Origin of the sequence: Dactylosporangium sp. NPDC048998 (assembly GCF_043197855.1) — a bacterium.
Taxonomy (GTDB): Bacteria; Actinomycetota; Actinomycetes; order Mycobacteriales; family Micromonosporaceae; genus Dactylosporangium.
The window spans coordinates 56,307-140,939 of sequence record NZ_JBICTV010000023.1; the positions used below are offsets into that span (position 1 = coordinate 56,307).

Below are 84,633 nucleotides of genomic sequence, written 5' to 3' on the forward strand. Positions count from 1 at the left end.
CTGCCCGCTCGGCCAGGTCTGCCAGGGCGGCCTTGTGCACCGCCGAGGCACCGCTCTCGTCCGTGCGCAGCAGCGCCGTGCCGACCATCGCCGCCGCGGCCCCGGCCCCGAGCGCGGCGGCGACGTCGCCCGCGGTCGCGATCCCGCCGGCCGCGACCAGCGGCAGACCCACCGTCGCCCGCACCGCCCGCAGCAGATCCGGCAACGGTACGTCCCGGGGCGTCGCTTCCGGCGTGAACGTCCCCGAGTGCCCCCCGGCCGCCAAGGCCTGCACGACGAGCGCGTCCACCCCGGCGTCGGCCGCGGCGCGCGCCTCCTGCGCGGACGTGACCGTCTGCAGCACGACGGTGCCGGCCCGCCGCAGCGCCGCGACGGTCCCCTCGGGCGGCAGCCCGAACGTGAACGAGACCACCGGCACCGGCCGGGCGAGCAGCAGGTCGACCTTCTCCGCCCAGTGGTCGTCGTTCTCGACCGGCTCGGCCGCGGCCAGGTCCAGGCCGAACCGCTCGCCCTCGGCCCGCAGCTCCCGCGCGTATCGCCGGAACTCGCCCGCGTCGACGGGCACCGGGTTGGGCGCGAACACGTTGACCCCGAACGCCGCCGTCCCGCCCTCCCGCACGGCGTCGATCTGGGCGGCGAGGTCGTCCGGCGTGCGGTACCCGGCGGCGAGGAACCCCAGCGCCCCGGCCCGCCCGGCCGCCGCGACCAGGGCGGGCGTGGTGGGCCCGCCGGCCATGGGCGCCGCGACGACGGGCGAGGTGACACCGAGGTGCGCGAACAGTGCGATCATGCCCCGATCCTCTCTCGCGCGGGCGGCGGCCGACCGGAAAGCAGGCCCTATGTGGCAGGGAAAACAGGGAAACCCGGAGCCGAGCGCAGGACCGCCGCGGCCGGCTCCGGCTCCGAGCTCGCCTGCGGGTCGTCGCCGATGAAGTCCGCGAACTTGTGCGCCGGGGCCGCGCCGAGGGCGATGTCGGCCAGCGCGCGGAGGCTCTCGGTGCCGGGGACGAAGTAGCCGTCGTGGCCCTCGACCCCGCCGACCGGCAGGGGTTCGGCCCCGAACGACGGGTCGTACGGGTGCGCGCCGTGCCCGGCGCCGAGCACCCGCGCGCCCGGGATGCGCCGGGTCCAGTCGTCCGCGGCGCTGCCGGCCCACACGTGCGCGGCCGTGTGCAGGTCGCGCGCCGAGTCCACGCCCATGCCGGGGCTGCCGAGCGCGACGATGTCGGTCACCCGGCGGTCCAGCCGGGGCGCGGCCAGCCCGGCGACCGTGGAGCCGTAGCTGTGCCCGACCACGACGATGCGCTCGCCGGGCAGCCGGGCGACGAACTCGCGCAGCGCCGCCGCGCCGGCCGCGGCGAGGTCCTCGCGCGCCGCCCCCAGCCCCACGCCCTGCGGGGTGCGATACCCGAGCCAGGCCACGACCGCGACCCGCTCCGCCGCGCCGGGACCGCCGCGGGCCGCGATCTCGTCGGCGAGCCGATGCGCCTGCCAGGCCGGGGCGCGGCGCTGCACACCGCCCAGCCCGCGGTCGAAGTTGGCGGCGGTCGTGTCGACGCCGGGGACGAGCACCACGACGGTCCGGGCGGCGGACGGGTCGCCGACGACCTCCAGGGCCCGGCCGTCCGGGTACCGCTCGCTGTGCATCGGCAGCGGCGGCGCGGTGGCGGCCGGGTGGGTCGGGCCGAAGACGGTGAACAGGGCGGCAGCGACGGGGAGCAGCAGCAGCGTTCGCATGCCGGGGAAGGTAGGAACGGGGCCGGGGTCCGATCGTCATACCGTGGAGCGGTCATCGGACTGGCTCCGCGGTACCGAAGAAGACCATCGGGTCGTGGGTGCCGGCGTGCACGGGTGCGGACATGTGCAGCCGTCGCTTCACGCTCAGCAGGTGGTCGCGCAGGTCTGGGTCGCCATGGCGGGCGGCGGTGAGGTAGCCGAGCCCGCGCCCGCGCAGCCAGCGCAGCAGCACCGCGCCCTCGCTGTTGGGCCAGGGCCGCCGGCCGTGGAAGACGTCGTGCACGGCGACCGCGGCGCCGGGCTTGAGCCGGTCCAGGACCGCCGCGGTGTACCAGCGGGCGAAGCCGGCCGTGTGCCGCGCGTCGACGAGCACGAAGCCCGGGTCGCCGGGCAGTTCGGCGGCGCGCACGTCGCCACGGGTGAACCGCCAGCGGGTGCGGGTCAGCTCGTCGGGCAGGGTGCGGGCGGCTTGATCGGCCCGGTCGTAGGTGTGCAGCACGCCGTCGCCGTTGTCGCGCAGGGCGCGCAGCAGCCACGAGGTGGACCAGCCGTGGTGCGAGCCGATCTCGACGACCGTGTGCGGGCGCAGCGCCCGGACGGTGAGGTAGCTGATCTCGGCCTCGATGTCGTCGAGCTTCGGGCGCATCGGGCGCTGCGCGAGCAGCTCGCGCTGCTCCTCACGGGCGGCGCGCAGGTCGGCGGCGTGCTCGCGGTACCAGCCGATGAGGGTCTCCACCGTGTACATGCGCGCGAAGCTAGACAGCCGCCGGGCGCGGGCGCGTCACCCCGGGGAGCCATCCCGCACGTCGTACCGCAGGACTACTGCTCCCCCGCGTTGACCACCCCGGTCTCGTAGGCGAACACGACGGCCTGGGCCCGGTCGCGCAGGTCGAGCTTCTGCAGCACCCGGCTCACGTGGGTCTTCACGGTCTGCTCGGCGACGACCAGCGAGTCGGCGATCTCGGCGTTGGACCGCCCGCGCGCGATGAGCCGCAGCACCTCGACCTCACGCGGGGTGAGGTCGCGCAGCCGGGCCGGCTGGTGGGCCACGGCGCGCGGCCGGGCGGCGAACTGCTCGATGAGCTTGCGGGTCACCGACGGCGCGAGCAGCCCGTCGCCGGCCGCGACGACCCGCACGGCGTTGACGAGCTCGGCGGCGGGCGCGTCCTTGAGCAGAAACCCGGACGCGCCGGCCCGCAGCGCCTCGAACACGTAGTCGTCCAGGTCGAACGTGGTGAGCATGAGCACCCGGGGCCGGTGCAGCCCGGGCGCGACGCCGAGGATGCGCCGGGTGGCCTCCAGGCCGTCGAGCACGGGCATGCGGATGTCCATGAGCACGACGTCGGGGCCGCGGTCGCGGGCCAGCGCCACACCCTGCTCGCCGTCGGCCGCGTCGCCGACGACCGCGAAGTCGGGCTGGGCGGCCAGCAGCGCGGCGAAGCCCTGCCGGACCATCGCCTGGTCGTCCACGATCAGGATCTTGATCATGCGTCTCCGTTCAGCGGGAGGGTGGCGACGACCTCGTACGCGCCGTCGGCGGCCGGCCCGGCCAGCAGGGTCCCGCCGACCGCCGTGGCCCGCTCGCGCATGCCGAGCAGGCCGTGCCCCTTGCCCTGGGCCTTGCCCTGGGCCTTGTCCTGAGCGGGGGGCACGGGCCCGGATGCCACGCCGGTCGGCTCGTTGCGCACGAGGACGACCAGGTCGGAGCCGTGCCGGCGGATCGTGATCGTCACCGGCGCGCCGGCCGCGTGGCGGCGGGCGTTGCTCAGGGCCTCCTGCACGATGCGGAACGCGGCCAGGCCGACGCCCGGCGGCACCGGAATGCCCGGCAGCGGGGAGAACTTCACCTGCACGCCCGCCTGCCGCGCCTCCCGGACCAGTCCGGCGAGATCGTCGAGGGTCGGCTGCGGCTCGGTCAGCGGGCCGGAGTCGTCGCGCAGCACGCCGAGCAGGCGGCGCATCTCGGCGAGCGCCTCGCGCGAGGTGCCGGCGATGGCCTGCAACTCCTCGGCCACGGCCGCCGGCACGCCCTCGATGCGGTAGACGGCGGTCTCCGCCCGCACGGCGATGAGCGACATGTGGTGCGCGACGACGTCGTGCAGCTCGCGCGCGATCCGGTTGCGCTCCTCGGCGACCGCCCGCCGCGCCTGGGCGAGCTCGGAGCGCTCCTCCTCCTCGGCGAGCGCGTGCTGCACCTCGCGGCGGCGGCGGATCTGGTCGCCGACGACGAGGATCGCCAGGACGAGCAGGAGCAGCCCGGGGATGTTCGGCGGCAGGACGTACAGCGTGACGAGCAGGAACGCGGACACGCCGGTCCAGATCACCACGCCGCGGCGGTGGCGGATCGCCACGACGGCGAGGATCAGCGGATAGCTGAGCACCTGTACCGGCTGCCACGGCCAGGGCGTGCCCGCCTGGAGGTGGATGCGCAGGGTGGTGAGGATCGCCGCCAGGAACGCGATCCGCCATGCCAGCAGCGGCCGGGTGGCGACCAGCGCGATCGGCGCGGCGACGAGCCCGGAGGCGATGATCAGCAGCAGCCAGTCGGAGCGGCCGGGCCCGGAGACGTTGCCGAGGAAGTACTCGTACGCCAGCAGGCCGCACAGCAGCCCGGCCACGGCGCCGATCAGCGGCAGCGACCGGCCGAGCCGCGTCCTGGGGTGGACCGCCGGGTCCTTGCCGAACAGGAATCGGCCCAGGTCCTTGACGATCCACCCCACGATCGCCATGCTATGCCAGCTGCGGGACAACCTCGTCCAGGGCCTGATCAACGGTCCGCACCGCGATGCCCTTGCTCTGGATCAGCTTCAGCTCGGCCTCGAGGTTGGCCGGCGTGACTGCGTAGGTCGGGTCCGCGGCGGTCGTGGACACCTCGTGGTACACCAGCACCAGCCAGCTCTTGTCCCGGATCGCCTGATCGATCCACTGGCCGACCTGGGCCGGCGTGGTGGTGTTGAGGATGTTCTGCACCTTGATGTTGTTGACGTCGGTGCCGTCCTTGGTGTTGAAGCCCTCGTCGGTGGAGCGGTGCGAGCGGTAGTACTTCTTGCTCGTGCTCAGCACCGTGGCGTTGTACTCGCCGTACGGCGTCGCGAAGTTCTTCGCCACGCCGGGGCCGTACCACTGCCGCAGCGTCGCCTGGCTGTCCTTGAGCTCGCTGTCGATCTTCGCGGCGCTCAGCGTCGGCAGGTGCGGGTGGTCGACGGTGTGCGAGGCGATCTCGGCCCCGTGGTTGGCCAGGTCGCCCATCTGCGCCTTGGTCATGTAGTCCGGGTAGTCGATCGTGCTGGTCAGCAGGTAGTACGTGGCGCCCATGCGGTACTTGTCCAGCAGCGGCACGCCGGCGGTGTACTGCGAGCGCCAGCCGTCGTCGAAGGTGAGGCTGACCATCGCCCGGTTGAGCTGCGCCGGGGTGTACTCGCTCAGCGAGAAGTCGTCGGCGGTCACCCAGCCCACCTTCGCCAGCACCTGGAAGACGGTGATCTTCGTGGCGCCGGCCGGGACGGTGTACTGCGCGCTGACCTTCGCCCAGCTCGACGAGGCGGGCGCGGCGGCGAGATACGCGTACTGCGTCGAGCCGTTGGCCATGGTGACCTCGGCGTCGATCTCACTGTCCACGTTGGACTGGTAGTAGTTGGCGTACTGGTAGGTCTTGCCGGGCGTGACGCTCACCGGGGCCGGGCTCCACTTGGCGTCGCCGCTGGTGTACTTCGTGATCTCCGTCTTGACGCTGCGGCTGCCGGTGCGGCCGGTGGTGAGGTAGCCGAACGCGGTGGTGTTCGTGCCCCAGCTCGAGCTGCTCCAGCCGGCCGGCGCGGCGCCCGAGGCGGTCTCCACGGACGGGTTGGCGATGAGGTTGCCGGGCGTCGTGGGCGGCGGCGTGCCCGTGCTGTTGTTCACCGTCACGGTGACCTTCGTGGTGGCGGCCGTCGCGCTGGCGGCGGTGCGCGCGGTGGCCGTGACGGTGTGCACCCCGTTGGTGGCCTTCTTGGTGTCCCAGCTGGCGGTGAACGGCGCGGTGGTGTCCTCGGCGCCGAGGGCGACGCCGTCGACGGCGAACTTCACGCCCAGCACGCCGGCGCCGGCGGTGGCGGCGATCTGCTGGGTGCCGCTGACGGTCGCGCCGTTGGCGGGGGCGGTCAGCGTGACCGAGGCCGGCGTCGGCGTCGGGTTCGGGGCGGCGGAGTCGGCCAGCAGATACAGGTCGGTCTGCAGGCTGCCCTTCTTCTCCAGCAGGTGGTAGACGGACGCCTTCACCGCGTCGGCCGGGGTGGTGAACTCGACCGAGAGCTGCTTCCAGGCGGCCGAGGCGGCGGCGTTGGCGAGCCAGGTGAACGTCTGCTTGCCCGCGGCGTTGGTGTAGACGACCTCGAGCGACGTCTGCACGTCGCTGATGTACCAGTCCGACACGACGTACTTGGTCTTCGGCTTCACGGTGACCGGCGCGGCCATCCACTTGGCGTCGCCGGTTGTGTGCGAGGTCATCGTGATGGCAAGGCTCTTCTGCCCGTCCTTGCCGCCGGTCTTCCAGGACGACGTGGCGGTGTTGGTCCCCCATTTGTCGAACGTCCAGCTGGCCGGCCCCGAGCCCGCGGCGGTCTCCGCGGAGGGGTTGCCGATGAGGTTGGCGCCGATCGCGTACGCCGTCACGCTGGGCAGCAGCGTGGAGAAGAGGGTCGCGAGAACCCCGCCGATGAGGAATCTGAACAAGCGCACGTGTCGCTACCCCTTCGTCACTTTGAGCAACTTCGGACGGGGTATCAGACCAATCCCCCCGTTATCGCGTCAACGCAGCGTGCGGACGCGGTCACGACAGTATCGCCCGCATACTCACCTGACCTGCCCTTCCTCCAAGGAGTGCGTACCGTTTCGTGCACGTTCGGCTTACCTCGAACGCGCCGACGGCCGCCGCGCGGCGTCACCCACAAGTGGCGCCGCGTGGCCGAATCGCTGGCAGCACAAGGAATGCGGCTCCTCGGGCCGGACCCGGCGCGGTGCGGGCGGCCGGGCCGCGAGCGGCGCGGGCGGCCGGAACTTCACCCGCCCGCCGTGCCCCTCCCACTCACCCGGGTGAATGCGACGCGAGGCCCGCCAGCGCGGCCTCGATCGCCTCGGGGTCGCCGCCGTCGAGGCCCAGGGCGCGACGGCGGGGATACGGGCGGACCCGCGCGCCGGCGTGCTCCAGCGCCAGGATCAGCCCCAGGATCCGGCCGTCGAGGTCGTCGTCGGGCGGCAGCTCGACGACGCGCTCGTGGCGGGGCGGCGGCTCGCCCCGCAGCGCGGCGGCGACGATCCCGGCCGTCGAGCGGGTCATCGTGCGGGTCGTGTTGACCCCGGGCGGCGTCGGCGAGTACACCGGCCAGTACGCGTGCCGCTCCCCCGACCGCGGCCGGCGCGGGTGGCCGGCGCAGTGGCGCAGGAACCCGTCCAGGTCAGCCGCGTTGTGCCGCAACGCCTCGGCGGTGAGCACGGCCCAGGTGAAGCCGCCGACCAGGCCCCACGCGGCGCCGTCGAGCTCGCGCTCGCGGGACCAGCCGCGGACGCGGGACAGCAGCGCGCGGAACGCGGCCGGGTCGAGCCCCTCCAGCAGCGCGTCGGCGTCACGGACGGCCAGCACCGCGCGCCGGGCGGCGTCGTCGAGCGCGGGATCGTCCGGGTCGAGGCGGTCGACGTCGGCGACGGCCACGTGCTGCACGTCGACGCTGACGCCGGCGACGATGGCGCGCAGCACGGGCACCACGGTCCCGGCCGTGCGCGCCCCGGGCAGCGCCGCGGCGAGCTCGCCCAGCGGGTCGCCGGTCGCGGGGCGCGGGGTGGCCCACACCAGGTCGAGGTCCGTGTCCGGGGCGGCCGAGGTGTCTGAGGTGGCTGAGGTGTACAAGCCGAGGCGGACCGAGCCGACCACGTGCATCCGCGAGCCGGGCCGCACCGCCGCGCCGGCGTCGGCGACGAGGAGCCGGGCCGCGTCGTGGCCGGCCGCGAACGGCACGCTGCGGCGCACCGCGAACGGCTCGTCGCCGCGGCGGCTGATCAGGTCGGCGGCGGTCACGGTGAACTCGACCGGGCGCCACGCGCGCTGCAGGGCGGCGACCCGCTCCGCGATCCGCTCCGGCGGCCCGGTGAGCTTCGCGACCGTCAGGTGCGGCGTGAACCCGTGCGCGCCGCGGGTGTCCTGCTCGGTACACCCGGGAAACCGCGCGGCGAGCGCGGCCTGCAGGCGCCGCAGCGCGCCCGGCGGCGTGGTCTGCGGCTCCAGCCACACGGTGGTGCTGCCGCGGTGCTCGAAGCGTCGCAGCGTCGCCAGCCGGATCCGGATCGGGCCCAGGCCCTCCACCGCCGCGGCGGCCACCCGCGCGGCCGCCTCGAACTCGGCCTCCGGCACGAATCCGTAGACGAGGTTGATGTGCGGCATCCAGCGCCGGTACGCCGGGTCGTGCGCCTCGCGGACGGCCTGGATCGGCGCCCACAACCGCTCCGGCGGGCGCACCACCAGCGCCGAGGTGTGCACCGACGGCGCGTCGAGGGTCTCCCGCCCGGTCTGCAGCAGCGCGGTGACGCCGAAGTGGTCGGAGACGAATCGGGGTGTGCCGCCGTCCTCGGCGAACGGCCGGTCGCCGAAGCGCTCCGCGACGACCGGCGTCAGCGGGCCGCGGACCAGGATGCGGTCCAGCCGCGCGGCGCGCCCGGTGCGGGAGGCGACGGCGGCGAGCGGGTTGACCGCCGGGTCGAACGTGAACCCGGCGTCGTGCGGGTGGATCGCCCGCCACGCGTCGACGTAGCCGGGCACGGCGGGCGCGGCGTCGTCGCCCGCGTTGAGGTCGGTGAGCACGACGGCGGCGTCGAGGTCGCCGCGGCCGAGCCGCTCGGCGATGACCCGCAGCTGGTGCTCGCGGCGCTGCTCAGCCCCCTCGGTGTGGTCGCTCGTCAGGTGGGCGGCGACGAAGCCGACCGGGCGGCCGTTGAGCAGGGTGCGGCCGAGCACGAGGCGCTTGTACGCCGAGAGCCGGTGGACTTCCAGCGCGAGCGGCCACCGCGCGAGCAGGGTCGTGCCGTAGCCGATCTCCGGGTCGGGCCCGGCGGAGACGTAGTACCGCTCCCGCACCCACGGCGCCGCCAGCAGCGCCGCCCACAGGTCGTGGGTGACCTCGTGCAGCGCGATCACGTCGGCGCCGAGGCCGGCCAGCAGCTCGACGCAGGCGGGCACCCGCCGCTCCGGGTAGGTCAGCTCGCGGTCGTAGGCGTCGGAGAGCACGTTGAACGTGGCGACCTGGACGGTGTCGGCGTGCACCGGCGCGGGCGGCTGGGACGGCTCTGCCGGCACCCAGTCCCCGGCCGCCGGGTCGTACCGCAGGCAGGCGGCCGCGTCGAACGCCGACACGCTGCGCTTGGCCGCACCCGGCCGGGTGCGCTGCGGCACCTCGGCGCTCAGCGCGGCCAGGTCGGCGGGCGGCCCGTCGCCGGAGCCGAAGACGAGATCCACGCGGGCTTGGCGGTCCCAGACGGTGACCGGGCCGGCCTTGACGTATTGCACCCGGTGCCACGGCACGTCGCCGCCGCTCACGAAGGCGAGCAGCGGCGTCTCGCGGATGCCGGCGCCGCGGTCTTCGTAGCCGACGAGGAATCGGGCGGCGTCGAGGGTGGCGTCGTAGCGGATCCGCGAAACGACGTCCTGCACGGGTCGCAGACCACCGCCCCGCGCCTTCGCCATGCCGGAAGCCTAGGCCGCGCCGCGCGCGGGCGGCGACCGAATTCTTCCGTGATCGGGGACAGATGCATCCAGGTGAACACCAGCGGCACGGCGCCGTCGCTGATCAGGTGGTGGTCGTCACCGCAGCGCCTCCAGCGTGCCGACCACGCCGTGGCGCTGCAGCGAACGGCCCCACGAGGCGAGCTGGTCGCGCAGCTCGGCGTCGTCGGCGAACCCGGGCGGGAACACGGCGTCGAGCTCCAGCAGCGACGGGGCGGCCCGCAGCCGGTCGGCGAGCGGGTCGTCCAGCGGCAGCGGGCTGCCGTCGTCGGCGTGGCCGCGCACGAAGCGCATCCAGGCGGCGAGCACGAGCGTCGCGTACCGCGGCATGTCGCCGGCCGCCCGCCGGTCCGCGATCGTGCCGAGCAGCCGCTGCGGGAGTTTCTGCGTGCCGTCCATCGCGACCTGGAGCGTACGGTGGCGCAGGGCCGGGTTCGAGAAGCGCTCGAGCACGCTCTCGCCGTACCGCCGAACGGAGAGCCCCTCGGGCGGGCGCAGCGTGGGCGCGATGTCCGCCCGGATGAGACTTTCCATGGCCGCGCGCATCCCGGGCAGCGCGAGCGCCCGGTCGATGGTCGGCGCGCCGGCGAGCGCGCCGAGGTAGGCCAGGGCGGAGTGCACGCCGTTGAGCACCCGCAGCTTGAGCCGCTCCCAGGGCGCGACGTCGCCGGTGAGGATCGCCCCGGCGAGGTCCCACGCGGGCCGGCCGCCGGGGAAGTCGTCCTCGATCACCCACTGGCTGAACGGCTCCGCGGCGACCGCGGCCCGGTCGATCAGGCCGAGCGACGCCTCGGCGGTGGCGAAGGTGGCCTCGGTACTGGCGGGCACGATCCGGTCCACCATGGTGGACGGGAAGCTCACGAAGCCGGCGACGGACTCCCCCAGCTCCGCGGTGACCAGGGCGCGCAGCCGGTGGCCGTTGCCGGGCAGGTTGTCGCAGCTGACGAGCGCCAGCGGCGCGCCGCTCGCGGCCCGGGCGCGCAGCCCGCGCACCAGCAGGCCGAGCACCTCGGAGCCGGCGCGGTACGCCTTCTCCGTCACCGTCAGCGTCACGACGCGGATGCCCGGGTCGGCGAGGCAGGCCTCGACGGCGGCCGGGTCGCTCGCCGCGTGCATCGCCCGGGCGTGTACGCCGAGCACCCGGGGGCGCACCCGCTCGCCGTCCAGCGTCAGCACGCTGAAAAGCAGGTCCTGCTCCAGCAGCGGCTCGAGCACGGCCCGGGAGCGGGGCGCGACCGCGGCGATCGCCCAGTCCCCGCCGCCCCGGGCGATCGCGTCCTCGGTGTAGACCGCCTGGTGCGCGCGGTGGAAGGCGCCGAGCCCGAGGTGCAGGATGCCGGTGCCGACCTCGCCGGGGCGGATCGCCGGGCGGGCGGCGGGGTCCAGGCGGTCCACCGTCGATCGGCTCAGGCGCTCCATGCGGGCCCCGCCGGGAAGGAGTAGGCGATCGACTCGGGGCGCAGCGTCACGCTGTAGCCGGGCCGTTCGGGGAGGCGGTACCGGCCGGCGACGACCCGGACCGGGTCGGTGAAGTGCTCGTGGAGGTGGTCGACGTACTCCACCATGCGTCCCTCCAGGGGGCTGCCGATCCGCAGGTGATCGAAGAAGGACAGGTGCTGCACGTACTCGCAGAGCCCGACGCCGCCGGCGGCCGCGGTCGGGAACCGCACGTCGTGTACGGCAAGGCTGGTGATCCGGGTCACGCGGCAACTCCATTGTGGATGGTGCGCTGGAAGACGCGCTTGGGCTGATGGTAGGCGAGGTCGGCGATGGTCTCCGCGGCCTCGTCCAGCGGCAGGCGGTGCTCGGCGACGAGCCGGGCGAGGAAGCCCGCGTCGACGCGCCGGGCCACGTCGTGGCGGACCGGGATCGAGCAGAACGCGCGGGTGTCGTCGACGAACCCGGCGGTGTTGCAGAAGCCGGCGGTCTCGGTGACCGCCTCGCGGAAGCGGCGCAGGCCCTCGGGGCTGTCCCTGGTGTAGAGCCCCGAGCCACGGGCGAGGCACTGAGCGGGCGGTCACGTGCGTTCGGCGCCGGCCGGCCAGATCACCGTCATCGGGACGCCGCGGATCCTCGCCAGGGCCACCACGTCCGAGGTGCCGCCCGGGTCGTCGCGCTCGTGGCCGTCCCACACCGCGACCAGGCGGTCGACGCGCTCCAGCATGATGCGGTTCGCGGCGACGTACGCCGGCGCGCCCGAGCGGCGCTCGCCGGTGGGCAGCACGACGCGGGCGCCGGCCAGGAGCGCGTCGAAGTCGCGGCGGCGCTCGGCCGGGACCTTAAGGCGGTAGTCGGGGGCGGGCAGCACGACCTCGTAGGAGCCGCCGACCTCGAGGACCGCGCGGGCGAAGAGCTGGTCGGCGCCGTCGGCGAGGCAGGTGACGCCGACGATCTCGGCGCCGTCGAAGGCGCGCAGGTGGCGCACGAGCGCGCTGTAGATCACTTCCGCGGCCCCGTCGGTGAGATTGGTGTGGCCGGTGATCCCGATCCGCATGGTTGTCCCCTCCCGGTCACGCTACGCCGCGATCCCGACCGGCTCATTCAGCCGCACGATGGTAAAGCCCTCGTCGGCCAGCATGTCGGACATCGAGCGAACCGCGTCGCGCGCCTTTTCCCGGCTCGGCTCGCCGAGCTCGTCCCAGCCGGTCAGGTCGGGGTGGCGCCGGCGGCGGTCGTCGCGGGGGCCGTGCCGCCAGCCCTGGCCGGCCCGCTCCGCGCACCACCGCTCGTGCTCGAGCCGGGCCAGCCGTTCGATCTCTTCCTCCGTGATGACCGCGTCCTCGCCGTTGCGCACGGCGATGACGCAGCCCAGGACCTGCATCTTGGCCGCGATCCCCTGCACCTGGGCGCGGTTGGCGTTGCGCATCGACTCCGACAGCCGGGCCCACTCCACGCCGCTGGCGGTGCCGCCGCGGCCGTTGGCGGTGAGGTACCGCTGATGGAACTCCCGCGCGAGCCGCTCCGTCAGGTCGTCGGTGATCAGCCGCGCATCACACGCGCGGGTGAGGATCGGGTAGACCTGCAGCCGCCCGCCGACCTCGTCGAGCAGGTCGTTGTGCTCGCCGCCGTGGAACGCGTCGGCGAGCGCGGCGCTGTGGTACGTGGCGACGAACACCGCCTCGGTGACCGCGTGCCACAGGTGCGGGCTCTCCATCGCCAGGTCCAGCATCCGCTGCTCGTCGTGGTGGCACAGGTAGATGCGGTCGTACCGGGCCGGGCGCGCCACCCGCGGCAGCCACGTGTCGAGCAGCTCGTTGTGGGCCCGGATGCGGCAGGACTGCTCCAGGAACGGGAAGCGGGCGGCGAGCGTGGCCACGGTCCGCCCCGCGTCCGGGCCGATCATGTCGACGTGCAGCCCTTCCGGGGCGCCGCCGGTGGCGCGCCAGAAGCGGGCCGTCTCCACGAGCAGCACCCGGGGGAACGAGCCCTCGCCGGCGATGAGCAGCCGCAGCGGCCGCTCGCCGTCGCGGCGCAGCGGGTGGCGCTGGTAGAGCCGGCGCGCGGCGACGTCGTCGACGTGGAAGTAGTCCAGCCGGAAGCGGTTGGTGCCGGCGGCGCCGAGCCGGCGTGCCTGCAGCAGGTGGCAGGTCTGCTGCCGGTTGACCCGCACGTAGATCCACGGCGACGTGCGGCGCAGCTGCAGCTCGGTGCCCGCGGCGACCGCGACGGCGTGGTTGACCTGGTCGTCGTCGCCGCACACGTAGAGGTACCGGGCGCGGCGCAGGCCGGCGGCGCGCAGCACGTTGGCCGAGCGCGCGTCGCCGCAGACGCCGAGCATCCGGCGGTGGCGCAGCTCCAGCGGGCCGAACGCCTCCGCGCGCACCTGCACGACGTGGTGGCCGGTGTTGAACAGCTGGCGGGCCAGCGCCTTGGCGAACGGGGTGTCGCCGCACACCACCGCGTGCCGGCGGGCGGTGCGGGAGCGGAACCGGCGTACCTCGTTGGCCAGCAGCAGGCGGCCGGTCTCCACGACGGCCAGCAGCGTGAACAGCGGGGCCAGGAGGCGGGCGACCTCCAGCTGCCACGGGAACGGGCCGCCCACCTGCAGTGCGTCGGAGCCCAGCACGTACAGCTGCAGGACGAAGTAGAACACGTCGAGCGGGTGCTCGCCGTGCTCGTGCTTGTACATCCCGACCCAGCCGAGCCCGAAGGCGGCCAGGCCGATGACGGCGAACACCCCGCGGACGATCGTGCTCGTTCGGGAGCTGCCCCACTCCGGCACCGCCACCTGCCACCCCCCGGCCGCTGTCGATGAGCTTCCAGTGTGCGGTAATCGCAGCGCTACTGACAGACACCAATTTCGCGGAGTTCGATCGGTGTTCGTTGGCGACGGGTCGTTCCTCGGGCAGGATCGATGGATGCCGAAGCTGCGCGAGGGCCGGATCGTGACGTTCTACTCGTTCGCCGGCGGCTCCGGATGCACGATGGCGCTGGCCAACGTCGCGTGGATCCTCGCGGCCAACGGGCGGCGGGTGCTCGCCGTGGACTGGGATCTGGAGTCGCCGGGGCTGCACAAGTACTTCGACCATTTCCTCGAGCAGCCCGGGCAGCCGTGGCCGGAGGAGACCGGCGGGGTGAGCGACCTGATCCGCCGGTTCGAGCGGGCCGGCACCTACGAGCCGCCCCGGCCGCTGCGGCTGTCGTGGGAGCACTTCCCGCCCGGCGGCGGCATCGACTACCTGCCCGCGGGCCGGCACGATCCGGCGTTCACGCCATCGCTCGGGGCGATGGACTGGGACGCCTTCTACGCCAAGGGCGGCGGCCTGTTCTTCGACGCGCTGCGCCGGCACGTGACGACCAACTACGACCTCACCCTCGTGGACAGCCCCTCCGGCCTCGGTGACCTGGCACTGGTATGCATCTCCCACCTGCCCGACGTCGTGCTCAACTGCTTCACGCTCAGCGGCAAGAGCATCGACGGTGCGGTACAGGCGCGCCGGACCATGCGTGGCACGGACCGCCCGGAGCGGATCCTGCCGGTGCCGATGCGGGTCGACCCGGCGGAGCGGGAGCGGGCCGAGGCCGGCCTGCGCGCGGCCCGGAAGCGGATGCCGGACCTGCCGACCGGGATGAGCGAGCGGGAGCGCGACGCGTACTGGCGGGCCGTGGAGGTGCCGTACCACCACGCCTACGCCTACGAGGAGACCTTGGCCGTGCTGACCGAGCAGCCGGGCCGGCGCGGCTCGGTGCTCGCCGCCTACGAGCGCCTCGCCTGGCACCTCGGCGGCCCCGGCGTGCGGGGGCTGCCGCCGGTCGACGACGGCGTGCGGCACCGCACCGCGGACCGCTTCCAGCGCCGGCCGGGCGGGCCGGAGGGCCGGCTGGTGGTGCACTACGAGCCGGCCGACCAGGCCTGGGCGGACTGGGTGATCGCGACGCTGGCCGCCGCCGGGCTGAGCGTGCAGGACGCCGGCGAGCGGGCCACGTCCTTCCAGTCCCCGGAGGCGGGGCGCGAGCTGCGGATCATCTCGGCCGGCCGGGCGGCGGCGGAGGCAGCCCGCCAGCCGGTCGACGCGGCCTCGGCCCGCCCGCCGCTCGGGGTGTACGTCGACGACGTGCCCGCCGTGGCCGCGTTCCCGGAGCCGCCCGCGGTGCGGCTGCGGGGCCTGGCCGAGGGCGACGCCGTCGACCGGCTGCTGCACCTCGCCGGCGGCACCGCCGGGACGCGGCCGCCGGCCGGGCTGCGCTACCCTGGCGCCCCGCCGTCGGTGCGCCGGGTCCCGGACCGCACGGCCGGGTTCACCGGCCGCGAGGCGGAGCTCCGGGCGCTGCGCCGCCGGCTGCTGCGGGCCGGGCAGGCGGGCCCGCACCACGTCACCCCGGTGGTCCTGCACGGCATCGGCGGCGTCGGCAAGACCGCGCTCGTGGTCGAATACCTGCACCGCTACGCCGGTGCCTACGACCTGGTGTGGTGGGTGGACTGCGACCGGGCCGAGGCCGGCGTCGCCGACCTGGCGCGGGAGCTCGGGGTCGCGCCGGCCGGCGACGCGGGGGCGGCCGCCGCCGCGGCGCTCTCGGCGCTGCGCCGGGGCTCGCCGCACCGCCGCTGGCTGGTCGTCCTCGACGGCGCGGATAGCTACCGGCAGGTCCGCACGCTGCTGCCGCAGGGCGCCGGGCAGGTGGTGATCACCTCGCGGAACCGCTCGTGGGACGGCCGGTTCGCCCGCATGGAGGTCGGGGCGTTCGACCCGAAGGACAGCGTGCTGTACCTCGGCCGGCACGTGCCAGGCCTGGACCCCGCCGGGGCCGCCGGGATCGCGCTGGCGCTGGGCGACCTGCCGCTGGCGCTGGCCGCCGCGGCCGAGCAGCTGCGGACCTCCGGCGAGTCCGGCGCGCAGTACCTGCGCCGGATCGAGGACGGCGGGCTCGGCATGCCGGCCGTGGAGGCGGTGTGGGAGCACTCCCTGACCCGGCTGCACGACGAGTTCCCGGTCGCCTACCGGCTGCTGCAGCTGTTCTCGGTACTGCACAGCGACACCGCGACGCACGTCGTGTACAGCGACGCCATGGCCGAGGTACTCAAGCCGTACGAGAAGCTCGTCGCCGACCGGCTCACCCTGGCCTCGCTGGTGCAGCAGATCAGCCGGCTGGGGCTGCTGGAGCCCGACCTGGGCGTCGAGCGGATCCACATGCACCCGCTGCTGCAGCGCGTGGTGCGCGAGCGCACCCCGGCCCCGGAGCAGCCGGAGGTGCGCCACCAGGCCCACCTGGTGCTGGCCGGCCTGGCCAAGGGCCGCGACGTCGACGAGCGCCAGGACTGGCCGCAGCTGGACCTGATCTGGCCGCACCTGGCGGTGTCGCGGGCGGCCGCGTGCCGCGAGGAGGCGGTGCGTGAGCTGGTCCTCGACCGGATCCGCCGGTTGCTGCACGACGGCGCCCTGGCGCAGGCCGCGGAGCTGGCCGCGCGCACCGAGGCGGAGTGGTCCCAAATCCGGCCCGGCGACCCGGGCGGCGCCGACTGGCAGCTGCTGCACCTGCGCGGCCTGCGCGCCACCGTGCTGCGCGAGCAGGGCCGCTTCGCCGAGGCGCTGCACACCGACGAGGAGGTGGCCCGGGCGCAGGCCGGGCTGCTCGGCCCGGAGCACCCTAACACGCTGGTGACCCACGACCGGCTCGTCGCCGACCTGCGCGGGCTGGGCCGCTACACGGAGGCGATGCAGCTCGCGCTGCGGGCATACCGCTCGTGGTCGCGGGCCGTCGGGCGGGACCACGCCCGCACGCTCGACGCGCTCACCGGCCTCGCCACGGCGTACCGGGCGGCGGGGCGGTACCGGGCGGCCCGCCGCTGCGACGAGCGGGTCGCCCGGCGGCGGCCGTTTCCGGGCCCGGACCGGCGTCTGGCGGTGCTGCGCTCGGCCGCGGGCCTGGGCCGCGACCTGCGCGACGCGCGCGAGTACGCGGCCTCGGTCAACCTGCTGCGCGCGGTCGCGGAGGCCTGCGAGGAGACCCTCGGCCCGGGCACGCCGGCGACCGTGGCCGCCCGGGCCAACCTGGCGGTGTCGCTGCACGCGGCGGGCCGGCCGGAGGAGGCGGTACCGCTGCTGGGCGACGCCTGGCTGCGGATGGCCGGCTTCGCCGGGCAGGCCGGCCCGGACGCGCTCGCGTGCCGGCACAGCTGGGGGCTGAGCCTGCTGGCGACCGACCGGGCCGAGCGGGCGCGGGCGGAGCTGGAGCAGGTGCTGGAGCTGTACCGGTCCGGGCTCGGCCGGGCGCACCCGCTGGCGCTGGTCGCGGAGGCCAACCTGGCGGTGGTGGCCGCGGCGACGGGCGAGCGGGCCGCGGCCCGCGACTCGGCCGCGACGGCCGCCGCCGGCCTGGCCGCGGTGCTGCCCGCGGGTCACCCGCACGCCCAGGCCGCGGCCGCGAACGCGGCGGCGCTGGGCGACGGCCCGCCGGGCGCCGCGCCGCAGACGATCGACCCGTACTGAGCCGGCCCCGCGATCCTTGGAGGCTAGGCCGCCGCGCGGGGGGCCGAGCCGGTGGCCGCCAGCCAGCACATCAGGTCGAGCATGACGGTCAGCGCGTGGAAGTGCGCCTTGCCGTGCTCGATCTCGGCCTTGGCCCCGGCGATGTGCTCGGCGAGCCACCGGGTGTGGCTGGCCGGCGCGAACTGGTCCTCGGCGCCGTGCCAGAACCGGACCGGGACCCGGATGTCGCCCAGGTCGAAGCCCCAGTCGGAGCTCAGCGCCAGCATGTCGTCGATCCAGCCACCGGCGCCGGCGCGCACGGCCACGGCGTAGGTCTGCAGCAGCTGGCTCTCGATCCCCGGATCGGCGACGATGCGCCGGTCGGCGCCCGGCATCTCGCGCAGCAGCCGGGTGAGCAGGTGCCGCGGGTCGGCGTTCACCCGGTCCGACTCGTGCCGCAGCTGCCCCTGCAGCAGCTCGCCCCCGTCCTCGGCGGCGGCGTAGGAGTGCTGGTTGGACGCGGCCATGTCGCGGTACCAGTCGAGGCCGATCGCGTCGCGGGGCGCGAAGCTGACCAGGGCGGCCGCCCGGGTGACCCGCTCCGGCAGCAGCGCCGCGCAGGCGAGCGCGTGCGGGCCCCCGCCGGAGCGGCCGAGCACGGCGAAGCGGTCCAGGCCCAGCGCGCCCGCCAGCGCCAGCACGTCGTCGGCGGCGTCGGCCACGGTGCGCCGCTCGCGGCGGGTCGAGTCGCCGTAGCCGGGCCGGGAGTAGCAGATCAGCCGGATGCCGGCGCGGTACAGGACGCTGTTGCGGGGCTTGGGGCCGCTGGCGCTGCCCGGCATGCCGTGGTGGAGCACGACCGGCCGCCCGTCGGGCTTGCCCGAGACCTCGTACTGCAGCCTCCGCCCGCCGGCCATCACGAGCTGGTGCACCGGCGCCCTCCCCGTGCGCGCGACAACAAACGTTTACAAAGCCGTAAATATACGAGCCCGACGGCACTCAATCCAACCGCATACCTAGAATTGGCGAGGTGCCACCTGCGGATTCGCCGGGTGTCGCCAACTACCCGACGAGGGGATGTCCGGGCAATGTCTGGACAAGCCCCCGAAGTCTGCGAAAGATGACTCCCCGTGGGCACGCCGATGCGCCAACTGATCTTGAAGATCGAGAGCCGCTGCAATCTGAGCTGCGACTACTGTTACGTCTACGAGAGCATCGACCAGAGCTGGCGCCGGCAGCCGACGGTGATGAGCCCCGAGACCGTCGGGCACGTCGCCCGGCGCATCCGCGAGCACGCCGCCCAGCAGGGCATCGACGGCCTCGAGGTGGTGCTGCACGGCGGCGAGCCGCTGCTGGCCGGGCACGAGGCCGTCGCGGCGACGCTCGGCACGCTGCGCGACGCGCTGCCCGGCGTGCAGTTCCTGATGCAGACCAACGGCATCCTGATCGACGAGGAGTTCCTCGAGCTGTTCCACCGCTTCGGGGTGCGGGTGGGGGTGAGCGTCGACGGCGGCCAGGAGGCGACCGACCGGCACCGCCGCTACGCCAACGGCCGCGGCTCCTACGACCGGATCGCGGCCGGCATTGCGAAGCTCATGCGGCCCGAGCACGCGGCCGTCTACAACGGCCTGCTGTGCACGATCGACGTGCGCAACGACCCGGTCGAGGTGTACCGCGCGTTGCTGGAGTTCCGCCCGCCGAAGCTCGACCTGCTGCTGCCGCACGGCAACTGGACCAATCCCCCGCCGCAGCGCGACCAGGCTCTGCGCTACGCGGAGTGGCTCGTGGCCGTGTTCGACGCGTGGTACGACCAGCGTCCCGCGCCGACCCGGATCCGGCTGTTCGAGTCGATCATCGCGCGCCTGTTCGGGCTGCCCAGCGAGACCGAGGCGATCGGCGGCGAGGCGCTCGGCATCGTCACGATCGAGACCGACGGCTCGTACGAGCAGTCCGACGCGCTGAAGACCACCTTCGAGGGTGGCCCGGCGACCGGCCTGCACGTGGCCACCCACGGCTTCGGCGACGTGCTGGAGCACCTGGCGCGGGTCGCGCCGGCGAGGCTGCCGTCCGCGTGCGAGCCGTGCCCGGTGGCGGCGGTCTGCGGCGGCGGCCTGCGGGCGCACCGGTACGCCGAACCGGCCGGAGCCGCCGAGGCCGGGTTGCCGGACCCGTCGCCGCACTCCGCCGGATTCGACAACCCGTCGGTGTACAGCGACGACCTGCGCGCCCTGATCACCCACATCACCGGCCGGGTCCGCACCGACCTGGCGATCGGCGCCGCCGCATGAGCGGTACGCAGCGAAGCGGCGCCTGGTCTGGGTCGATCAGCGCGAAGCCCCATCGAGCCAGACTGGGCGTTGGGGCCGCTCATCAGGGGCACAGGTGTAGCTCATGCCGCTACCGGAGCGAAGCGGAGGTCTCGGCATGAGCGGATTGGGCGCGGAGCTGACCCCGGTGCAGTTCGCCGCCGTTGCCTCCGGTTACGGCGACGCCGGCGCGATCGCGGCCCTCAACGAGGGGCAGCTCGCCAAGCGCAAGACGCTGGTCGCGATGGTCGGCCGCGACGCGCGCGGCACGGAGCACGCCGCCGCGGTCGCCGCGGCGATGGATCTGCTGGCGCGGGCCGAGAAGGCCGACCCGGCGGCGGTGGACGCGGTGCTGGCCCATCCGCACGTGGACTCCTGGGCGATGGCGTGCCTCCACGGCCTGGCCGACCTGGCCGGCGGCCGCGCCCCCGCCGACCTCGCGGCGACGGTGGGCCACCTCGCCGCGATCGCGACGGCCGCGGCGCTGGCCGCCGGCGTCGCCTTCGACATCGAGGTGCCCACCCGCTTCGGCGCGGTCGGCGTGCCCGGGCTGGGTGAGGCAGTCGGGCTCGGCGACGGCCCGGCGCGCGCGGTCGGCGACGCGGGGGGTGCCCGCTTCGAGGGGGCGCACGGCGCCGTGGTCCGCGTCGACGGCCCCGGCTGGCGGCCGCGGCGCGTCGTGGCCCTGGCCGGCGGGCACGCGCTGGCGATCGAGGACCAGGACCCGTATCGGGACTGCTACGGCTACCGGCCCCTGCCCTACCTGGGCGAGGCGGAGGCCGACCACTTCGCGAAGCTGCTGCACGACGCCTGGCTGCTCATCGAGCGGGACCACCCGGCGCACGCGGTGGCGATGCGGGCCGCGCTGCGCTCGGTCGTCCCGGTGAGCCACGACGGCATGATGGTGAGCTCGGCGTCCCGGCACGCCTACGGCTCCATCGCGATGTCGGTGCCGGACACCGCGGCCGACGTGGCCCTGCTGATGATCCACGAGCACATGCACGCCAAGCTCGGCGGCCTGCTCGACCTGATGGACCTGCACTCCGGCGGGGGCCGCGCGTCGCTGTACGCGCCCTGGCGGCTCGATCCCCGCCCGGTCGGGGCGCTGCTGCAGGGCGTCTACGCGCACGCCGGCGTGACCGACCACTGGCGCCGCCGGCGCCGGGCCGCCGACGGCGACACCGCCCGCGCCGAGGCGCAGTTCGTCTACTGGGGCGAGATGAACCGCCTCGCCGCCCACTCCTTGATCCACAGTGGCGAATTGACACGGGCCGGCGAGCAATTCGTGACGGTGCTCGCGGGGACTCTGGACGGGTGGGCCACCGAGGAGGTATACGAGCCCATCGCATTTCACGCGCGCCTATTTGTACTCGCGCAAACGGTGCGCTGGCGATTGCTGAACTGGCGACCGGGCGACGCCGAGCCCGGGCTGCTGCTCGACGCGGTCCGCGCCGGGCGGTTGACGGACCGCCTGACGGACCGGCTGACGGACTGGCTCGGCCCGTCGGGCGAGGTGCCGCACGCCGCGCCGGTCCGCCCGGTCGACGCCGCGGGGATCCTCGGCGTGCTGCGCCCGTGGCTGGACGGGCAGGTCGAGCCGGCCGAGGCGGGTGGCCCCAGCCCCGACGACGCAGGCGCGATGCTGCTGCGACACGATCCGGACGGGGCCGAGCGGGCCTGTCTGGCGCGGCTGGACCGCGACGGTGCGGACGTGGACGCGTGGCTCGGCCTGGCGATCGCGCGGGCGTGGATCGGGCACCGTGAGCGCCGGCCGGACCCGGTCGCTGAGCTGCTGGAGCGCCGCCCCGACGTCGCCCGCGCGGCCGTGCTCGAATTGCAACCTGCAAATCCCCGACACGCGGCCAGCGAACTCGTCGCGGGGCTGGTGTCTCTGCCTGGAGGCTCCTAGATCCTTCGCCGGAATGTGCCATACTTCTGCCGTGGTATTGCCATGCCGTCACCTGGCAGAGTGCCAGCGCGCTCGACGACGCCGTCATCCAGAACGGGTAACGCCGCCGACACGTTGACAGGGCAGCATTGGAAACGGCAATGCAGAGACCATCCCCGGGTTCGCTCGACGGGGGGATCACCTTTCAACACCCAAGCACTCTCATCCAAGGTGGAAGCATGTACGAAGCAGGGGCGCGCGACGCCGCGGGCGCCGGTGAACGCGAAGAATTAGTCCGACTCGCACACCAGCGGCTGCAGACCGTGGTGCTGAAGGCGGAGACCACGACCACGCTGGACAGCGTGATGCAACGGCTGTTCGACCGGGACCACCGCGAACTGCTCACCTACTCGGCCTTCGGGTCCTCCCTCTAACGCTTGGTCGCCGAGCGGCACCCGAGGAAGGGTGACGCCGGCCGAAGCCGGCGCCAGCCCCCACCGGGGCGGCCGCACCGGTCCGACAGACGCCGCCCGGCGGGCACCGCGAATCCGCGGAAACCGCCGGGCGTCGGTCGTTCCCGGCGCTCGCCACGGCAGGCAGCGGCGAAGGGCCGGGGCGCTGGTCACTACCCGGCCAGCGCCCCGGCCCTTCGTCGTGCGGCGCGGGCTTACGTCGGCGGCGGGGAGATGTCGCAGTTGAGGCGGCGGCCCTCCTTGATCGCCACGGTGTTGGGGTGGTTCTCGCCGAGCGTGCGCCGGCTGCGCTCGAGCGTGAGTTTGTACAGCTCCTCCGCGCTCGCGCCGTCACCGGTCCGGCGGCGGCTCACCACGAGGTTGGCGGACGCGGCGAGCGTGTCGGGGTTGTCCTCGCCGAGGACCTTCTCGAACGCCAGCCGGACGGGCTCCTCGATCTCGCGCGCGCCGTGCAGGTCGCCGTCGTCGAACAGCACGTTGGCGAGGTTGATCCGGCTCGACAGGGTGTACGGGTGCTCGGGGCCGACCGCCTGCTCGAACCGGTCGCACGCCTGGCGCGAGAACGCCAGGGCGTCCTCGCCGCGCTGGTTGAGCCGCGCGAAGATCGCCAGGTTGTTCAGCGCGGCGAGCCGGAACGGGTGCTTCTCGTCGTACAGGCTCTCGTAGCCGGCCAGCACCTGCCGGGCGATGCGCTCGGCCGAGTCGAGGTTGCCCAGCGCCGACTCCTCGAACGCCGCGTTCATGAGGCACGACAGCGTGTCGGGGTGCTCCTCGCCGTGGATGTCCCGGTAGCGCTGCAGGGTGTCGTTCGTCAGCTGCCGGGCCGCGCGGATGTCGCCGAGCTTGCGCAGGGTCACGGCCATGTTCTTGGCCGAGCGCAGGGTCGCCGGGGCCGAGTCGCCGAGCAGGTTGCGGTACATGTGCAGCGTCGTCTCGAGCAGCTCCCGCGAGTCCTCGAACCGGCCGATGGCCCGCAGGTCGTGGGCGTAGTTGTTCGCGGCGAGCAGGGTGTTGAGGTTGCGCTCGCCGAAGATGCGCCGCCGGCGGGCGAGCGTGTCCTCGTCGTAGGCGGCCGCCCCCTTGAAGTCGCCGACCAGCCGCAGCGACACGGCCACGTTGTTGGCGGCGAGCAGGGTGCGGTCGTGCTCGTCGCCGAACGTGCGCTGCGCCCGGGCGTAGGTCTCCTCGGCCAGCGCCCGGGCCTCCTCGTAGCGCCCGAGCGCCCGCAGGTCCGCGGCGAGGCCGCCGGCGGTCATGACGATGTAGGGGTCGTCCTCCTCCTCGACCTTCTCCTTGAGCAGCTCCAGCGCCCGGCTGTCGATCTCCAGCGCCCGGTCGAACTCGGCCTGCGAGCGCAGCGCGTTGCCCAGGTGGAAGTCGAGCAGGAGGGTGACCTGGTCCTCGCCGATGCGCGGGTCGTCGCGCCAGATCGTGGCGGTCTCCTCGGCGAGCTCCTGGCTGCTGTTGAAGTCGCCGCGCGACCACAGGTACCGCACCACGTCCACGACGAACAGCCGCACCGACGGGTCGGCCGAGTAGTGCGCCTGGGAACCGCGCACGTGCGGCAGGAGCCGGGCGTACGCGGGCCAGCTGGGGACCTCGTCCGGGTCGGCGCGCTCGGCGGTGGCCAGCACCTGGTGGACGTGGCGGCGGTTCTCCTCCCGCTCCTCCTCGGAGAGGCTGCCCTGGATCACGGCCTGGACGAGCCGGTGGATCTGCATGATGGTCTGGCCGGAGTCGACCGAGGCGAGGGCGTACCGGCCGATCTGGCGGATCAGCCGGCCCTGCCGGATCGGGTCGTGCAGCGCCGGGTCGTACGGCAGCAGCGGCTGGGTGAAGCGCGGCGTGTACAGCAGCCGGGTCGGGATCGCCTCGGGCGCGAAGAACGCGCAGATCTCCAGCAGCTTGGCCGCGGCCGGGGACTGCTTGCGCAGCTGCTCCAGCGACAGCTGCCAGGTCGCCGCGGTGGTCTGCTCGTAGCCGACCGGCGGGTTCTCGGCGAGGATGCGCAGCGGCTGGGTGTCCAGCAGCTCGAGGTAGCGGGTCACCGGCATGCCGGTCTCCGACAGCCAGGCCGCGGCCTGCTCGATCGCCAGCGGTAGGTCGCCGAGCCGGTTCGCGACCGCCTCGGCGTCGCCGACGGCGAGGCCCGACACCCGGCGGGTGAGGAACGTGATGCTCTCCGCCCGGGTGAACGTGGTGATCTCAACGACGTGGGCGTCCTGCGTCCACTCCTGGTTGCGGGAGGTGAGCAGCACGTGGCCGCTGCCCTGCGGGATGAACTCGCGGATCGTCTCCGGGTCGCCGACGTTGTCGAAGATGAGCAGCCAGCGCTTGAACGGCCGGCCCTGGCGCAGCGCGTCACGGACCATCCGCACGCTCTCGCCGAGGGTGTCGGCCTCCTGCAGCTTCAGCTCCTTGGCCAGCTCGCCGAGCGCGGAGCGCACCTGCGAGACCTGCTCGGCGGAGATCCACCAGACCAGGTCGTAGTCGGCGGCGAAGCGGTACGCGTACTCGATCGCCACCTGCGTCTTGCCGACGCCGCCGAGGCCGTACAGCGCCTGCGGCACGACCACGGTGACGCTCGCGGAGAGCCGGTCGCGCAGCTTCTCCAGGGTGTCGCGGCGGCCGGTGAAGGCCGGGTTGCGCTGCGGGAGGTTCCAGATCGGCGGCAGCGCGCCCGGGAAACGCGGCCCGCCGGTGTCCTCGGCGTCGGCGGGGCGCCCGACCGTGTGCAGGGTGGCGCCGACCGAGGTGAGCACCGCCTCGTGGGCGCGCTCCTTGGGCAGGTTGGCCAGGTCGACCGGGAGCCGCTCGGTGAACGGCGGCGCGAGGCGGGTGCTGTCCAAACGGATCGGCACGACCGCGGGCGCCCCGGCCGCGGCGCGGCTGTCCAGCAGCTGCCACAGCTGGGCGGCCTGCGGCGAGGAGACGTAGTCCTTGGACAGCAGCACCAGCGTCCGCCCGACGGTGGCCAGGCGCCGCTCCAGCTCGGTGGTGAAGTGCTGGCCGGTGACGGAGTCGATGTCGTGCAGCGCGACGCGCATCCCGGCGTCGATGAGCCGCTGCTGGATCCACTCCGCCCACATGCGGTCCACGGCGGCGTAGCTGATGAGCACGTCGGAGGCGCTGCTGGGGCGGGGCCGCTCGAACTCGAACAGCCAGTGGCGGCGCTTGGCCTCGTCGATGGCCGGCATCTCGCGCACCGCGCCGTCGGTGAGCACCCCGGCGAGCCGCTCGAACGCGGCCAGCAGCGAGGTCTCCAGCCGGGGCCGCTCGGCGAAGGTCGCGAGGATCTCCTCGTACGCGAAGTACGGCTTGTAGGGCACCTCGACGTCGCCCCAGTAGCGGTTGGCCTCGTCGGGGCTGCGGTGCTCCAGGAACGGCCGGAACCGCTGCCGGGCGTGGTCGCGGCCGATGTCGAGCTTGACCTGCTCGGCGTCCTCGACCCGCATCAGCACCGGCAGGAACCGGATCGGCCGGCCGCGGCGCTGCTGGCGGATCGACTCGCTGACCGCGACGGCGCCGTCGACGCTCTGGATGCTCAGCGTGAAGCAGTTGACGACGGTGTCGGGCAGCAGCACGGTGCACACGCCGGCGGCGTCGGACAGGCCGGTGCGGCTGTCGATGAGCACGTAGTCGTAGTGCTCGCGCATGTTGCGGGCCAGCGCGTCGATGAACGCGGCGCCCGGCAGCCGGTCGTAGAACTTCGGCCAGTCGAACGTGCTCACCGCGGGGGCGTACGAGCGGTTCTGCCGGCCGGAGGGCAGCAGGTCGATGCCGCCCCCGCCGGGGAACGCCCACTCCAGCGACACGGCGTGGTCGAGCACCTGGGCCTGCTCGTCGATCCACTCGAGGTCGTCGTCGCGGTCGGGCTGCAGCGCGGCGGTGACGAACTCGGTGAGCATCTCGATGACGCCCGGGGAGTTGCGCAGCTCCTTGTCCAGCAGGAACGGGTGGAAGTACCGGTGCAGGCCCGGCGACTCCAGGTCCCAGTCGACGGCGAGCACGCGGTGGCCGTTGCTGGCCAGGATCCAGGCGACGTTGGCCAGGGTCATGGTGCGGCCGGAGCCGCCCTTGTACGAGTAGAAGGTCACGATCTGGCTGGACGCCCGGGCCTCGTCTGTCGCGGTCATCGTGCCTCCTACGGTCCTTCGAGAATGGGGCGCGGGGCGTAGTGGCCCGGGGGTGGGCGGCGGAAGACGCGGCCGTCGGCGACGAGGCGGTTGCGCGCCTCGGCGAGCACGACGGCGAGGTCGGCCTCGAACGACGGGCCGGTCAGCACGCTGCGGCGCAGCATCACCTCGTCGAGGCGGCGCTCGCTGTTGCCGAGGGTGTCGTGCATGAGCTCGGCGAGGCGGCCGCTGTGCTCCTGGGTCTGCACGTCGCCGGCGCTCATCACGACGAGCATCGCCGAGACGTGCTCGCGATGATGGTCGTACTCCAGCAGCAGCTCCCGGTGGGCCGGCACGTCGGCGCTCCACGGGTCGACGAGCAGCACCACGACGTGGTTGTGCTGCTGCGCCACCTTGACCCGGTCGCCGAGGCGGTCCAGGCCGGTGAACAGCGACTCGAAGCCCAGCTCGGAGGCGACCTTCTGGGCGTACTCCCGCAGCGGCCGCGCCTGCACCGGCCGGAACGGCGCCCAGTCCAGCGGGTCCTCGCCGTAGAACCCCGCGTCGCGCTCGATGGCCGCGGCGTCGGCGCCGGACGGCGCGGCGATGACGAAGTGGATCGTCTGGCCGGTGCCGAAGCGGGGCGGCAGCTCCCCGCTGGCGCCCGGGCCGGTCTTGGCCGGGTGGAACGCGCTCTCCAGCCGCTCGAAGTCCAGCTGGGTGGAGCCGCGCGGCGGCGGCGTGTTCGCGGCGGCGACGATGCGCTCGGCCACGGTGGACAGGAAGTCGATGTAGGCGTCGTGCATGCGCTGTAATCGCAGGAGCTGCCGCAGCCCGCGCCGCCGGTAGTCCTCCTCCTGCACGTCCAGGTCGTAGTGGACCGACTTGGCCACGTCGGGCAGCTCCCGCGGCGGCAGCCACACCACCGGGATCAGCCCGGTGGCCGGCGTGCCGTCGTCGCGCGGCGCACCGCGCGACCGCAGATCGAACATGGTCCATTCCTTGCCGCACGGCTGACTGAGGAAGTACGCCGGGGAATACAGCGCGAGGAAACAGGAGCACTCGGCGATCGCATTGATGAGCGCCTGCGGCCAGTTCTGACCCGGCTCGATGTTGTGATTGTCCAGGAAACCGACCTCGGCGTCCCGGTCAAGCCCGGCGTGGACGCGGACCTCGCTGCACAGATCGTTGTAGAAGCGCCTTACGAACAGGTCGTCAGGCCCGCGGGCGTAGCTGAGGAAAAAGTACAGCACACGTCCTCCGCGGGCATGACGGATTCGACCCCCAAGAAGTTCAGTATATAGATCAATATGCAAGGCAACACCCCCGCCGAATCGTCTGCCGGCGGGGATGATGCGCAATCGTCCTAACCGATGAGCCGTTCCGGCCAGGTCGCCGGGGCGCGCATGTCGCCGCGGATGGTCAGGCCCTTCCAGATGGGCGTCAGCGCCTGGGCGTCGTACCCGTCACCGAACAGCTGCACCCAGTAGCCGTCGATCGGCACCCTGACCGGGTTCTTCGGCGGGCCGGACGGCATCGGCCCGGCGGGAATGGCCGTCGCCAGCGTGATCTCGACCGAACGGGTGCCGTCGCCGACCTGGAACCAGGACTGCGACAGCCGCGTCGGCCGGCCGGTCGAATCGTTCCTGTCGTACCCGTCCAGGGCCAGCCCGCACCCGGTCAGGCGCATGCCGGCCGGCACCTTCGCCAGGTGCATCGGCGAGACGCAGCGGTAGGCGGTACCGAGGCGCAGCCCCGCCCCGATCGCGACCCCGGTCTGCGGCTCGGTGCGCGGCCCGCCGTACACCTGCGCCCAGAGGCCGTCGACGGGCTGCCAGCGCAGCGTGAAGTGGCCGCCGGCCACGCGCAGGACGGCGGGCCGGCCTGCGACGGTCATGGCCGACTCGGTGCCGTGCGCCCAGTCCGGCGGCGGCGTCGTCTCCTCGTCGCGCATCCGGTCCAGGCCGGCCACGTCACGGGCGAGGCCGGCAACGTACTTCGCGGAGTCCGCCCGGACGAGGTCGACGCTCTCCGTGCCGCCGCCGGTGCCCCAGGCGACGGTCGCGGCCCGGGCGACCGTGGCGTCGAGGCCGAAGTGCAGCACGGCCGGGTCGGCGCCGACGGCGCCCGGGTCGGCGGCCGCGCCGGCGACCCCCGCCGCGACCGGCAGCGCCGGGGCGTCCCCGTCGACCCACGGGGACTCCGTCCCTCCGACGGCCGGCGCGCCCGACGCCGACCACGGCGCACCCGATGCTGACCACGACGGCGGGCCCGACGCGGACCACGACGGCTGGTTCGACGCCGACCACGACGGCCGGTCGGACGGCGGGCCGGCGGTCGTGATGCCGGGCCCGCGGCCGGGCAGCAGCGCCACCGCCGCGACCACGGCACCGACCGCGACGGCGGCCGCGGCGCAGCGCGCGGCGTACGTCCAGCCGCGCAGCCGGCGGCCCTTGCGCATCGCCACCGCGGCCAGCGCGATCGTGTCGACGGGGGCGTCGGCCCGCCGGCCGAGGCTCGCCCGCAGCTCCTGTTCCAGTTGGTCCGTCATCTCGCACGCTCCGTCGTGTCGGTCTGGGCGCGCAACACGGTCAGGGCGCGCAGCGCGGTGGTACGGACGGTCACCGGCGAGCAGCCGAGAATCTCCGCGATGGTCTGGTCGTCGAGATCCTCGTAGTAGCGCAGGACGAGCACCGCCCGCTGCTTCAGCGGCAGCGTGGTGACCAGCCGCCAGAGCCGGTCGCGCTCGGCCACGGCGCTGCCGATGTCGGGCGCGGACGCGTCCGGCATCGATGGCTCGGCCACGCTGACCTCGCCGCTGGCCCGGCGCCGCCACCAGGAGGCGTTGGCGTTGACCAGCATCCGCCGCACGTACACGTCGGGGCGGTCGGCCCCCTCCACCCGTCGCCAGTGCACGAACGCCTTGGCCAGCACGTCCTGCACCAGGTCGTCGGCGCGATGGTCGTCGCCGGTGAGCAGCCGGGCGAACCGCACGAGTGCGGTGCCGCGGCTGTGGACGTACTCCTCGAACGTCACGTCGCCTATCCCCTCGCGCTCGGCGATCCGTCCCCCAACAGACGCCGCGGCGCCCCGGATCCGTTCTGCCGGGCGTCAGGACTGGTCGGCGGCGGCGAACGGCACCGTGTCGATGCCGAGGGCGAGGGCGACGGCGCCCAGCGCGGCGGCGCGCAGCGACAGCGCGCCCTGCACGACCTCGACGGCCTCGGCCGCGGCCGCGAGGGCCGTCTCGGCCAGGCCGCGCTGCAGCGGCTCGCGCAGCAGCTCGGTGGCGGCGCCGAGCTCGTCGCCGAGCAGCACCCGCTGCGGGTTGATGAGATTGACGAGATTGCCCAGCGCGTAGCCCAGCTGCGTGCCCGCGTCCATGATGAGCCGCCGGCAGCCGGGGTCCCCGGCGTGCGCGTACTCGATCAGGCCGCCGAGGTCGTGCAGCTCCGGGTGGGTCTGGCGGGCGTGGGCGAGCAGCGCCCGGCCGCCGACGGCGAGCTCGACGCAGCCGCGGTTGCCGCACCGGCAGACCGCGCCGCGGGCGTCAAGCGTGACGTGGCCGAGCTCGCCGGCGGTGCCGGCGGCGCCGCGGTAGAGCCGGCCGTCCAGGACGATCCCGGCGCCGATGCCGGTGGCGAGCTTGACGTAGACGAGGTCGGTGCAGCCGCGGCCGGCGCCCCAGACGTACTCGCCGAGCGCCGCGAGGTTGGCGTCGTTGTCCACCCGCACCGGCAGGCCCAGCCGGGCGTCGAGCTCGTCGGCGGGGCGCAGGTCGGCCCAGCCCGGCAGCATCGGCGGCGAGCCGATGCGCCAGTCGCGGGTGATCGGGGCGGGCACGCCGAGCCCGACACCGACGACCTCGTCGCGGGTGGCGCCGATGTCGCCCAGCGCGGCGTCGACGAGCGAGACGGCGAGCTCGAGGGCGTCCAGCGGCCGGTCGTCGATGTCGAAGTCGGTGCGGGCCGCGCGCTCGGCGATGACGGCGTGGCCCAGGTCGGCGACAGCGACGCGCACGTGCCGGCGGCCGATGTCGGCGCCGACGGCGATGCCGGCGCGGCGGGTCAGCTGCACCACGGAGGCGGGGCGCCCGCCGACCGGCCGGGAGGCCGCGCCGACCTTCTCGCTGACGAGCCCGGCACCGCCGAGGTCGATCAGCACGGCCGAGACGGTCGGGCGCGACAGGCCGCTGAGGGTGACGAGCTCGGCCCGGGTGCGCGGCCCGTACAGGCGCAGGGTCTCGGCGACCCGCCTGGCCGTCCCGCCCAGTTCGCGGCGCCACAGGTCGCGGGGATGCGTCTGCTGCGCCGCCACGGCGCGTAATCCTGCATGCCCGTCAATAGTTATGTCAAGGCCTTACCGAACCTGCCCGCGCCCGGGTGACCCCAGGCGCGGGCAGGGGTCAACCGACTAGCTGTTCCAGACCTGGAAGGTGGACAGCTGCCCGGCCGGCCAGCCGGTGTTCGACGTGAACGTCAGCCGGAAGTACCGCTGGCTCGTCGCGCCGAACGTGATGGTGACGGTGTTGTTGGAGCCCGGCGCGAACGAGTAGTCGGCCGCCGCCTTGATCTCGGTGAACGTGGATCCGTCGGTGCTGCCCTGGATCTGGATGCGCTGGGTGCGCGCGCCCCAGCTCGCGGGGAGCTGCAGCACGATCCGGGAGGCGCTCTGCGCGGAGCCGAGGTCGACCTGGACCCACTGCGGGAAGGCGTTGTTGGCGCTCTCCCAGTAGCTGTTCTGGTCGGCGTCGGTCACGTTGCTGGAAACGTACACCTGGGTGTGGCTGGACTCGCTGGTGGGCTTGCCGGCGGCCAGGTTGGTCGACGTGCCGCCCGCGCCCGTGCCGGACAGCGCGACCGTGGTCGGGCTGTTGCTGGCGTTGCTGGTGACGGTCAGCGTGCCGGTGCGGGTGCCCGACGCCGTGGGCCGGAAGCTCACGTTGACGACGCAGGACGCGCCGACCGCGACGGAGCCGCAGTTGTTGGTCTGGCTGAAGTCACCCGAGGTGGTGACCGCGGAGACCGTGGCCGCTGCGGTGCCCGTGTTGGTGATCGTCACGGCCTGCGACGCGCTGGTGGTGTTCAGCGCCTGCGAGGCGAAGGTGAGCGAGGACGGGCTCGCGGAGAGCACCGGGGTGTTGCCCGTGCCGCCGCCGCTGGGGTACACCTCGAACTCGGCGACCTGGGCCGCCGGCCAGCCGGTGTTGGCGGTGACGTTGACCCGCACGTAGCGCACGCTCGTCGCCGGCACCGTGATCGCCACGGTGTTGCCGGTCGCCGGGTTGAACGTCCAGCCCGCCGACGCCGACAGCGTGCTGAAGTTGCTGCCGTCGGTGCTGCCCAGGATCGACAGCGTCTGCGTGCGCGTGGCCCACGCCGAGTCCGGCGGGAGCTTCAGCGTGACCTTGCCGATGCTGGTCGCCGTGCCCAGGTCGACCTGGATCCACTGCGGGAACGCGTTGTTGGCGCTCTCCCAGTAGGTGGCGGCGTTGCCGTCGGTGGCGGTGGCCGGCGCCTGCGTGCCGTTGACCTGGCTGCTGGCGGTGACCGGCCGGTTGAGCGCGATGTTGGTGTCGGTACCGATGCCGCTGCCGGACAGGCCGACGACGGTCGGGCTGTTGTTGGCGTTGCTGGTCACCGTCAGCGAACCGGTGCGCGAGCCGGAGGCCGTCGGGGTGAACGTCACGGTCACCGTGCACGAGGCGCCGACCGCGATGCTGCTGCCGCAGTTGTTGGTCTGGCTGAAGTCGCCCGACGCCGCGATGCTGGAGACGGCCGCCGCGGTGGTGCCGGTGTTCGACAGCGTCACGGCCTGCGTCGCCGCGGAGGTGCCGACGACGGTACCGCCGAAGCTCAGGCTGCCCGGGTTGGCGCCCACGATCGGGCCGGGGGCCACGCCGGTGCCCGACAGCGGCACGGTGTTGGTGATGCCGGAGGCGGTGATCGTCAGGCTGCCGGTGCGGGAGCCCGCCACGGTCGGCTTGAACGTGACGCTGACGGTGCAGGACGCGCCCGCGGCGATGCTGCTGCCGCAGGTGTTGGTCTGCGCGAAGTCGCCGCTGACCGCGATCGTGCCGACCGGGGCCGCGCCGGTGCCGGAGTTGGTGACCGTGACGGCCTGGGCCGCGCTGGTCGAGCCGGTGACGACGGTGCCGAAGCCCAGCGCGTTCGGGCTGATGTTGATGCTGGAGCCGTTGTCCGGCAGGTACGGCGGGAACGCGGGGTTGGCGATGTTCTGGCACGCGCTGCCGGACAGGCCGCTGTTGCCGCCGCCGTCGGTGAGGGTGAACCCGACGCCGCAGTTGTAGATCGCGGCCGGGGCCTGCACGCCGGTGGCGGTGGAGTTGCTGATCGTCGCGGCGCCGCCGACCTGCTCCTGGATCGCCCAGGTGCCGGTGTTCTGGATCGTCGCGTTGTTGATCTTCACGTTGGAGATGTTCGAGCCGGAGACGAACTGGATGGCCTCGAACGGGCTCTGCTGGATCAGGATGTTGTCGACGTTGGTCAGGCCGGTCATGCCGCCGTCGCGGGCGTCGAACCACAGCGCGCCGACGCCGAACTGCCAGTTCGGGTCGAGGCTGCCGGACCGGATGATCGTGTTGCGCAGCACGTCGGTGCGGCCCAGCTGGGTGGAGGCGAAGCGCTGCGCGACGTGGATGCCGCCGCCCTGGCTGAGGCCGGAGTCGATGACCCGGTTGTCGGTCACGAAGTTGTCGTGGCCGCCGTAGATCGCGATGCCGTTGGCCAGGATCGGGTACTGCACCGTGTTGTGGTCGAAGGAGTTGTTCGCGTCCGCGTTCTGCTCCGCCCACATGGCCAGGCCGTCGTCGCCGGCGTTGCGGATGTCGCTGTTGGTGACCTTCGAGTTGGTGACGCCGTTGTGGAAGTTCACGCCGTCGGCGGTGTAGTTGCGCAGCCGCATCTGGTTGAACACCAGGTTGTCGAACGGCCCGTCCATCCACGCGCCGACCTTGACGTGCTCGATCCACACCCGGTCGACGGTGGAGTTGCTCAGCGCGCCGCCGATGCCGTTGACCTGGTCGCCGTCGTTGCGCTCCTGGACGTTACCGAAGATCGCGAAGTCGGACAGGTGCACGTTGGTGCCGCCGTTGGGCGCCCACCCGCCGTAGAAGCCAGGCGCATTGCCGACGATCCTCGAGCGCCACATGCCGGCGCCCTTGATGGTGACGTTGTTCACGATGATGTGACTGCACGACATGCCACAGCCAGGGTTGCTGCCGGGGATCCGGAATGTGCCTTCCGGGATCCACACGGTGCCACCAGGACCCGCTGCGGCGATCGCCGAGTTGAACGCCGCCGTCGAGTCGGCCGCGCCGGTCGGGTCGGCGCCCTTACTGGTCACCGAGACCGAGCCGCTGGGCTGGGCGAGCGCCGGGCCGACGTTCTCGAAGTCGGCGAAGTCGATGGTGTACGACGACGCGGTCGAGTCGGAGTCGACCTGCAGCCGGAACTTGGTGCCCGCCTGGTAGGTGGTCGGGAAGAGCCGGTTCACCTCGTCGTAGAAGTGGTGGGGGTTGCTGCCCGGCGAGTTGGTGAACGGGTAGCCGCCGTAGTACCAGCTGTAGGCGTTGGTCAGGGTGAAGTTCGTGCTGCGGGTGCCGTCGATGTACAGCGACAGCGGCGCCGTGTACACCGAGCCGCTGCCGGTGTCCGGGATGCTGTAGCGGAACACGATCGAGTTCGTCGCCACCGGGGTGGTGAACTCGACGTACTTGCCGGTGCCCTGCAGGGTCACCGCCTTGCGGTAGGACGCCTCGGCGGCCAGCGTGTTGTAGGCGGCGCTGGGCCCGATGATCGTGCCGTTGGTGGTGGAGTTCTCGGCCTGCACCTCGACGTAGGGCAGGGTCGCGCCGACGCCGCCGGTCGCGGCCGCGAGGGCCGGCGTCGCCACGGCGACGACCACGCCGGCGGCGGCCAGCGTGGCGCCGGCGACGAGGGCTGCGGTTCGCGCCCGAGGTCGCACTGTTCGGATGTGCCGAAGCATGGGGTGCTCACTTTCGACGAGCCGGGCACACGACCCGTCGCCCGGCGGCCCGCGGTCGGCGGTTTCGGGGCGCGTCGGTGGGTTGTCGCGGGTCGGTGCGGCGGGGGGCGGGGGCCGTTGGATCGGCCGTTGAGGGGACACCGGTCGGCGGATTGTCGGTGCAAGAGGGACGGTAGCTCCGCCGACAGCCGCGCGCAATATCCAGACGCATCCCTGTTTGATTCTTACTCCCCTTCGCAAGAGCATGACGACGGGAGCGCCATATCGCGAGGTTTATGGTGGTTCGGTGAGGCTCGTACCCGTGGTCGAGATGGCGACGTCCCAGCCTTCACTGCTCAACGTCGAGCACGCCACGCTGATCGCCCCGATCCACCTGGACACCCGGGCCCGCCTGCTGCGCAAGGACCGGCAGACCTGGGCGGTGACGTTCGTGGTCAGCATCGGCGGCACCGCCACGGTCTACGCGACCCGCCGCTCCTTCCCCGGCGAGCAGGAGGCCCTGGCCTGGATCGCCGGCCTCGCCGACGTCGTCGGCTGAGCACGACAACCCACGACGACGCTCCCCACACCGCGTTTTGGCATCCTAGGAGGCTAGGATCAAGCCTCCGGAACGAGCGCCGCGACGGCATCGGCGACCGGGGCCCGCAGCCGGCGTTGTACGGCAGGTACCGGGCCCAGGCTCGGCGGGCACGTGTCGACCGCCGGCGCCGGCGGGGCGGCCTCGGTCCTGCCGTTACGTGTGTCGCGGCAGGGCGGCCAACGCGGTCCGGACGTGGCCGTCCGCGGCCTGGAGGGCGGCCCGGGCCTCCCCCGGCCCGGCGCCGGTGAGCAGGGTGACCAGCGCCGTCTTCAGCTCGCCGCCGGCCGCGGCCAGGGCGGCGGCGCAGGCGTCCGGCGCGGCGCCCGTCGCCTCGGCCAGGATCGCCAGCATGCGGCCGCGCAGCTTGGCGTTGGTGGCGCGCAGGTCGACCATGAGGTTCGAGTACGTGTGGCCCAGGCGCACCAGGACCGCGGTGGAGAAGGTGTGCAGCACCAGCTTCTGCGCGGTGCCGGCCTTCATCCGGGTCGAGCCCGTGATCACCTCCGGGCCGGTGTCCACCACCACGCACACGTCGCGGCCCGCGGCGAGCGGCGCGGCCGGGTTCGACGTCACCAGCACCGTCGCGGCGCCGGCGTCCGCGGCCGCGGCGAAGGCGCCGGCCAGGTACGGGGTGCGCCCGCTCGCGGCCAGGCCGACCAGCACGTCACCGGCGGCGAGGGCAGCGGCCAGCTCGGCGCGGCCGCGCCCGGCGTCGTCCTCGACCGACTCCAGCGCGGTGCGCAGCGCGGCGTCGCCGCCGGCGATGTGGGCCACGAAGCGGTCCGGGGGCACCCCGAACGTCGGCGGAATCTCGGCCGCGTCCAGCACCGCCAGGCGGCCCGACGAGCCGGCCCCGGCGTAGTGGACGCGTCCGCCGCGGCGCAGGGCGGCGACGGCCAGGTCGACCGCCCGGGCCAGGTCCGGCAGCGCGGCGGCCACCGCGCCGGGCACGGTCGCGTCGGCGGCGTGGATGCGGGCCAGCAGCTCGGGCGTGTCCAGCAGGTCGAGGTCCGCCGTGGCGGGATCGCGCAGCTCGGTCGGCGACCGCACGAAAACTAAGTCACCCGCTGATTCGCTGGGACCGTCGCTCATGCGCCCACCAGCTTCCAGGCGCGCGAGCCGCCCAGCACGCCGGCCGTGTTCGGCACGATCGTCACATCGGGGCCCAGCCGCTCGATCGTGGGCGCGTCGATGAGCGCCGAGTTCCCGCCGCCGATGTACAGCCGGTCCCAGTGGAACACCGGGCGCAGCCCGTCGACCACCCGCCGCACGCGGCGCGACCAGCGGGCGTTGCCGAGCTCGCGGCGCTGGATCTCGCCGATGTACGTGTCGTAGGTGCGCTTGCGGCGGATCGGACCGTGGGACAGCTCGAGGTGCGGGGCGAGCACCCCGTCGTCGAACAGCGCGTTGCCCAGGCCGGTGCCCAGCGTGAGCACCAGCTCGAGGCCGGTGCCGACGACCAGGCCGGCGCCGTGCACCTCGGCGTCGTTGAGCACCAGCACGGGCCGGCCGAAGGCGCGGTTGAGCGCGGCGCGCGCGTCGTAGCCGGTCCACGCCGCGTACAGCTCGGGGTCGACCGTGGTGTGCGGCCCGGCCTTCGTGACGTAGTGGGGGGTGGCGACCACCACCCCGTGACGGACCATGCCGGGCAGGCCGATCGTGGCGCGGTCCGCGGCCGGCAGCTGCCCCTCGATGTCGAGCAGGGCGCTCACGAACCGGCCGGGCGGGAACGGGTACGGCGTCGGGACCCGGATCGGCCCGCCGACCAACGCGTCGGAGTCGTCGACGACGGCCGCCTTGAGGCCGCCGCCGCCACAGTCGATCGTCAGCGTGTTCACCACCCGGTGGATTGTGCGGCACGCGCCCGCCGCGCGCCGCACCGACCACGAAAAAGGCCACGTTGATCACCGACCGGACCGCTCGGCGCACGGGCGGCGGCGCTCGCCGCGCCGGCGGGGCACCCGGCTCGCCAAACCCGCTCGCATCGCCGATAATCAATGGACTCCTGTACGCCGCCTCCGCCAGGGCGGCGTGCAGGCCATCCCCGGCGGCGTGCGGACCGCCGGCGCTACAACAGCAGGCCGGACAGGACGCTCCTGATGGTCCGCTCGAACAGGTCCGGCTCGGCCTCCGGGGCGGCCTGCGCCCCGGAGGCGGCCGCGGCGGCCCCGGCGACCCCGGCCAGGGCGGCGGCCAGGTGGGGATACGGCGAGAAGTCGATCCCGGCGAAGGACACCCCCTCCGGCTGCGGGCGGGCGAACAGCGACGCCACGCCGGTCATCATCGCGATCGCCTCGAACTTGCGCCCCACCGCGCACGACAGCGGGGCGAGCACGCCGAGGCAGTGGTCGAAGTACGCCAGGCCGTTCGGGCCGACCCCCGACGTGCGCTGGATGACCTCCAGCAGCCACGGGTGCCGCCGGTAGACGGCGAGCTGCGCGCGGGCCACCAGCACCAGCGCGTCGAACGGGTCCGGGGCGGCGGGGAACGGCCGCATGGAGCCGATGGCCGCGTCCGCCATCAGGTCGAGCAGGTCGTCACGGGAGGACAGGTAGCGGTACAGCGAGCCGGCCGCCGTGCCGAGCCGCGCCGCGACCGCGCGCATGGAGACGGCGGCGAGCCCGTCGGCGTCGGCCAGCACGACGGCGGCAGCCACGATCTCGTCCCGGGTGTGCCCCGGCGCGGGTCCGCGGCTGCCCCGGGGCGGCCGCTGAAATATCGACTGGCTGTCCCCCACCACACCACTGTAAACTGCAAACATCGTTCGCAGTATCAGACCGGGAGGCGAGATGGCCACAGATGATCTGGTAGTCGTGCACGGCGGCGGCGTCACCGCGGACATGTACGACCGGCTCGTGCGGGCCCTCGCGCGCCGGCTCCCCCGGATCACCGTGCACGTGTACAACCGGCGCGGCCGGCTCGACGCGGGCCCGAAGCGGCCCGGCTACACCGTCGACGACGAGATCGCCGACCTGGCCGCGGTGCTGGAGCGCACCGGCGCGCGCAACGTCTTCGGTCACAGCTACGGCGGCCTCGTCGTCATGCGCGCGGCGCTGGAACTCGACCTCGGCCACGTCGCGATCTACGACGGCACCGTGCAGGTCGACGACCTCTTCCCCTCGGCGTTCGTACCGCGGATGCGCGCCCACCTCGACGCCGGCGACCTCGCGCGGGCCGTTACCGTCATGGGCCAGGCCCTGGAGTCCGGCGGCCCCGCCGCGGCCCGGCTGCCGTTCGGCGTCCAGCTCGCGATCTCGAGGGCGTTCCTGCGGACCCCGATCGGCCGGAAGATGGGCGAACTGCTGCCGACGACGATCCTGGAGACGGAGGAGGTCGTGGCGCACCCGGGCCCGGCGTCGCAGTACGCGGGCATCAGAGCCCCGGCGCTGCTGGCGTGCGGCGCGCAGAGCCCGCCGTACTACGGGAAGATCAACGCGGCCCTGGCCGCGGCGATGCCGGACGCCCGCACGTTCGTCCTGCCGCGCTCGTCGCACAACGCCCCGAACATCGGCCGGCCGCGCTTCGCCGACATGCTCGCGCAGTTCCTCACCGGCTCGGCCGTCAGCGCCTGATCGCCCGAATCCCGCGCGGGCCGCGGGTGCGCAGGCCCACGGTCCAGCGCAGGCCCGAGAGGTCGTAGGCGAGCCGGGCCCGGGTCGCCTCGCGGATCAGGGCGTACACCAGCGGCCGGCCCGCGCAGCGGTTCGGGCCATGGCCGAACGACAGGTGCGGGCGGGACGCGGCGCACGTGCGCGTAGGAGGTGAGCAGCCACGCCAGGCCGTCCGGGGTGGCGACGCGGGCGGGTCCGGCCTCGCGCAGGGCGCGCCAGGCCGGACCCGGCCGGGCCGCCAGCATCAGCGGGTCCAGCGCTGGTTCGCTCCCCCGTTGCAGGTCCAGATCTCCACCAGGGTGCCGTTCGCCGTCCCCTGCCCCGTCACGTCCAGGCACAGGCCGGACTGTACCCCGGTGATCGTGCCGTCGGCGTTGACCCGCCACTGCTGGTTCGCCCCGCCGGTGCAGTCCCAGATGCCTACCGGCGACCCGGCCGACGTCGCCTGGTTGAGCACGTCGAGGCACTTGTTCGTGTACACCCGCAGCGCCCCGCCGGACAGCTGCGTCCACTGCTGGTTGGTCCCGCCGTTGCAGTCCCAGATCGCCACCTGGGTGCCGTTGGTCTGCGACACGTTGGGCACGTCGAGGCAGCGGCCGGACTGGGCGCTCACCAGCGGGCCGCTGACCGGCGGGGGCGGGCCGGCGACCGCGGTGACCGACAGGTTGTCGAACTGCGCCGTCTCGCCCTGGCTGGTGCCGATGCCGACCTGCCCGGTGCTCCAGACGCTGTCGGTGAGCGTGGCCACGGTGGCTCCGTCGATCTGGGCGGTGAGGTTGGTGCCGGAGAACGTCAGGGCCAGGTTGTGCCAGGTTCCGGTCCCGGGCGCGGACACGCTGCCGCTGCGCAGCACCGTGGCGGCGTTGCTGACGTCGTTGCGCAGCAGCGTCCACGCGCCGGTGTTGGACAGCCGCAGGTAGTAGGCGTTGAGCCCGGCCGGGCCGAACGCGTGCTGGGTGCCGGCCCGGCCGATCACCTCGGCGTAGCCGGCCTGCTCCAGCAGTACGTCGGCGGAGACCTTGTAGTTGCTCCAGCCGAGGTCGCCGAGCAGCGCGTACGGGTCGCTGAGGTCGTCCCACGTGATCGGGGCGCGCGGCGACATCTGTCGCACGCAACGCGTCCCGCCGCACTGGGCGATCTCGAAGGCGCCCTGCATGTCGGCGAGGTACCGCGCCTCGCGCCCGATCGCGTAGCCGTTGAAGTCGTCGGCGTACGGCAGGGCCAGGCTCCCGGCCGCCGGCGAGGTCGCCGTCCCCTTGCCCTGCCCGGTGGTGGTGCTCAGCGTGTAGACGCGCCCGGGCTGCAGGGTGACGGTGTACGCGCCGCCGGACGGGGTGACGTCGGCGGTGTGTGCGAAGTAGTCGGCGCCGGACGAGGAGCTCAGCAGCGACGACCAGACGTGCACGGCGCCGGTGGACAGCCCGCCGGTGACCGTCGCGGTGAAGGTCTGCGCGGCGGTGGCGTCCATCGTCTCGATCACGACGCTGTAGTTGCCGCTGTTCGGGTCGCGCAGGGTCACGTAGCTGCCGTTGGCCCGACTGCCACCGAGATAGCCGGAGGCGCCGTCGAGGTAGCGCCAGCCCGGCGCGGTGAACTGCGTCGTGTGCGCCATGACCCAGGCGTTCTTGCCGATCGAGTAGCTGCCCGACCACGGCTGCGCGGCGAGCGCGACGCCCATGGTGGGGAACGGGATGTTCGGCGTGATCGCGGCGATGACCGGCCAGTTGATGTACGCGGTCATCTTGCCGTCGAGGTAGCCGCGGTTGATTCCGCGGGCGAGCGCGACCGCGCCGAGGTTGTAGTCGTCGGAGCCGTTCTCGCTGGCCCAGACCTTCTTGCCGCTGTTGATCGCGTTGGTACTGCTGGGGCAGGTGGACTGTGACCCGCGGTACCCGCAGACGTAGTGCGACCCCAGCACGTCCACGGCGGCGGCGAACGCGGGGTCGCCGACCACGTCGTTGGCCGGGTTGAAGCTGGTGTCGTCCGCGACGACCTGCACGTTGCCGTAGCCGCGGCTGTTCAGCGTGGACTTGAGCCGCTCGTACCAGGACTTGTCGTAGCCGCGCTCGTTCCACCCCCCGATGTAGTCGAAGGTGAGGCCGTGGCTGTTCTTGGCGCAGTCCAGGAAGCTCAGGTAGTAGTTGATCATGTCGGTGGACCAGAAGCTGCCGTTGCCGATCCAGCCCGGCACGCCCCAGGCGAGGGCGTAGAGCTTGATCTGCGGGTTGCGGGCGCGGGCCTGCTCGGCGAGCCACCACTCGTAGCCGCGGTCGCAGTTCAGATCGGTCGCGGTGTGCTGGTGGCTCGGCTCGGCGCCGCTGGTCGAGTTGGTGTCGCCGCCGACCTCGACCTTGAGGATCTGCATCGCCGCGCCGTAGCCCGGCTTGAACAGGTAGTCGAGGATCTGGCCGCGCTGCGGCTCGGGGTAGTCGTACAGCAGGCGGCTGTTGCCGCCGCCGCCCGAGATGGCGCCGACGCCGTCGAACGTGCGCCCGGCGGAGGTGCCGCTGATCGTGACGGTGGTCGCCGCGGCCGCCGGGCGGACGGCGATCAGCTGGGCGGCGACGAGACAGAGGACAGCGAGCGTCGCAAGACGTAGCTTCATGTTTGGTCCCTCCTGGCGGTGGCGTGAACCATGCTCAGATTCCCACACACATCGACATACCTCTACACTGACGGACGTTGATTTCATGGACTGCACGACGAGCGTGGCCGTGGACATCGGCGGGACGTGGACGCGCGTCGGGTCCGCCGCCCGCTTCCGCACCGACCCCGACTACGACCGGCAGCTGGCGGCGATCACCGGCGCCGTGCCACCCGGGCCGGAGCCGGCCGCGGTCTCCTTCTGCGGCCGGGTCACGCCGGACGGCACGGTGCGGGTGGCGCTGAACCTGCGCGGGTACGAGGGGCGCCCCCTCGGCCGCGACCTGGCCGCGGCCCTGGGCCGACCGGTGCGGGTGGCCCACGACGCCACCTGCGGCCTGCTGGGCGAGGCGACGGCCGGCGCGCTGCGCGGGTTCGAGCGCTGCGGCTACCTCACCCTGTCCACGGGCGTGGGCGCCGCGCTGCGCCTGGGCGGGGTGTACCTCACGACCGAGGCCGGCCACCAGCTGGTCGCGGGCAACGACCTGCCGTGCGAGTGCGGGCAGACCGGCTGCCTGCAGACCCTGACCGGCGGCGACGCGCTGCGCCGGCGGCTCGGCCGGCCCCTGGAGTCCGTCGAGGACGCTTCCTTCTGGCGGATGTACGCCGGGAGCCTGGCCCTCGGCGTCGCCAACTTCGCGCTGTCGGCGGGCCTGGAGGCGGTGGCCATCGGCGGCGCGATCGCGCTGCGCCGGGCGGAGCTGTGGCCGGCGCTGCGGGCCGAGCTGGCGCGCGTCGCGACCTACCAGCCGGTGGAGGTCGTCCCGGCCGCGCTCGGCGAAGCGGCCCCGCTGGCGGGGGCGCGGGCGCTATGGTCCCTGCCGGAGGGGGCCGTGCTGCACTGAGGGAGACCGCACGTGTGGGCTCTGGTGCGGCACGGTGCCGGCGTAGGCGACGCTCACCCGCCGGCGGGGCCGGCCAGGGCGACGAGCCGGCGGCCCAGCGCGGCGACCTCCGCTCGCAGCTCGTCCGGGCGCAGCACCACGAAGTCCCAGCCGAGGCCGGCGAGCATCCGGGCCATCCCGTCCAGCCGCTCCGCGCGGCAGGCGAGCAGGGTGCCGCCATCGGCCGGGCACACTGTGCCGATGGTCGCGGGGACACGGCGGAGGACCTCCGCGGCGGTGGCGCGGATCAGCACCTCGACCTCGTGGCGGTACGGCACGGCGGCGAGCGCGCCGACGACGTACCCGACCGCGTCGAACGAGCCCGGCGGCGGGTCGAAGCGCTCCGTGCCGGCCACCACCGAGCCGATGCGGTCCAGCCGCAGCATGCGCAGCTCGCCGCTGCGGTGGTCCAGGCCCGTCGCGTACCACCGGCCGGCGTGGAAGACCACCCCGTACGGGTCGTAATCGCGCTCGCTGTCCTCGCCGCGCCACGAACGGTACGTCAGCGCCACCCTCCGGCGGTCCCGGGCCGCCTCGGCGAGGGTCAGCAGGTGCCGGGCGGCGGGCGGGTCGGGCGCGTCGCGGGCCGGGAGGGTGAAGCCGAGCGTCTCGCGCACCGCGCGGACCCGCTCGCGCAGCGCGGCCGGCAGCACCCGCTCGATCTTGGCCAGTGCCGACTCGCGGGCCGCCTGGGCGTTGGCGCCGACGCCCAGGCCGAGGCGGGCCGCGGCGAGCAGGCCGAGCACTACCGCGACCGCCTCGTCGTCGCCGAGCATCAGCGGCGGCAGCCGGAAGCCGGGCGCCAGGCGGTACCCGCCGTAGCGCCCCCGCCCGGCCCGCACCGGCAGCCCCAGGTCGGCCAGGCCGGCGAGGTAGCGGCGCACGGTGCGCTCGTCGACGCCGAGCCGCTGCGCCAGCTGCGGGCCGGTCAGCCCGGGCTGCGCCTGGAGCAGCTCCAGCAGGGCGAGCACCTTGCCGGTCGACTGTGACACGGGCCACTCCGCAGGCAGGGAGAATCAGAGCTCAATCAGGGCGGAATTCGCCCTGATTCGATCGTAGCCTCGCCGGCATGACGAACTTCATCCTGGTCCCGGGCATGTGGCTCGGCGCGTGGGCGTGGGACGCGGTGGCGGAGCCGCTGCGCGGCGCCGGGCACGACGTGACGGCGGTGACGCTCGGCGGCCTCGCCGAGCGCGCGGCCGAGGCGGGCGACGCGACGCTGGACTCGCACATCGCCGACGTGGTCGCGGCCGCGGGCGGGCGCGACGAGGTCACGCTGGTGGCGCACAGCTACGGCGGCCTGCCCGTGCGGGGCGCGGTGGAGCGGCTGGCCGGCCGCGTGGCCCGCGTCGTGTACGTGGAGAGCGGCCCGGTGCCCGACAGCACCGCGCAGGCCGACTTCACGCCCGCGCCGGAGGCCGGCGGCGACGTGCCGCCGCCGTCGTTCGACCCGGCCGACGACCCGGTGCTCTTCGCCGGCCTCGCGGGCCGCTCGGCGTGGATCCGCGAGCGGGCCACCCCGCACCCCTGGCCGGCGGTCGCGGCACCGCTGCGGCTGCGCGGGCCGGACCAGCCGCCGACCGAACTGGTCTGCTGCACGTTCACGAAGGAGACCGTCGAGGGCATGATCGCCGGCGGCCACCCGTTCTTCGCCGGCCTGGACCGCCGCGACTACCGCGTCCACGAACTGCCGACCGGGCACTGGCCGATGTTCAGCCGCCCGGCCGACCTCGCCGCGCTGCTGGGCGGCCTCGGTCAGGGGGAGCCGTGAAACGTACACCGCGGCCCGCCAGGTCCGGGGCCCACGGACTCGATCGGCATTGAGCACGATCGAAGCGTTTGCTTGACTGCCCGCCATTCGGTACCCGGAGGGAGTCGATCATGCGCTTGCGGTTGGTGTCCACGGTGTCGGCGGTGCTGGCCTGCCTCGCCGCCACGGTCCTGCTCGCCCTGCCCGGCTCGGCCGCGGCGGCGCCGGTGCGGATCATGCCGCTCGGCGACTCGATCACCGGCTCGCCCGGCTGCTGGCGGGCGCTGCTGTGGAACGCGCTGCAGTCCGGCGGGTACACGAACATCGACTTCGTCGGCACCCAGCCGCCGCAGGGCTGCTCGGTGCCGTACGACGGCGACGGCGAGGGGCACGGCGGCGCGCTCGTCACCGACGTGGCCGACCAGAACCAGCTGCCGGCCTGGCTGAACGCGACCCATCCGGACGTGGTGCTCATGCACTTCGGCACCAACGACGTGTGGAGCAACCGGCCGGTCGACACGATCCTCGCCGCGTACTCCAAGCTCGTCGACCAGATGCGGGCGAGCAACCCGGCCATGCGCGTCCTCGTCGCGCAGATCATCCCGATGAACCCGTCGTCGTGCCCGGAGTGCGCGGCGCGGGTGGTGGCGCTCAACAACGCGATCCCGGGCTGGGCGGCCTCGCGCACGACGGCCGCGTCGCCGATCGTCGTGGTCGACCAGTGGACCGGTTTCAACACGGCGACCGACACCGGCGACGGGGTGCACCCGAACGACTCCGGCAACCGCAAGATGGCCGACCGCTGGTACCCGCCCCTGACCGCGGTCCTCAACAACCTCCCCGCGAGCCCCTCCGCGAGCCCGTCGCGAAGTGTCTCGCCGAGCCCCTCGCGCAGCGCCTCGCCGAGCCCTTCGACCAGCGCCTCGCCGAGCCCCTCACGCAGCGCCTCGGCGAGCCCTTCGCGCAGCGCCTCGGCGAGCCCGAGCCCCTCGAAGAGCCCGTCGCAGAGTCCGTCGCAGAGTCCGTCGCAGAGTCAGGGCCCCGCGGCCGGTTGCACCGCGACCTACAGCGTCGTCAACCAGTGGCAGGGCGGCTTCCAGGGCGAGGTCACGGTCCGCAACAGCGGGACGGCCGCCATCCAGGGCTGGGTCACCCGGTTCACGTTCGGCGCCGGCGAGCAGGTCACGCAGAGCTGGGGCGCGACCCTGACCCAGTCGGGCGCCGCGGTCACCGCCGCCAACTTGTCGTGGAACGGCAGCCTCGCCCCGAACAGCACCGTCTCCTACGGCTTCCTTGGCTCCGGCACCAGCGGCACGCCGGCGGTGACCTGCACGGCGTCGTAGCGCGTCACGCGTCGCGGATCGCGAGGATGCCCGGCTTCACCCGCTATTCGCGCATGGGCGCCATCCGGGCCGCCGGGGTGCGCAGCGCGAGCGCCGCCGGGATCAGGGCCGCGACGAGCGCCACGGCGGCGCAGACGCCGGCGACGCCGAGCACCGGGGTCCAGGGCACGACGACCTCCGGCTCGGCGTCGCCGGCGCGCAGGCCCCGGGTCAGCCCGAGCAGCATGCCGCCGGCGACGAGCCAGGCCAGCGCGATCCCGGCCGCCGCGGCGAGCAGCGCCTCGATGCCGACCATCGCCAGCACCTGCCGGGGCGTGGTGCCGGCCAGCCGGAGCACGGCGAGGTCGCGGGAGCGGTCCGCGGTGGCCATGACCAGCGTGTTGGCGATGGCGATGGTGGTGTACAGCAGGGCCATGCCCAGCACCGCCAGCAGCGCGAAGTCGTTCATCCGGCGCTGCTCGGCGTCGAGGCCGGCGAAGTACTCGGCGGGGGTCAGCACGGGGGCCGGCACGCCGGCGGCCGGGCCGGACAGGTAGACGGCGTCGGGCCGGCCCGGGCCGAGCGCCCAGGGCAGCAGGACGGTGTTGTCGAGGTCGAGGGCCGGCTCGAGCACCCCGCCGACGCGCAGGTGCACCGGCGTCGAGTCGTCGAGCCAAAGGTCGGCCGTGCCGCCGGCGCGCCAGCCCATCGACTCGGCGAGCTCGTGCCCGACGACGACCGTGCCGTCGGCCGGCTCGGCGGACACGCGCATGACGCGGGCGAGGCCGGGGCCGGCGTAGAGCGCGTCGAACTCCTCGGCGTAGTCGGACTGGCGGATGTACACGACGGCGTGCGCGACCGGGACGCCGCCGTCGGGGACGGTCTGCGGCGCGGCGAGGATCCCGGTCGCGGTGACCCGCTCGGCGGCGGCCCGCTCATCGGCCCGCCAGACGGTCGCGGTCGCGGCCAGGGTCGACGCGGCGATGCCGGCGGTGACGAGGATCGGCGCGACGGTCGAGGCGGTACGCCGGACCGACGTGCGGGCGCCGTCGCGGGCGAGGGCGGCGGTGACGCCCGGCAGGAGGCACCCGGCCAGCCAGGCGGCCCCCGGGGCGAGCAGCGGCGCGAACATCGCGATACCGGTGATGGCCAGCTGCGCGTCCAGCAGCACCAGCGCGACGGCGTCGGCCCCGCCGCCGGGCACCGCGACCACCATGGCCACGGCGCCGCCGAGGAACAGCAGCCCGAACACCCACCGCCCCACGGTCATCACCCGCCGCTCGGCGGAGGCCTCGCGCAGCGCCTCGATCGGGAGCACCCGCCCGGCCCGCCGGGCGGCGACCGCGGCGCCGGCCAGCGCGACGAGCATGCCCGTGCCAAACGCGGCCAGCAGCGGCCAGAGCACGAACCCGGCGGTGAACCCGGCCGGCGCGAACCCGTGGCGGGCCAGCAGGTGGGCGAACGGCGGCGCGGCGAGCAGCCCGGCGCCGCAGCCGGCGGCCCCGGCGACGACGCCGACGACGATCGCCTCGCCGAGCACCAGCCGGCGCACCTGCCGCGGGGTGGCCCCGGCGGCGCGCAGCAGCGCGAGCTCGCGGCGGCGCTGGGCGACGGCGAACGCGAACGTCCCGGCGACGACGAAGACCGCGACGAACGCGGCGAGGCCGGCCGTGGTGCCCATCAGCGAGGCGGCGACGGCGAGCAGGTCGCCGTCGGGGTCGGGCTCCGCGTCGGCGCGGGCGTCGCCGGTGAGGATCCGCGGCCCCTCGCCGACGGCGGCGCGCACCTGGGCGGCGGTCATGCCGCGCACGGCGACCGCGTCGATGCGCCCGCCGCTGAGCTGCTCGGCGGCCCGGTCGGTGAGGTAGACCGCGTCCGGGCCGCCGACCGTGCCGGCGACGGTGAAGACCCGGCCCAGCAGCTCGATCCGCTCACCGGCGTGGTGCCCGGAACCGGCCACCACGACCTCGTCGTCGCGGGCCGGCCCGGCGCCCGGCGGCAGGTCGTGCAGCGCCGCGGCCGACCACGGGTGGGCTCCGCCGGGCAGCCAGCGGTCGACGATCCCGCCGGGCAGCCGCGCGGCCAGCTCCGGCGGCAGGGCGCGGGAGCGGCGGGTGCCGGTGGTGCTGGTGTACTCCCCGTCGGTGCCGGGGTCGACGACCACGGTGACGCTGTTCTGCCCGGCGACGACGACGTCGGCGCGGTCGTACCAGGCGGGGTGGCGGGAGCCGCCGACGCTGGAGGCGAGGGTGAGCCCGGTCGTGGCGAGCAGGCAGACGCCGAGGCCGAGCGCGATGAACACCCCGGCGAACGAGGCCCAGCGGGCGCGGACGGTCTGCAGCGCGATCCCGGTCATCCCCGGGCCCCCGCCGTCTCGAGGCTGGTCATGCGCTCGGCCACGGACTGCGGGGTGGGCGCGGTCATCTCCCCCGCGACCCGCCCGTCGGCGAGGAACACCACCCGGTCCGCGTGCGCGGCGGCGACCGGGTCGTGGGTGACCATGACGACGGTCTGCCGCTGGCCGTCCACCATGGAGCGCAGCAGCGCGAGCACCTCCCGCCCGGTGCTCATGTCGAGCGCCCCGGTCGGCTCGTCGGCGAACAGCACGTCGGGCCGGGTGATGAGGGCCCGGGCGATGGCGACGCGCTGCTGCTGCCCGCCGGAGAGCTCGGCGGGCCGGTGCCGGCCGCGATCGGCGAGCCCGACGGCGGCGAGCGCCGCGCGCACGTCCCGGCGCGCCGGGCGCCGCCCGGCCAGCCGCAGCGGCAGGGCGACGTTCTGCTCGGCGGTGAGCGAGGAGAGCAGGTTGAACGCCTGGAAGACAAACCCGATGCGCTGCCGGCGCAGCAGCGTCAGCCCGGTCTCGCCGAGGGTGGCGAGGTCGGTGCCGCCGACCCGCACGGTGCCGGCGGTGGGGCGCTCCAGCCCGGCCGCGGTCTGCAGCAGCGTGGACTTGCCGGACCCGGAGGGCCCCATCACCGCGGTGAACGTCCCGCGCGCGAACCCGAGCGTCACCGAGTCCAGCGCGGTGACGCCCCCGAATCGCTTCTGTACCCGCTCCAGCTCGACGACGTCATCGGTCATGCCCCGATGAAATCGCGCGCGACCGCCCCGCCACACGCCCGCCGGCTGGCGTCATCGCGGTATGGCCAGCCCTACCCGCCCAGCCCGGCCCGAACGGGGCGGGTCAGTTCGTGGTCAGTTCGGGACGGGGTGTACGGCCCAGGGCTCGGTCTTGAGGCCGCCGCGGCCGTCGATGCCGGTCTTGATGCGCTCGCCCGTGTCGTGGGAGATGCCCGGCGCCTCCCAGGTCGGCACCTCGACCGCGGTGGCGCGGAACGTCCTGTCGTCGGTGCCGCTGTAGTCGACGCGGACGACGGTCGGGCCGGTGCCGGTCTCCAGCAGCAGGAAGACGTGGCCGTCGCCGGACAGCGGCGGGGTGCGCCGGCCCAGGTCGATACAGCTGGTCACCTCGCCGAACGGCGACGACCTGGCGATCAGCCCGCAGGCCTGCGGCTCCTGGCGGGCGAGGAAGGCCGACCGCTGCGGGAAGCCGACGGCGAACGGGCCGCCGGCGCATACCAGGACGGTTGCGGCCGCGGCGCCGATTGCCCACCCGAGACGATTCATGCCGACATTGTTAGCAGAGTCGTGGTCGCCGCAAATATCCTGGGCCGCATGACGGCGTGGGAGGAGCTTCCGTTCGACACCTACGGCGAGCTGTGGTCGCGGGTGCCCGGCGACCCGCAGCCCTCGGTGACCTTCGATCTGAGCGGGTTCTTCACGTCCCCGGTGCAGGCCGAGTTCAACGCGGCGGAGCGCGCGGTCGACAGCCTGACGCACCTGGCGTTCGTGCGGGTGTTGCCCCCGGACCGGCCGCTGCTGGTGCTCGACCGGGAGCACGCGTCGTTCCGGTTCTGGCCGCACCGGCAGACCGAGCCGCTCGACCGGCTGGTGGTGCCGAACGGCGATCATTACGTCGTCGGCACGGAAAATTTCGCCATCGGCGCCGAGGGACTGCCGTGGGAGCAGACCCTGCGTGTGTGGGGCGAGCCGCTCGTCGGCGTGCTCGCCCCCATGCTCGCGTGGCTGCCTCGTAAGTAGGCGTTCACCGCGTCAGGTAGGTGTTCACCGCGTCGCGGCCAGCAGACCTCCCGTGGGGTCGGCCGGGCCGAGGAGCACCTCGACCGGCACGTCCAGGTCGTCGGCGGCCTCGATGGTGGCGAGGATGGCGCCGACCACCCGCGGGTCGAGCCGGGTGGCCCCGCGCAGGTCGATGACGATGGGATCGGGACGGTGGTGCAGCAGCGCTTCGACGAGCCGGTGCTGGGCCTGGGGCGCCCAGGACGCATCGATCTCGCCGTCGAACAGGATCGCGACGGGACTGCTGGGATTGTGCAGCAGGCTTACCCCGCCGCCGGTGGCCGGTGAACTCTCGTGCGGCACGCTCGCCTCCGAGGTGTCGGTGGATGTTGCACCGGGTGCCACCGTAACCAACCTCACACCGGATTGTGAACAGCTCTTCGCCCATCGGTGTGCCGGCGGACGGCCAACGGGGCCGGCGGCCAGGCCAATCGTCAGACAACACCCGGAGCGACACTTCCATTACACCGTGATAGAAGTTCATCCCTTCGTCGGATGTAAGTGCCCGATCGACGCTCGGTAGCGACCTAAGGTTCAATCACCAATCGGTATGTTTGCGCAATACGGTCCCTGCACGACATGCGTGCGCCGCCCCGCCGGATGGAGTCGCCGCGCCGCGTCCTGATCCCAGGAGGATTGGCGTGTGGAAGGGCCGCTTGGCGATCTTGACGATCCTGGTCGTCTCCCTGCTCGCCGGGCTGTCCATGTTCACCGTGCGTGGCGCCAGCGACGACCAGCTCGAGGTGTACTCGTGGTGGACCGGCCCCGGTGAGGAGGAGGGCCTGGCCGCCATGGCCAAGTCCTTCGAGGCCGCCAACCCGGGCGTGCGGTTCGTCAACGCCGCCGTCTCCGGCGGCGCGGGCTCCAACGCCAAGGCGATCCTCGCCAGCCGGCTGCTGGCGAACGACCCGCCGGACTCCTACCAGCGCCACGCCGGCCTGGAGCTGCTCGACGACGTGCGCTCCGGCAAGGTCCAGGACCTCACCGGCCTCTACCACCAGCAGGGCTGGACGAAGGTGTTCCCGAAGGGGCTCGTCGAGAACCTGACCATCGACGGCCGGATCTATGCGGTGCCGGTCAACATCCACCGGGCCAATCTCATGTGGTACAGCCCCGGGACCCTGAAGGATCTCGGGCTCCCCGGGCCGCCGAAGACCTGGGCGGAGTTCCTGCAGCAGGCCGAGACCATCAAGGCGAAGGGCAGGATCCCGCTCGCGGTCGGCCCGGAGTGGACCCAGAAGCACCTGCTGGAGACGGTACTGCTCGGCGAGCTCGGCGCGGACAAGTACGAGCGGCTCTTCAGCGGCGGGATCAGCTGGCTGTCGCCGGACGTGACCGCCGCGCTCGCCACGTTCGCGAAGGTCCTGGCCGTCTCCGACGTCAAGTCCGCCGCCGGCGACTGGCAGCCGCAGCTGGACAAGGTCTTCTCCGGCTCCGCCGTCTACGCGGTCATGGGCGACTGGTCCTCGTCCTACCTGGAGCAGTCCAAGAAGCTGCGGTGGGAGACCGACTACAACGTCACCGCGTCGCCGGGCACCGACGGCGTCTACGACTTCCTGTCCGACTCCTTCACCCTGCCGACCGGCTCGCGCCGCCCCGACCTGGCCCGCAAGTGGCTGGTGGAGTGCGGGTCGGCCGACGGGCAGAACCTGTTCAACCCGCTCAAGGGCTCCATCCCGGCGCGCACCGACGCCGACCCCGGCCTCTACCAGGGCTACCTCGACTGGGCGCTGCAACAGTGGCGCGACCCGAAGACGCGCATCGTCGGCTCGCTGACCCACGGCGTGGTGGCGAACAACGCGTACAACGCGGAGATCGACTCGGCGCTTGGCCTGTTCGTCCAGCACGGCGACCAGGGCAAGTTCGCCCGGACCGTCGAGCAGCAGTACCGGGAGACGCAGTGAACCTGCCCACGGCCCACGTGGCGCGCCACTCCTCGGAGCCGGCCCGGCCGGTGTTCGCGCCGCCGCAGCGCCGGCCCCGCAAGCAGCACGGCCCGCGCTGGCTACCCGGCCTGGTGCTGGTCTCGCCGTCGCTGATCCTCATCGGCGTGTTCGTGTACGGGTTCCTGGGCTGGAACGTGCGCGTGTCGTTCACGAACTGGCGGGGGCTCTCCCCGAAGTACCACTTCGTGGGCCTGTCCAACTACACGGCGCTGCTGCGCGACGAGCGCTTCCGTGCCGACATGCGCAACCTGATCATCTTCACGCTCGTGTTCGTCGTGGGCGCGATGCTGCTCGGGTTCTTCATGGCGATGCTGCTGGACCGGGGCGTGCGCGGCGAGGGCTTCCTGCGCGGCGTGTACCTGTTCCCGATGGCCATCTCGTTCATCGCGACCGCGATCGTGTGGCGGTGGCTGCTGGACAACGGCTCCGGCAGCGACACCGCCGGCATCAACAAGCTCCTCGCCGGCGTCGGGCTGGGCTTCCTGCGCAGCGACTGGCACAAGTCCGGCTCGATGTGGGCGATCGCCGCCGTGGCCCTGCCGGCCGGCTGGGCGCTGTCCGGCTACGTGATGGCGCTGTTCCTGGCCGGGATGCGCGGCGTGAACGCGACGCTGCGCGAGTCCGCGCGGATGGACGGCGCGAGCGAGGTCCAGATCTTCTGGTACGTCGTGCGGCCCGCGCTGCGCCCGGTGACGTTCAGCGCGCTGCTCATCATGGTGCACATCTCGCTGAAGACGTTCGACCTGCTGTACGCCCTGGACCAGGGCAACCTGCGCATCGACACGCCGTCGCTGTACATGTGGTTCACCACGTTCGACGGCGGCTTCTACGACCGCGGCGCCACGATCGCCACGGTCCTGCTCATCGGGGTGGCCCTCGTGGTCGGCCCCTACGTCTGGTACAGCCTGCGCACGGAACGGCGGTGAGTCGTCAGATGGTCCGCGCTACCGCCGTCGTCCCACGGCAGAACCTCTCCCGGCCCGCCCCGCCCGCGCCACCCCCGCCCGACCCGTCGGACGCCCCGCGCTGGCAGCGTCCGGGGCCGGTGCGCAGGACGGTGCGGTACCTCATCCTCTGGGGCCTCGCGGCGTTCTTCCTGATGCCGGTCTACGTGCTCGTCGTGACGTCGTTCAAGAACCCGGCCGACGTCAGCGTGACCCGCATCTGGGAGCTGCCGACCAGCCTCTCCTTCGACAACTTCGGCGCGGTGCTGCCGAAGCTGTCCTCGGGCTTTCGCAACTCGCTCACGCTGGCGATCCCGGCCAGCCTCATCTCGGCCCTGCTGGGCTGCGCCAACGGGTTCGTGCTGTCGAAGTTCCGCTTCCCGTTCTCCAACGTGATCTTCCCGCTGATCCTGTTCGGCATCTTCGTGCCGTACCAGGCCGTCATCATCCCGGTCTCGCAGACCATGACCGCCGTCGGCCTGCGCGGCGCGGGCGACGCGACCGGCGGCCTGCTCGGCCTCATGCTCATCCACATCATCTACGGCCTGCCGATCACCACCCTGATCTTCCGCAACCACTTCGTGTCGATGCCCGACGCCCTGCTGGAGTCGGCCCGCCTGGACGGCGCCGGGGTGCTCCGCACGTGGGTGGATCTGGCGGTACCCCTGTCGAAACCGGCCTTCGCCGTGGCCGTCATCTGGCAGTTCACGTCCTCGTGGAACGACTTCATGTTCGGCGCGATGATGACGAGCCGCGACTCGTGGCCGGTGACGATCGCCCTGAACAACGTGGCCGGCGGCCAGTCCGTCCCCTTCGGCCAGGCCATGGCCGGCGCCCTGCTGGTAAGCCTGCCCACGCTGGCCATCTACGTCCTGCTCGGCCGCTTCTTCATGCGGGGGCTGCTGGCCGGCACACTGCAGGACTGAGTTGCTGGCCGTCCGCCCGATGGGACTTACGCTGGTGTCATGACGCGGCGGGTGCGGCCGGCCGGGCTCCCCTCCTGACGACTCATGTACCGGCTGGCGATCGACTTCGGGACGTCCACCACCGTCGGGGTGTTGCGGGACGACGGCGGGCGGGTGCGGCCGCTGCTGTTCGGCGCCTCGCCGCTGCTCGCGTCCGGGGTGTTCGTGCCGGCCGGCGGTGGGAAGCCGCTCACCGGGGCCGACGCGCAGCGGGCGGCGCTGTCGCAGCCCGCGGCGTCGCGGGTGCCGCTCGTGGCCACGCTGCTGCACCGGGCGCTGCGGGTCGCGCCGATCACCCTGGACCTGCCGGAACTCGTCGTCGCCGAGGGCGCGCTGCTGTCCGCGGCCACGCCGGTGGACGCTGCGGCGGTACCGCCGCCGCGAAGTGCCGGCGAGAACCTCCGGCTCGCCGAGCGCCTGCTGCGCATCCCCTCCGCACGGGCCGACGGCGAGTCCGTCCTGCGCGCGCTGGTCGACGACCCCGACCGCGCCGTCGCGCGGCGGGCCCGGGAGCTGTGGTACGCCAACGGCCTCGGCGCCGTGCCCGGCCGGCGGCGGCCCACGGACAGCGACCCCGTCGTCGGCATCGACCTCGGCACCACGAACGCCTCCGTCGGCATCCTCGAGCACGGCCGCGTGTGCCTGGTGCCCAACGCGGAGGGCGCGCACACGACGCCGAGCGTGGTCGCGGTGACCGCGGACGGCGCGGTGCTGGCCGGCGCGGCCGCGGCCCGGCAGGCGATGACCAACCCCGACGGCACGGTACGGGCGGCGAAGCTGCTGGTCGGGACCGGGTGGAGCATCAGCCGGGGCGGCGTGCGGTACACCGCGGAGGACCTGCTGACCCGGCTCGTCGCGCGGCTGCACGTCGATGCCGAGTCGCATGTGGACGGTCCGGTGCGCGGCGCGGTGCTGACCGTGCCGGCCTCGTTCGACCAGCGGCAGCGCCTCGCGCTGGCCGGCGCCGCTCGACGGGCCGGCCTGGAGGTGCTCCGCGTGCTCAACGAGCCGACCGCGGCGGCGCTGGCGCACAGCCTGCACCGCGGTGCCGAGGAGACGGTGCTCGTGTTCGACCTCGGCGGCGGGACGTTCGACGTCTCGCTGGTCGAGATGGGCGAGGGCGTCATCGAGATCAAGTCGACCGCCGGCGACCCACGGCTGGGCGGCGACGACTGGGACCGGCGCATCGTCGGACACCTGACGAGCCTGATCCGGCAGCGGTACGGCTTGGACGTCACCGGCCTGCCCGCAGCCCTCGAGCGCCTGCGCGACGCGGCGGAGCGGGCGAAGGTCGAGCTGTCCTCGGCGGGCAGCGCCGAGATCGGCCTGCCGTATCTCGGCAGCACCGACGCCGGCCCCGTGCACGTGGCCGAGACGCTCACCCGGGCCACGTTCGAGCACCTGACCCGGGACCTGCTCAACCGCTGCCGCGGCCCGGTCGAGCGGGTGCTGCGCGACGCGGGCATCGGGATCGCGGCCGTGGACCGGGTGGTGCTCGCGGGCGGCGCCGCGCGCATGCCCGCCGTCGCCGGGCTGGTCCGCGAGCTGACCGGGGGTCGCGCGCCGTACCGCGGCCTGCCCCCCGAGGGCGTGGTCATGGGCGCCACGTTTCAGGCCGGCGTGCTGGCCGGCGACGTCAAGGACGTCTTGTTGCTGGATGTGACATCGTTGGGCCTGGGCATCGAGATCGCCGCCGGCGCCATGCTCACCGTGATCGAGCGCAACACGACGATCCCGAACCGCATCACCGCGCTTGTCACCACCGCCGCGGACGACCAGGATTCGGTACTGCTCCGCGTCTTCGAGGGCGACCACCCCGTGGCCACGTCGAACACCGCGCTGGCCGCGTTCGAGCTGACCGGCCTGCCCCCGGCACCGGCGGGCGAGCCGGTGATCGAGGTGTGCTTCGACATCGATGCGAACGGCCTGCTGGACGTGTCCGCCACCGACCGCCGCAGCCGCAGCAAGCGATCGATGACGATCGACCAGGCCGCGACGGCGTCGGCGTCCGCGCTCGCCGGCGCGGACATCCCGGCGGACCGCCTGCCGGCCCTGCCGCCACTGCCTCCCCCACCGCCACCAACCGAGTCCTGACCACATCCGGGTGTGTTCCGCCGGAGTGCCATCGCCCGGTCGCGCTGGTAGGAGAGGCTTGAACCGTGACCGACCACCACCACGACGAGCACCGGCACCACCCTGTCCAGGTTCATGAGCACGCCCATGACCACGAGCACGGTGCGAAGGGGCATCACCACGGGGTGTCGCGTGACGCCGATCGGCGGTGGCTCAGCGTCGCGCTCGGGCTGATTGCCGCGTACATGGCCGGCGAGGTGGTCGTCGGGCTCCTGGCCCGGTCGCTCGCGCTGCTCTCGGACGCGGCCCACATGCTCACCGACGCCGGGGCCATCGTGCTGGCGCTCATCGCGATGCGGCTCGCCGCCCGGCCGCCGGAAGGGGGGTACACCTTCGGGCTGAAGCGGGCGGAGATCCTCTCGGCGCAGGCCAACGGGATCACCATGCTCATCCTCGGGGCGGTGCTCGCCGTCGAGGCGGTGCGGCGGCTCGTCGAACCGCCGCCGGTCGCCGGGTTGCCGGTGCTGGTGACCGCGGTGGCCGGCATCGGGGTGAACTTCGCGGCGGCGTGGGCGCTGAGCCGGGCCAATCGCACGAGCCTGAACATCCAGGGCGCGTTCCAGCACATTCTCAACGACCTGTTCGCGTTCGTCGCGACCGCGGCGGCGGGGCTTGTCATGATCCTCACCGGGTTCACCCGCGCGGATGCGATCGCGACCCTGCTGGTCGTCGCGCTGATGGTGCGGGCGGGGCTGGGGCTGGTGCGGGCCTCCGGGCGGATCTTCCTGGAAGCGGCGCCGAGCGGCATCGACCCGCCCGCGCTCGGCGCGCGGCTGGCGGGCGTGCAGGACGTCGTCGAGGTACACGACCTGCACGTCTGGCAGATCACCTCGGGCGAGCCGGCGCTGTCGGCGCACGTACTGGTGGCCGAGGGGCGCGACTGCCACGCCGTGCGGGCGGCGATCGAGGGGCTGCTGCGCCTGGAGTACCGCATCACGCACAGCACGCTGCAGGTCGACCACGCCGGCGCCGGGCGGGTGGTGAGCCGGGAGGACCCGCACTGCGCGGACTCGCACGGGGCGTCGTACCGGCCGGCGCAGCCCGTCACCCCCGCGAAACAGCGCGCGGACGGCCCCCACCAGCGGTGTTGATCTTTGCAAGAACTTGCCGCGCTTCCAACGAGATGACCCAGGTCAGCGGCGTTGAACCGCGCTGAGCTGGGGGAATTCCTGCAAGAAGCTTGACAAGAGTGAATGGGTGCCAGCACTCTTCCTGCACGCGTTGCAACGCCTTGTGTCACGAACGGCCGCCACCGTGTCGATGAGTGCAAGGAGTACCCAGCCATGCCCCGCCGCAGACGTGTCCTGATCCTCGTCCTGTCCCTGCTCGCCGCGCTGCTGCCGGCCCGCGCCCTCGCGGCCACCGGCAACACGCTGACCGTGTTCTACAAGCCGCCCAGCGGCTGGAGCACCGTGAACATCCACTGGGCGCCCAACGGCGGCGCCTGGACCGCCGTGCCGGGCGTCGCCATGTCGGCGGCGAGCTGCGCCGGCTGGTACACGAAGGCGCTCGACCTCGGCTCCGCGACCGGCGCCCAGCTGACGTTCAACAACGGATCCGGCGTCTGGGACAACCATTCGGGCGCGAACTATTCGGTCGCCGCCGGGATCGCCGCCATCAGCAACGGATCCATCGGTACCGCGGATCCCTGCGCCGCCCCGCCGCCGTCCGGGAACACCGCGACGGTGTTCTACGCCACCACCGGCACGAATTGGACCACGGTCAACATCCACTACGCGCCCGACGGCGAGGCGTGGACGGCGGTGCCGGGCGTACCGATGAACGAGACCGCCTGCGCCGGCTGGGTGAAGCGGACCGTCCAGCTGGGCGCCGCGACCGGGATGCAGGCCGTGTTCAACAACGGCTCCGGGGTGTGGGACAACAACCGCGGGGCCAACTACCGCATCGGCGCCGGAACGACGCGGGTCAGCGGCGGTACCGCGACCGGGAACACCACCGACCCGTGCACCGCCGTGCCGCCGGACACGACGCCGCCGACGGTGCCCGCGAACGTGACCGCCACCGTGGACCACGTCACGGTCAACCTCTCCTGGAGCGCGTCGAGCGACGACCGCGGCGTCACGGGGTACCAGATCATCCGCAACCCCGGCGGGAACGTGCTCACCACCGCCTACAACGCCTACATCGACGGCAACCTGGCGCCGCGCACGACCTACTCGTACACGGTGCGCGCCGTCGACGCGGCCGGGAACATCTCGGCGGCGAGCGCCGCGGTGAGCGTCACGACCGGCGACGCGCCGCCGCTGCCGCCGGGCGGGACGATGCTCGGCGGCGACCCGCGCAAGGAGAGCATCTACTTCGTGCTCACCGCGCGGTTCTACGACGGCGACACGTCCAACGACCGCGGCGGCAGCCAGCACGTGCGCTCCGGCAACGCGGCCAACAACGACCCGATGTTCCGCGGCGACTTCAAGGGGCTCGTCGACCGGCTCGACTACATCAAGGGCCTCGGGTTCTCCGCGATCTGGATCACCCCGGTGGTGCTCAACCGGTCCGACTACGACTACCACGGGTACCACGGCTGGGACTTCTACCGCGTCGACCCACGGCTGGAGTCGCCGGGCGCGACGTACCAGGACCTCATCAACGCCGCGCACGCCAAGGGCCTGAAGATCTACCAGGACGTGGTGTACAACCACAGCTCCCGGTGGGGCGCCAACGGGCTGTTCGTGCCCACCGTGTGGGGCGCGCGCGACGGGCAGTGGGACTGGATGTACAGCGAGAAGGTGCCCGGCGCCGGGTACGACCCGATGCGGGAGAACTCGCTGGGCCGCGCGTACAACGGCGACCTGTGGTCGAGCACGGCGCCGCCGGGCAACACCTGCCCGAACTACGGCCTGCCCAACGGGCAGTACAGCCCGGAGGGGTACACCATCCACAACTGCCAGTGGCCGAGCCCGACGGCGAAGATGTTCCCCGCCGACCTCTACCACCAGTGCTGGATCGGCAACTGGGAGGGCGAGGACTCCCGCTCCTGCTGGCTCGCCGACGACCTCGCCGACTTCAACACCGAGAACCCCGTCGTCCAGCAGTACCTCATCGGGGCGTACAACTCCTACATCGACATGGGCGTGGACGGCTTCCGCGTGGACACCGCCGTGCACATCCCGCGCGTGACGTGGAACCGCCGCTTCCTGCCCGCGTTGCAGCAGCACCTGGTGCAGAAGTACGGCGCGGAGAAGGCTAAGGACTTCTACGTCTTCGGCGAGGTCGCGGCGTTCGTCAACGACAAGTGGAACCGCGGCTCGGTCAACCACTCCGCGCAGTTCTACACCTGGCAGGAGCGGCGCTCCTATGTGGACAACGACGTGCAGGCCGCGCTGGACCAGTACAACTACGAGGAGCAGCTGGGCACCGGCAACCAGCCGACGAGCACCAACGCCTTCCTCGTGGGCAACGACTACCACGCGCCGGACCACAGCCGCTTCTCAGGCATGAACATCATCGACATGCGGATGCACATGAACTTCGGCGACGCCGCGAACGCGTTCCGCAACGGCGCCGACTCCGACGACTCCACGAACGACGCCACCTACAACGCCGTCTACGTCGACTCGCACGACTACGGGCCGAACAAGAGCTCCACACGGTACGCCGGGGGCACCGACGCCTGGGCCGAGAACATGGCGCTGATGTGGACGTTCCGCGGGGTGCCGGTGCTGTACTACGGTTCGGAGGTCGAGTTCCAGGCGGGCAAGCAGATCGACTGCGGCCCCTCCTGCCCGCTCGCCACGACGGGCCGGGCGTACTACGGCGACCGCATCACCGGCACCGTCGTAGCGTCGGACTACGGCGTGGTGTCGAGCTCCTCGGGCGCCGTGGCGTCGACGCTGCAGCAGCCCCTCGTGAAGCACCTGCAGCGGCTCAACCAGATCCGCCGCGCGATCCCGGCGCTGCAGATGGGGCAGTACTCCACCGCCGGCGTGAGCGGGAGCCAGATCGCGTTCAAGCGGCGGTACACCGCCGGCTCCGTCGACAGCTTCGTCCTCGTGACGATCTCGTCGTCAGCGACGTTCACCGGCATCCCGAACGGCACCTACACGGACGCCGTGACCGGCGACGTCAAGGTGGTGACCAACGGGACGCTGACCGCGACGGTGAACGCGAAGGGCGACCTGCGCGCGTACGTGCTGTCCCTGCCCGGCAACCCGGCCCCCGGCAAGGTCGGCGCGGACGGCCCGTACCTGCGCTGACCCGCGACGGCTCCCCATGGTCGCGGAGTGGAAACGCATGTTCACTCCGTGATCGTGGGGAGCCCCGCGCCGTGGCCGTGGTGTTCCAGCACGCGGCGCAGCAGCGCGCTCAGCTGGGCCCGCTCCGGCGCCGACAGCGGTGCCAGCAGCTCGTCCTGCACCCGGGCCAGCTGTTTCTCCAGGCGGCGCAGGTGGCGCCGGCCCGCGGGCGTGATCGTGATGACGTTGCGGCGGCGGTCCGACGGGTCGGGGGTGCGCTCGACATACCCGCCGTCGGCGAGCTCGTTCAGCGTCGCGACCAGGTCGCTGAGATGGATGCCGCTGCGCCGGCCCAGATCGGCCTGGCTCGCGGGGCCCTCCCGGTCGAGCGCGGTCAAAGCCCGGTAGTGGTACCCCCGGGCGCCGACCGCGCCGAGGCCCTCCGACACCAGGCGGTGCGCGTGCTGCGCGGTCTGGGTCAGCAGCCAGCTCGGCAGGTCGGTGAACATGCCGGCACCGTACCAGGCCGGTAGGCACACGAACGTTGGGCCGACCAACGCCTTACTGGTTGCGCAGGGTCAGGCGCAGGATGCGGTCGTCGTCGGGCTCGGGGCCGCCCGGTCTGCGCCCGTCCCGGTTCGACGTGGTCATCCAGATGCTGCCGTCGGGGGCGGCGAGCGCGGTGCGCAGCCGGCCGTAGCGCTCGAACAGCGCCTCGCGCGGGCGCCCGGCCACGCCGGCCTCCGGCCGCCACCGCACGCTCGCGGTCGGGTCCGGCGTACCGGTGGGCGACGGGCTCGCGCGGCCGACGGCGGTGGGGGGCTTGCCCAGCGGTACGAGATAGATGCGCTGGCCCCGCAGGCACGTCACCACGGCGGTGTTGCCCACCACCGCCACGCCGGAGCTGACGCCGACCTCCGGGTGCCAGGCCACGATCGGGTCCACGTATTTCGGGTCGTTGCCGATCCCCTCGATCCGCGGCCAGCCGTAGTTGGCACCCGGGCGGATGATGTTCAGCTCGTCCCAGACCGCCTGGCCGATCTCGGACTCGTACATCGTGCCGTCCGCGGCCCACGCCATCCCCTCCGGGTTACGGTGCCCGTAGGACCACACGAGCGAGTGCGGGAACGGGTTGCCGGGCGGGGGCTTGCCGTCGGTGGTCATCCGCAGGATCTTGCCGCCGAGGTTATGCAGGTCCTGCGAAGCGTCGGTGTGCGAGGCCTCGCCGGTGCTGGCGTAGAGGTAGCCGTCGGGGCCGAACATGAGCCGGCCGCCGTCGTGGATGCCGCTCTTCGGGATGCCGGTGACGATCGGCCGCGGCTGCGAGCGCCCGTCGAGGCGCAGGCGGGCGACCCGGTTGTCGTCCCGCGTGGTGTAGTAGATGTAGACGGTGTGGTCCGTCCTGTAGGACGGGGACACCGCGATGCCCAGCAGCCCGCCCTCGTTGTCGGAGACCGCCTCCACGATGCGGGCGACCGTCGTGACCTGCCCCTTCGGCGTGACCCGCTTGATGAGCTGCGTGGCCCGTTCGGTGACGAGCGCGTTGCCGTCGGGCAGGAACGACAGCCCCCACGGCACGTCGAGATGCTTGGCGACCGTGGAGACCGACACCAGGTTGTCCGCGGCGGCGGACGGGTCGGCGGCGCCGTGGTGGAAGTCGGTGGGGTCGATGGGGTCGACATGCGGCAGCTGCCGCCCGGTGGCCCCGGCCGGTGCCGAGGAGCATCCGGCAAGCAGCCCGGCGGCCAGCAGCACCGCGATTCTCGAGCGACGCACCGCACCACCGTGCCCGGGCGGCGGGTGAGGCACCCTCACCCGCCGGGTGGTGGCCGGACCGGCCACCACCCGGGGATGGTCATTAGGCCGAGTACACCTCCAGCTCCGACAGCTGCCCGGCGGGCCAGCCGGTGTTAGCGGTGAAGGTGATCCGCAGGTTGCGCACGCCTGTCGGGGCGAAGGTGAGCGTCGCGGTGTTGCCCGTCGCCGGGTCGAAGGTGCAGGCGCGGCTGGACACGAGCACCGCCCCGGTGGTGGCGTCGGTCACGGTGACGGTCTGCGTGCGGGCCGCCCACGCCGCGACCGGCGGGAGCTTGAGCACCACCCGGCCGACCTGCTGGGTGGCGCCGAGGTCGACCTGGATCCACTGCGGGAACGCGTTGTTGGCGCTCTCCCAGTAGGTGCTCGCGTTGCCGTCGACGGCGTTGGCCGAGACGTAGTTCTGCGTGTTCGACGACTGCGTCGTCGGGTGCTGCAGCGCCAGGTTGGTCCCGGCGGCCGGCAGGCCGGTGCCGGAGAGGGCCGCGGTGGCCTCCGCATTGGATGCCGTACTGCGAATGCTGAGCGTCCCGGTCCGCGCCCCGGTCGCGCTCGGGTGGAACGTGACCGTGGCCGTGCAGTTGGCGCCCGGCGCGATCGAGCTGCCGCACGTGGTGGTGACGGTGAAGTCGCCGGAGGCGGTGACGGACTGCACGGTCGCCGGGGCGGTGCCGGTGTTGGTGACCGTGACGGTCTGCCAGTCGCTGTTGGTGTTGACGGTGGTGTCCTCGAACGTCAGCTGGTTGGGGCTGAGCGCCAGGGTGGCTGTGCCGCCGCTCGTGCCGTACACCTCGAAGGAGGACAGCTGCCCGGCCGGCCAGCCGGTGTTCGCGGTGATGTTCAGCCGGACGTAGCGGGCGGTGACCGCCGGGAAGGTGATGCTCACGGTGTTGCCGGTGGCCGGGTCGAAGACGTAGTCGGCCGCGCCGACGACGGTCGTCCACGCGTTGCCGTCCACACTGGACAGCACCGACAGGGTCTGCCGGCGGGTCGCCCAGGCGGACTGCGGCGGCAGCCGGAGGGTCAGCTTGCCGACGCTCGCCGACGCGCCGAGGTCGACCTGGACCCACTGCGGGAACGCGTTGTTGGCGCTCTCCCAGTAGGAGTTGGGGTCGGCGTCGGTGACGTTGCCGGCTGGGTAGCCGCCCTGCGTCGACTGTGCCGTCGCGGTCTTGCCGGCCGCCAGGTTGGTGGTGTTCGTGGGCGGCACGCCGGTGCCGGTCAGCTGGACGGCCACCGCGCCCTGCCCGTCGTCGCCGGTGATGGAGTAGACGGCGGACTGCGCGCCCTGCACGGTGGGCGTGAACGTGACGGTCTGGTGGATGATGTCGCCGGGCGAGAGCTGCTGGCCCTCGGAGACCGGGGTGCTGGTGTTGAACGCGCCGACCGGCGGGGCCGCCTTGGTGAGGGTCAGCGTGATGTTGCCGGTGTTGGCGATGTCGAAGGTCTGGGTGGCGGTGGTGCCGATCTGCACGGAGCCGAACGAGACCGGGTTGGGGGTGATCGTCAGGTGCGCGGCGCCGGTGACGGCGGTGCCGCTGACGGGTACCGTCACCGAGCCGGCGCTGCTGGCGATGACGAGCGAGCCGCTCTGGTTGCCCGCGGCGGTCGGCGCGTACTTCACCGAGACCGACACCGAGGACCCGGCCGCGATCGTGGTCCCGTTCGCGGGCAGGCCGGTCGCGGTGAACGGCGCCGCCGGGGCCGTGCTGCTGGTGATCGTCACCGGGCCGGTGCCGGTGTTGGTGATGCTCACGCCGAGCGTCTTGCTCGCCCCGGTCGGCACGGTCCCGAACGACAGCGCCGAAGGAGTGGCGCCGAGCCCGGTCTGGGTCCCGTTGCCGTGTAGGTCGAACGCGACGGTGCCGGCGTCGGTGGTGAAGGTGAGGCTGCCCGCGGCGCCGCCGGGCGCGGCCGGGCTGAAGCGCACCGGCACGGCGAGGGTCTGGCCGGTGTTGAGGCTGACCGGCAGCGCGGGCGCGGTGACGCCGAACGGGGCGGCGGCGGTGACGGCGGTGATGCTCACGGCGCGGGTCGCGGTCACGGTCACCGTCGCGTTGGCGGTGCTGCCGACGGCGACGTTGCCGAAGTCGGTCGGCGGCGCGTTCAGCGCGGCGGTGGTGGGCCGGCCGAAGCCGAAGACGCGCCCGTCGCGGTTGCCGACGTAGACGCGCCCGCCGTCGGTGGCGGGCACGACGAACTTCGTCGCGGTGCCGATCGGCGCCGAGTAGCGCAGGCGCAGCTGGCCGCCGACGGGCAGCGCGTCGTAGGCCCGCAGCTGGCCGTTGGCGCCGTTGGACCCGTCGCTGTAGACGACCCAGACGATCGCGGACCCGGACGTGGTACCGCTGGAAGTCACCACCGGCGAGCCCGAGGTGTACCCGAACGTGGACGGGCTGGTCGCCGTCGAGGTGAGGGTGGGCAGGCCGGCGCCGTTCACGCCGTACTTGAAGGCGCGCAGGAAGCCCTGGTTCTCGACCTGGTAGACGTAGCCGCCGTCGCCGCCCCACACCGCCGGGTGACCCCAGACGCCGTTGTAGGGCCCGGCCGGCGGGACGAGCGACGCGTCGGAGCCGCCCGGCCCCTGCGCCATGCCGCCGAGGTTGTCGCGGTCGAGCAGGTACACCCGGCCGTCCTTGCCGGTCTGCACGAGCAGGTGCGGGTGCGCCGCGGTGCCGAACGACGCGGGCAGGGCGACCGGCCCGCCGGAGCCGAAGTCGGTGTCGTCCTGGTCGAGCTTGCCGTTGTTGGCCGGGCTGAAGAAGTCCCTGGCGGTCAGCGAGCCGTCGCCGTTGACCTGCAGCCGGATCACCGACTCGGCGAGGGTACCGGGCGGGCTGCTGCCGGGGCTGGGCGCCGGGGAGACGCCGTTGCCCGTGGCAACGATGATCCGGCCGGGGCCGTCGGAGACCAGGCCGCCGCCGGACTGCCAGATGCCGCCCATGCCGGTCGAGCGGCCGGCCTCGGTGGACCACAGGGTCGACATGGCGGGCGTGGTCGTCTTCACGCCGGCGATGTACCCGACGTACGGGCCGTAGTCGCAGTGGCTGGCGAACCCGGCGTACACGACGCCGTCGAGCAACAGGAGCCCGGGCCGCTGGGCGGCGGTCTTCGGGTTGAACGTGTTCGCCGGGTCGTTGGTCGGCGAACCCTGGATCGTCACCGGCCAGCCGGCCCGCTCGGCCCCGGTCGCCGGGTTGATCGAGTGCATGTAGAAGTGCGGGTGGCTGGTGTCGGGACCGTCGTTGACCTTCGAGGTGAAGAACAGCGACTGCGTCGCCGGGTCGTAGACCGGCGTGCTCGTGATGCCGATGTTCGGTACCAGATCCCCGCAGCCGATGGCCGAGGCGGGCCAGGCGGGACCGACGTTGCGCGACCAGACGATCGCGCCGGTCTGGGGGTTGAGCCCGTAGATCCAGTTGTTCTCGGTGGCGGCGACGAGCGTGCCGGCCGCCACGATCGGCTGGGCGTAGAGCTGCCCGTCGAGGCTGGTGGCGAAGAGCTGCCCGAAGTCGGCGGCGGAGACGGCGGACGGCCCGAGCGCGGGCTCGTTCGGGTCCCAGCCGGTGCGCAGGTTGTCGACGGACACCGTGGTCACGTCGGCGGCGGCGGAGTGGACGAGCGCGACGGCGGCGCCGAGCGCGAGGAGGGGTGGCAGGAGTGCGGCGGTCAGCCGGCGTGCGGCCATGACTGCTCCAGAGGGGGCGCGGGGTGACGGCGGGACTCCGGAGGTTGGCGGCGACTCCGAGGGTCGACGGAACCGTAACTTGCCCGACATCGTGGCGCAAGATATTGACTGAAATACAGAAATACTTGCACGCGTCGTTGCAAGCCCCTCGCCGGGAAACATCCTCGTCTCCGCGCGGCTGGAGCCGTCAGACTGACCGCATGACCTGGAGCCCCCGAACGTTCCTGGGCAGCCTGCCCGAGGCGACCGCGAAGGAGCTGGTCGGCCTGAGCGTCCAGCGCCAGTTCTCCCCCGGCCGGGTGGTGCTGCGCGAGGGCGACGTCGACACCCACCTGGAGCTGCTCATCAGCGGGTTCGTCAAGGTGACCACGTCGGTCGACGGGTTCGAGACGCTGCTGGGCATCCGCGCGCCGGGCGAGCTCGTCGGCGAGGTCGGCGCCCTGACCGGCGCGCCGCGCAACGCCACCGTGACCGCGTGCGGCCGGGTCACCGCGGGCGTGCTCGGCCGGGCCGCGTTCGAGGCGTTCCTGCGCCGCCACCCGGTCGCCGCCGCGCGGCTGACCGCGTCCATCGCAGACCAGCTGCGCTGGGCCAACCGCCGCCGGACGGACTTCGCCGTCTACCCGGCGCACGTCCGCCTGGCCCGCCTGCTGGTCGAGGTCGCGGAGCTGTGCGGCCGGCCGGTCGCCGGCGGCGCGGTCGAGATCGGGGTGCCGCTCAGCCAGCCCGAGCTGGCCACGATGATCGCGATCGCGCAGGCGACCATCCAGAAGGCCATCCAGGAGCTGCGCCGCCGGGGCCTGCTCAGCACCGGGTACCGCCGCCTGACCATCCTCGATCCGGCCGGCCTGCGGGCACTGGCCGAACTGGGCCCGGAAACCCCCTAGTTGTAGCCGATCTCCCGGGCCGCCTCACCCCATCATCGTCGGTATGTACCCGCAGAACTCGGTCGCGGCGCGACTGGCCGCGCTGTCCTCCCCCACCCGCCGGATGTTGCAGGTGGCCTCGGCGATCGGCCCGCAGTTCGGCGTGCTGGAGCTGGCGAGGCTGATGCGCTGCGGCACGGCTCAGCTGCTGCCGGCGCTGGACGAGGCGATCGCCTCGGGCCTGCTGGTCAGCCTCGACGACCGCCTGATGTTCGGCCACGACCTGGTCCACGCCGCGGTGGCGGCGTCGCTGTGCCGACCCGCCGCGGCGGCCCTGCGCGCGGAGCTCGCCGCGCTGTGGGCGACCCCCGCCGGCGCGCCCGGGCCCGTCCGCCGTGCCGAGCACGACGGGCGGCCGGCCGCGACGGCGGGCTGGGAGTCGCTCACGGAGCAGGAGCTGCAGATCGCCCGGCTGGTCGGCCGGGCCCTGACCAACCAGCAGATCGCGACGCGGATCGGCCGCTCCCGGCACACGGTCAACTACCACCTGCGCCGGATCTTCCACAAGCTCGGCATCGCCTCGCGGGTCGAGCTGGCCTCGCTGGCCCGGGCCGCGCGCTGATCAGGCCTCCAGCCAGGCTCATTCCAGCCACGCCAGGACCCGCGCGGTGGTCGGCGTGACCGCGCAGCTGCGCGACGCGAAGTCCAGGGCCATCGCGTGGTCGGCCGCGGTGAAGTCGGCGACCGCGTCGGCGACGAGGAACGGCTCGATGTCGTGCGCGTAGGCGTCGCTGGCCGTCAGCAGGCAGCCCAGGTGCGCGAAGACCCCGCACACGATGAGCTGGTCGCGGCCGAGCGCGGCGAGCATCGCGGCCAGGGGCGTGCGGTGGAAGGCGCTGTAGCGGTACTTCGTCACCACCGCGTCGCCCGAGCCCGGCGCCACGGCGGCGACGATCCCGCGGCTCTCCTCGTCGTCGGTCATGCCCGGCCCCCACACGTCGTGCAGCAGGCCGCGCTCCGCCCGGGTCATCCGCCCGGGCTGCGCCGTGTACCGCACCGGCACCCCGCGAGCCGCGCACGCCGAGCGCAGCGCGGCGACATTGGCGAGCAGCTCCCGCCCCGGGGAGCGGTCGGGCGGGAAGCGGTCCACGAAGTGCCGCTGCATGTCGTGCACCAGCAGCACGCACCGGCGCGGGTCGACGCGCCACGGCGCGGGGCCCTCGCGCGGGGGTTCGGGCATCGGGTAGGGGGCGATGGTCGGCATCAGGGGCAGCATGTGTACAGCCAATCCTGCTCGGGCAGCCCGGAGGCCGCGATCCGCTCGTCCCGGCGGCGCTGCTGCGCGCCGTCGGGCAGGTGGTGCTCGCGCCCGCCGGCCGCGCTCGCCGCCGCGACACGCTCGGCCCGCGGGCGCCGCCGCGCCTCGTAGCGCGCCAGGCCACCCGGGCCGGCCTCGGCCAGGGCGGCCGCGTCCTCGACGGCCTGGGCGGCGCCCTGGGCGAGGAAGGGCGGCATCGCGTGCGCCGCGTCGCCGAGCACGGCCAGCCGGCCGCGGTGCCAGGCCGGCAGCGCGGGCCCGGCGAACAGCGCGTGCCGCATCGCCGGCCCGGCCGCGCGGACCAGGTCGCGCACCGGGCCGTGCCAGCCGTCGAAGGCGCCCTCGAGGCGCCCGGGGGTGACGGCGACGAGGTTGAGGCCGCCGGGCACCGGGTAGGCGACCACGTGCCGGCCCGGGCCCAGCCAGACGGTGACCACGGGCGCCGCACCGGCGATCGGGCCGGCGACCGGCAGCACGGCGCGGTAGGCGGTGTAGCCGGTGAAGCGCGGCTCGTCGCGGCGTAGCGCGGCCCGCACGACCGAGTGCAGGCCGTCCGCGCCGACGACGGCGTCCGCCTCGTGGACGGACCCGTCGGCCAGGTGCAGCGCGCCGTCCGGGGTCGCGGCGGTGCAGCGCGCGCCGAAGCGGACGGTGCCCGGCGCGGCCGCGTCGTGCAGGACCCGGACCAGGTCGGCCCGGCGCAGCGCGAGATACGGGGCGCCGTAGCGGGCCGCGGCCGCGTCGCCGAGCGGCACCCGGCCCAGCAGGGCGCCGTCGGACCAGCGGCGCACCTCGCGCGCGGCCGGGCGCAGCGAGACCGCGTCCAGGGCCGGGCCGAGGCCGAGCCCGTACAGCACGCGGGTCGCGTTCGGCGGGAGCTGGATGCCGAAGCCGTCGGCGGCCAGGCGCGGGGAGCGCTCGAACACGGTGCAGCGCACGCCCCTGGCGGCGAACGCGAGGGCGGCGGTGAGGCCGCCGACGCCCGCGCCGGCGACCGCGACCCGCAACTGTGCCGTCATGGTCTCTCCGTTCCTAGTAGTACCGCAGGGCGGTGTCCCAGTCCTCGTCTGGGCCGAACAAGCCGCGCGGCTTCATCACCTCGGCCTGCGCGGTCAGCAGCCCGAAAGGGACAAGGCCGCCGGCCGGGACGGGGGCGACGTGGACGTCGATGCCCGGGTACGCGCCGCGGATCGCGCCGGCGAGCGCGCCCGCGGCGTCGGCGCGCCAGCGGTCGGCGACCTCGATCTGCAACCGCAGCCGGTCGCCGTCGGCACGGGCCCGCCAGAACCACACCCCGTACTCTTCGGGCAGCCCGAAGACGAGCTCCTCCAGGCCGAGCTGGGTGAGGCCCCCGGCGGCGAAGGCGGTGCGGCCCAGCACCCGCACGGCGGGCAGGTGCCAGCCGCAGGGGCACTCGGGGTAGGACACCTCGACCTCGTCCTCGATGGCGTAGCGCAGCAGGGGCATCGCCTCGCGGAAGAGCGGCGTGACGACGAGCCGGCCGCGCCCGGCGGGGGTCAGCTCGCCCGTCGCCGGGTCCTGCACCTCGAACAGGGCCCGGTCGGCCCACAGGTGCATGGTGCCGTGCTCGCACTCGCCGGCGAGGCTGCCGGTCTCGGTGGCGCCGTACTCCTCCACGACGGGGACGCCCCAGACGCGGGCGATGCGCGCCTTGCGGGCGGCGCCGAGCGGCTCCCCGCCGACGAACAGGGCGCGCAGGGCCGGGAAGTCGCGGTAGCCGGCGACCCGGGCGGCGGCGGCCCACAGCAGCGTGTCCGTGGGCAGCGACCAGGTCAGGGTGATGTCGAGGTCGTGCAGCAGCCGGACGACCCGGGAGTACGGCGTGGCCAGCGAGCGGTTGTCGGCGGGCACGACGGTGGCGCCGTGGCGGCGGGCCGCCGCGTGGGCGAGGTGCCCGGTGATCATCAGCGCGTAGGGGGTGCGCACCATCATGGTGTCGGCGGCGGTGATGCCGACCCATTTGCGGGCGAAGCGCTCGGCGAGGTCGGTCCAGTCGGCCTCGGTGTAGTACGACGCGGTCGCATCACCGCTGCTGCCGCTGGACTCGTGGTAGGTGGCCAGGTCCGCGCGGTCGGTGGCGAGCATCCCGAACGGGTACGCGTCGCGCAGGTCCTGCTTGGTGGTCAGCGGCTGCTCGGGCAGCGGCGCGACGCCGCGCTTGCGGTAGAACGGCGAGCGCTCGGCCGCGGCGAGCACCGCCGGCAGCCGGTCCTGCTGGAGCCGGGCGAGGCCGGCGAAGTCGGTCCAGTCCCCGATCTGCGGGAGTTTCATCGCTCCTCCAAGGCGAGCAGGCGTCGCGCGTTTCCGGCCGCGACCAGCGCGAGGTCGTCCGGCGCGAGGCCGAGGGCGTGCAGCTTGGCGACCTCGACGGCCGGGTGCTGCAGCGGATGTTCGGTGCCGAACAGCACCCGGCCGGCGCCGAGCCGGCGCACCGCGAGGCGGGCTACGGCGGTGAAGCAGCCGGAGAGCTCCACGGCGATGTTGGGCCGCGCCGCGATCCGGTTCAGGCCGGCCGCGTCGAGCCCGGTGTGTCCACAGTGGCCGGACACGAAGGTGACGGCGGGGTGGCGCGTGGCGAGGGCGACGAGGTCCTCGGTGCGGGTGCCGGGGCGGCCCAGGCACACGACGTACACGGGATGGCCGGCGCCGGCGGCGATCGTGGCGAGCGCGTCGACGCCGGGGTCGTCGAGCCGGAAGCCGTGCACCGCCGGGGAGATCTCCAGGCCCCGGTACCGCGGCGCCGCCGCGCGGTAGGCGGCGACGTCGCGGTACGGGTCGGCGAAGAAGAACGGCACGAGCCTGCCGCCGGACGCGGTGCACGCCCGGCGGACCCCCTCGTTGTCGGCTCGTGCCTCACTGCGTCCGCCGTCGACGATCTGCTCCGACAGCCGGTCGAGGTCGACCAGTCCCCCGGCGCACACCGCCGCATGGTCGACGCCGGCGGCGTCCATCGCCGCGAGCAGATCGGCCGCGCCGCCCGAGGGCAGGCGGGCGTGGAAGTCGAAGAGCCTCACTGCTCGTAGCACAGTTCGTCGATGGGGTAGCCGACGTGCCGGTCGCGCTGCGGGAGGTGGCCCAGGATGCGGTCGCCGGGGCGCAACGCGGTCGAGTTCAGCACCGCGCCGCCCGGCCCGAGGATCCGCACGTGCCAGTCGTCCTGCACGATCACGTTGACCCGCTCGCCGGTCTCGGCGACGGCGTCGATCGACAGCAGCGGCCTGGTCTCGATCTTCACCCGCCCGACGACCGCCGGCCGGGTGCGCCCGTCGGCCCCGACGGCAAGCACGATGCCGCCCGCCCGCAGTTCGCTGAGGTACCGCGTGTGTTCGGCGTCGGCGAGCGTGTACGACATGATGGCGCCGGCGTTGACCCGGAACGGCCGGGTCGGCATGTAGGGCAGCGGATGCGTCTCGCTGACGCACAGCACGAGCCCGCGCGAGCGCGACCCGACCAGGATCCCCTCGTCCTTGGCCAGGTAGGTGCAGGTGTCGATGCAGGCGCGCTCGCCCATGCCGGCGTGGGTGACGGCGGTGACGGTGAGCTCGGTCAGCTCCAGGTCCGGCGAGCGGCGCTCGACGGCGTCCTTGAGCCGGCCCGCCTCGCCGGGCGCGCCCGGCGCGAGCATCAGCCCGTCCGGGCCGTGCTCGAGCACGCCGAGGTGTACGGGGGCCTCGTCGGCCCGCTCGACGGCGGTGATGATGAGCCCGTGCGCGTCGGCTGCCGCGGCGAGGACGATCTCCAGCGGGATGTTCGTCGGGTCGGTGAAGCGCAGCACCGTGCACGGGTCGCGGACCACGCTCGCGCAGGCGGCGGCGAGGGTGTCGGCGTCGGTCACCTCGACGTAGCCGCCGAAGCGGGTGCCCGGGTGGCGCTGGGCGAGGTGGGCCGGCTCGCCGTGCACAGCCGGGTCGACCACGACGAGGTCGGCGTCGCCGAACCCGTCGGGCAGCTCCGGGCTGTCCCGGCCGGGCAGCAGCACCCGGGTCACGGTCGGCGGCAGCCCGGCCAGGTCGGCCGGGTCGGCGGCGACGATCGCGTCGAAGCCGCGGTGGATCGCCTCCTGGCACAGGGCGGACTTCAGCCCGTTGGCGGCGCGGATGTCGAGCCAGCACTGCTTCATGGCGGTTTCCCTTCTCACCGGCTGTGCGCCGGGCTCTGGACGACTGCGCGGTCGTGGACGAGGGCGGAGAGGCGGCGCAGCATCGCGGCCGGGTCCGCGGCGGTGAAGACGAGCCGGCCGGCGGCGATCCCCCCGGCGCCGGCCCGCATGGCGTCGGCGAGGTGCGCGAGCGCGGCCGGCCCGTCCGCGGCGTCGCCGCCGGCGGCCAGCACCGGGATCGGGCAGGCGGCGGTGACCGCCTCGAGCTCGGCGCTCGAGCGCGGCAGCGCCGTCTTCACGAGGTCGGCGCCGAGCTCGGCGGCGATGGCGGCGGCGTGCGCGACGAGCCGCGGTGCGCGCCCGTCGGCGATGCCGGGGCCGCGGGCGTACACCATGGCCAGCAGCGGGACGCCCCACCGCTCGCAGGCGCCGGCCACGGCGCCGAGGTCGGCGAGCTGCCGGGGCTCGGTCGGGGAGCCGGCGTTGACGTGGACGCTGATCGCGTCGGCGCCGAGGCGCAGCGCTTCCTCGACCGTGCACACCAGCACCCTGGCGTCGGGGTCGGCGGACAGGCCGGTGCCGGCGCTGAGGTGCACGATGAGCGACAGGTCGCGGAACCGGCGGGGCTGGACGTGCCGCAGCGCGCCCTTGTGCAGCACCACGGCGTCGGCGCCGTTCGCGGCGAGCTCGCCGACGAGCCGGTCGAGGCCGCCGTTATGTCCACTGTGGATGATCGGCCCGGCGCTGACCGGATGGTCGAGCGGGACCACGAGCAGGCCGCCGGATCCGTTGCGGTACAGCCGATCCAGCCGCACCCGGCGGGCGAAGGTGTCGTTGTGAGCCACGCTTCGGACGCTAGCGGCGCGCCGGTGCGCGCCCCACTACCTCAATGGGTAGTGGCCGCCCGCGCGGGGGTGCTGCGACGGTTGCGGCATGACACAACCGTTGCTGGACCGCATCGGCGGGGCCGAGGCGTTCGCGCTGCTGTGCCGCGGCGGCCGGGTGGAGATCCGCACCGGCGTGGCGCTGGACGAACTGCCGGACGAATCACCGGACGCGCCACCAGGCACGGGCGAGGTGGTGGCGGCGCTGCCGTACCGCACGATAGCCGAGCGCGGCCTGCCGTGCGTGGACGACGGCGCGCCGCTGCTGGCGTTCGCCGTCGCCGAGCGGGCGGACCTGCCGCTGGAGGAGGCACTGCGGGCGCTGCCGGCGGACGCCACGCGGATCGACGGCGGCGCGTTCGACATCACCGACGCGGAGTACGAGGCCGTCGTGCGGCGGGTGATCGCCGAGGACATCGGCGGCGGTACCGGGTCCAACTTCGTGATCCGGCGGGCGTACCGGGCGCGGTTCCCGGGCTTCTCGCGGCGCGCGGCCCTGGCGGTCTTCCGGCGGCTGCTGCTCGCCGAGCGCGGCGCCTACTGGACGTTTCTGGTGCACTGCCGCGGCACGACGCTCGTGGGCGCGACACCGGAGTGCCAGGCGCGGCTGGCCGGCGGGGTCGCGGCGATGAACCCGATCAGCGGCACCTACCGCTACCCGCCGGGCGGCCCGACCGCCCGCGGGCTGCGCGCGTTCCTGGCCGACCGCAAGGAGACCGAGGAGCTGTTCATGGTGGCCGACGAGGAGCTCAAGACGATGGCCGGGGTCTGCGACGGCGGCGCCCGGCTGCGCGGCCCGTGGCTGCGGCCGATGTCGCGGCTGGCGCACACCGAGTACGTGATCGACGGGCCGACCCGCCTCGGCCCGCGCGAGGTGCTGCGGCGCACCATGCCGGCGCCGACGGTGACCGGCAGCCCGCTCGCCGCCGCCTGCCGCACGATCGCCGCCCGCGAGGGCACCGGGCGCGGCTACTACGGCGGGGCGCTCGCGCTGCTCGGCCCCGGCTCGCTGGACGCGGCGCTGATCATCCGCACCGCCGAGATCGACGCGGACGGCGGCGTGGTCGTCGGCGTCGGCGGCACGCTCGTGCGCCACTCCGATCCCGCGGCGGAGGCGGCCGAGACCCGGGCCAAGGCCGCGGCCCTGCTCGCCGCCCTCGGTGGCGATGCCCCGGCGGCGGTACCCCCGGCAGCCCTCCCCGCCGTGCCCCGCGCGCTGCGCCGGCGCAACGCCGGGCTGTCGCCGTTCTGGCTCGGGCGCCCGGTGGCGCTGCCGCCGCTGTCGGGCCGGGTGCTCATCGTCGACGCCGAGGACGACTTCACCGCGATGCTCGCCCGCCTCACCGAGGCCCTCGGGCTGGACGTCGACGTCGACACGAAGCTGCGCGAGGGCTACGACGCGGTCGTCGTCGGCCCCGGCCCCGGCGATCCCCGCGACCGCAGCGACCCGCGCATCGACGGCCTGCACGCGATCACCCGGCGGCTGCTGGCCGACCGGACGCCGATGCTCGCCGTGTGCCTCGGTCACCAGGTGCTCGCCGACGAGCTCGGCCTGCCGATCCGCCGCCTGCCGCAGCCGGCCCAGGGCGTGCCGCGGCGCATTCCCGGATTCGGCCGGGTCGGCTTCTACAACACATTCGTGGCGGTGAGTGACGCGCCGGGACATCGAATGAATGCTATTCATGTGACAACGGCGCGTGACGGCACGCCCGAGCGGATCGGGATATTGCGGGATGCGCGCACCGGCGCCGTGCACGCCATGCGTCTGGCGCGTGCGCGGTCAATACAGTTCCACGTCGAATCCGTGCTGACCGAGCGCGGCCCGGCGATTCTGCGCCGGCTGCTGACCGAAATCCTCGCCGCGCCGCCGGGCGGGCCGGGAGCAGGCGCACATCGGCGAGACGGCCGATGCCGTCCGGGTCCGTCAGGTTCCCCCGAAAGGCTGTTCAAGTCGATCTTCAACGGCCGGGAGAATCATGGCAGACCCCAAATCCGTTCCAGACGTCAAGGGTGATCGTTCTGACGACCACGGGCACCTTCGGGCGCGACAGCGAACTCGCCGTCCTGCGCAGGGCGGTGTCCGGCGCGGCGGACGGGATCGGCGGCTGCACGATCGTCACCGGGTCGGCCGGGATCGGCAAGTCGCACCTGATACGGGCGGCCACCCAATGCACGCAGGCGCGCGGGGTGTCGGTCGCGGCCCGGGCCGCCTTCGAGCTCGACCGCGCGGCGCCGCTGATCACCCTCGCCTCGGCGCTGCAGCAGCTGCGGCCGCCGGAGCCGCCGGTGGGCTGGCTGCGCGAGGAGGACGACGCGCAGTACCGCACCATCGAGCGGCTCGGCGCCGCGCTGGAGGACTACGCCGCGCAGCGGCCGCTGGTCATCGCGATCGACGACGCGCAGTGGATGGACGAGCTGTCCGCCCTCGCGGTGGCCGAGCTGGTCCCGGCCCTCGCATCCTCGCCCGTGCGCTGGCTCTTCGCGCACCGGCCCGTGCCCTCGGGCACCCCCGGCCAGCAGCTCATGGAGCGGCTCATCCGCGACGGGCACGAGCAGCTCACACTCGGCACCCTCGACGACGACGCGGTCCGCCGGCTGTGCGCCCAGGTCGTCGGCGCCGACGTCGACAACACCGTGCTGGCCCTCGCGGGCGGCTGCGACGGCAACCCCCTGCAGGTCGAACAGCTGGTCCGCACCCTGCACCTGACCGGGCAGCTGGTCGTCGCCGACGGCATCGCCACCGTCGTCGGCGAGGAGCTGCCGTCGAGCTTCATCACGATCGTCGACCAGATGCTGCACGGGCTGTCCAGCGACACCCAGGAGCTGCTGCAGGCGGCCTCGGTGTTCGGCCGGCCGTTCCAGGTCGAGTCCGCCGCGCAGCTGCTGGAGGTGCGCCCCGCGACCCTGCTCAAGCAGATCAAGGAGGCGACCGCGGCGCGCGTGCTCGTCGACGAGGGCGAGGGGCTCACGTTCGTGCACGACCTGGTCCGCCTCGCCGTCTACGGCACGCTCGGCGACGCGGTCTCCACCATGCTGCACCGGCAGGCCGCGGCCATCACCCGCGCCGAGGGCCGCTCCCCCGTCGAGGTCGCCGAGCACCTGCTCAAGACCGGCCGGTCCGGCAGCCGCGAGGCCGTCACCATGCTGCACGAGGCGGCCCTCGAGGTCGCGCCGGCCGCGCCCAGCACCGCCGCCGACTTCATCGTGCACGCCCTCGACGCGCTCGGCGAGCACGACCCCGGCCGGGTCGCCCTCGCCGCCGACGCGGTCGGGCTCCTCGCCTCCGCCGGCCGCCTGGAACAGGCGCACGACCTCGGCGAGACCGCGCTGCAGGCCGGGCTCGACCCGCGCACCGAGGCGACGGTGCTGCTCGGCCTGGCCGAGGCGTTCAAGCACGCCGGGCAGAACCGCACCGCGGTGGAGTACGCCGACCGCGGCCTGGCCAGCCTCGACGTGCCCGCCTGTGTGCGGGCGAAGCTGTACGCCATCCGCGCCCACGCCCGCTTCTACTGCGGCGACATGCCCGGCGCCGACGACGACGGCGAGACCGCCACCACCACCGGGCTCGACACCGGCGACTACGCCGCCTCCGTCTTCGGCCTGACCGCGCGCAGCCTCGTCGCCCAGGCCCAGGGGCGCCTCGACGACGCCTACAGCCACGCCGAGCGCGCCACCGGCATCGCCGACAAGGTCCGGGGCAAGGCCGCCCACCACCACCCCCGGATCTGGCTCGGCGACGCGCAGGCCGCCCTGGACCGCTTCGACGAGGCCGAGCAGACCTACCGCCGCGGCCGGCGCGAGTCCGAGCGGCTCGGCACCGCCTGGTCCACGCCGCTGTGGCACTACTACCACGCCAACCTGCTCACCGCCCGCGGCCGGCTCGACGACGCCGTCGCCGAGGCCGAGGCCGGGGTGGCCATCGCGCTCAACCTGACCACGTACGCGCTCGCCGTACCGCTGCTCGGCACGCTGATCCGGCTCGCGGTGCTGCAGGGCGACCTGCCCCAGGCGCAGGCCCACCTGGCCCACATGCACCGGCGGACGGCCGCCGGCATCAGCGCGGCCCCCGAGGACATCACGTGGCCCGAGGGCGTGCTCCAGGAGGCGATCGCCGGCCCCGGGGCGGCCCTGGCCACGCTCGCCGGCATGTACGACGCCCTGCCCGACCGGCCCGTGCTCATCGCGACGGACCCGTCGGCGGCCGCGGCCCTCGTCCACATCGCCGCCCGTGGCGACGACCCCGCCCGCGCCCGCCTCGTGGTCACCACCGCCCGCCGGCTCGCCGAGCGCAACCCCGGCGTCGTGTCCCTGGCCGCCGCGGCCGACCACGCCGAGGGCGTGCTCACCGGCGACCCGTGGCTGCTGCGCGCCGCCGTCGAACGCTTCCGGCGCACCCCGCGCCGCCTCGCCCTGGCCGCCGCCCTGGAGGACGCCGCGCTCTGCGCCGCCGACCCGGCGCAGGGCCGAGCCTGGGCCACCGAGGCGATCAGCATCGTCACCGACTGCCGGGCCGAGCGCGCCCGGCGCCGGGTCGAGTTCAGCCTCGGCGGGCCGAAGGCCCCCACGGAGGAGCCGTCGTTCCGCCCCGGCTCGCCGCTGCAGCAGCTCACCCCGGCCGAGCGGGGCGTGGCGCTGCGGGTCGCCGACGGGCTCACCAACCGGCAGGTCGCCGGCGACCTGTACCTGTCCCGGCACACCGTGGACAGCCACCTGCGCAAGATCTTCGCCAAGCTCGACATCCGCGGCCGGGTCGAGCTCGCCAACCTCGTGATGCGGGATCGCTTGAACACGTGATGTACCCCGGCACCGCCCGGCCCCCAGCATGACCCTTGGCGACGAAGCCGTCGCCGCGGTCGAACGAGGGGGAGATCGGTGACGACGCCGACGCTGCGCACGCAGGTACTCGTGGTCGGGGCCGGCCCGACCGGCGCCGTCCTCGCGCTGGAGCTCGCCTACCACAACGTGCCGTGCCTGGTCGTCGAGCGCGCCGCCGCGCCGCCGCGCCACCCCGGCCGCCAACACAGCACGGACCTGCTGACCGGTCCCGCGATGGACCTGCTGCGCCGGCTCGGCCTCGCCGACCTCGTGCGCAAGTACGGCTCCGGCCCCGAGGAGCCGGCCGGGGTCGAGTGGCGCACCGGCCTGGACGACCCGCCCGTGCTGGTGTCCCCACGCCCGGCGGCCGAGCCCGACCACCGCATCGCCGCCGCCGAGCTGGCCCGGCGGCTGCGCGACGAGCTGCGCGAACACCCGCTCGTCGAGCTGCGCGAGGGCTGGACGTTCACCGGGCTGCGCATCGAGCCCGACGGCGCCGTGGCCAACCTGCTGGACGTGCGCAACGGGGTGCGGCACACGGTCGCGGCGCGGCACCTGGCCGGCTGCGACGGGGGGCAGAGCACGGTGCGGCGCTGCATCGAGGTACCGATGGACAGCCTCGGCCACCCGGCGCCGCACTGCTCGGTGTTCTTCCGCAGCGCCGACCCGCGGCTGCCGGCCCGCGACCAGACCCCGGCCACGGTCGTCGTCGGCGGCATGACCAGCGTGAGCCGGGGCGACGGCGACAGCTGGGTCGCCCACCTGCCGGTCGGCGCGGACGAGCCGGTGAGCACCGACCCGGTCGCACTGTTACGCGCCCGGCTCGGCAGCGACCTGGACGTGCCCGAGATCCTCGGCGTCGCACAGTGGGACGACGCCCTCGCGGTCGCCGCGGCGTACCGGCGCGGGCCCGTGTTCCTGGCCGGCGAGGCCGCGCACCGCTTCCACCCGGTCGGCGAGCTCGCCGACACCAGCCTGGCCGACGCCGTCGACCTGGGCTGGAAGCTCGCCGCCGAGATCAACGGCTGGGGCGGCCCGGCGCTGCTGGCCAGCTACGAGTCGGAGCGGCGCCCGCGCGCCCTGCTCGACCGGGAGCTGCTGGCCCGGGCCCTGGAGACCCGGCGCCGCTTCGGCCGGCTCAGCGCCGCCGGCGCCGCGCCCGAGCTGCTCGCCGGCCTGCTGCGGCAAGAGGCGCACCGGCCGGACGCGGGCGGGCTGCCGGCCCGGCACGCCACCTCGGCGGTCGTGTGGCACGACGGGGTACGGCCAGCAGCGGTGGACGCGGCGGTACGGCCGGGCGGGCGCGCCCCGGACGTGCGGCTGGACGGCGGCGGCTCGCTCGCCGACCGGTTCGGGCCCGAGCTGACCCTCGTCGACCTCACCGGCGACGCCGCCGGCGCCCCGCTGGCCGCCGCGGCCGACAGGCGCGGCATCCCGGTGCGGCACCTGCCGGTCGCCGACACCGCGGTGCGCGCCGGCTGGGACCGGCCACTGGCCCTGGTGCGCCCCGACCGGCACGTCGCGTGGTGCGCCGACGCCGCCCCGGGCGACTGGGACGCCGTGCTCGACCTGATCAGCGGCAAGACCACGTGAATACGTGATGGTCCGCGCCCCAGGGTGCGGCGACGCTCGATGGACGCTTGAACCTCCGACAGGCAGGACAGGACCGAATGAGCATGACGACCCTGGCGCCCCTGACGGCCACCCCGGACCTGAGCAACACCGTCGTGAGCCGGTGGCACCGCCGGCTGTCGGCCAACCCGACGGCCAAGCGCAGCCACTGGCGGACCAAGACGGTCTACTTCCGCGCGGTCGCGACCCTCGTGGCCGGCGCGCCCGCCGCGCAGCTGACGTGGAAGAGCATCGTCGAGGCCGCCGCGCCCAACGGCAGCCGCAGCACGTTCTACGAGGTCGCCGGCGCGCACGCCCGGCACGCGCTGATCGAGGCGTTCATCAACGACGGCCGTATGGACTCCATCCAGCTGGCGCTGTACTACCGCCGCCCCGACGCCGTCGCGCAGCTGCTCGACGAGGCGAAGGTCTGGTCGTACTGGCCGTACCGGGAGCGGATGGTCGACGCCGTGACGAACACCGCCCCGGCGTCGACGGAGGCGCTGGAGACCGAGGTGACCTCGGCGCTGCAGAAATGGGGCCGGGCCAACCCGCAGCTGGCCGCGGCGCTCAACCACGCTCCGCCGGCGTGCGCGGTCGAGGACCTCATGCTGATCCGCAGCGGGAACCTGGCCGCCGTCCGGGCCGCGAACCACCTCACCGAGCGGCTGCGCCGCACCGCCTGACGTCGATGGGCCGCCCGCCGCGGCCCGGCCTCCGTCATGAGGCATCCGCACCCACAGCCCGCACCGGCCGCGCGCCGTGCGGGCTGTGGCCGTCCACGTCTGCTCCGCTCCGGTCTGGCGTTGACACGGGCGTCAAGGTTTAGCGTCGACGTCATGCGGATCGGCGAGTTGGCGGAATTGGCCGGGACGAGCACCCGGGCGCTGCGCTACTACGAACAGCACGGGCTCCTCGCGGCCCGGCGCACCTCCAACGGCTACCGCGAGTACGACGAGTCCGACCTGCGGCTGGTCCGCGAGATCCGCTCGCTGCTGGAGATCGGCTTCAACCTCGAGGACACCCGCCCGTTCGTGGAGTGCCTGCGCTCCGGCCGGGCCACCGGCGCGGAGTGCCCGGGCTCGATCGAGGTGCTCGGCCGCAAGCTCGCCGACCTGGACGGGTGCATCGCGCGCCTGCAGGCGGTGCGCAGCGTCGTGGAGCGCGAACTGGCCCAGGCCACCGAGGATGCCACCGAATTGGAATCGAGGGGTTTGTCATGACGACCGAGGTGACCGACGACACGTTCGCGGCTGAGGTACTCAAGAGCGACGTGCCTGTGCTCGTCGACTTCTGGGCCGAGTGGTGCCCGCCGTGCCACCGCATCGCGCCGATGCTCGAGGAGCTGTCCGCCGAGTACGCCGGCCGCGCCCGGATCGTGAAGCTCAACGCCGACGACAACCCGCGGACCGCCCGCGCGTACGGCGTGCTGGCCATGCCCACGCTGGCCGTCTTCCGCGGCGGCGAGGTCGTCTCGCAGCACGTGGGCGCCCGCCCGAAGGCGAAACTGCGCGAGCAGCTGGAGGCCGCGATATCGGCCTAGGTCGCGGCGCGCAGGGTCTTCCAGGTTCACGGCGAACCGCGCACGCGGCGGCGCGATTCCGAGCGCCCGGCGGCGGACTAGGCTGATCGGGTGTCCGTTCCGCCGGGGCCGCAGCGGCCCGCACCGCAGACCCACGTCGGCCGGGTGGTGCGCGCCGAGCGCCTGACCCCCAACATGCACCGTGTCGTGCTCGGCGGCGACGGGCTGTCCCGGTTCTCCGCCGGCGAGCACACCGACCACTACGTCAAGCTCATGTTCCCGCGGCCCGGGGCAGAGTATCCGCCGCCCTTCGACGGGGCGTTCGACCCGGCCGGGATCCGCGCCGCCCTGCCGCGTGAGCTGTGGCCGGTCACCCGGACGTACACGGTGCGGTTCTGGGACCCGGACGCGCGCGAGCTCACCCTCGACTTCGTCCTGCACGGCGACACCGGGCTGGCCGCGCAGTGGGCCGTCCGCGCCCGCCCCGGCGACGCGCTGCACTTCGGCGGCCCGGGCGGGGCGTACTCGCCCGACCCGGCCGCCGGCTGGCACCTGCTGGCCGGCGACGAGAGCGCGCTGCCGGCCATCGCCGCCGCCCTGCCGCGGGTGCCGGCCGGCGCGACGTGCGCCGCGTTCGTCGAGGTCGGCGACCCCGCCGACGCGCAGGACATCCCGGGCGTCACCTGGCTGCACCGGGGCGCCGGGCCGATCGGCTCGGCGCTGGTGCCGGCGGTGCTCGCCCACCCGTTCCCGGCCGGTGCCGGACCGGCCGCCGTGCACGCGTTCGTCCACGGCGAGGCGTCGTTCGTCAAGGAGCTGCGCCGCTACCTGCGGGTCGAGCGCGGCATGCCCCGCGAGCGGCTGTCCGTTTCCGGATACTGGCGGCTGGGCCACGACGAGGACGGCTGGCAGGCCTCCAAGCGCGCCTGGAACGCGCAGATCGAGGCCGAGCAGGAGCCTGCGTTTTCCTGAGCGGGCTACAGCCGGGTGGGGCTGGTGATGGTGAACCGCGCCTCGACGGCGGCGTACACCCGCTGGCGCTGCGGATCGAGCTCGAGCTCCGGCGCGCCGGCGGACTTGCCCCGCATCGCGCCGTACGCCGCCTGGTAGGTCACGACCCCCTCCACGCCGCGGCTCAGGCCCGGGTCGGACAGCTCGACGAGATCCACGACCTCGGCGCCGAGCGCCTCCGCGTACTCACGCGCCCGGACGATCGCGTCGGCGACCGCCGCGTGCCGCGCCTCCCGGTGCACCGGGCTGTCGGGGCGCAGCGACCAGGTGGGGCCGTGCACGTGGGTCTGGTCCTGCCCGGCCACGGCGAGCATCATCTCGCCCAGCGCCGGGAAGTCCGTCACGGTCACCGTCGTCGAAACGCTGCCGTTGTAGGCCGTGACGCGCTCCCCCCGCCGCCCGCCCTCCGGATAGACGTGCACGCCGCCCGTCTCCCGCCGCTCGATCGCCTCGTCGTAGCGGTCCAGGAACTGCCGTAGCGCGTCGGCGCGCTCCCGCAGCCGTCCGAGCGTCGCCGCCCGGTCCTTGTCCCGGGCGGCGATGACCACCGTGAACTCGGCGAGCTCGGGCTCGACCTCCCGTGTCGACTCTCCACGCACCGCGACCGTCGTCATGGGGTAAAGCCTATTGGTCGGCCGAAGGCCCCTCGACGGCGCGGCGCTTGCGGCGGCGGCGCTCGACGCCGACGCCGCCCCAGAGGGCGAAGCCGGTGATGACGATCCGCGGCGCGCCGTGCCGGCCCGGGCCCGACGCCTGCTGGCCGAAGCCGCCCATCACCCCGATGCCGGTCACGTGCACCTCGGCGTCCTCGGGCACGATGACCGACACCCCGCCCATGACGGCGAACGCCCGGATCTTGATCTCGCCGTGCAGCATCCGCGCCTCGCGCAGGTCGACGGTGCCGCCGCCCCAGAACGCGAAGCAGGTGAACCGGCGCGGCGGGATCCACTGGCCGCGGCGGGTGAAGCCGCTCATCACGGCGACCGCGGAGCCGCGGGCCGGCACCTCGCCGGGCCGGGGCGGCACGCCCTCCATCGGCATCGGAGCGGCCTGCGCGCTGGGCAGGTCGCGGACGATGGGCTCGAGCTCGGCATACGTGCGGGCGGCGTAGACGGCGTGCAGGCGCTCGTCGACCTCGTCGAGGTCGAGCCGGCCCTCGGCGGCGGCGGTGCGCAGCACGTCGGCGACGCGTTCCCGGTCGGCGTCTGAGGCGCGCAGCTGCCGTGGGTCCAATCGCTCCGGGAGGTCGGCCATGGCGAACAGCCTAGGACTCCGGCGAAACCCTTGGCGCCCCGGTCCGCGCCGGGCGGGCGACATCGGGCGAACTCGGTTGACACCGGTTGACACATTGCCCTAACTCGCCGCGACACGTCACGAAAAATCCGGATAAAGCGGGCCCAACGCGTATCCTGCCCGAAACAGCCTTCTCGCAAAGCGAAGACTTGCGCAAGAGGCTCGGTAGCGTTTTGGATGTGCTGGCGGACCCGTATGCCACCGTCCGTGAGCACCGGTGTCACCAGCTTCCCGATCGTATGGAGGATCGACCATGACCCACGGCGGGGACCTGTTGACGCAGCGCGACGACTCCGGCACGCGCCCCAACTTCACCCAGCAGGTCCGCGGCTACGACAAGCGTCAGGTCGACCAGTACCTCAACCAGCTGGACCGCCAGATCAACAACCTCACCGCGGAGCGCAAGCGCGCCGCCGGCCAGGCCCAGGACCTCACCAACCAGGTCCAGGACCTCACCTCGCAGCTCAAGCAGCTGCAGGCCGAGGTCGCCGAGGCGCGCCAGCGCCCCGCCCGCGTCGACCGCGCCTCCTTCCGCCACCTCGGCCCGATGGTCGACCAGATCCTGGCCCTGGCCGAGAAGCAGGCCGGCGTCATCATCGACAACACCGAGCAGAAGGCGGCCGAGCACCAGGCCAACGCCGAGAAGCTGCTGGCCGAGGCCAAGGAGCGGGCCGAGAAGCTCATCGCCGACGGCGAGGCCGCGCACGAGCGCGCCGAGGCCGAGGCCAAGCGGATCAACGAGCAGAGCATCGAGCACCTCGAGAAGACCCGCGCCGAGGCCGACGCGCTCGCCGAGGCGGCCCGCCAGCAGGTGCTGCAGGAGGTCAAGACCGGCCGCGCCCAGGCGCAGCAGGAGCTCAACCAGTGGAAGGCCGCCGCGCAGCGCGAGATCGAGGAGCTCAAGGCCGCCTGCGACCGGGAGCTGGCCGAGCTGCGCGCGTCCGCCGACCGCGAAATGACCCAGCAGCGTCAGGCGGCCGACCAGAAGAACGCGGCGCTGCACGCCGACGCCCAGAAGTACGCCTCGGACCTGCGCAAGCGTGCCGACGAGGAGAACACGCGGCACCAGCAGCAGCTTTCCGTGGTACAGCAGGACATCCAGGCTCGGCAGAAGGCCCTGACCCAGCTGCAGACCGAGCTCGAGGCGACCCAGACGCAGCTCGGCGAGGCTCGCCGCGAGTCCACGACGCTGGGCCGCGAGGTCAACCAGCTGCAGCAGCGCCTGGCCGACAGCAAGCAGAGCCTGACCAGCGAGCTGACCCGGCTGGAGCACGCCCGCCAGGCCGCCGACTCGGCCGAGCGGCACGCCAAGGAGGTCCGCGCCCGCGTCCAGCGCGAGGCGAAGCGCGTCGCCGACCTGGCCGCCGCCGCCGTCATGGCCGCGGCCGCGGGCGGCGCCGACACGGGCGAATACCCGAAGGTCCCGGTCCGCCAGATCCCCGAGTCCCTGCCGACGCAGCCGGACAGCGCCACCGCCGCCGACGCGGACGCCCGCCAGGTGCGCCGCGAGGAGCCCGAGCAGGCCTGACCGGGAACGGTCCGTTGCATCGACACGGCAGGATGGCGGCATGCTCAGCGCCGTCATCCTGCCCCTCGTCGGGGTCGTGCTCGGCACGGCCGGCACGCTGACCGGTCAATACCTGGCCACCCGCAACGAGCGCCGCCGCCACGACGCCCAGCTGGCCGCAGCCGCGCGCGCCGAGCGCAAGCAGGCGATCACCGAGTTCCTGTCCGCGGCCCAGCGCGTCGAGCTGCAGATCGACAACGCCCACCACCGCGGCATCGCCGCCGACCCGCACGCCCTGGACCAGCTCCTGCACGAGCTGTGGCTGTCGAAGAAGCTGCTGGAGCTCGTGTGCGGCCGCCCGACGGCGTCCGCCGCCCACGCCTTCACCACCACGCTGGAGAACATGTCCCGCGGCGGCCGCACCGACCTGGGCCCGCGCCAGCGCTCGACGCGCGCCGTCTTCATGGAGTCGGCCCGTGCCGAGCTCGGCGCCGCCGGCCCGCCGCTGTATCCGATCCCGGCCCTGCCCGACAAACTGGCCGACGAACCGACCGACGCACTGCCCGACGAACCCGGAACGCATCCGCTTGACGGCCCGCCGAGCGCCGTCGATCGGTCGGCATGAAGGCGTCGGCGGGCGGTGCCGGCGGCGCGGGGATTCCTCTACCGTCCAGCGTGGTGTGAGAGCGCGGAGGCGGAGGTGGGCGCGTGAGCATCGTGGCGGTCGTCAACAACAAGGGCGGCGTCGGCAAGACGACCATCACCGCCCATCCTGGCCGGGGCGGGGGGGGGGGGGGGGGGGGGGGGGGGGGCGGGGGCGCGCGCGGGGGGGGGGGGGGGGGGGGGGGGGGGGGGGGGGGCGACGACGCCGAAGACCCGGACCGCCCCC

Annotated in this window: 64 protein-coding genes and 2 pseudogenes (1 of these 66 cut by a window edge); 27 read left to right on the top strand and 39 right to left on the bottom strand. The window is 73.8% G+C overall.

The genetic code is table 11. The features are described from left to right. From ACGFI8_RS34980 to ACGFI8_RS35035, 12 genes and pseudogenes are all read right to left on the bottom strand, one after another. A protein-coding gene (locus ACGFI8_RS34980) for a nitronate monooxygenase (RefSeq protein ID WP_392811160.1) crosses the window boundary here: on the bottom strand, positions 1–790 show its 5' portion. It extends 254 nt beyond the left edge of the window; only the first 790 of its 1,044 coding nucleotides appear in the window; the start codon lies at positions 788–790; the stop codon falls past the left edge of the window. Between the two features lie 47 nt (positions 791–837). Beyond that, the gene (locus ACGFI8_RS34985) at positions 838–1,737 is read right to left on the bottom strand and encodes an alpha/beta fold hydrolase (protein ID WP_392811162.1); all 900 of its coding nucleotides are present in this window, start codon (positions 1,735–1,737) and stop codon (positions 838–840) included. Between the two features lie 52 nt (positions 1,738–1,789). Beyond that, entirely contained in the window at positions 1,790–2,482 is a 693-nt protein-coding gene (locus ACGFI8_RS34990; protein ID WP_392811163.1) for a class I SAM-dependent methyltransferase, read from the bottom strand. A 74-nt stretch (positions 2,483–2,556) separates the two neighbouring features. Beyond that, positions 2,557–3,225: a response regulator gene (locus tag ACGFI8_RS34995; RefSeq protein ID WP_392811165.1), complete on the bottom strand. Its 669-nt coding sequence runs from the start codon at positions 3,223–3,225 to the stop codon at positions 2,557–2,559. Further along, complete coding sequence (locus ACGFI8_RS35000) at positions 3,222–4,457, bottom strand: sensor histidine kinase (protein WP_392811167.1); 1,236 nt, start codon at positions 4,455–4,457, stop codon at positions 3,222–3,224. Before ACGFI8_RS35000 ends, ACGFI8_RS34995 begins: the two co-directional genes overlap by 4 nt. A 10-nt stretch (positions 4,458–4,467) precedes the next feature. Beyond that, complete coding sequence (locus ACGFI8_RS35005) at positions 4,468–6,453, bottom strand: polysaccharide deacetylase family protein (protein WP_392811169.1); 1,986 nt, start codon at positions 6,451–6,453, stop codon at positions 4,468–4,470. Positions 6,454–6,799: 346 nt separating this feature from the next. Continuing rightward, positions 6,800–9,445, bottom strand: a complete 2,646-nt coding sequence (locus ACGFI8_RS35010) for an RNA repair domain-containing protein (RefSeq protein ID WP_392811170.1) — start codon at positions 9,443–9,445, stop codon at positions 6,800–6,802. A gap of 117 nt (positions 9,446–9,562) precedes the next feature. Continuing rightward, the gene (locus tag ACGFI8_RS35015; protein ID WP_392811172.1) at positions 9,563–10,903 is read right to left on the bottom strand and encodes a mannitol dehydrogenase family protein; all 1,341 of its coding nucleotides are present in this window, start codon (positions 10,901–10,903) and stop codon (positions 9,563–9,565) included. After that, positions 10,891–11,133: pseudogene (locus tag ACGFI8_RS35020) on the bottom strand (fuconate dehydratase); the annotation flags it as partial. The pseudogene ACGFI8_RS35020 and the gene ACGFI8_RS35015, both read right to left, overlap by 13 nt. A gap of 50 nt (positions 11,134–11,183) precedes the next feature. Beyond that, positions 11,184–11,498: pseudogene (locus tag ACGFI8_RS35025) on the bottom strand (glucuronate isomerase); the annotation flags it as partial. 3 nt (positions 11,499–11,501) lie between these two features. Further along, positions 11,502–11,978 (bottom strand): hypothetical protein, encoded by a 477-nt coding sequence (locus tag ACGFI8_RS35030; protein ID WP_392811174.1) that lies wholly within the window; start codon positions 11,976–11,978, stop codon positions 11,502–11,504. A gap of 21 nt (positions 11,979–11,999) precedes the next feature. Beyond that, positions 12,000–13,712, bottom strand: coding sequence for a RyR domain-containing protein (locus ACGFI8_RS35035; protein ID WP_392811175.1), 1,713 nt, complete (start codon positions 13,710–13,712; stop codon positions 12,000–12,002). A gap of 130 nt (positions 13,713–13,842) precedes the next feature. Between ACGFI8_RS35035 and fxsT (ACGFI8_RS35040) the strand changes: the two genes are divergently transcribed. Continuing rightward, the gene (fxsT, locus tag ACGFI8_RS35040) at positions 13,843–17,412 is read left to right on the top strand and encodes an FxSxx-COOH system tetratricopeptide repeat protein (RefSeq protein ID WP_392811177.1); all 3,570 of its coding nucleotides are present in this window, start codon (positions 13,843–13,845) and stop codon (positions 17,410–17,412) included. Positions 17,413–17,435: 23 nt separating this feature from the next. On the opposite strand, the gene ACGFI8_RS35045 is transcribed toward fxsT (ACGFI8_RS35040), so the two are convergent. Beyond that, positions 17,436–18,323: an alpha/beta fold hydrolase gene (locus tag ACGFI8_RS35045; protein WP_392811179.1), complete on the bottom strand. Its 888-nt coding sequence runs from the start codon at positions 18,321–18,323 to the stop codon at positions 17,436–17,438. A gap of 198 nt (positions 18,324–18,521) precedes the next feature. On the opposite strand from ACGFI8_RS35045, the gene ACGFI8_RS35050 reads away from it, so the two are divergent. From ACGFI8_RS35050 to ACGFI8_RS35060, 3 genes are all read left to right on the top strand, one after another. After that, on the top strand, positions 18,522–19,679 hold the full coding sequence (locus ACGFI8_RS35050; RefSeq protein WP_392811182.1) for an FxsB family cyclophane-forming radical SAM/SPASM peptide maturase: 1,158 nt from the start codon (positions 18,522–18,524) through the stop codon (positions 19,677–19,679). 136 nt (positions 19,680–19,815) lie between these two features. Then, on the top strand, positions 19,816–21,606 hold the full coding sequence (locus tag ACGFI8_RS35055; protein ID WP_392811183.1) for an aKG-HExxH-type peptide beta-hydroxylase: 1,791 nt from the start codon (positions 19,816–19,818) through the stop codon (positions 21,604–21,606). 218 nt (positions 21,607–21,824) lie between these two features. Then, on the top strand, positions 21,825–22,019 hold the full coding sequence (locus tag ACGFI8_RS35060) for a hypothetical protein (RefSeq protein WP_366225047.1): 195 nt from the start codon (positions 21,825–21,827) through the stop codon (positions 22,017–22,019). Positions 22,020–22,252: 233 nt separating this feature from the next. Here the strand turns inward: ACGFI8_RS35060 and fxsT (ACGFI8_RS35065) are convergent, their stop codons facing one another. From fxsT (ACGFI8_RS35065) to ACGFI8_RS35090, 6 genes are all read right to left on the bottom strand, one after another. Then, positions 22,253–26,194 carry an FxSxx-COOH system tetratricopeptide repeat protein gene (fxsT, locus tag ACGFI8_RS35065; RefSeq protein WP_392811186.1) on the bottom strand — a complete coding sequence of 1,314 codons (3,942 nt, stop codon included), beginning with the start codon at positions 26,192–26,194 and terminating at the stop codon, positions 22,253–22,255. Between the two features lie 8 nt (positions 26,195–26,202). After that, positions 26,203–27,426: a TIR-like protein FxsC gene (locus ACGFI8_RS35070; protein WP_392811188.1), complete on the bottom strand. Its 1,224-nt coding sequence runs from the start codon at positions 27,424–27,426 to the stop codon at positions 26,203–26,205. A gap of 113 nt (positions 27,427–27,539) precedes the next feature. After that, positions 27,540–28,724, bottom strand: a complete 1,185-nt coding sequence (locus ACGFI8_RS35075; RefSeq protein WP_392811190.1) for a hypothetical protein — start codon at positions 28,722–28,724, stop codon at positions 27,540–27,542. Then, entirely contained in the window at positions 28,721–29,209 is a 489-nt protein-coding gene (locus ACGFI8_RS35080) for a SigE family RNA polymerase sigma factor (protein ID WP_392811193.1), read from the bottom strand. The genes ACGFI8_RS35075 and ACGFI8_RS35080 overlap by 4 nt, the downstream gene beginning before the upstream one ends. Positions 29,210–29,284: 75 nt before the next feature. Continuing rightward, positions 29,285–30,490, bottom strand: coding sequence for an ROK family protein (locus ACGFI8_RS35085; RefSeq protein WP_392811195.1), 1,206 nt, complete (start codon positions 30,488–30,490; stop codon positions 29,285–29,287). A 96-nt stretch (positions 30,491–30,586) separates the two neighbouring features. Next, a complete protein-coding gene (locus ACGFI8_RS35090) occupies positions 30,587–34,159 on the bottom strand; it encodes a choice-of-anchor D domain-containing protein (RefSeq protein WP_392811198.1) in 3,573 nt (1,190 codons plus the stop codon). Positions 34,160–34,466: 307 nt separating this feature from the next. On the opposite strand from ACGFI8_RS35090, the gene ACGFI8_RS35095 reads away from it, so the two are divergent. Next, the gene (locus ACGFI8_RS35095; protein ID WP_392811199.1) at positions 34,467–34,718 is read left to right on the top strand and encodes a hypothetical protein; all 252 of its coding nucleotides are present in this window, start codon (positions 34,467–34,469) and stop codon (positions 34,716–34,718) included. 195 nt (positions 34,719–34,913) lie between these two features. Here the strand turns inward: ACGFI8_RS35095 and ACGFI8_RS35100 are convergent, their stop codons facing one another. The 3 genes from ACGFI8_RS35100 to ACGFI8_RS35110 form a co-directional block, all read right to left on the bottom strand. Continuing rightward, positions 34,914–35,810: an N-acetylmuramic acid 6-phosphate etherase gene (locus ACGFI8_RS35100; protein ID WP_392811201.1), complete on the bottom strand. Its 897-nt coding sequence runs from the start codon at positions 35,808–35,810 to the stop codon at positions 34,914–34,916. A 38-nt stretch (positions 35,811–35,848) separates the two neighbouring features. Further along, on the bottom strand, positions 35,849–36,601 hold the full coding sequence (locus ACGFI8_RS35105) for an ROK family protein (RefSeq protein ID WP_392811202.1): 753 nt from the start codon (positions 36,599–36,601) through the stop codon (positions 35,849–35,851). A 227-nt stretch (positions 36,602–36,828) separates the two neighbouring features. Then, positions 36,829–37,497, bottom strand: a complete 669-nt coding sequence (locus ACGFI8_RS35110; RefSeq protein WP_392811204.1) for a TetR/AcrR family transcriptional regulator — start codon at positions 37,495–37,497, stop codon at positions 36,829–36,831. A 52-nt stretch (positions 37,498–37,549) separates the two neighbouring features. Here ACGFI8_RS35110 and ACGFI8_RS35115 point away from each other — a divergent pair, with 52 nt between their 5' ends. Next, complete coding sequence (locus ACGFI8_RS35115) at positions 37,550–38,332, top strand: alpha/beta fold hydrolase (RefSeq protein WP_392811206.1); 783 nt, start codon at positions 37,550–37,552, stop codon at positions 38,330–38,332. Positions 38,333–38,615: 283 nt separating this feature from the next. Here the strand turns inward: ACGFI8_RS35115 and ACGFI8_RS35120 are convergent, their stop codons facing one another. Beyond that, positions 38,616–40,976, bottom strand: a complete 2,361-nt coding sequence (locus tag ACGFI8_RS35120; protein WP_392811207.1) for an RICIN domain-containing protein — start codon at positions 40,974–40,976, stop codon at positions 38,616–38,618. 85 nt (positions 40,977–41,061) lie between these two features. Between ACGFI8_RS35120 and ACGFI8_RS35125 the strand changes: the two genes are divergently transcribed. Continuing rightward, entirely contained in the window at positions 41,062–41,859 is a 798-nt protein-coding gene (locus ACGFI8_RS35125; protein WP_392811208.1) for an ROK family protein, read from the top strand. Positions 41,860–41,912: 53 nt separating this feature from the next. Here ACGFI8_RS35125 and ACGFI8_RS35130 read toward each other — a convergent pair whose 3' ends face one another. Further along, the gene (locus ACGFI8_RS35130) at positions 41,913–42,890 is read right to left on the bottom strand and encodes a helix-turn-helix transcriptional regulator (RefSeq protein ID WP_392811210.1); all 978 of its coding nucleotides are present in this window, start codon (positions 42,888–42,890) and stop codon (positions 41,913–41,915) included. A 77-nt stretch (positions 42,891–42,967) separates the two neighbouring features. Here ACGFI8_RS35130 and ACGFI8_RS35135 point away from each other — a divergent pair, with 77 nt between their 5' ends. Together ACGFI8_RS35135 and ACGFI8_RS35140 are read left to right on the top strand one after the other, a co-directional pair. Next, positions 42,968–43,669 carry an esterase/lipase family protein gene (locus ACGFI8_RS35135; protein WP_392811212.1) on the top strand — a complete coding sequence of 234 codons (702 nt, stop codon included), beginning with the start codon at positions 42,968–42,970 and terminating at the stop codon, positions 43,667–43,669. Positions 43,670–43,779: 110 nt separating this feature from the next. Beyond that, entirely contained in the window at positions 43,780–44,991 is a 1,212-nt protein-coding gene (locus tag ACGFI8_RS35140) for a cellulose binding domain-containing protein (protein WP_392811213.1), read from the top strand. A gap of 43 nt (positions 44,992–45,034) precedes the next feature. Here the strand turns inward: ACGFI8_RS35140 and ACGFI8_RS35145 are convergent, their stop codons facing one another. The 3 genes from ACGFI8_RS35145 to ACGFI8_RS35155 form a co-directional block, all read right to left on the bottom strand. Next, a complete protein-coding gene (locus tag ACGFI8_RS35145) occupies positions 45,035–47,326 on the bottom strand; it encodes an FtsX-like permease family protein (protein WP_392811215.1) in 2,292 nt (763 codons plus the stop codon). After that, entirely contained in the window at positions 47,323–48,054 is a 732-nt protein-coding gene (locus ACGFI8_RS35150) for an ABC transporter ATP-binding protein (RefSeq protein WP_392811217.1), read from the bottom strand. The genes ACGFI8_RS35145 and ACGFI8_RS35150 overlap by 4 nt, the downstream gene beginning before the upstream one ends. Before the next feature lie 114 nt (positions 48,055–48,168). Then, on the bottom strand, positions 48,169–48,600 hold the full coding sequence (locus tag ACGFI8_RS35155) for a hypothetical protein (protein WP_392811219.1): 432 nt from the start codon (positions 48,598–48,600) through the stop codon (positions 48,169–48,171). Positions 48,601–48,648: 48 nt separating this feature from the next. On the opposite strand from ACGFI8_RS35155, the gene ACGFI8_RS35160 reads away from it, so the two are divergent. Next, positions 48,649–49,074, top strand: coding sequence for a DUF2716 domain-containing protein (locus ACGFI8_RS35160; protein ID WP_392811220.1), 426 nt, complete (start codon positions 48,649–48,651; stop codon positions 49,072–49,074). A gap of 24 nt (positions 49,075–49,098) precedes the next feature. Here ACGFI8_RS35160 and ACGFI8_RS35165 read toward each other — a convergent pair whose 3' ends face one another. Beyond that, complete coding sequence (locus ACGFI8_RS35165; RefSeq protein WP_392811221.1) at positions 49,099–49,458, bottom strand: STAS domain-containing protein; 360 nt, start codon at positions 49,456–49,458, stop codon at positions 49,099–49,101. Between the two features lie 311 nt (positions 49,459–49,769). Here ACGFI8_RS35165 and ACGFI8_RS35170 point away from each other — a divergent pair, with 311 nt between their 5' ends. The 6 genes from ACGFI8_RS35170 to ACGFI8_RS35195 all read left to right on the top strand — a co-directional run bounded on the left by ACGFI8_RS35170 (position 49,770) and on the right by ACGFI8_RS35195 (position 59,315). Further along, on the top strand, positions 49,770–51,017 hold the full coding sequence (locus ACGFI8_RS35170) for an ABC transporter substrate-binding protein (protein ID WP_392811222.1): 1,248 nt from the start codon (positions 49,770–49,772) through the stop codon (positions 51,015–51,017). Beyond that, positions 51,014–51,985, top strand: coding sequence for a carbohydrate ABC transporter permease (locus ACGFI8_RS35175; RefSeq protein ID WP_392811224.1), 972 nt, complete (start codon positions 51,014–51,016; stop codon positions 51,983–51,985). Before ACGFI8_RS35170 ends, ACGFI8_RS35175 begins: the two co-directional genes overlap by 4 nt. Beyond that, entirely contained in the window at positions 51,982–52,929 is a 948-nt protein-coding gene (locus ACGFI8_RS35180) for a carbohydrate ABC transporter permease (protein WP_392811225.1), read from the top strand. The genes ACGFI8_RS35175 and ACGFI8_RS35180 overlap by 4 nt, the downstream gene beginning before the upstream one ends. 84 nt (positions 52,930–53,013) lie before the next feature. Further along, positions 53,014–55,062, top strand: coding sequence for an Hsp70 family protein (locus tag ACGFI8_RS35185; protein ID WP_392811227.1), 2,049 nt, complete (start codon positions 53,014–53,016; stop codon positions 55,060–55,062). Positions 55,063–55,127: 65 nt separating this feature from the next. Continuing rightward, complete coding sequence (locus tag ACGFI8_RS35190; RefSeq protein ID WP_392811229.1) at positions 55,128–56,192, top strand: cation diffusion facilitator family transporter; 1,065 nt, start codon at positions 55,128–55,130, stop codon at positions 56,190–56,192. Between the two features lie 192 nt (positions 56,193–56,384). Continuing rightward, positions 56,385–59,315 (top strand): carbohydrate binding domain-containing protein, encoded by a 2,931-nt coding sequence (locus tag ACGFI8_RS35195; protein ID WP_392811231.1) that lies wholly within the window; start codon positions 56,385–56,387, stop codon positions 59,313–59,315. A 41-nt stretch (positions 59,316–59,356) separates the two neighbouring features. Here the strand turns inward: ACGFI8_RS35195 and ACGFI8_RS35200 are convergent, their stop codons facing one another. Genes ACGFI8_RS35200 through ACGFI8_RS35210 form a run of 3 tightly spaced genes read right to left on the bottom strand, consistent with a single transcriptional unit; the run spans position 59,357 to position 64,797 of the window. Beyond that, complete coding sequence (locus ACGFI8_RS35200; RefSeq protein WP_392811232.1) at positions 59,357–59,803, bottom strand: MarR family winged helix-turn-helix transcriptional regulator; 447 nt, start codon at positions 59,801–59,803, stop codon at positions 59,357–59,359. Positions 59,804–59,855: 52 nt separating this feature from the next. Next, positions 59,856–61,139: a PQQ-dependent sugar dehydrogenase gene (locus ACGFI8_RS35205; RefSeq protein WP_392811235.1), complete on the bottom strand. Its 1,284-nt coding sequence runs from the start codon at positions 61,137–61,139 to the stop codon at positions 59,856–59,858. Between the two features lie 13 nt (positions 61,140–61,152). Then, positions 61,153–64,797 carry a choice-of-anchor D domain-containing protein gene (locus tag ACGFI8_RS35210; protein ID WP_392811237.1) on the bottom strand — a complete coding sequence of 1,215 codons (3,645 nt, stop codon included), beginning with the start codon at positions 64,795–64,797 and terminating at the stop codon, positions 61,153–61,155. 200 nt (positions 64,798–64,997) lie between these two features. Here ACGFI8_RS35210 and ACGFI8_RS35215 point away from each other — a divergent pair, with 200 nt between their 5' ends. Both ACGFI8_RS35215 and ACGFI8_RS35220 read left to right on the top strand, forming a co-directional pair. Beyond that, the gene (locus tag ACGFI8_RS35215) at positions 64,998–65,684 is read left to right on the top strand and encodes a Crp/Fnr family transcriptional regulator (protein WP_392811239.1); all 687 of its coding nucleotides are present in this window, start codon (positions 64,998–65,000) and stop codon (positions 65,682–65,684) included. A gap of 43 nt (positions 65,685–65,727) precedes the next feature. After that, on the top strand, positions 65,728–66,285 hold the full coding sequence (locus ACGFI8_RS35220) for a LuxR C-terminal-related transcriptional regulator (protein WP_392811242.1): 558 nt from the start codon (positions 65,728–65,730) through the stop codon (positions 66,283–66,285). 18 nt (positions 66,286–66,303) lie between these two features. Here ACGFI8_RS35220 and ACGFI8_RS35225 read toward each other — a convergent pair whose 3' ends face one another. The 6 genes from ACGFI8_RS35225 to ACGFI8_RS35250 are packed head-to-tail and all read right to left on the bottom strand — an operon-like array spanning position 66,304 to position 71,946. Then, positions 66,304–66,927: an isochorismatase family protein gene (locus ACGFI8_RS35225; RefSeq protein ID WP_392811245.1), complete on the bottom strand. Its 624-nt coding sequence runs from the start codon at positions 66,925–66,927 to the stop codon at positions 66,304–66,306. Then, positions 66,927–68,000 (bottom strand): FAD-dependent monooxygenase, encoded by a 1,074-nt coding sequence (locus ACGFI8_RS35230; RefSeq protein ID WP_392811246.1) that lies wholly within the window; start codon positions 67,998–68,000, stop codon positions 66,927–66,929. Before ACGFI8_RS35230 ends, ACGFI8_RS35225 begins: the two co-directional genes overlap by 1 nt. A gap of 13 nt (positions 68,001–68,013) precedes the next feature. After that, entirely contained in the window at positions 68,014–69,273 is a 1,260-nt protein-coding gene (locus ACGFI8_RS35235) for a phenylacetate--CoA ligase family protein (protein ID WP_392811247.1), read from the bottom strand. Then, positions 69,270–70,016, bottom strand: coding sequence for an amidohydrolase family protein (locus tag ACGFI8_RS35240; protein ID WP_392811249.1), 747 nt, complete (start codon positions 70,014–70,016; stop codon positions 69,270–69,272). Before ACGFI8_RS35240 ends, ACGFI8_RS35235 begins: the two co-directional genes overlap by 4 nt. Further along, a complete protein-coding gene (locus tag ACGFI8_RS35245; RefSeq protein WP_392811250.1) occupies positions 70,013–71,122 on the bottom strand; it encodes a 3-dehydroquinate synthase II family protein in 1,110 nt (369 codons plus the stop codon). Before ACGFI8_RS35245 ends, ACGFI8_RS35240 begins: the two co-directional genes overlap by 4 nt. A 14-nt stretch (positions 71,123–71,136) precedes the next feature. Continuing rightward, positions 71,137–71,946 carry a 2-amino-3,7-dideoxy-D-threo-hept-6-ulosonate synthase gene (locus ACGFI8_RS35250; RefSeq protein ID WP_392811252.1) on the bottom strand — a complete coding sequence of 270 codons (810 nt, stop codon included), beginning with the start codon at positions 71,944–71,946 and terminating at the stop codon, positions 71,137–71,139. Positions 71,947–72,034: 88 nt separating this feature from the next. Between ACGFI8_RS35250 and ACGFI8_RS35255 the strand changes: the two genes are divergently transcribed. The 7 genes from ACGFI8_RS35255 to ACGFI8_RS35285 all read left to right on the top strand — a co-directional run bounded on the left by ACGFI8_RS35255 (position 72,035) and on the right by ACGFI8_RS35285 (position 80,905). After that, positions 72,035–73,999 (top strand): anthranilate synthase family protein, encoded by a 1,965-nt coding sequence (locus ACGFI8_RS35255; protein ID WP_392811255.1) that lies wholly within the window; start codon positions 72,035–72,037, stop codon positions 73,997–73,999. Further along, positions 73,996–76,779, top strand: a complete 2,784-nt coding sequence (locus ACGFI8_RS35260; protein WP_392811257.1) for an ATP-binding protein — start codon at positions 73,996–73,998, stop codon at positions 76,777–76,779. The genes ACGFI8_RS35255 and ACGFI8_RS35260 overlap by 4 nt, the downstream gene beginning before the upstream one ends. Positions 76,780–76,857: 78 nt before the next feature. Then, entirely contained in the window at positions 76,858–78,393 is a 1,536-nt protein-coding gene (locus ACGFI8_RS35265) for an FAD-dependent monooxygenase (RefSeq protein ID WP_392811258.1), read from the top strand. Positions 78,394–78,470: 77 nt separating this feature from the next. Then, a complete protein-coding gene (locus ACGFI8_RS35270) occupies positions 78,471–79,097 on the top strand; it encodes a hypothetical protein (RefSeq protein ID WP_392811260.1) in 627 nt (208 codons plus the stop codon). A gap of 153 nt (positions 79,098–79,250) precedes the next feature. After that, the gene (locus tag ACGFI8_RS35275) at positions 79,251–79,634 is read left to right on the top strand and encodes a MerR family transcriptional regulator (protein WP_392811262.1); all 384 of its coding nucleotides are present in this window, start codon (positions 79,251–79,253) and stop codon (positions 79,632–79,634) included. Further along, complete coding sequence (gene trxA / locus ACGFI8_RS35280; protein WP_392811263.1) at positions 79,631–79,954, top strand: thioredoxin; 324 nt, start codon at positions 79,631–79,633, stop codon at positions 79,952–79,954. The genes ACGFI8_RS35275 and trxA overlap by 4 nt, the downstream gene beginning before the upstream one ends. A 90-nt stretch (positions 79,955–80,044) precedes the next feature. Further along, on the top strand, positions 80,045–80,905 hold the full coding sequence (locus tag ACGFI8_RS35285) for a siderophore-interacting protein (protein WP_392811265.1): 861 nt from the start codon (positions 80,045–80,047) through the stop codon (positions 80,903–80,905). 5 nt (positions 80,906–80,910) lie between these two features. Here ACGFI8_RS35285 and ACGFI8_RS35290 read toward each other — a convergent pair whose 3' ends face one another. Continuing rightward, on the bottom strand, positions 80,911–81,558 hold the full coding sequence (locus ACGFI8_RS35290) for an SIMPL domain-containing protein (RefSeq protein ID WP_392811267.1): 648 nt from the start codon (positions 81,556–81,558) through the stop codon (positions 80,911–80,913). 10 nt (positions 81,559–81,568) lie between these two features. Next, positions 81,569–82,198 (bottom strand): DUF1707 domain-containing protein, encoded by a 630-nt coding sequence (locus ACGFI8_RS35295; RefSeq protein WP_392811268.1) that lies wholly within the window; start codon positions 82,196–82,198, stop codon positions 81,569–81,571. 292 nt (positions 82,199–82,490) lie between these two features. On the opposite strand from ACGFI8_RS35295, the gene ACGFI8_RS35300 reads away from it, so the two are divergent. Beyond that, positions 82,491–83,765, top strand: a complete 1,275-nt coding sequence (locus ACGFI8_RS35300; protein WP_392811270.1) for a hypothetical protein — start codon at positions 82,491–82,493, stop codon at positions 83,763–83,765. 40 nt (positions 83,766–83,805) lie between these two features. Beyond that, positions 83,806–84,369: a hypothetical protein gene (locus tag ACGFI8_RS35305; protein ID WP_392811271.1), complete on the top strand. Its 564-nt coding sequence runs from the start codon at positions 83,806–83,808 to the stop codon at positions 84,367–84,369. Positions 84,370–84,633 lie beyond the last annotated feature (264 nt).

Coding starts and splice junctions, on each gene's coding strand:
- ACGFI8_RS34985 (WP_392811162.1), bottom strand. CDS start 1,737: ATGCGAACGCTGCTGCTGCTCCCCGTCGCTGCCGCCCTGTTCACCGTC.
- ACGFI8_RS34990 (WP_392811163.1), bottom strand. CDS start 2,482: ATGTACACGGTGGAGACCCTCATCGGCTGGTACCGCGAGCACGCCGCC.
- ACGFI8_RS34995 (WP_392811165.1), bottom strand. CDS start 3,225: ATGATCAAGATCCTGATCGTGGACGACCAGGCGATGGTCCGGCAGGGC.
- ACGFI8_RS35010 (WP_392811170.1), bottom strand. CDS start 9,445: ATGGCGAAGGCGCGGGGCGGTGGTCTGCGACCCGTGCAGGACGTCGTT.
- ACGFI8_RS35015 (WP_392811172.1), bottom strand. CDS start 10,903: ATGGAGCGCCTGAGCCGATCGACGGTGGACCGCCTGGACCCCGCCGCC.
- ACGFI8_RS35030 (WP_392811174.1), bottom strand. CDS start 11,978: ATGCGGATCGGGATCACCGGCCACACCAATCTCACCGACGGGGCCGCG.
- fxsT (WP_392811177.1), top strand. CDS start 13,843: ATGCCGAAGCTGCGCGAGGGCCGGATCGTGACGTTCTACTCGTTCGCC.
- ACGFI8_RS35055 (WP_392811183.1), top strand. CDS start 19,816: ATGAGCGGATTGGGCGCGGAGCTGACCCCGGTGCAGTTCGCCGCCGTT.
- ACGFI8_RS35060 (WP_366225047.1), top strand. CDS start 21,825: ATGTACGAAGCAGGGGCGCGCGACGCCGCGGGCGCCGGTGAACGCGAA.
- fxsT (WP_392811186.1), bottom strand. CDS start 26,194: ATGACCGCGACAGACGAGGCCCGGGCGTCCAGCCAGATCGTGACCTTC.
- ACGFI8_RS35075 (WP_392811190.1), bottom strand. CDS start 28,724: ATGACGGACCAACTGGAACAGGAGCTGCGGGCGAGCCTCGGCCGGCGG.
- ACGFI8_RS35115 (WP_392811206.1), top strand. CDS start 37,550: ATGGCCACAGATGATCTGGTAGTCGTGCACGGCGGCGGCGTCACCGCG.
- ACGFI8_RS35120 (WP_392811207.1), bottom strand. CDS start 40,976: ATGAAGCTACGTCTTGCGACGCTCGCTGTCCTCTGTCTCGTCGCCGCC.
- ACGFI8_RS35125 (WP_392811208.1), top strand. CDS start 41,062: ATGGACTGCACGACGAGCGTGGCCGTGGACATCGGCGGGACGTGGACG.
- ACGFI8_RS35135 (WP_392811212.1), top strand. CDS start 42,968: ATGACGAACTTCATCCTGGTCCCGGGCATGTGGCTCGGCGCGTGGGCG.
- ACGFI8_RS35140 (WP_392811213.1), top strand. CDS start 43,780: ATGCGCTTGCGGTTGGTGTCCACGGTGTCGGCGGTGCTGGCCTGCCTC.
- ACGFI8_RS35145 (WP_392811215.1), bottom strand. CDS start 47,326: ATGACCGGGATCGCGCTGCAGACCGTCCGCGCCCGCTGGGCCTCGTTC.
- ACGFI8_RS35150 (WP_392811217.1), bottom strand. CDS start 48,054: ATGACCGATGACGTCGTCGAGCTGGAGCGGGTACAGAAGCGATTCGGG.
- ACGFI8_RS35155 (WP_392811219.1), bottom strand. CDS start 48,600: ATGAATCGTCTCGGGTGGGCAATCGGCGCCGCGGCCGCAACCGTCCTG.
- ACGFI8_RS35160 (WP_392811220.1), top strand. CDS start 48,649: ATGACGGCGTGGGAGGAGCTTCCGTTCGACACCTACGGCGAGCTGTGG.
- ACGFI8_RS35185 (WP_392811227.1), top strand. CDS start 53,014: ATGTACCGGCTGGCGATCGACTTCGGGACGTCCACCACCGTCGGGGTG.
- ACGFI8_RS35195 (WP_392811231.1), top strand. CDS start 56,385: ATGCCCCGCCGCAGACGTGTCCTGATCCTCGTCCTGTCCCTGCTCGCC.
- ACGFI8_RS35200 (WP_392811232.1), bottom strand. CDS start 59,803: ATGTTCACCGACCTGCCGAGCTGGCTGCTGACCCAGACCGCGCAGCAC.
- ACGFI8_RS35210 (WP_392811237.1), bottom strand. CDS start 64,797: ATGGCCGCACGCCGGCTGACCGCCGCACTCCTGCCACCCCTCCTCGCG.
- ACGFI8_RS35215 (WP_392811239.1), top strand. CDS start 64,998: ATGACCTGGAGCCCCCGAACGTTCCTGGGCAGCCTGCCCGAGGCGACC.
- ACGFI8_RS35220 (WP_392811242.1), top strand. CDS start 65,728: ATGTACCCGCAGAACTCGGTCGCGGCGCGACTGGCCGCGCTGTCCTCC.
- ACGFI8_RS35225 (WP_392811245.1), bottom strand. CDS start 66,927: ATGCCGACCATCGCCCCCTACCCGATGCCCGAACCCCCGCGCGAGGGC.
- ACGFI8_RS35230 (WP_392811246.1), bottom strand. CDS start 68,000: ATGACGGCACAGTTGCGGGTCGCGGTCGCCGGCGCGGGCGTCGGCGGC.
- ACGFI8_RS35235 (WP_392811247.1), bottom strand. CDS start 69,273: ATGAAACTCCCGCAGATCGGGGACTGGACCGACTTCGCCGGCCTCGCC.
- ACGFI8_RS35245 (WP_392811250.1), bottom strand. CDS start 71,122: ATGAAGCAGTGCTGGCTCGACATCCGCGCCGCCAACGGGCTGAAGTCC.
- ACGFI8_RS35255 (WP_392811255.1), top strand. CDS start 72,035: ATGACACAACCGTTGCTGGACCGCATCGGCGGGGCCGAGGCGTTCGCG.
- ACGFI8_RS35270 (WP_392811260.1), top strand. CDS start 78,471: ATGAGCATGACGACCCTGGCGCCCCTGACGGCCACCCCGGACCTGAGC.
- ACGFI8_RS35275 (WP_392811262.1), top strand. CDS start 79,251: ATGCGGATCGGCGAGTTGGCGGAATTGGCCGGGACGAGCACCCGGGCG.
- trxA (WP_392811263.1), top strand. CDS start 79,631: ATGACGACCGAGGTGACCGACGACACGTTCGCGGCTGAGGTACTCAAG.
- ACGFI8_RS35290 (WP_392811267.1), bottom strand. CDS start 81,558: ATGACGACGGTCGCGGTGCGTGGAGAGTCGACACGGGAGGTCGAGCCC.
- ACGFI8_RS35295 (WP_392811268.1), bottom strand. CDS start 82,198: ATGGCCGACCTCCCGGAGCGATTGGACCCACGGCAGCTGCGCGCCTCA.
- ACGFI8_RS35300 (WP_392811270.1), top strand. CDS start 82,491: ATGACCCACGGCGGGGACCTGTTGACGCAGCGCGACGACTCCGGCACG.
- ACGFI8_RS35305 (WP_392811271.1), top strand. CDS start 83,806: ATGCTCAGCGCCGTCATCCTGCCCCTCGTCGGGGTCGTGCTCGGCACG.